86 protein-coding genes and 1 tRNA gene (2 of these 87 cut by a window edge) are annotated in these 115343 nt (G+C 59.4%); 67 read left to right on the forward strand and 20 right to left on the reverse strand.

Annotation, left to right across the window (positions count from 1 at the left end; genetic code table 11):
- Positions 1-463 carry the end of a tetratricopeptide repeat protein gene (locus I2G40_RS00495; RefSeq protein ID WP_195543816.1) on the forward strand. Its footprint begins 1979 nt before the window's first position, so 463 of the gene's 2442 nt are visible here — the last part of the coding sequence; its start codon lies off the left edge, out of view; its stop codon occupies positions 461-463.
- A gap of 23 nt (positions 464-486) precedes the next feature.
- Here the strand turns inward: I2G40_RS00495 and I2G40_RS00500 are convergent, their stop codons facing one another.
- Entirely contained in the window at positions 487-1896 is a 1410-nt protein-coding gene (locus I2G40_RS00500; RefSeq protein ID WP_195543817.1) for an AAA family ATPase, read from the reverse strand.
- Between the two features lie 339 nt (positions 1897-2235).
- Here I2G40_RS00500 and I2G40_RS00505 point away from each other — a divergent pair, with 339 nt between their 5' ends.
- Positions 2236-3363 (forward strand): zinc ribbon domain-containing protein, encoded by a 1128-nt coding sequence (locus tag I2G40_RS00505; RefSeq protein WP_195543818.1) that lies wholly within the window; start codon positions 2236-2238, stop codon positions 3361-3363.
- A gap of 13 nt (positions 3364-3376) precedes the next feature.
- Positions 3377-4879, forward strand: coding sequence for a zinc ribbon domain-containing protein (locus tag I2G40_RS00510; RefSeq protein ID WP_195543819.1), 1503 nt, complete (start codon positions 3377-3379; stop codon positions 4877-4879).
- Positions 4880-5015: 136 nt separating this feature from the next.
- On the opposite strand, the gene I2G40_RS00515 is transcribed toward I2G40_RS00510, so the two are convergent.
- Together I2G40_RS00515 and I2G40_RS00520 are read right to left on the reverse strand one after the other, a co-directional pair.
- On the reverse strand, positions 5016-5876 hold the full coding sequence (locus I2G40_RS00515) for a zinc ribbon domain-containing protein (protein ID WP_195543820.1): 861 nt from the start codon (positions 5874-5876) through the stop codon (positions 5016-5018).
- A gap of 248 nt (positions 5877-6124) precedes the next feature.
- Positions 6125-7477: a hypothetical protein gene (locus tag I2G40_RS00520; RefSeq protein WP_195543821.1), complete on the reverse strand. Its 1353-nt coding sequence runs from the start codon at positions 7475-7477 to the stop codon at positions 6125-6127.
- 132 nt (positions 7478-7609) lie between these two features.
- On the opposite strand from I2G40_RS00520, the gene I2G40_RS00525 reads away from it, so the two are divergent.
- Positions 7610-8287, forward strand: a complete 678-nt coding sequence (locus tag I2G40_RS00525) for a zinc ribbon domain-containing protein (RefSeq protein ID WP_195543822.1) — start codon at positions 7610-7612, stop codon at positions 8285-8287.
- Positions 8288-8584: 297 nt separating this feature from the next.
- A tRNA-Ser gene (locus I2G40_RS00530) sits at positions 8585-8675 on the forward strand.
- 321 nt (positions 8676-8996) lie between these two features.
- Here I2G40_RS00530 and I2G40_RS00535 read toward each other — a convergent pair.
- Positions 8997-10337, reverse strand: coding sequence for a D-alanyl-D-alanine carboxypeptidase family protein (locus I2G40_RS00535; protein ID WP_195543823.1), 1341 nt, complete (start codon positions 10335-10337; stop codon positions 8997-8999).
- A 197-nt stretch (positions 10338-10534) separates the two neighbouring features.
- Between I2G40_RS00535 and I2G40_RS00540 the strand changes: the two genes are divergently transcribed.
- The 19 genes from I2G40_RS00540 to larD all read left to right on the forward strand — a co-directional run bounded on the left by I2G40_RS00540 (position 10535) and on the right by larD (position 36730).
- A complete protein-coding gene (locus I2G40_RS00540) occupies positions 10535-11230 on the forward strand; it encodes a response regulator transcription factor (protein WP_195543824.1) in 696 nt (231 codons plus the stop codon).
- A 26-nt stretch (positions 11231-11256) separates the two neighbouring features.
- The gene (locus tag I2G40_RS00545) at positions 11257-12495 is read left to right on the forward strand and encodes a sensor histidine kinase (protein WP_195543825.1); all 1239 of its coding nucleotides are present in this window, start codon (positions 11257-11259) and stop codon (positions 12493-12495) included.
- Between the two features lie 103 nt (positions 12496-12598).
- Complete coding sequence (gene pstB, locus I2G40_RS00550) at positions 12599-13474, forward strand: phosphate ABC transporter ATP-binding protein PstB (protein WP_229090558.1); 876 nt, start codon at positions 12599-12601, stop codon at positions 13472-13474.
- 64 nt (positions 13475-13538) lie between these two features.
- A complete protein-coding gene (locus I2G40_RS00555; RefSeq protein ID WP_195521674.1) occupies positions 13539-14267 on the forward strand; it encodes a response regulator transcription factor in 729 nt (242 codons plus the stop codon).
- A 3-nt stretch (positions 14268-14270) separates the two neighbouring features.
- A complete protein-coding gene (locus I2G40_RS00560; RefSeq protein ID WP_324252542.1) occupies positions 14271-15695 on the forward strand; it encodes a sensor histidine kinase in 1425 nt (474 codons plus the stop codon).
- Between the two features lie 195 nt (positions 15696-15890).
- Positions 15891-16547 (forward strand): YveK family protein, encoded by a 657-nt coding sequence (locus I2G40_RS00565; protein ID WP_195543826.1) that lies wholly within the window; start codon positions 15891-15893, stop codon positions 16545-16547.
- A gap of 2 nt (positions 16548-16549) precedes the next feature.
- Positions 16550-17287 carry a CpsD/CapB family tyrosine-protein kinase gene (locus I2G40_RS00570; protein ID WP_035136836.1) on the forward strand — a complete coding sequence of 246 codons (738 nt, stop codon included), beginning with the start codon at positions 16550-16552 and terminating at the stop codon, positions 17285-17287.
- Positions 17288-17304: 17 nt separating this feature from the next.
- Positions 17305-17955: a tyrosine-protein phosphatase gene (locus I2G40_RS00575; protein ID WP_022094060.1), complete on the forward strand. Its 651-nt coding sequence runs from the start codon at positions 17305-17307 to the stop codon at positions 17953-17955.
- Positions 17956-17994: 39 nt separating this feature from the next.
- Positions 17995-18495 (forward strand): GNAT family N-acetyltransferase, encoded by a 501-nt coding sequence (locus I2G40_RS00580; RefSeq protein WP_117745656.1) that lies wholly within the window; start codon positions 17995-17997, stop codon positions 18493-18495.
- Between the two features lie 202 nt (positions 18496-18697).
- The gene (gene htpG, locus I2G40_RS00585; RefSeq protein WP_195543827.1) at positions 18698-20722 is read left to right on the forward strand and encodes a molecular chaperone HtpG; all 2025 of its coding nucleotides are present in this window, start codon (positions 18698-18700) and stop codon (positions 20720-20722) included.
- A gap of 492 nt (positions 20723-21214) precedes the next feature.
- Positions 21215-23980 (forward strand): YhgE/Pip domain-containing protein, encoded by a 2766-nt coding sequence (locus tag I2G40_RS00590; RefSeq protein ID WP_324252543.1) that lies wholly within the window; start codon positions 21215-21217, stop codon positions 23978-23980.
- Positions 23981-26170 carry a YhgE/Pip domain-containing protein gene (locus tag I2G40_RS00595; RefSeq protein WP_195543829.1) on the forward strand — a complete coding sequence of 730 codons (2190 nt, stop codon included), beginning with the start codon at positions 23981-23983 and terminating at the stop codon, positions 26168-26170.
- A gap of 201 nt (positions 26171-26371) precedes the next feature.
- Positions 26372-27355 carry a DMT family transporter gene (locus I2G40_RS00600; RefSeq protein ID WP_117770437.1) on the forward strand — a complete coding sequence of 328 codons (984 nt, stop codon included), beginning with the start codon at positions 26372-26374 and terminating at the stop codon, positions 27353-27355.
- A 115-nt stretch (positions 27356-27470) separates the two neighbouring features.
- Positions 27471-28769, forward strand: a complete 1299-nt coding sequence (locus I2G40_RS00605) for a M20 family metallopeptidase (protein ID WP_195543830.1) — start codon at positions 27471-27473, stop codon at positions 28767-28769.
- A gap of 133 nt (positions 28770-28902) precedes the next feature.
- Positions 28903-29229 (forward strand): hypothetical protein, encoded by a 327-nt coding sequence (locus I2G40_RS00610; RefSeq protein ID WP_195543831.1) that lies wholly within the window; start codon positions 28903-28905, stop codon positions 29227-29229.
- 192 nt (positions 29230-29421) lie between these two features.
- Positions 29422-30735 carry a histidine--tRNA ligase gene (gene hisS / locus I2G40_RS00615; protein WP_195543832.1) on the forward strand — a complete coding sequence of 438 codons (1314 nt, stop codon included), beginning with the start codon at positions 29422-29424 and terminating at the stop codon, positions 30733-30735.
- 257 nt (positions 30736-30992) lie between these two features.
- On the forward strand, positions 30993-33806 hold the full coding sequence (locus I2G40_RS00620; protein ID WP_411266837.1) for a phosphoenolpyruvate carboxylase: 2814 nt from the start codon (positions 30993-30995) through the stop codon (positions 33804-33806).
- Between the two features lie 865 nt (positions 33807-34671).
- Positions 34672-35949, forward strand: coding sequence for a nickel-dependent lactate racemase (larA, locus tag I2G40_RS00625; protein WP_195521808.1), 1278 nt, complete (start codon positions 34672-34674; stop codon positions 35947-35949).
- A 49-nt stretch (positions 35950-35998) separates the two neighbouring features.
- Positions 35999-36730, forward strand: coding sequence for a D/L-lactic acid transporter LarD (gene larD / locus I2G40_RS00630; RefSeq protein WP_152067525.1), 732 nt, complete (start codon positions 35999-36001; stop codon positions 36728-36730).
- A 308-nt stretch (positions 36731-37038) separates the two neighbouring features.
- On the opposite strand, the gene I2G40_RS00635 is transcribed toward larD, so the two are convergent.
- The 4 genes from I2G40_RS00635 to serB all read right to left on the reverse strand — a co-directional run bounded on the left by I2G40_RS00635 (position 37039) and on the right by serB (position 40041).
- On the reverse strand, positions 37039-37578 hold the full coding sequence (locus I2G40_RS00635; RefSeq protein ID WP_195543834.1) for a TetR/AcrR family transcriptional regulator: 540 nt from the start codon (positions 37576-37578) through the stop codon (positions 37039-37041).
- 2 nt (positions 37579-37580) lie between these two features.
- Positions 37581-38498, reverse strand: a complete 918-nt coding sequence (gene larC, locus I2G40_RS00640; protein WP_195543835.1) for a nickel pincer cofactor biosynthesis protein LarC — start codon at positions 38496-38498, stop codon at positions 37581-37583.
- 10 nt (positions 38499-38508) lie between these two features.
- Positions 38509-39291, reverse strand: coding sequence for a nickel pincer cofactor biosynthesis protein LarB (larB, locus tag I2G40_RS00645; RefSeq protein WP_195543836.1), 783 nt, complete (start codon positions 39289-39291; stop codon positions 38509-38511).
- A 114-nt stretch (positions 39292-39405) separates the two neighbouring features.
- Positions 39406-40041 carry a phosphoserine phosphatase SerB gene (gene serB, locus I2G40_RS00650; protein WP_195543837.1) on the reverse strand — a complete coding sequence of 212 codons (636 nt, stop codon included), beginning with the start codon at positions 40039-40041 and terminating at the stop codon, positions 39406-39408.
- 256 nt (positions 40042-40297) lie between these two features.
- Between serB and aspS the strand changes: the two genes are divergently transcribed.
- The 17 genes from aspS (at position 40298) to I2G40_RS00735 (ending at position 62731) form a co-directional block, all read left to right on the forward strand.
- Positions 40298-42085 carry an aspartate--tRNA ligase gene (gene aspS / locus I2G40_RS00655; RefSeq protein ID WP_195543838.1) on the forward strand — a complete coding sequence of 596 codons (1788 nt, stop codon included), beginning with the start codon at positions 40298-40300 and terminating at the stop codon, positions 42083-42085.
- A gap of 356 nt (positions 42086-42441) precedes the next feature.
- Positions 42442-42690 (forward strand): HPr family phosphocarrier protein, encoded by a 249-nt coding sequence (locus I2G40_RS00660; RefSeq protein ID WP_022094361.1) that lies wholly within the window; start codon positions 42442-42444, stop codon positions 42688-42690.
- Between the two features lie 188 nt (positions 42691-42878).
- A complete protein-coding gene (locus I2G40_RS00665; protein WP_040358815.1) occupies positions 42879-43121 on the forward strand; it encodes a FeoA family protein in 243 nt (80 codons plus the stop codon).
- Positions 43122-43161: 40 nt separating this feature from the next.
- Complete coding sequence (locus I2G40_RS00670) at positions 43162-43383, forward strand: FeoA family protein (protein ID WP_006234774.1); 222 nt, start codon at positions 43162-43164, stop codon at positions 43381-43383.
- A 123-nt stretch (positions 43384-43506) separates the two neighbouring features.
- Positions 43507-45834 (forward strand): ferrous iron transporter B, encoded by a 2328-nt coding sequence (feoB, locus tag I2G40_RS00675; protein WP_195543839.1) that lies wholly within the window; start codon positions 43507-43509, stop codon positions 45832-45834.
- A 174-nt stretch (positions 45835-46008) separates the two neighbouring features.
- A complete protein-coding gene (locus tag I2G40_RS00680) occupies positions 46009-46209 on the forward strand; it encodes a hypothetical protein (protein ID WP_006234772.1) in 201 nt (66 codons plus the stop codon).
- A 144-nt stretch (positions 46210-46353) separates the two neighbouring features.
- Complete coding sequence (locus I2G40_RS00685; RefSeq protein WP_195543840.1) at positions 46354-47433, forward strand: LacI family DNA-binding transcriptional regulator; 1080 nt, start codon at positions 46354-46356, stop codon at positions 47431-47433.
- A 460-nt stretch (positions 47434-47893) separates the two neighbouring features.
- Positions 47894-49321 carry a glucuronate isomerase gene (uxaC, locus tag I2G40_RS00690; RefSeq protein ID WP_195543841.1) on the forward strand — a complete coding sequence of 476 codons (1428 nt, stop codon included), beginning with the start codon at positions 47894-47896 and terminating at the stop codon, positions 49319-49321.
- A 96-nt stretch (positions 49322-49417) separates the two neighbouring features.
- Positions 49418-50932: a tagaturonate reductase gene (locus I2G40_RS00695; protein WP_195543842.1), complete on the forward strand. Its 1515-nt coding sequence runs from the start codon at positions 49418-49420 to the stop codon at positions 50930-50932.
- 81 nt (positions 50933-51013) lie between these two features.
- The gene (locus I2G40_RS00700) at positions 51014-52498 is read left to right on the forward strand and encodes a UxaA family hydrolase (RefSeq protein ID WP_195543843.1); all 1485 of its coding nucleotides are present in this window, start codon (positions 51014-51016) and stop codon (positions 52496-52498) included.
- A gap of 411 nt (positions 52499-52909) precedes the next feature.
- Positions 52910-54409 carry an MFS transporter gene (locus tag I2G40_RS00705; protein ID WP_267489487.1) on the forward strand — a complete coding sequence of 500 codons (1500 nt, stop codon included), beginning with the start codon at positions 52910-52912 and terminating at the stop codon, positions 54407-54409.
- Positions 54410-54524: 115 nt separating this feature from the next.
- The gene (locus I2G40_RS00710) at positions 54525-56120 is read left to right on the forward strand and encodes a glycoside hydrolase family 28 protein (RefSeq protein WP_195543845.1); all 1596 of its coding nucleotides are present in this window, start codon (positions 54525-54527) and stop codon (positions 56118-56120) included.
- Between the two features lie 137 nt (positions 56121-56257).
- On the forward strand, positions 56258-58420 hold the full coding sequence (locus tag I2G40_RS00715; RefSeq protein WP_195543846.1) for a pectinesterase family protein: 2163 nt from the start codon (positions 56258-56260) through the stop codon (positions 58418-58420).
- A gap of 69 nt (positions 58421-58489) precedes the next feature.
- Complete coding sequence (locus tag I2G40_RS00720; RefSeq protein ID WP_229090562.1) at positions 58490-59158, forward strand: SGNH/GDSL hydrolase family protein; 669 nt, start codon at positions 58490-58492, stop codon at positions 59156-59158.
- 107 nt (positions 59159-59265) lie between these two features.
- Positions 59266-60504 (forward strand): glycoside hydrolase family 88/105 protein, encoded by a 1239-nt coding sequence (locus I2G40_RS00725; protein ID WP_195543847.1) that lies wholly within the window; start codon positions 59266-59268, stop codon positions 60502-60504.
- Position 60505: 1 nt separating this feature from the next.
- Positions 60506-61411 (forward strand): sugar phosphate isomerase/epimerase family protein, encoded by a 906-nt coding sequence (locus I2G40_RS00730; protein WP_195543848.1) that lies wholly within the window; start codon positions 60506-60508, stop codon positions 61409-61411.
- Positions 61412-61513: 102 nt separating this feature from the next.
- Entirely contained in the window at positions 61514-62731 is a 1218-nt protein-coding gene (locus tag I2G40_RS00735; protein ID WP_195543849.1) for an FAD-dependent oxidoreductase, read from the forward strand.
- 98 nt (positions 62732-62829) lie between these two features.
- Here I2G40_RS00735 and I2G40_RS00740 read toward each other — a convergent pair whose 3' ends face one another.
- The 3 genes from I2G40_RS00740 to I2G40_RS09530 are packed head-to-tail and all read right to left on the reverse strand — an operon-like array spanning position 62830 to position 66261.
- A complete protein-coding gene (locus I2G40_RS00740; RefSeq protein WP_195543850.1) occupies positions 62830-63534 on the reverse strand; it encodes a response regulator in 705 nt (234 codons plus the stop codon).
- Entirely contained in the window at positions 63527-65518 is a 1992-nt protein-coding gene (locus I2G40_RS00745; protein ID WP_324252544.1) for an ATP-binding protein, read from the reverse strand. The genes I2G40_RS00740 and I2G40_RS00745 overlap by 8 nt, the downstream gene beginning before the upstream one ends.
- Positions 65476-66261 (reverse strand): histidine kinase, encoded by a 786-nt coding sequence (locus I2G40_RS09530; protein ID WP_229090563.1) that lies wholly within the window; start codon positions 66259-66261, stop codon positions 65476-65478. The genes I2G40_RS00745 and I2G40_RS09530 overlap by 43 nt, the downstream gene beginning before the upstream one ends.
- A 334-nt stretch (positions 66262-66595) precedes the next feature.
- Between I2G40_RS09530 and kdpA the strand changes: the two genes are divergently transcribed.
- The 4 genes from kdpA to I2G40_RS00765 all read left to right on the forward strand — a co-directional run bounded on the left by kdpA (position 66596) and on the right by I2G40_RS00765 (position 73296).
- Positions 66596-68419 (forward strand): potassium-transporting ATPase subunit KdpA, encoded by a 1824-nt coding sequence (gene kdpA / locus I2G40_RS00750; RefSeq protein WP_195543851.1) that lies wholly within the window; start codon positions 66596-66598, stop codon positions 68417-68419.
- Positions 68420-68434: 15 nt separating this feature from the next.
- Positions 68435-70495: a potassium-transporting ATPase subunit KdpB gene (gene kdpB, locus I2G40_RS00755; protein WP_195543852.1), complete on the forward strand. Its 2061-nt coding sequence runs from the start codon at positions 68435-68437 to the stop codon at positions 70493-70495.
- 12 nt (positions 70496-70507) lie between these two features.
- On the forward strand, positions 70508-71098 hold the full coding sequence (gene kdpC / locus I2G40_RS00760) for a potassium-transporting ATPase subunit KdpC (protein WP_195543853.1): 591 nt from the start codon (positions 70508-70510) through the stop codon (positions 71096-71098).
- A 248-nt stretch (positions 71099-71346) separates the two neighbouring features.
- Entirely contained in the window at positions 71347-73296 is a 1950-nt protein-coding gene (locus tag I2G40_RS00765; RefSeq protein ID WP_195543854.1) for an NAD(P)/FAD-dependent oxidoreductase, read from the forward strand.
- Between the two features lie 118 nt (positions 73297-73414).
- On the opposite strand, the gene I2G40_RS00770 is transcribed toward I2G40_RS00765, so the two are convergent.
- The 3 genes from I2G40_RS00770 to I2G40_RS09740 form a co-directional block, all read right to left on the reverse strand.
- Positions 73415-74056, reverse strand: a complete 642-nt coding sequence (locus tag I2G40_RS00770; protein ID WP_195520940.1) for an RpiB/LacA/LacB family sugar-phosphate isomerase — start codon at positions 74054-74056, stop codon at positions 73415-73417.
- Between the two features lie 231 nt (positions 74057-74287).
- On the reverse strand, positions 74288-75097 hold the full coding sequence (locus I2G40_RS00775) for a gluconate 5-dehydrogenase (protein WP_055286000.1): 810 nt from the start codon (positions 75095-75097) through the stop codon (positions 74288-74290).
- A gap of 160 nt (positions 75098-75257) precedes the next feature.
- Complete coding sequence (locus tag I2G40_RS09740) at positions 75258-75950, reverse strand: FadR/GntR family transcriptional regulator (RefSeq protein ID WP_195543855.1); 693 nt, start codon at positions 75948-75950, stop codon at positions 75258-75260.
- 233 nt (positions 75951-76183) lie between these two features.
- Between I2G40_RS09740 and I2G40_RS00785 the strand changes: the two genes are divergently transcribed.
- On the forward strand, positions 76184-77545 hold the full coding sequence (locus I2G40_RS00785) for a GntP family permease (RefSeq protein ID WP_195543856.1): 1362 nt from the start codon (positions 76184-76186) through the stop codon (positions 77543-77545).
- Positions 77546-77653: 108 nt separating this feature from the next.
- Entirely contained in the window at positions 77654-79432 is a 1779-nt protein-coding gene (gene ilvD, locus I2G40_RS00790; RefSeq protein WP_229090565.1) for a dihydroxy-acid dehydratase, read from the forward strand.
- 249 nt (positions 79433-79681) lie between these two features.
- On the opposite strand, the gene I2G40_RS00795 is transcribed toward ilvD, so the two are convergent.
- Both I2G40_RS00795 and I2G40_RS00800 read right to left on the reverse strand, forming a co-directional pair.
- A complete protein-coding gene (locus I2G40_RS00795; RefSeq protein WP_195543857.1) occupies positions 79682-80773 on the reverse strand; it encodes an ATP-binding protein in 1092 nt (363 codons plus the stop codon).
- Positions 80774-80886: 113 nt separating this feature from the next.
- A complete protein-coding gene (locus I2G40_RS00800) occupies positions 80887-81567 on the reverse strand; it encodes a YczE/YyaS/YitT family protein (protein WP_195543858.1) in 681 nt (226 codons plus the stop codon).
- 487 nt (positions 81568-82054) lie between these two features.
- Between I2G40_RS00800 and I2G40_RS00805 the strand changes: the two genes are divergently transcribed.
- Positions 82055-82747, forward strand: a complete 693-nt coding sequence (locus I2G40_RS00805; RefSeq protein ID WP_195240517.1) for a GntR family transcriptional regulator — start codon at positions 82055-82057, stop codon at positions 82745-82747.
- A 390-nt stretch (positions 82748-83137) separates the two neighbouring features.
- Here I2G40_RS00805 and eda read toward each other — a convergent pair whose 3' ends face one another.
- Both eda and I2G40_RS00815 read right to left on the reverse strand, forming a co-directional pair.
- Positions 83138-83779 (reverse strand): bifunctional 4-hydroxy-2-oxoglutarate aldolase/2-dehydro-3-deoxy-phosphogluconate aldolase, encoded by a 642-nt coding sequence (eda, locus tag I2G40_RS00810; RefSeq protein WP_055286010.1) that lies wholly within the window; start codon positions 83777-83779, stop codon positions 83138-83140.
- A 253-nt stretch (positions 83780-84032) separates the two neighbouring features.
- Positions 84033-85067: a sugar kinase gene (locus I2G40_RS00815; RefSeq protein WP_195543859.1), complete on the reverse strand. Its 1035-nt coding sequence runs from the start codon at positions 85065-85067 to the stop codon at positions 84033-84035.
- A 234-nt stretch (positions 85068-85301) separates the two neighbouring features.
- On the opposite strand from I2G40_RS00815, the gene I2G40_RS00820 reads away from it, so the two are divergent.
- The 5 genes from I2G40_RS00820 (at position 85302) to ligA (ending at position 92656) form a co-directional block, all read left to right on the forward strand.
- Positions 85302-86324, forward strand: coding sequence for a LacI family DNA-binding transcriptional regulator (locus tag I2G40_RS00820; protein ID WP_195543860.1), 1023 nt, complete (start codon positions 85302-85304; stop codon positions 86322-86324).
- 134 nt (positions 86325-86458) lie between these two features.
- A complete protein-coding gene (locus I2G40_RS00825) occupies positions 86459-87796 on the forward strand; it encodes a glutamine synthetase family protein (protein ID WP_117770060.1) in 1338 nt (445 codons plus the stop codon).
- A 50-nt stretch (positions 87797-87846) separates the two neighbouring features.
- On the forward strand, positions 87847-88509 hold the full coding sequence (locus I2G40_RS00830) for a response regulator transcription factor (protein ID WP_195543861.1): 663 nt from the start codon (positions 87847-87849) through the stop codon (positions 88507-88509).
- Between the two features lie 208 nt (positions 88510-88717).
- Positions 88718-90178, forward strand: a complete 1461-nt coding sequence (locus I2G40_RS00835) for a S1C family serine protease (RefSeq protein ID WP_195543862.1) — start codon at positions 88718-88720, stop codon at positions 90176-90178.
- A gap of 249 nt (positions 90179-90427) precedes the next feature.
- On the forward strand, positions 90428-92656 hold the full coding sequence (ligA, locus tag I2G40_RS00840) for an NAD-dependent DNA ligase LigA (RefSeq protein ID WP_195543863.1): 2229 nt from the start codon (positions 90428-90430) through the stop codon (positions 92654-92656).
- Between the two features lie 155 nt (positions 92657-92811).
- On the opposite strand, the gene I2G40_RS00845 is transcribed toward ligA, so the two are convergent.
- Entirely contained in the window at positions 92812-94158 is a 1347-nt protein-coding gene (locus I2G40_RS00845; RefSeq protein ID WP_195543864.1) for an MATE family efflux transporter, read from the reverse strand.
- Between the two features lie 258 nt (positions 94159-94416).
- On the opposite strand from I2G40_RS00845, the gene I2G40_RS00850 reads away from it, so the two are divergent.
- The 5 genes from I2G40_RS00850 to mobB all read left to right on the forward strand — a co-directional run bounded on the left by I2G40_RS00850 (position 94417) and on the right by mobB (position 101982).
- On the forward strand, positions 94417-96246 hold the full coding sequence (locus I2G40_RS00850) for an ABC transporter ATP-binding protein (RefSeq protein WP_195543865.1): 1830 nt from the start codon (positions 94417-94419) through the stop codon (positions 96244-96246).
- Positions 96239-98137 carry an ABC transporter ATP-binding protein gene (locus tag I2G40_RS00855; RefSeq protein ID WP_195543866.1) on the forward strand — a complete coding sequence of 633 codons (1899 nt, stop codon included), beginning with the start codon at positions 96239-96241 and terminating at the stop codon, positions 98135-98137. The genes I2G40_RS00850 and I2G40_RS00855 overlap by 8 nt, the downstream gene beginning before the upstream one ends.
- 215 nt (positions 98138-98352) lie before the next feature.
- Entirely contained in the window at positions 98353-99390 is a 1038-nt protein-coding gene (locus tag I2G40_RS00860; RefSeq protein ID WP_195543867.1) for a hypothetical protein, read from the forward strand.
- Positions 99391-99623: 233 nt separating this feature from the next.
- Positions 99624-100679: a GTP 3',8-cyclase MoaA gene (moaA, locus tag I2G40_RS00865; protein WP_324252545.1), complete on the forward strand. Its 1056-nt coding sequence runs from the start codon at positions 99624-99626 to the stop codon at positions 100677-100679.
- 4 nt (positions 100680-100683) lie between these two features.
- On the forward strand, positions 100684-101982 hold the full coding sequence (mobB, locus tag I2G40_RS09800) for a molybdopterin-guanine dinucleotide biosynthesis protein B (RefSeq protein ID WP_195543868.1): 1299 nt from the start codon (positions 100684-100686) through the stop codon (positions 101980-101982).
- Here the strand turns inward: mobB and I2G40_RS00875 are convergent.
- The gene (locus I2G40_RS00875; RefSeq protein ID WP_195543869.1) at positions 101979-102308 is read right to left on the reverse strand and encodes a hypothetical protein; all 330 of its coding nucleotides are present in this window, start codon (positions 102306-102308) and stop codon (positions 101979-101981) included. The two genes, mobB and I2G40_RS00875, sit on opposite strands and share 4 nt — an antisense overlap.
- Here I2G40_RS00875 and I2G40_RS00880 point away from each other — a divergent pair.
- The 9 genes from I2G40_RS00880 to gatB all read left to right on the forward strand — a co-directional run.
- Positions 102307-103128, forward strand: coding sequence for an HAD family hydrolase (locus I2G40_RS00880; protein ID WP_195543870.1), 822 nt, complete (start codon positions 102307-102309; stop codon positions 103126-103128). The two genes, I2G40_RS00875 and I2G40_RS00880, sit on opposite strands and share 2 nt — an antisense overlap.
- Before the next feature lie 450 nt (positions 103129-103578).
- Positions 103579-103767: a hypothetical protein gene (locus I2G40_RS00885; RefSeq protein ID WP_195543871.1), complete on the forward strand. Its 189-nt coding sequence runs from the start codon at positions 103579-103581 to the stop codon at positions 103765-103767.
- Positions 103755-106856 (forward strand): SpaA isopeptide-forming pilin-related protein, encoded by a 3102-nt coding sequence (locus I2G40_RS09745; RefSeq protein ID WP_195543872.1) that lies wholly within the window; start codon positions 103755-103757, stop codon positions 106854-106856. Before I2G40_RS00885 ends, I2G40_RS09745 begins: the two co-directional genes overlap by 13 nt.
- On the forward strand, positions 106849-108519 hold the full coding sequence (locus tag I2G40_RS00895; protein WP_195543873.1) for an isopeptide-forming domain-containing fimbrial protein: 1671 nt from the start codon (positions 106849-106851) through the stop codon (positions 108517-108519). The genes I2G40_RS09745 and I2G40_RS00895 overlap by 8 nt, the downstream gene beginning before the upstream one ends.
- A 114-nt stretch (positions 108520-108633) precedes the next feature.
- Positions 108634-110394 (forward strand): SpaA isopeptide-forming pilin-related protein, encoded by a 1761-nt coding sequence (locus I2G40_RS00900; protein WP_195543874.1) that lies wholly within the window; start codon positions 108634-108636, stop codon positions 110392-110394.
- Between the two features lie 741 nt (positions 110395-111135).
- Positions 111136-112053 carry a class C sortase gene (locus I2G40_RS00905; protein WP_195543875.1) on the forward strand — a complete coding sequence of 306 codons (918 nt, stop codon included), beginning with the start codon at positions 111136-111138 and terminating at the stop codon, positions 112051-112053.
- 305 nt (positions 112054-112358) lie between these two features.
- The gene (gene gatC, locus I2G40_RS00910; protein WP_195543876.1) at positions 112359-112670 is read left to right on the forward strand and encodes an Asp-tRNA(Asn)/Glu-tRNA(Gln) amidotransferase subunit GatC; all 312 of its coding nucleotides are present in this window, start codon (positions 112359-112361) and stop codon (positions 112668-112670) included.
- Positions 112670-114184 carry an Asp-tRNA(Asn)/Glu-tRNA(Gln) amidotransferase subunit GatA gene (gatA, locus tag I2G40_RS00915; protein ID WP_195543877.1) on the forward strand — a complete coding sequence of 505 codons (1515 nt, stop codon included), beginning with the start codon at positions 112670-112672 and terminating at the stop codon, positions 114182-114184. Before gatC ends, gatA begins: the two co-directional genes overlap by 1 nt.
- Positions 114184-115343: the 5' portion of an Asp-tRNA(Asn)/Glu-tRNA(Gln) amidotransferase subunit GatB gene (gene gatB, locus I2G40_RS00920; protein WP_195543878.1), read on the forward strand. The gene runs 517 nt beyond the window's last position; only the first 1160 of its 1677 coding nucleotides appear in the window; its start codon is at positions 114184-114186; the stop codon falls past the right edge of the window. The genes gatA and gatB overlap by 1 nt, the downstream gene beginning before the upstream one ends.

A 115343-nucleotide genomic window follows, 5' to 3' on the forward strand; every position in this document is an offset into this window, starting at 1 on the left:
CTTTGCGCTCATCAACGTGCTTGCGCGTCTGGAGCGCTTTGACGAGATTATCGAGGTGGCGCGCCACGGCCTACGTATTGCCAGCGATCGTTCTGCAATCGGCTACCTGTTCTATCGCCTGGCGTTTGCCTATTGGAATTGCGATCAGCTCGACCTGGCGCTGGCTTGTTACCGTCTGGTGCCGCGCGGCGAGGAGTCGGGCAGTAGCGCGCTGGAAGAAATGCAGGGCCTTATGAACGAGATGGGCGTTAGCGAGCCTCCGACGTTCGAGGAAGCGGTCGAGACCATCCGCAAGGCTGGGCTCGAGCTGCCGCCAGTGTCCGCCGTGACGAATCAGCTGGCAGATGCCGCTGTGCAACTGGTCGACAACGGCTTCTTTTTCCTGGCACGCGGTTGCATCTTCCAAATGTGGCGCACCATGGGCAACGACGAGCTCGGCTCCCTCAACCGCTCGCTGGGGTGAAGTTAGGCTGAGCCGAGCGGCCATCACCCCAGCATCTCTTTGAGCGTAACAAGCTCGACATCGCCTATCGCAGCGGCGCGTTGGCGGCAGTTGTCGGTAAATCCTTCCTTTGAGAACAAGTAGTACCGTTCGATATGCTCGCCCAAAAGGGCACCGCGGCGTAGGAGTGTATCGAGCACATCGGCGTCCACAGCCTCATTTCGCCATTTACATTCGCCGACGATGAGCCCGTTATCGATACTTTCGAACACGATGTCGATTTCTTCCTGCTGCTTTGTTTGAGGATTGGTTCCCCACCACGTTCCGATTCCTTTAAATAGAATGTCCAGGTTGCCGTTGGCCACTTGCTGAGCTAACCATTGGCGACAAACGTCCTCGAATACCGGCCCAACGAATGTCGGGAAATCGGTTTTAACGATTGCGCTCGCAATTTTATCCTCGAGTCCAACTTCGAGTGCGCCGGCGTATTTGGGAATGAAGTAGTACCAAAAACGAAAGAGGTTATCGCCGATGCGGTAGAAAACCTGACGTTTTTTGGCATGGACTTGAGGCGTTACGCGCTCAACAAGCTGAAGCTCGGCAAGGGCGTCAAGCAATTGGGATACTTGCGGGCTGTTGAGGCCAGTGGTATCGGCAATCTCCTTAGGCCTGACGTAGCCGTTTGCAATCGCAGAAATAACGGCGTTGTAAATGGCGGGATTCCGCACCTCTTGAAGCAGGTAGTTTTCGGGTTCGATATGCAAGTAGGCGCCCTGACGCATAACATGCTTTGCAAGATTGCCTGTCGTTGAATCCGAATCATCGAACTGACTGAGATACATGGGGATGCCGCCCACGGCCGCATAGAGCTCGACAAGCTTTTGAGGATCGGCTTGTGGAAGCATTTTCTTGGCATCGAAAATGGAAAAAGGCTTGAGCTTTATCTGCAGGGTTCTGCGTCCGTATAGAGGGCTTTTATAGCCCATGACCTGGTGCTCCATAAAGCTCATTGAAGACCCGCACAGAATAAGGAACAGCTTGCTCGATTCGCGGTTTTGGTCGATGAGAACCTGAAGGAACGACGAGATACCCGGATAGCAGGCGGCCAGATAGGGATACTCATCGATAACAAGAACCAAACGCCCCTTTTGAGCGATCTCGAAGGCAGCGGTGAGTGCGTTAGAAATAGAGTTTGTCGTTGGTTCAGGCGTCATCAGGCCAAAAGCTGGGTCGATTTCCGAAAGGGCCTTGTTGAGCAGGCGAACGTTGTCGCCAATAGTTGTTTCGAGCGCCGTGAAAAAGCAAACTTTTGGCTTATTGGAGACAAAGGTCCTGAGCAGGCTTGTCTTGCCAACACGCCGACGTCCATAGACGACGGCAAATTGAAAAGAGTCACTGGAATAGGCAGTTTCGAGTTCATTGAGCTCGCGCTCTCGACCAACAAAGGATGGCATTTGCATCACCCGCATATAGATAAGGTATAACTAATTAAACTATAACGAATTAAGGTATAGATTACTATAACTGTGCGCCATATAGACGGAATTCACAAGGCTAGCCATGCCGGTTTAGGTTGGTCTGGCAAGTGCAGGCGTGACAAAGGAGGTGGGGGAGGTGTTTCTCGCCGTATAATCACACACATGGTTGGCGTTGCGCAACAGCGCTTTATTTGTCCAGCAGGTTCAAATAATTACTCGCTCAAAATCTCTTTTAAGGGATAGCCGTTTTACGTATCTTGTGAGTCAGCAAAAAGGACGGTCGCACGTGCGATCGAGAAAAGGGGAAGGAGTGCGATGCCGATGTTTTGCCCGGTATGTGGAACAAAAGTAGAAGACAGCGCGCGTTTCTGCACCGGTTGCGGTGCTCCGCTTGGCGCGCTGCAACAAGGTGGCCTTGATGCTTCCGTACAGCTGAACCAAGCTGAATCCGTTAGCCCTTCATGCTCCGAGAACCCGGTGGACTTTGGGTCTTCGGCACCGATGCCTCAACAATCCAAACGCTTGAGCATGCTCGACTTTCTCACGGAAAAGCGCCAAATCGGCAACCGCTTAGTGCCGACGTTCGCCCTCATCATTGCAAGCTTTATTGCTGCCGCAGGCATCGCCTACGCCGCATTCATGCTTTACAAGAATGTTGTCGAGCCCCGCATTCAGCAGCCCGTCCAGCAGGAGCAGACGTCAAAAAAGAGCAAGGAGCAGCAGAAGTCTTCGGAAAAAGACGATAAGGAAAAAGCAAACAAGGAAGCCCACATTGCCTACGATGAGGTTTTAAATCAGTACCGCGAGGCATTTGCTGATGGGTCTCTGACCCAAGGCTATGAAGATAATGGATTCGTATTCGACGATGCCGTGGAATCGCCATATTGGACTGATGGCCAGAAGGATTCAAAATACCCTCTGTTCAATTACTTTATAGACGTGCAGGGGGCTGGCATAACCGTGCAAGGAATACGTTACCTCTATAAGGATTTAGACGGTGATGGAGTAGACGAACTTCTTATTGGCTATGAAGATGATGACATGGGGGTTAGTTGCACGTCTTCATATGTGCTGGCTATCTATACTTTTAAGGATAATCAAGCTAAAGGGCTCGTTGCCGTAACAGGCTACAGACAGTGCATGGAGCTTTGCACGGACAACGTTATTTGTCAGTGGGGCAATGGCGGATGGGCAGTAAACGATTGGGACTTTGGCCGATTTGTCGAAGGAAAAATCGAGAGCGAGACGGCAATGTCGCAGGATCGTGACGACGATACGAAGATTGCAACTGTCGAATGTTCGGGGGCAATTAACGAAACAGCGAGCGATTCGTTTGAGGGCATCTCGAACAGCGCCGATTTGGCCAATTGCAGTGCGTTAATCCAAAAAACTAAAGACGCCTATCCGGTTGATTCCTCAGCGGCCTGGCAACCGTTAATCTAGCAAGGAGCAAATCATGTTCTGTCCAAAATGTGGCGTTAAACTCAATGATAATTCAAAGTTTTGCACTGAGTGTGGTGCCTCACTAGAAGGTGCGGCTCAGGTGGTGGCCGAAGTTCGCGATAGAGCGCTTGAAGACGCCTCACCATCTCAGCTTTCAAGTGAAACGTCCGCCGACAGCGCTTTGGTGACTGATGATACGAACGTAGACATTGAGACAGAACCAGAATTCGAGAAGGCCGAGCGCGCCTCTGCCAATATCAAGCAGGCGAGTGGGCCCGTGCAGGCGTCTACTACGGTGGATGTCGCATCTCGGGGCGCGACACCGCAGCGTAAAGAGTCCAAGGTACCCTATGTCGTTGGAATTGTCGCTGGGCTTATTGTGATTGGACTAATGTCCTGGCAGCTCTTCTTTAATAGTTCCAACGGCAATGTCGCCATGTTCGGTCAAAAGGAATCGGTGGTTTGTGCACTCGATACCAAGGTAATTCCGAAAGATTCAGACGGTAATGCGATTACGTCTTTTGTAGCGGAGCTTATTGATGAGGACGGTCGCTCTTCGAAGGTTAAAGTAACCGGGGAATCAGGCTTTTCGATGGGGAAGTTTAAGAATGTCAAAGAGGGACCGTATACACTCAAAGTGACCAACAAGGAGACAAAGGTCGAGTACTCGATTCCGGTAAAGCTTGTGGGCGATAGCCGTAAGGCTGAGGCTGAAACTGAAGTCACTGTTCAAGCTCCCGCAAAGAAGCCTGCTACAGATGCTAAGAAGGATAATGCGGACGGGGAAGATGTAGACTCCAGCCAGGTTGCTGCATTTCGTGCATACGACCAAAAGTGCCGCGAATATCTCAATAAATATGGAGAGGCACGCGTTGTTGAGACATACGGATATGCGCTGACGGGTTTTTGCGTGGCGGATTTGGTTGATTTCGACAACGATGGAAATGACGAGCTGTTAACAATAACGTGCGACCTGGATGAGGATGCATCCCAGATGGATTGGGTCGGGACAGATTCGACCAAGCCCTATGAGGTCGAGGTCTGGTCTTATGCCGGCGGTGGCCTAAAGCGTATATATGAACAGCACTGGGTTGATTACAGCAACGGTGGCGGTGAGTATCTCTCACTTACGGAGAGATCTGGCAAGATTTTTATCGAGAGCAACATGAGCACGATGAGCGATCAGATGAAGGCCATGTGTGAGAAAGAGAATGTTCTTTCCTCTTCAATTACGACGATGCACTGCAAAAAGGGCGACGCTTTTGAGGATGACATTTCAGTTGAATTTGCCAGTGTGTATACGCCCGATGATTACGAATCCTTCTATCTTGTGCAGGGAGAGCCTACATCGGAGGGGGAGTATGCGGATGCTCTGGAAAGTTATGACCAACATGCAGTCTACGCATTGCTGGATTTCAGTATGACACGAAACGAGTATCAAGATTCGACTTTTTTATCCTTGCAGGATGTCCAGACAAGGACTGCAGACACACTATTAAAGCTTGATAAAGCTTAGGCGAGTAGCCAAATCAATCGTGGAAGAAGTTCCTGTCCCAGCTGCTATGCCATGAAGTTGCTCAAAAGTAAGAAGCCCGGATGCGCTTCGGTACGCATCCGGGCTTCTTACTTTTGAGCTGACCGATCTTCTGCCGTCAGAGCCTCGTTCCGTTCAGCACGAAGTTCGCCGATGCCAGGGAGTTGAGGAGGTCCATCTGGCTGTGGAGCTCGTCCATGTGGTCGAGAAGCGTCTGCTGGAAGAGCGCGTTGCGCTCTCGGTCCTGCTGGCTTCTCCGCCTCTCCTGCTCGGCTTCATAGCAGGCGATTGCCTCTTTGGGGTTGTCGGCCTTTCCGTCGCGGATGACATCCTCGAGTGCCTTGAGCATCCAAGGGCTTGAGTAGTCGAAACCGATGATGTAAACACCATTGATTTTATTTTCGTTGAATTTTTCGAAATTGATTTGAAGTTTCAATTTCTCTTTGATTGCCTTTTTCACCTGAAGATCAGTATTCTCGTCGCGGAGTCTAATCTCACGCTGCCAGTGCTTTCGGCGATTGAATAGCAGCAAAAAAACGAGGAGCGGGATGGCCAGGATGACTGCACCGGCTTTTAAATCGTCCGCTGGGCCGTCTTGATAGCCAGGGCCGAATCTTAAGATGGAGGGGATGATTTCTAAAGATACAAAAATGAGGAAGCCAATCAGGACCTTTTTTGACTTACGAAAAGCCGTATCGTTTGCAAGGGCGTTTTTCAACTCGGTTTTTTCGGCCTGATAGACGATAATCTTGGCGCAGATGCGCTCTATTTGATCATAACAATCGTTAACTTGGAGGACGTGGTTGCGAAATCTGCTTAAGAAATCGCACCACTGAGACCGCGTCTCCAGCTCAGCGAGGTTGTGCTTGGTGGCTGGCTTTTCGATATGCAAGGTGCCGGTGGCGGAAATGGGCTTGCCGCACGCATTGCAGAAGGTGGCTCCATCTGGATTGTTGGCGCCGCAGTGATTGCAGTACATGAATATGTCCTTACGTGATGTGGAACAAAGACGGCAAAATGATATTCCTATTGCTCCAAAAGGATGGCGGCTATGCCCCTAATTTCGGTATGAAGTATTTATTTTGACGAAGACGAGGAAGCGCGATTCTCCAACCCCGCTTCACGACAGCCAAGTTGAGCCTTTGTAAGATCAGCTGTTAAACTTGTTAAAGTTTGCTAAAGTTGTTAAACTTAGCCGCCGCGACTTCGGCAACGCCCATGTCTAGCTTACCTATCTCCGTTTGCAATCTTTTTGAGCTCGGCTTTTCGCTTGCTGCTGAGGAGTTGGTCTAGGTTGAGGCCCTCTGATCCACAGCGCTTAAGCAGACCGGAACCGTTGAATCCGTTTTCGGCAAGATCGTCTTCCAGCTCGTGCTTGAGCTGAGTCCATTTACTCAATTGTTTGCGAATATAGTCGGGGCGGCGTTCGGTTGCCTCGGCTATTTCGTTTACCGATTGGCCTTCGGCGAATCGACGACGTAATTCGATCGTCTCTTGGCGAGTCTTTTCGTTTTTGGCGTCGGTCTTGCATTTTTCGCTGCAGTATTTACGCTCCATGCCGCGGTGCCCTGCGAGAGAAAAGGCGCGACCGCATTGCTCACAGTAGCCGATGCGAACGGTACTGAGCTTGCGCGAGAAATCGAACCACAGCCATGAGAGGTAGCTGTCAAAGGACAGAAAACCTGTGGACTCGCTGCCCTGAAACACATCGACATGCGCGCCCGAGAGGTGTGCAATCACGAGCGCCTGGACAAGTGCAGTGAGTGCGCCCTTGTCGGTGTCGTTGAGAAGGCTGCTCTGCGGAACGATGCTCGCGTCAGGGGCGATGTCGTAATAGCTCTGCTCGCTGGGAGCAAGCTTAAGATGCTGCAGCGCGGCGCGCGAGTCGTCGTCGCTCAGGGCGAGCAACAGCTTAAGGGTCTCAAAGTCTTCCAGCGTAAGTTCGTGGTCAAAGGAAAACACGCGAAACTCGATAGCGGCTCCCGCGGCGTCTCCGGTGGTGGAAACAAATGCGTAGAAATAGCCATCGCTCGATTCGATGCGGCGGATAATCGGCAGGCTTTTAAAGCATGCAGCGTAGCCACCGCTTATGCCCAGATAAATCGAGTACATGATGAAGGATGATCCGTCTGCCTCGCTTGAGATGACGACCTTATCAATCTGCCTGATGGCACGTACTTTTGCGATATTGCAGTTGCCGTTGAGGAATTCCTGAATGCGAACCGCGACAAGTGCCGATACAGCGGTGTATGCCCAATCACGAACTATCTCCGTTTCGCTGACACCGAAAAGAGGGCCTGTTTGACGTGCAAAATCAACAATGTTGCCCACATCTACGCGAATGGGGGATTCGGGGTTGCCGGTGGGCTCGACGCATGAAGCGAGTTTGATCAGGTCCGCATGGCGCTCGTTGTGCTTGGGCGCGGCGTTATGGTTAAGCTCGCTAAGTTCGATGGGTCGGTATAAATCAAAGAACAGGAGCGTGCCGCTGGCGGATTGCCTTTCGTGGGGCTCAACGGTTTTGACGTCCTTAAAGGGGATAAATCCTTGCGCCGTCTTAGTTTGCGAAAGATTGAACATAACGCTCCTACCTGGTGCTTTTTCTATAGGAAGTATATCAAATAATTACCCGGTCAAAATCACTGTAATTGGGTTATTGCAAATCGTATCTTATGTGGCGTCAGGAAGAGAGACGACAGAAAGGACCCTATCATGTATTGCAAGCAGTGTGGATCGCAGATCAACGAAGGCGCCAAGTTCTGCGGCGTGTGCGGCACTCCTACGGTTGCGGCCGAAGCAACGCCGGAGGACGTGGCTGCTAACAGCCGCCATACCTTTTATGCTCCCCAGAGCACCGGCATTGGAGCTATCGAGTTCATCACCTCGTACATCACGTTCTATCTTAAGGGGAGCATCGAGTTCACCAACGGCAACGTGATCGCGCAGGTGCCCAATACGATTCTCGGTGTTATTCCGCTCGGCCGCCGTAAGCGCACGCTCGATGTTGCGCATATCACGTCAACGGTGAGCGACTTTAAGGTTGACATCAAGAAACTGCTGATTGGTGCGGTGATTGCGCTAGTTGGCCTGTGCAGCTTGGGAGATCCGGACAGCATCTTACTCGCTCTGGCAATCATGGCGTTCGGTGTGCTCATGGTGCTCAACGCATTGGTCTCGTACGTGGCGATTTCAATGGACTCGGGCGAGCTCGTTATCATTCCGTTGGTAGTTTTTGAGCGCGACAAGGCCGATATGATTGCCGATAACATCAACAGGCTGCTGAGCGCTCGCAAGTACGACACCAACGTGCGCATCCATACCGAGAATGCTGCCGACCGCATGGCGCACGGTCAGGCACAGATTGTCGACGCCATCAACGGGCTCCGATAGGCTCAAATTAATCAAGGTGCCGTCGAGAGATGCTTGACGGCACCTTATGATGGAATGGCTCATTACGGCTGGCGTTCCTGATGCGATGCGCCGGCCGATGCGGATCAACGGGAGAAGCGATGTTTTGCACGAACTGCGGTGCCAAAATCGAAGAGGGCGCTTGCTTTTGCGGTAACGATCGTGGCGGTACGGGCCATATCTGTAGATCGATTGTGGGATACAACGGAAAGTAAAATCGCCTCAAAAATTCCCTCTTGCCCATCCTCGACTGTTTGGTTACTATAGAACGGCTGTTACGGAGAGCTGACCGAGAGGCCGAAGGTGCTCGCCTGCTAAGCGAGTATGCCCCAAAAGGGCATCTGGGGTTCGAATCCCCAGCTCTCCGCCAGTACGAATTTGAAGAAGGGTCCCATTTGGGGCCCTTTTTTGTACGGAGAAAGGAGGCTGGGGATTCGAACCCGAGAGGGCACGGGCGTTAAGCAAACGCGAAAGCGTTTGTAGCCCGTGGGCGAAAAGCCGCCAGGCTTTGAAGCCGGAGGGCATGCGTAGCGTGCCCGGACATCCCCAGCTCTCCGCCAGTTTAACTTTAAAGAAGGGTCCCATCGGGGGCCCTTTTTTATTATCGAGAAAGGGCGCTGGGGATTCGAACCCTCAAAAAGGAGGCATCCTTTCGGACGCCTCCTTTCAGTGGACTTATTATTCTTGCGCCCTACATCTCAGGAGCCTTGGCTACGGTCTCGCTCTCTGCCGCAAGTGGGCGGTTGTCGATGCGGCGGCCCAAGCGATCGAGCTTCACGAGCAGCCATTCAATGGGATTCGGCCCCGAGCCTTCTTCGTCGGCAACCAGGTCCATGACGGCGATCTTGGTGCCGTCCTGCTTGAGCGTAACGCTGCCCACCTTGTCGCCCACATGCACCGTGCCCGAAAGATCGTCGTAGCTAACCTTTTCGGTTACCTCGCCGGCAAGGGAAAACACGGTCGCTTGCGCCGTAGGATCGACGAGCGTGGCGTCGATCGTCTTGTCCGTCCAATCCGTCTGGCTAATGCGTGCCATAAGCGGGTTGCCGTTGGCGGTCTTTTCCTGCGTGTTGGCAATCGCGACCGTGACCTTGTGGCCGTAGTACCAATTGGCAAGGGTTGCGGTATCGGTAAAGCGCTGGTCGGTGGTGGTGGAGTTCAAAACGACGGTGTAGATCTCGTCGCCGTCGCGGTTGTAGGCGCTCGTAAAGCAATAGCCCGCGTCGTCGGTGGTGCCGGTCTTGCCGCCGATGTTGCCATCTTGGCCCAGCAAATAGTTATGCGTGTCCATGGAATGCGAATGGTCGGTGCCGTCGGCGCCCGTGACCTCGATCCAGGAATCCTCGCTCGCTAAGACCTCGCGGATCGTGTCGTTTTTCATGGCCTCCTGCATCATCAGCGCCACGTCATGTGCGGTTGAGTGCATATCGCCAGCCCACTCATCAAAGTCCAGACCATGCGGGTTTTCAAAAAGCGTACCGGTACAGCCGAGCTTCTTAGCGCGCTCGTTCATGGCCTTCACAAAGGTGGCCTCGGCGTCTTTGGTCTTAGGGTCGATCTTCTTGCCCACATATTCGGCGAGCACGATGGCGGCGTCGTTGCCCGAGGGAATCATCAGGCCGCGCAGCGCCTGCTCCACGGTAAGCTTGTCGCCTTCGAGCAAGCCGGCGGTCGAATTGCCCACTGTGGCTGCGGCGTTGCTCACCGTGACCTTCTCGTCCATCTTGCAATTCTCGACGGTTAGGATTGCGGTCATGACCTTGGTGATCGAGGCAATTTTGACCTGCTCATCGGCGCCGCGGGCATAGTAGACGGTGCCGTCTTTGCCCATGACGAGGGCATTGGTCGCATCGATATCGGGCAGGTTTTCGGCCGTGATGCCGCGCGCATCGGCGGTTTTGCCGCAAACATTGTCGGTCGTGAGCACTTGGGCGCCGGCGACGGTGGGCGCGCCAACGGCAAGGGCGATAGCGCAGACAAAGCCGGCGGCAAGCTGGGCTGAGCGCTTTGCAAAAGAGGTGAGGGACTTCACGGATTTCGCTTTCGACGGGATGGTCTCTTCTGGAACTAGAGTATATCGTTTGCCGGCGTCGGCGATCATCGCGTGCGCGCTTGGCCCACATCCGCACCCGAACGGGCACAAGGGTGCTTAAGGCCGACTTAATCACCCACGCTTGTTGTGTGTGGCGTGCGTCGCCTCGGGCATAATGGAGCGCGAGAGGAGCACGCATGAACGAGCACATTTTGGTAGTTGATGACGAGAAGGCCATCGCCGACTTGGTTGGCATCTACCTTACAAAAGAGGGCTTTGATGTCCAGATTGCCTATAGCGGGGCCGATGCTGCCAAGGCGATTTTGGAGCAGGAGTTCGATCTGGCGCTGCTTGATGTCATGCTGCCCGATATCGATGGGTTTGAGCTGCTGCGTACGATCCGTTCCAGCCATACCTATCCCGTGATCATGCTGACGGCGCGCGATGCCCAGCAAGACAAGATCGGGGGCCTTTCGCTTGGCGCGGACGATTACGTGGTTAAGCCGTTCCGTCCGCTGGAGCTCATCGCGCGCGTGCACGCTCAGCTTCGCCGCTACACCAGCTACGGTAGCCGTGCACATGCGGCCGAGTCGCCGACCATTCAGCTCGACGGCTTGGAGATCAACCGCGATGCTCGTTCCGTGACAGTGGACGGTTCACCGGTTCGCCTCACGCCCACCGAGTATTCAATCTTGCTGTATCTGGTCGAGCATCGCGGCAGCGTGGTGGCCGTGGAGGACCTGTTCCGCGCGGTGTGGAACGAGGACTTTATGCCCGGCTCCAACAATACGGTGATGGTGCATATTCGCCACTTGCGCGACAAGATCGGCGACGACGCACAAAAGCCGCGCTTTATCAAAAACGTCTGGGGCGTCGGCTACATCATCGAATAACGCTTTTCGCTTGTGAGGATCTTGATATGACAAAAGACGATAGACAAGCGTTCGAGGTGCCCGATCGGCTCTTTGAATACGTGAGGTCGGTCGTCGACAACCGCGCGCTTGCAACGGTGCTGCTCTTTTTGCTGAGCCTGCTGCTGATTGGCATCGACAACATCGTCGGAATCTTGGCGGTGCTGCTTGTCGGCTTTTTGCTGATCGATCGATTTGAGATCGTGTGCCGCTGCGTGGTGATTGGCGGCGCCGCGTGGGCCATGACGTTGGCGATTGGCGCCATGGCGCTCGGCGGCATCGAAGGGCCGGTGCTGTTCGATGCCGGCTTTGTATTCAACATGCTTGGCTTTGTGCTGGCGCTTGCCGCGTGCGTGCTGTTCTTGTGTGGCCGCGCCCTGTGCTACCAGGGCTACGAGCAGGGCGAGCAGCATGCCGATTGTGTGCTGGCTGCTCGTATTCAAGATCGCCTGATCGATCACCCCGACACCTGGGACAACATCGACGGCGACTTCTTGGAGGTCGAGGGCGCCCTTAACCGCGTGCGTGACCGTGAGCGCAAGGTGCAACAGGCCTTGCGTGACGAATCTCATCGCAAGGACGATCTGGTCACGTACTTGGCACATGACCTACGCACCCCGCTTGCCAGTGTGGTGGGCTATCTTTCGCTGCTGCAAGAGGCTCCTGAGCTGCCGGTTGAGCAACGTGCGCACTTTACGGGCGTGGCTCTCGACAAAGCGCACCGGCTCGATGCACTCATCGAAGAGTTCTTCGATATCACGCGCTTTGACTTCCACGATATCGTGCTCACGCGCGGCTATGTTGATCTGGGGTTGCTGCTGGCTCAGGTGGCTGACGAGTTCTATCCCATCCTCAACGAGCAGCATAAGGAAGCCCAAGTTGATATTCGCGAGGACCTGACGGTGCTCGTGGATGGCGACAAGATGGCTCGCGTGTTCAACAACATCATGAAAAACGCCGTTGCCTATAGCTATGAGGGCTCGACCATCACGATCGAGGCCAGACGCCGGGACGGCGGTGGCGTGCGCGTGCGCTTTATCAATCAGGGCGATCCCATCCCTGAGGCAAAGCTCAAGGTGATCTTTGAGAAGTTCTATCGCCTGGATGCGGCGCGTGCGACCAATCGCGGCGGCGCTGGACTGGGGCTTGCCATCGCCAAGGAGATCGTATGCGCGCACGGCGGTACCGTTGCATGTGAATCGACGCCCGAACACACGATATTCACCATCGAGCTGCCCGCCGCATAGCCAGTGTGCCCTTACAAACACTTGACAATGCGCTCACGTGCATATGAGCCGCGATTCCTACTATCGATACTGCTGAATTGATATCGATGTGGAGGTATGCGGTATGACGGCTGCTGCGGCTGTGGAGCCCACGGAGCTTGAAGAACTCATGAAAGCGCAGGCCGAGGCCGCGCGCGAGCGCGAGGTTGGGGATGCGACTCGCCCCACGGCAGAGGATCTTGCCGCCTCGCCGACGCGCATCGATGTCGAGGGCCTCGACCTGTTCTATGGCGACCATCATACGCTCAAGGACGTGAATATCAAGATCCGCGACAAGCAGATCACCTCGTTCATCGGGCCTTCGGGCTGCGGAAAGTCCACGTTGCTGCGCTGCTTTAACCGCATGAACGACGGCATCAAGGATTGCCGCATCGAGGGCAAGATTGCGCTCGATGGTCAAGATATCCTGGGCGACTACGACATCTGCCGCTTGCGCCAGCGCGTGGGCATGGTGTTCCAGCGCCCCAACCCGTTTCCAATGAGCATCTACGACAACGTCGCGTATGGTCCGCGCGGCATGGGCGTGCGCGATCGCGCTGTGCTGGATGAGCTGGTCGAGGATTCCCTTCGTCGCGCTGCGCTATGGGATGAGGTCAAGGACAAGCTCAGTGAGTCGGGCCTGGGTCTTTCGGGTGGACAGCAGCAGCGCCTGTGCATCGCCCGCGCACTTGCCGTGCAGCCCGACATTCTGCTGATGGACGAGCCGACCTCGGCACTCGACCCTGTGTCGACGCTGGTGGTGGAGCAGCTGGCCTGCGAGCTCAAAGAGACCTGTACGCTCGTGGTCGTTACGCACAATATGCAGCAGGCGGCGCGTATCTCCGACTCGGTCGCGTTCTTTTTGCTGGGTGAGTTGGTGGAACACGCGCCCACCGCGCAACTCTTCAAGAATCCGACCGATCCGCGCACGGCGGATTATTTGACGGGACGTTTTGGCTGATACCATCTAGTAAAGGTACCTTTAGGGTTAAGATGCGGTCATGCCGGCCGCAAAGGGGTTCAACATGATCTATTACGTCGAGGACGATGACAACATCAGGGATTTGACGGTCTATGCACTGCGCAAGCAGGGGATCGAGGCCGAAGGCTTTTCGTGCGATGGTGAGTTTAAAGCTGCCGTGGCGCGACGGGTGCCCGATGCTGTACTGCTCGATATCATGCTGCCCGATACCGATGGCTTGGCGATTATGCGTCGTCTGCGTGCCGATCGCCTGACGGCGACGGTGCCCATCATGATGCTTACCGCCAAGGATACCGAGCTCGACAAGGTGATGGCGCTCGATGGCGGTGCCGACGATTACCTGACTAAACCCTTCTCGCTCATGGAGCTCGCCAGCCGCTGCCGCGCACTGCTGCGTCGCGGCGGCATGGTCAAGCAGGCGAGCGATGTGCTCAGCGTGGGCGACATCGTGCTCTCGCCCAGCCATCGCGAGGTGACCGTTGCCGGCGAGCCGCTTAAGCTCACCCTGCGCGAGTTCGACCTGCTCGAGTACCTCATGCGCAAGCCCGGCGTGGTCTTTACCCGCGAGTCGTTGCTGCAGAGCGTGTGGGGCTGGGACTTCGACGGCGGTTCGCGCACCGTTGACGTGCACGTGCAGACGCTTCGCCAAAAACTGGGCGAGCATGCCGGCGCCATCGAGACCGTGCGCGGCGTGGGCTACCGCTTGGCCGAGCCTTCTGCCGGTGATGGTGCCGAAGGTGACGACACCGCGGCCACCGCATCGGAGGAGTAACCCGTGGTCTTCGCCCCCCAGGGAAAACATACGCTGTCGCACCGCGTTTTTGTGACGATCTTTGTCTGCGCCATGGCGGTTATCGTGGCGTTTACGGTGCTGGGTGCGTTCTTTGTGCAAAACACCTTGGCGGATGCCACGAGTGCCAATCTGGCGCAGGAAACCGAGCTCATTGCTGCCGCTCTCGACGAACAGCAGGAGCCCATCCCGTTCTTGCGTAGCCTCGATCGCGAGGACTTGCGCATCACGCTGATTAATAAGGATGGATCGGTTGCCTACGACAACGAGGCGTCGCCTTCCACACTGCCCAACCATGGCGATCGCCCCGAGGTCATCGAGGCCTTTGAGAGTGGTTTGGGTTCCGCGGAGCGCGCAAGCTCTACGCTCGACGAGATTATGCTGTATCGCGCCGTCGCCCTTGATAACGGCCAGGTTGTCCGCTTGGCGCAGGCCCAGCCTGGCGTTACGGCGATTTTGCTGTCGATGGTGGCGCCGATGCTGCTTATCGCAGCAGCGGGTGCGGTACTCTCGTTTTTTATGGCGCGCCGCGAGTCCCGTGCCATCATCGCGCCGTTGCAAGAGGTGGATTTGGACCACCCACGCCGTAGCTATGAGCACGCCTATGCCGAGATGGTCCCCATGCTTGAGCGTATCGAGTCGCAGCGCCAGGAACTCAAGCGCCAAATGGCGGTGCTGGCGGACAACGACCGTATGCGCCGCGAGTTCACGGCGAATATTACCCATGAGCTCAAGACGCCGCTTACGGCGATTTCGGGCTATGCCGAGCTCATCGCAAACGGCATGGTCGAGGGCGAGGACGACCTGCGCAACTTTGGCGGTCGCATCTATCGTGAGGCGGGCCGCTTGGCAGCGCTTGTCAACGACATCCTTACGCTGTCTAACTTGGACGAGGCCGAGCGTGCAACTGAGGGCGAGGCGGTGCCCATTGGGTCCACGGAGCCTATTGAGCTCTCGCGTGCCATCTACGCGGTTGAGCAGCGTCTTGAACAGGTCGCCCGTCAGGCGAATGTGACGATAAGTCATGAGACCAAGCCTGTGGTCATCGAAGGCGTGTCGCGCTTGATTGACGAGCTCATCTATAATCTGGCGAGCAACGCCATCCGCTACAATCGACCCGGCGGTGCGGTTACGCTGCAGTGCGGCACCAACGACGAAGGCCATCCGTTCCTTGCGGTCGCCGACACGGGAATCGGTATCGCGCCTGAAGAACAGGGCAAGGTATTTGAGCGGTTCTATCGCGTGGACAAGAGTAGGTCCAAGGCGCGCGGCGGAACCGGTCTGGGGCTTGCAATTGTCAAGCATGCGGCCCTGTATCATCACGCCACGCTCGATCTGTCGAGCGAGTTGGGCGTGGGAACCACCATTACGGTGACGTTTCCCATACGGCAGGACGAGCCATTCGCATAGCGATACAACATAGATATTGATGCAGACGCCGCATTTGACTTTCGGGTGCGGCGTTGTTGTGCAATTTTACGATTGCTTCCGACATTTTTACAGGAGAGCCTGTTTCTTATGTATAGAGTTTGGTCTCGGTAAAAAGATGCGATAACATACGGACAGTTTTGTCAATCCGAACTGGGGAAATGAAAGGCAAGCTGCATGACCCTTCTCGAACTGTTCCAGCTGCTGAAGAAGCACCTTCAGCTGGTCATCACCCTTCCGGTGGTCTGCGCGATCGCCATGGGCATCGTGTCCTTCGTTGCGATGGACAACACCTATACCGCGACGACGAGCATGTACATTCTCGCCAAGACCGACGATAGAGGTCAGATGAGCTACAACGATCTCTCGGCGAGTCAGATGCTTTCCAACGATATCGCCACGCTGCTGGATAGCGATAGCGTTAAGAGCGGCGCAGCCAATGAACTGGGCCTCACTGATCTGGATGACTACAAGGTGTCTGTTTCCTCCGAGACCACCACGCGTGTCATTACGCTTTCGGTTACCGGCACCGATGCCAAGGAGACGGCTAAGGTCGCAAAGGCCATGGCCAGCTCGGTGAGTACGGTCGCTCAGAACGTCGGCGCTGCCCAGAGCATCAACGTTATCGACGAGGCTAAGACCCCCGAAGTCCCCAGCGGCCCCAAGCGTATGCTGTACGTTGCTGTCGCGTTCCTCGCGGGCATCTTTATCGCAGTTGCCTATGTCGTTTTGGCAGACATGCTCAACACCCGCATCCGCGGTGCCGAAGAGGCAGAAGAGCTCCTGGGCATTCCCGTTGTTGGCCGAATTCCGGCTATGAAAGGTGGTAAATAGGCATGGCTAAGGCAAAGAACACCGATAAGCTCGTTGTACAGAATGCCGCCAAGACCCTTCTGGCCAACATCCGCTTTGCGAGCGTGGACGACCCCATTCGCACCATCACCGTTACGTCCTCGATTCCCAACGAGGGCAAGTCTACGGTTTCCATCAACCTTGCCCAGGCTATCGCCACCAGCGGCAAGAGCGTCCTGCTGGTCGAGGCTGATATGCGTCGCAGGTCCCTTGCCGATATGCTCGGCGTCCGCTCCCGCGGCGGACTCTATGCAGTCCTTTCCGAGCAGGTTTCTATTGACCAGGCGATTGTCGAGACGGGTCAGAAGAACTTCTACTTCCTCGATGCCGAGCCGCATATTCCCAATCCTGCCGACATCATCGTCTCTCACCGCTTTGCCAAGCTGGTAAAGGCACTGTCCGCCAAGTTCCAGTACGTCATCTTTGATGCTCCCCCGGTCGGCACCTTCATCGATGCTGCCGAGATCGCAAGTCTGACCGACGGTGCGCTTTTTGTCGTGCGTGAGGACTTCACCAAGCGCGAGGAGGCGCTCAACGCCATCGGTCAGCTTAAGAAGTCCGAGAAGGTCAAGCTCATCGGTACCGTTATGAACTACTGCGAGACCGAGACCAGCGAGTACTACTACTCCTACTACACCAAGGACGGTAAGAAGGTGAAGAAGGGCTCCGACGATCAGGGGACTTCCAAAAAGGGCATCTTCACCAACCGAGCAAACGTTTAGTTGATTAAGGCTGACCTATGCGTGACATTCATTGCCATATCTTGCCGGGTGTAGACGACGGCGCCGCCGATCTCGATGAGAGCTTGGCGATGCTCGAGGCTGCCAAGCGGGCCGGTGTAACCAGAATCGTTTGCACTCCTCACTGCCGTGATCCCTATTTTGATTACGACAAGATGTGGGATGCCTTTGAGCTGCTGCGTGATAACGCTGACGGTTTTCCGCTCCAGATGGGCTTCGAGGTCAACCATCGAAAGCTCGTTGAGCTTGGTATCGATGCCGCGGAGCACTTGCATTTCGATGGGACCAACGAGTTTCTGCTCGAGCTTTCGACGCATGCCGATGCGTATGCGTTTAGAGAGTACGAGAACACGATTTACGATTTGCAGTGCCGTGGTTACCAGGTGATTATCGCTCATCCTGAGCGCTATCGTGCGGTTCAAAAGGATGTAAGCGTGGCGGAGCGCCTGGTCGATATGGGCTGCAAGCTGCAAGCTTCGGCGGACTTTATTGCCGGCGGTCGCTTTGGTCGCGAGAAAAAGCCGGCACAGCGCCTGTTCGATCAGAACCTGTACAGCTTCATCGCGAGCGATGCCCATAACGTGGGTCATTACGACTGCCTGGCGAAGGCTCGCGCGAAGTTTAGCGTGCGCGGAGCTCATTTTCGCTAATATCTGTCCCTAACGTTCGCATTGAATGAAAGGGCAGCCATGGATATCCAACTTAAGACGGGATGCTTTGATGACGCGGCGTTGGTGCGCCGCGTCGTTTTTATAGACGAGCAGGGCTACGAGAATGAGTTCGACGCTATCGACGAGGATCAGAGCTGCATTCATGTGACGCTCTATGTAGACGGCGAGCTTGCCGGTTGCTCGCGCGTGTTTCCCGAAGAGCTTGAGCGCGCGGCAGATTCAGAGGCTCCGGTTTCGCCGTCGTGCGATTTGGACGAAGGCGTCGCAGCGGGGGAGACCTATATTATGGGGCGCGTGGCTGTGCTGCCGAGCATGCGCCGTCGCGGTCTGGCGAGTGCGATCGTCGATGCCAGTGCTTTGTGTGCACGCGATGCCGGCGCAAAGCTTATTAAGCTGCATGCGCAGGAATACGTGCTGCCGCTCTATGCAAAGGCGGGCTACACGCAAATTGCCCCGGTAGATTACGAAGACGAGGGCCAACCCCATGTCTGGATGGCCAAGCGCGTAGATGGCAGATAGGGACGTTCCTTTTCTGCCGGCAGTTGGGGACACTCCTTGGCAATTGACGCATTGGAGCGCTCGGACATACAGTTTTTCGATTCCGTATGTATATATGCGCGTTAATGGGTTATAAAATCTAAGTCTGAACATAGCAGGTCTGCGATGCGGCTCGGGCGACCGGGCCGTTTTTGCGGACAGGGGTAGCGCGAAAGGACTGCACATGCGTCAATTTAAGACCGAGAGCAAAAAACTGCTCGACCTCATGATCAACTCCATCTACACCAATAAGGAAATCTTCCTGCGCGAGCTTATCTCTAACGCGAGCGACGCCGTCGACAAGCTCAACTTTAAGAGTCTGCAGGACCCGAGCGTCAAGATCGACCAGGGCGACCTGGCCATTCGCGTTTCCTTTGATAAAGACGCCCGCACCATTACCATCTCGGATAACGGCATTGGCATGACCGCCGAGGAGCTGGAGCGCAATCTGGGCACCATCGCCCATTCCGGCTCCGAGGAGTTTAAGACCGAGAACGCCGAGCAGCAGGGCTCCGATGTCGACATCATCGGTCAGTTTGGCGTGGGCTTCTACTCGGCTTTTATGGTCGCCAGCCATGTGAAGGTCGTCAGCCGCGCCTACGGCGAGGATGTCGCCCATGTGTGGGAATCCGACGGTCTTGAGGGCTACACCATCGAGGACGGCGAGCGCGCCGAGCACGGTACCGATGTCATCCTGACGCTGCGCGAGAACGAGAAGCTCGATGCCGACGGCGAGGCCGAGACCTACGATCGCTTCCTGACCGAGTGGGGCCTCAAGAGCCTGATTCAGCAGTACAGCAACTATGTGCGCTACCCGATTCGGATGATGGTGTCCAAGAGCCGCCAGAAACCCAAGCCCGAGGACGCCGGCGACGATTACAAGCCCGAGTATGAGGACTACCAGGAGCTCGAGACCATCAACTCCATGACGCCGATTTGGAAAAAGCGCAGCTCCGATGTTGAGCAGAAGGACTACGACGAGTTCTACAAGTCTACGTTCCACGACTTTGATAATCCTGCGCGCACCATCAGCTTCCACGCCGAGGGCACGCTCGAGTACGACGCCCTGCTGTTTGTGCCGGGTCGCGCCCCGTTCGATCTGTACAGCAAGGACTACGAGAAGGGTCTGGCGCTCTACAGCTCCAACGTGCTGATTATGGAGAAATGCGACGACCTGCTGCCCGACTACTACAACTTTGTGCGCGGTGTCGTGGATTCCGCCGACGTGTCGCTCAACATCTCGCGTGAGACGCTGCAGCAGAACCGTCAGCTCAAGGCCATCGCCAAGCGTGTGGAAAAGAAGATCACCGCTGACCTTGAGGATATGCGTGACAACGACCGCGAGGCCTACGAGAAGTTCTTTGAGAACTTTGGCCGCGGCCTTAAGTACGGCATCTACTCGAGCTATGGCATGAAGGCCGATGAGCTCGCCGACCTGCTGCTGTTCTGGTCTGCCAAGGAGCAGAAGATGATTACCCTAGCCGAGTATGCCAAGGGCATGCCCGAGGATCAGAAGGCCATCTACTACGCCGCCGGCGACTCGCGTGAGCGCTTGGCCAAGATGCCCGTGGTAAAGGGCGTGCTCGACCGCGGCTATGACGTGCTGCTACTGACGCAGGATGTGGATGAGTTCACCTTCCAGGCCATGCGTGAGTACATTGCCGCCGATATGCCCAAGATTTACGAGGACGACGCTGCCCGCGAGGCTGCCGAGAAGGCTGTGGCCGACGGTGCCGAGCCCGAGGTCGAGGATCGTCATCTGGAGCTCAAGAACGTCGCGACCGGTGATCTTGACCTGGCGACCGAGGACGAAAAGAAGGAGGCCGAGGACGCCACCAAGGAGAACGAGGACCTCTTTAGCGCCATGAAGGAGGCGCTCGGCGACAAGGTCGAGAAGGTCGCCGTCTCTGCGCGCCTGACCGATGCTCCCGCGTGCATCACCACCGAGGGCCCGCTTTCGCTCGAGATGGAGAAGGTGCTCCAGAAGGGTCCCGAGGGAGCGCCCGATGGTATGCCCAAGAGCCAGCGCGTGCTCGAGCTCAACGCCAAGCACCCGGTCTTTGCCAAGCTTGTCGCTGCCCAGAAGGCAGGCGACGCCGACAAGATCAAGCAGTACTCCGGTCTGCTCTACGATCAGGCCCTGCTGGTCGAGGGCATTTTGCCCGAGGACCCCGTTGCCTTCGCGGCAGCTGTCTGCAACTTGATGTAGTTAGGTAGTTACGCGGTTTTACCAAACCGCGTAACGGCTCGACGCTGCCCTCAGTTCCGCCGTTCTAACGAACGGCGGACCAGTCGACGCTGCGCGGGCGCCAGAGCGACAACTTGTCATTCAAAGAGGACGGCATGACCAGAAGGTCTATGCCGTCCTCTTTTCATGCCAATTTGTTCGCTCTGGCGCCCGCTCGCTGGCATTGCTAAAACATCGATGTTACCGTGGTCCAAACTAGTCGTTGGGGGCGTTCTTGTTTGACCAGTCGTTTAAGAACGTCCCCAATGACTATTCGGATTGCTAATTTGTGCGGGTTGTGGTTTTGCGAGCTGCTGGAATTTGAGTTACTGTACATCTGTACGCTAACTCATCTTCGTAGTATATTGCTACCCGCAAAACTCAGCACCATTGTGCCGTGAGGCACTAAAGCGCCTCCGTACAATGGTTGTCGATAGTACGATTCGATTCAACGACAGGATGGATGGTCCAAGCGTGAGTCTCGGCAGCAAACTATCCAATGCAAAGGTCTCCTTTGCGATCTTTAAGCGCGACATCAAGCGATTGCTCGTGAACCCCGTCGCCCTGGTGGTTACTTTGGGCGTGTGCGTCATTCCCTCGCTGTATGCCTGGTACAACATCGTGGCTAACTGGGATCCGTACGGAAACACCCAGGGTATCAAGATTGCCATCGCCAACAACGATCGGGGCACCCAAAACGACTTGGTGGGCGAGCTCAACGCGGGCGACCAGGTCGTCGATCAGCTCAAGGAGAACGATCAGCTGGGCTGGACCTTCGTCGATTCGGCGGCCGACGCCAAGGAGGGCGTCGAGAGCGGTGAGTACTATGCGGCCATCGTAATCCCTAAGAACTTCTCGGATAACCTGGTCTCGATGCTCGACGGCAACTACCATCAGCCCAAGCTTACGTACTACGTCAATGAGAAGAAGAGTGCTATTGCGCCCAAGGTTACCGACACCGGTGCAAGCACCATCGAGGAGCAGATCAACTCGGAATTTGTCTCCACAGTGGGTGAGACCGTTGCCAGCATCGCCAAGGATGCCGGGGTCGATTTAAAGGACAAGGCAACCCAGACTCAGAATTCGTTGGCTGGTTCGGTATCAGAGGCATCCGGTACCTTGGGTGAGGTGCGCGATTCGATTGGCGACATGAATGCCGCCATCGATAAGACGAGTGGTTCCATTGCCTCGGCAGATGCGGCACTTGCCGGTCTGCAGGGTCAGGCGCCGTCGCTGACGCAGGCGATCTCCCAGGGCAATGACCTGCTGGGCGAGGCTCGCGCCACGGCGGGCAACTCTGTCGCCTCGCTCTCCAAGGCGCTCTCGGAAGGCAGCCTTGCGCTCACCAAGACGTCAGCCTCCGCAAACGCTGCGATTGGCAAGCTGACGGGCACGGTCGCATCTACGACTACCCGTATCGACAACTCGCTTGAGTCTCTCCAAGCGACGATCGACCACAATAAGGCCGTTATCGGGCACTTGGAAATTCTCGTCAATGACACGTCGACAGGTTCCAAGGAAATTGACGCGCGCATTGTATCGATCATCGATTTGCTCCGCGAGCAGAATGAAAAGCTTCAGAGCATCAAGGACGGTCTGTCTGCGCAGTCGAGCGCCATGGCGAATGACGCTGCGGCTGTCTCGGGTGCCAGCGACGCTATCAATAATGCAATTCAGACCGGTGCGACCAACCTTGGCCAGGCTCAGACGGACCTGGGTCAAAACGCGCTGCCGAAGGTCTCGAGCGCACTTGATTCGTTTGCCGCCGTCTCGGGTGATCTGACGGGAATCGTGTCTGGCCTCACGCCTACTATTGCAAGTGCGCGCGGTACACTTTCGCAACTCAACGCCACGCTCGGTCAGGCCAAGACCACGCTGTCCCAGACCGATGCCTCGCTTGCCAAGGTCCAGGACAAGCTCGCAACCGCCGCCAACGACATCGCGGCGCTACAGACCTCCGAGTCCATGGGCGAGCTGGCCGGCCTGATGGGCGTCGACGTCGATGATGTTGCAGACTTCATGGCATCTCCGGTCGAGCTGACCTCAAAGTCAATTTACCCGGTCAAGAGCTTTGGTTCGGGCATTGCCCCGTTCTATACCAATCTGGCGCTGTGGGTGGGCGGCTACGTGCTTATCGCCATCTACAAGCTCGAGGTCGACCGCGAAGGCATCGGCAGCTTTACCGCGCGTCAGGGCTACTTTGGCCGCTGGTTGCTCCTGGTGATCCTGGGCGCGTTGCAGGCCATCATCGTTACGGTAGGCGATCTGGTGATCGGCGTGCAGTGCGTCAGCCCGCTGCTGTTCGTGCTGGGCGGCATCGCCATCTCGTTCACCTACGTCAATATCATCTATGCGCTGTCCACCACGTTTAAGCATATCGGCAAGGCTATCGGCGTCATTCTCGTCATCGTGCAGATCCCGGGTTCGTCGGGCATGTACCCCATCGAGATGATGCCCGGCTTCTTCCAGTGGCTGCACCCGCTGCTGCCCTTTACCTACGGCATCAATCTGCTGCGCGAGACGGTCGGCGGCATGTATTCGTTCAACTACCTGTTTAACCTGTGCATTCTGGGCGTGTTCTTGATCGTGGCGCTCTTTATCGGCCTGCAGCTGCGTCCGCTGCTGCTCAACCTTAACCTGCTCTTTGATAAACAGCTCTCCACGACCGGTATGATGATTTGCGAGTCCAACGACCTGCCGCGCCAGCGCTACTCGCTGCGCACGGCCATGCGCGTCATGCTCGATTCCGATTCGTACCGTCGCGAACTGCTCGATCATGCGGTCGCCTTTGAACATCGCTACCCGTACTACATCAAGGGCGGTTTTGCCGCCGTGGTGGGCGTTCAGGTCCTGCTCTTTGTCCTGTCGACGGTTCTCGATATCGACAATAACGGCAAGATCATCCTGCTTGTCATTTGGATCATCTCGGTTATTGCCATCTGCGGCTGGCTTATCAATATCGAATATATCCGAGCGAGCCTCAATACCCAGATGCGCATCTCGGCGCTTTCGGATGAGGACCTGCGTCGCGAGATGCGCGAACACACGGCCGCCATTCCTGCCGCCCGCCACATGTTTGGCCTCAACGCCAGCGAGCGTGGTGCCAAGGGCGGCGATCAGTCCACGGGCCGCTTGCCGCATATCGGCTCGCACCATAAATCTCAGGGCAGCGACAGCACAGCCACAAATGATGGAGATACCACCGCGCTTGGCAAGCACTCCAAAGGAGGTGAGGCATAAATGAAGAACATCCTGCATCTGTTTAAGCGCGATGTCCAAAACGTGTCTCGCTCCGTGATCGGCTTGGTTGTCGTGATGGGCCTCATTATCGTACCGTGTCTGTACGCGTGGTTTAACATCGCCGGCAGCTGGGATCCGTACGGCAACACCGGCAATCTTAAGATCGCCGTGGTCAACACCGATGAGGGTTACGAGAGCGATTTGATCCCCGTCGAGGTTAACGTGGGCGAAAACGTGACCGCCACCCTACGCGGCAACGAGAGCTTCGATTGGGTTGTGCTCAACAATCGCGAAAAGGCTATCGAGGGCGTTAAGTCGGGCGCGTACTATGCTGCCGTCGTTATCCCCAAAACGTTTAGCGCTGACATGATGACGCTTTTCTCGACCGACGTGAAGCATGCCGATATCGAGTTCTACGAGAATCAGAAGGCCAACGCCATTGCGCAGATCGTGACCGAGAAGGGTTCGAGCGCCGTCCAGAGCCAGGTTAACAAAACTTTTACCGAGACCATTACGAGCATCGGTCTTAAGACGGTGTCCAGCCTGCTCGATTACATGAGCACCGACCAGGTCAGCAACTTTATCGCCAACCTGTCCTCGACGCTCGGCGATTCGATTGGGGACCTGCAAGACGTTCAGGCTAATGCTTCGTCGCTGGCGGGCATTTTGAGCTCTACGTCCGATTCGTTGACGTCGGCGAGCGGTATGCTCCAGCAGACGGGCACGGTCGATGAGTCAACGAAGCAGCTGATGGAGCATGTCAAGAGCGGTATTAGCGATTCCAAGGAAGCGCTGAAGGACGCCAACGACGCCATCAATGCCGCGATTGACGGAAGCGCGGGCTCGTTTGACAACGTGTCCGCCGAGCTTGCGAAGGCATTTGATGCCGCGAATCAACATGTCGACCTTACAGTGTCCCAGCTCAACGATGCCGCGGCGGCGCTCAACACGCGTGCCGACGATATCGACGCCACGGCCGACCAGCTCCGCAGCTTTGCCGATCAGGTGACTGACGAAAAACTCCAGGACAGCCTCAAGTCTGTGGCAACATCGCTGAGCAGGATTGCTGTGGAGTATCGCAACAACGCCAAGGACTTGACGGCCACCGCGAAGTCTCTCTCTGACAGCATGGCAGAGGTTAATAAGTCGCGTGCCGAGGTCGATCAGGCAATCGCGGATGCCAAGGCTGGTATCTCGGGCGCCAAGACTGACTACGACTCTACGTTTTCGGCCAAGGCAAAGGAGCTCAAGAAGACCATCTCGGGCGTTTTGGATTCGCTGAACGGTATTTCGAACGATCTGGATAGTGCTGTTGCTGGCCTGACCGACGCATCCGGTTCGCTGGCAAAGGGCCTCTCCAAGGCTGCAAAGCTGGTCAACAAGGCTTCTGATCAGCTGGGCGAGGCGTCGGACAAGATCAGTGCGTTTAAGGACGAGCTCGACGGCGCCTTGATGTCGGATGACCTCGCTACGATCAAGACGATGATCGGCAATGATCCCGAGGGTCTGGCCGTGTCGCTTTCCGGCCCCGTCGCGCTCGATCGCAAGCCGGTCTATCCGATCCGCAACTACGGTTCGGCCATGGCACCGTTCTACACGATTCTGTCGCTCTGGGTGGGCTCGATTGTGCTGGCGGCCATGATGAAGGTCTCGGTTGACGATGAGCTTATCAACGAGCTCATCCCCGTGCGCCTGCACGAGATCTACCTGGGCCGCTACCTGTTCTTTGGCGGTCTGGCCCTGCTGCAGGCAACGCTCGTGTGTGCGGGCGACATCCTGTTCTTTGGCATCCAGTGCGACGACCCGCTGCAGTTTGTGCTGGCGGGCTGGGTCGCGAGTCTCGTGTTCTCCAATATCGTCTACACGCTTACGGTTTCGTTTGGCGATATCGGCAAGGCGCTCGCCGTCGTGCTGCTGGTCATGCAGGTCGGCGGTTCGGGCGGCACGTTCCCCATCGAGATGACCGGCCCCGTGTTCCAGGCGATCTATCCGTTCCTGCCGTTCACCCACGGCATCAACGCCATGCATGCCGCCATGGCCGGTGCGTACCACATGGAGTACTGGATTGAGCTAGGCATTCTGGCGAGCTATCTGATTCCGTCGCTGGCACTGGGCGTCGTCTTCCGCCGCCCGGTCATCAAAGCCAACGACTGGATCATCGAAAAACTGGAGTCAACCAAATTGATTTAGTTCAGCAACGTAAACGCCGTCGGAACATCGAGATCTTCCAACCCGATGCTTTAGCGTAGTGAATTGCACGGGCTGCTTGGTTGTTGCTACAGTAGCGGGGCGTGCCGGGGGTCCGGTGCGCCCTGCTTTTATTTGACCATGAGGCGGCACGCAGCCATGCGCGTGCGGACACCACGCCCAGATTGAGCGCGAGGATGCCCTATGGCCCAGCATGCCACTGACAATATCGAAATGATGCCCGATAGCCCTGTTGCTCGCGAGGACCTGGGCGCGGGCGGCACCTCCCGCGGCGCCGGCGCTCGCTCGCCGCTGTTCTGGAAAGTCCTGCTGCTTTCGGTGGCAGTCGTCTGGGGCTACTCCTTTACGACCATGAAGGACGCGCTCGACACCATTCCGGTGTTCGAACTGCTCTACGTGCGCTTTCTGCCTGCGGCGTTGGTCATGTTTTTCATCTTCCACAAGCGCATCATCGCGCACCTCAACGCCCGCAACCTTATCGTCGGACTTGGCATGGGCGCACTTATGTGGGCCGCCTACGCCCTGCAGACAGTCGGTCTGGCGCACACCACGGCGGGCAAGAATGCTTTTTTGACGGGCACGTATTGCATCGTTGTGCCGTTCGCGAGCTATTTTCTGAGCGGCGAAAAACTCACCCGCTATAACCTGGGCGCGGCGCTGCTGTGCTTGGCGGGCATTGGCTTGGTGGCGCTCGATAGCGTTGAATTCAACATCGGTGATGTCATTACGCTGGCGGGTGCGGTCTTTTTCGCCATCCAGATGGCGGTGACTGCCAAGTACGGTCGCAAAATGGACATCAACGTCATCACGTTTTGGATGTTTGTGGGCAACGGCGTGCTGAGCCTGGCAACGTCGCTGCTATTCGAGACCCAAGCGCCTCTGTCCGTGTGGACGCCGAGCTTTATCAGCGCGATGGCGTTTCTCTCGGTTGGTTGCACATGCGCGGCTCTGCTCATCCAAAACGTCGGCTTGGCGCATGTCTCGGCCTCGACGGGCTCACTGCTCCTTTCGATGGAGTCGCCTTCGGGCGTGCTGTTCTCGGTGCTGCTGATGGGGGAGGCGCTCACCTCGCGCCTGCTCGCCGGCTTCGCGCTCATCTTTCTTTCGATTATCTTGAGCGAGACGCATTTCGATTTCTTGCGCCGAAAATCACACCCGCAATTGTAAACAACTTGTTGCGCCGCCCTCCCAGGGCGGCATTTTTATGTCATGCCCTTAAAGTAGTACCTTGCACTTTACGCTATCAAAGTGCTTGCTGCAAAAACGTTACTGGAGGGCATCTATGGCACCAGCACTGTCCGATCTTCAACCGCAATCAGCGCCCAAGGCCACCGCGGCGGCGCAGACCGCTATCGGTGACGGTCTTGTTGCAGAAGCTCAGGCTTTTGCAGACGAGCTCGCTGCGTGGCGACACGATCTACACCAGATGCCCGAGCTGGGTAACAATCTTCCGCAGACGTCTGCCTATATCCAGGCACGTCTGGACGAGATGGACATCCCCCATACCACGCTAGTCGACGGTTCCTGCGTCGTTGGCCTGATCGGTGCCGGTGCGGCAGCTGCTGCTCGGGGTAACGGTACGTGCACGGACAAGCAGGCCGGTACGGTCATCATGCTCCGCGGCGACATGGATGCCCTGCCCGTTGCCGAGGAATCCGGCGAGCCCTTTGCATCCACCAATGGCTGCATGCATGCTTGCGGTCACGATATGCACGCGACGGCGCTGCTTGGTGCGGCTCGTATGCTCAAGGCCCGCGAGTCCGAGCTTCTCGACGCCAACGCCACGGTTAAGTTGCTGTTCCAGCCGGGCGAGGAAACCTTTGAGGGTGCCCGTGCCGCCATCGTCGACGGTCTGCTGCAGAACCCACGCCCTCAGGCGGCTTTTGCCATGCATGTTAACAGCCAATCGCCGCTCGGCCTGGTGCTCTATGGGAGTCCGGCGCTTTCGGGCGTGTACGGTTTCCGCATCACGCTGCAGGGCAAGGGCGGCCATGGCTCGAGCCCCGAGATCTGCATCGACCCCATCACGGCCGGCGTCCATGTGCACCTGGCGCTTCAGGAGCTTATCGCTCGCGAAGTGCCGGCGGCCAAGGAGGTCGCACTGACCGTGGGTAAGTTTGCCGGTGGTCAAGCGGCCAACGTCATCCCAGATACCTGCGTGCTCGAAGGCACGCTGCGCGGCTTTGACGTTGAGCTCATGGAGCACCTCAAGGAGCGTATCGCCGAGGTCGTCAACGGCGTGGCCGCAACGTATCGCACGTCGGCCACCATCGAGACGCTCTCGGATGTTCCCCCGCTCGTGCTCGATGACGACGTGACCCAGGCTTCGCTTGGCTACGTGGGTGCGACGCTGCCCAAGGCCGCCTTCTTGCCGCTGTTCCATGCCATGGCGAGCGAGGACTTTGCGCTTATCTCGAGTGAGATACCGAGCGCATACTTTACGATCGGCGCGGCTGTGACCGATACGGACGAACACTTTGCCCAGCATCATCCCAAGGCGCGCTTTAGCGATGCCGAGCTGCCACTTGGTGCCGCGGCTTACACGGCGGTCGCTTTGGGCTATATCGCCGACCACCGGTAGTACCCAACCTTGCCTTTCAGGCCTGCGGGCATGGCCATAAGGCCTATGCCCTTGTCTTTCAAGGCAATCTTGGGCACTACCGGCGCCTGGCTTTGTCATCATGGCCACGTGTTACACGATTTTCGTTAACTGCATGAGCCTGTTTCAGCCGCTCGTCGTCAGCGACCTGGGCATCACGCTTGCGCAGTACAACATCTCCAACGCCATCTCCACCGTGGTGAGCGTTATCGGCTCACTTGTGATCGGTCATGTTGCCGATAAAGTAAGCGGTCGCGTTTTGGGCTCCCTCACTGTAATCGCCACCTCTGCCGTTCTTGCCGGCATGAGCTTTGTCGGTGAGCTATGGCAGGTCTACGTGCTCTTTTCTGTTCGCTCCGTTCTGTCTGTGGCTGCCCTGGAAGCCGAATGGATGCTCGTACCATCATTCGGTTTCCAAGGCGGCCACGGGCCTACGAAATGATCCGTTTTCCTCCGTCCCCAGCAGATCATGTGACCCGAAGGGGACGGAGGAAAAGGGATCACAAATAGCGGCGGCGCATCTGGCCGAACGAGTCCCCATACCCTCGTTCGGTCAGACGCGCCGCCGCGTTGCTGCTTTGTGCCGTATAATGTCCACTACCTATGACGCGATACAAAAGAAAGGTGTTTGCCCATGCAGGCACAGAAGGCGGAGGGAACCCGCGACCTTATCGGCGCCGAGATGCGCGCCTGGCAAAAGATGCAGCAGATTGCGGCCAGCGTATTCGAGCCGTTTGGCTTTAAGCCCATCGAGACGCCCGCGATCGAGCAGGTGGACGTCTTTGTCCACGGCATCGGCCAGTCGACCGACGTCGTGCGCAAGGAGATGTTCCGCGTGTTTAGCGGCGCCAACCTGGAGCGCGTCTTTACCGAAGGCACCGATACCAAGCTCAAGCCTAAGCAGCGTCTGGCCCTTCGTCCCGAGGGCACGGCCGGTGTGGTGCGCGCCGTCGTGGAGAACAACCTGGTGCCCCAGGGCTCCACGCCGTTTAAGGCTTACTACGCCGAGGCCATGTTCCGCGGCGAGCGTCCCCAGAAGGGCCGCCTGCGCCAGTTCCATCAGGTGGGCATCGAGTGGCTCGGCGCTCCCGATCCGGCGGCAGACGCCGAGTGCATCATCATGCTCATGGAGTTCTACAAGCGTCTGGGCTTCGATCTTTCCAAGCTCCGTCTGCTCATTAACTCGATGGGCGATCCCCAGTGCCGTCCGGCCTATCGCGAGCAGGTTAAGCAGTTCATTCTCGACCACGCCGACGAGATGTGCGACGAGTGCCGCGAGCGCGCCGAGCTTAACCCGCTGCGCGCCTTCGACTGCAAGAACGACCATTGCCGCGAGATCATGGCCGAGGCTCCGCTGATGGGTGACAACCTGTGCGACGAGTGCCGCGAACACTACGAGCAGGTCAAGCGCTATCTGGATGCCGCCGGTATCGAGTATGTCGAGGATCCCACCTTGGTGCGCGGCCTGGACTACTACACCCGTACCGTCTTTGAGGTCGAGGCCCCTGGCGCCGGCGTCGGCTCCATCGGCGGCGGCGGCCGCTACGACGGCCTGGTCGAGCTCGAGGGCGGCAAGCCTACGGCCGGCGTCGGCTTCGCCGTCGGTTTTGAGCGCGCCCTGCTGGCCCTACAGGCCTTTGGCGGCGACCTGGGTGCCGATGAGGCCCCGTGCGTCTACGTCGCCAACGCCGGCAAGGAGTTGCGCCAGAACGTCTTCGCCATTACGCAGGAGCTTCGCGCTGCAGGTATCGTGACCGAGGCCGACTACCAGGGCCGTTCGCTCAAGGCTCAGTTTAAGCAGGCCGACAAGGTGGGCGCCAAGCTCATCCTGGTCTTGGGTGGCGACGAGCTTGCCGCCGGCAAGGTCAAGGTGCGCGACATGCAAAGCCATGACGAGGTTCTCGTCGATCTGGCCAATGTGGTCGAGGCGGTTCGCGAGCGCCTGTAGCGCATCTTTTTGAGCTGCGGGCCTGCTAACGTGCCCTGCTCATGGAGAGCGATTGTTACGGGGGTGTTTCGCTTTTATGCGGAATGCCCCCGTTTACGTATGCCGCCCACCGAGAAATACGACCATTTGGGGCAAAAACCCTTGCAATGCAGAAAATACTTTTGTGTGGTAAAGCGCAATCAGTGTCGAAAGTATTTCTCAAGCGCCTATAATGAATACCGCATGTTACGTGCATAGAAAGAGGAATGGGAGGAAACGTGGCTGAGAACCTAAGCAACCAGTCTGTACCCGAAGCCGCGGCGCGCGTCGCTGCCGTGGTCAACCGCCTCGTTAACCGAATCGGCTCGAATGCCGAGTCCAGGGAGCGTCTCGCCGAGATCGAGATCCCCGAGGAGCTGCGCGATAATCTGGCGCTGTTCCTGCGCCTGGAGCGTCGTGTGCTTAGCGAGTATGATCCTGAGATCGCGGACCTGTTCGACAAGATCCTGTTGGCCGAGATTGTGGCCAATGCCGGCAACCCCGGTACCCGCGCTGCCGACGAAGTCGTCGACGAGCAGGGCGTGCCCACCGCCGACGAGCCCACTGCCGTGGCATTTCGTGAGGTCGTCGATCTGATCGACAGCCTGCCGCTCGATAAGCAGCAGGTCATTGTCCGCGCCTTTACGAGCTTCTTCCATTTGGCAAACCTGTCGGAGGAGAACTACCGTGTGGCGCAGCTGCGCGAGCGCGAGGCCGGTGCGTCGACCGATACCGAGGTCGATCCCGCCAACGAGCTCACCGTCGCCTATCACCAGCTGGTGAATGAGCTGGGCGTCGAGGGCGCCAACGAGCTGCTCGGCAAGCTTGAGTTCCATCCCGTCTTTACCGCGCATCCCACCGAGGCCCGTCGCAAGGCCGTCGAGGGCAAGATTCGCCGTATCTCCAACCTGCTGGAGGAGCGTCCGCGTCTGGGCGGCTCCGACCTGGTGGAGAACGAGCGCCATATGCTGCAAGAGATCGACGCCCTGGTACGCACGAGCCCCATCGCGTTAAAGAAGCCCACGCCGGTCGAGGAAGCCGATACCATCATCGACATCTTCGATAACACGCTGTTCGACGTTATCCCCGTCATCTACCGTCGTTTTGACGACTGGGTGCTGGGCGACAAGGCCGGCACCGTGCCGCCGCTGTGCCCGGCGTTCTTCCACCCCGGCAGCTGGATCGGTTCCGACCGTGACGGCAACCCCAACGTTACCGCCAAGGTGAGCCGCGAGGTCGCCGCCAAGTACTTCACCCACATGGTGCTCAAACTCGAGGACAAATGCCGCCGCATCGGCCGTAACCTCACGCTCGAGGCCACCTACAGCAAGCCTTCTGCCGAGCTCATTAACCTGTGGAACCATCAGGTCGAGATGAGCCCTCGGTACACGGCCCGCGCCGAGCTGATCTCCGAGCACGAGCCGCATCGCGCCGTCATGCTCGTCATGGCCGACCGTCTGAACGCCACCGTGCGTCGCATCACCGACACCATGTACCACAGCGCCGATGAGTTCCTGGACGACCTGCGCGTCGTCCAGCGTTCGCTGGCCGCCTGCGGTGCCGTCCGTGCTGCCTACGGCCCGGTCCAGACCATCATCTGGCAGGTCGAGTCCTTCGGCTTCCATATGGTCGAGATGGAGTTCCGTCAGCATTCCGTGGTGCATGCCCGCGCCCTCAAGGATATCCACGAGAACGGTATCCATGGCGACCTGCAGCCCATGACGCGCGAAGTCATCGATACCTTCCGTGCTATCGGCTCCATCCAAAAGCGCTACGGCAAGAAGATGGCGCACCGCTACATCATCTCGTTTACCAAGAGCGCCCAGCATGTGGCTGACGTCTTCGAGCTGGCCCACCTGTCCTTCGCACACGAGGAAGATGTCCCCGAGCTCGACGTGATCCCGCTATTCGAGCAGCTCGAGGACCTCGAGGGCTGCGTCGACGTGCTCGACCAGATGCTTACGCTGCCCGTGGTACAGAAGCGTCTTGCCCAGACCAACCGCCGCATGGAGGTTATGCTGGGCTATTCCGACTCCTCCAAGGACGCCGGTCCTACCACGGCCATGCTCGCGCTGCATTCCGCGCAGGAGCGCATCGCCAAGTGGGCCGAGAAGAACGATATCGACCTGGTGCTCATGCACGGTCGCGGCGGTGCCGTTGGCCGTGGCGGCGGCCCGGCCAACAAGGCCGTGCTGGCGCAGCCCAAGGGTTCGGTCAACTGCTTCTTTAAGCTCACCGAGCAGGGCGAGGTCATTTTTGCCCGTTACGGCAACCGCACGCTGGCTCAGCGCCATGTTGAGTCCGTTGCCGCCGCAACGCTTTTGCAGTCGGCCCCGAGTGTCGAGAAGACTAACACCGAGACCACGCAGAAGTTCTGGGATATGGCAGAGAAGCTCAACACAGTAAGCCATGAGCGCTATCTGGACCTGCTGAACACCGAGGACTTTACACCGTGGTTCTCGACCGTGACGCCGCTGACCGAGGTCGGTCTGCTGCCGATTGGCTCGCGTCCCGCCAAGCGCGGCCTGGGCGCCAAGTCGCTCGACGACCTGCGTACCATTCCGTGGATCTTCAGCTGGAGCCAGGCGCGCATCAATCTGGCCGCTTGGTACGGCCTGGGCACCGCCTGTGAGCAGCTGGGCGATCTTGACCAGCTCAAGGCTGCCTACCAGGAGTGGCCGTTCTTCCGCACCTTTATCGACAACATCGAGATGTCGATCGCCAAGACCGACCAGCGCATCGCCAAGATGTATCTGCACCTGGGCGATCGCCAGGATTTGTCCGAGAAGGTCTTTACCGAGATGCAGCTCACCCGTAAGTGGGTCCTTGCCATCGTCGGTGACGAGTGGCCGCTGCAGCGCCGCCGCGTGCTCGGTTGCGCTGTCCGCGTGCGCAACCCCTACGTCGACGCCCTGTCCATCGCCCAGGTCCGCGCCCTTCGCGAGGTGCGTATGAACCAGGACGAGATGGCCGAGGAGAAGAAGGCCGAGTACATGAGCCTGATTCTTTCGACTGTGACCGGCGTCTCGGCAGGACTGCAGAACACGGGGTAATCGATAGCCCTGTAGTCGTCCGGGCCCGCCATCAGTTTACTTTTAGGCACGTCCTCGGACATGCAAGAAGCCCTCGCTGCGCACTTCGTGCGGCGAGGGCTTCTTGCGTCCTGCGGAGTGTGCCTAAAAGTAAACTGATGGCGGGCCCTGCGATGTCCGGTCTTCGGCGGATTACTGGCTGGGGGAATTAATGGCGCGCTTCGCGCGTTTGGAAGGGGCTTCGTGCTGCGGAGTGCATTCAGAGGGAAACCCATCGGGTCCTTTCGTCCTCGGTTTACGGCGGATCAGCCGCTGGGTGAGGGTGGTGCTTGGGGTGACGTGCAAAATACGGAGTTTTCAGCAGCCAAAGATTGGTGCATAAGGCTATGGGTGACGTTTGCGGCCCCTGTTGATGCTTTTGCACGACGATTGGGCTTTGGCGATGTTCATATATGGCTGGTTTCTCGTCGCATGCTATCCAGATGGGACGAGTCATGAGGACTATCTACCTTTTGAAAGACTTTTGACACCAGAATCTTATCCCGCGATGCTGAATACTCGCAAAAATGCACGCTCCGGAGGGTACCACCCTGTTACGACTAGAAATCCATGCGCCATTATATGCAATTAATTAACGCATTTATGCAAAATGGCTTACGTGCGAACGTCTCGGGGTAGAAGTTTGCCTCGGCGCTGCGTAAATCATCCTGTCTATAGTGTCTTTGACAGGCGGCCGCGGTTCCCTTTGGGATCGCGGCCGTTTTGTTGTGGGTCAAATATGAACGTTGTGTTAATGAGTCGGTGGACGGTGGTGTTTTTCGGTGAGCGGCGTATCCTTCCAACGGTTTATCTAGTGTGTCAGTTGAAAGGAAGAGGGCGCTCGTCATTGTTTGAATGTGAACTGCCGTTTGACCACAAGACGTTGCATCTGGAGCTCGAGGATAAGAACTTCGCGGGTGTGATGGAAGGTCATCAAAACGAGTTTAAGACTACAAAATCACAGGAAGAGCTGGTAGAGGAGTCACTTGCCAACCCTTATGGCTCGCCTTCGCTCGAGGAGCTTTGTGCTGGCAAGAAGGATATTGTCATCATTAGCTCCGATCATACGCGCCCTGTTCCCTCGCGTGTGACGATGCCTATTCTGCTGCATCACATCCATTCCGCTGCGCCCGAGGCTCGAGTGCGTATTTTGGTTGCTACGGGTATGCATCGTCCTTCGACGCACGAGGAGCTCGTCAACAAGTACGGCGAGGAGATCGTTGCCAACGAGGAAATCGTTATGCACGTCGCGACTGACGACAGCATGATGAAAAAGATCGGCACCCTGCCTTCCGGTGGCGAGTGCATCATCAACAAGATTGCCGCCGATTGCGATCTGCTGCTTGCCGAGGGCTTTATTGAGCCGCACTTCTTTGCCGGTTTCTCTGGTAGCCGCAAGTCCGTCCTGCCTGGCATCGCCAGCTACAAGACCATCATGTACAACCACAACGGTCAGTTTGTGAATGATTCCCACTCGCGTGCCGGCAACCTGTGCCACAACCACGTAAGCGAGGACATGTTTGCTGCCGCCGAGATGGCTCACCTTGCCTTTGTGCTTAACGTGGTGCTCAACGGCAAGCACGAGGTCATCGGCTCCTTTGCCGGCGACATTCACAAGGCGCACGAGGCTGGCTGCGAGTTCGTCAAGAGCCTTGCCGGCGTTGAGCCCGTTGAGTGCGAGATTGCCATCACCACCAACGGCGGCTACCCGCTCGACCAGAACATCTACCAGGCCGTGAAGGGCATGTGCTCTGCCGAGGCTACGCTTCCCGAGGGCGGTGTGATCATCGACGTCGCCGGCTGTGCCGACGGTCACGGTGGCGAGGGCTTCTATCACAACATCGCCGACAATGATCCGGCAGAGTTTGAGCGGGCCTGCATCGACCGTCCTAAGGACGAGACCCTGCCCGACCAGTGGACGAGCCAGATCTTTGCCCGCATCCTGGCACATCACCCTGTGATCATGGTCACCGATCTGTGCGATCACCAGATGATCAAGGATATGCACATGACGCCGGTCAACACCCTCGAGGAGGCGCTCAAGCTCGCCTTTGAGATGAAGGGTGCCGATGCCAAGGTGGCCGTCATTCCCGATGGCCTGGGCGTTGTTGTCGCTCAGCACTAGTGCGCGGCTCAAACGAATCGTTTATAACCGACAAGAAAGATAAGGTTTTATGCTTACCAAACTCCTCTGCGAATTCGGCGCAACGGCCCTCATGATCATCTTTGGCGTGGGCGTGCACTGCGATACCGTGCTTAAGGGCACCAAGTATCAGGGCTCCGGCCACATGTTTGCCATCACCACCTGGTCTTTTGGCATCTCGGTCTGCCTGTTTGTCTTTGGCGGCGCCGTGTGCATGAACCCCGCCATGGTGCTTGCCCAGTGCATCGTAGGCCTGGTGCCGTGGAGCAGCTGCATCCCCTTCATGATTGCCGATATGCTCGGCGGCTTTGTGGGCGCCGTAATCGCTTGGCTTATGTATGCCGATGAGTTCAAGGCTTCCGAGGGCGTCGTCGACCCTATTGCCCAGCGCAACATCTTCTCGACCAACCCTACTACCGAGGGCACGAACTATGCCCGCAACTTCTTCTGCGAGGCTATCTGCACCTTCGTGTTCATCAGCGCCATCCTTGCTGCCGCTAGCCGCGCTGGCGAGAACGTTCTGATGCTCGCCATCTGCGTCGGACTGATCGTTTGGGCCGTTGGCATGGGCATGGGCGGCATCACCGGCTTCGCCATGAACCAGGCTCGTGACCTTGGTCCTCGCATGGCCTATCAGGTGCTGCCGATCAAGAACAAGGCTGACAACAACTGGAAGTACGGCCTGCTCGTTCCTGGCATCGCGCCGTTTGTCGGTGCCGCTCTGGCCGCGCTGTTTGTGCATGGTTTCTTGGGCATGTTCTAGTCTGAGGCTACATAGTTGTCCGCTGGCCGCATGGGGTAACTTCCCAGCGCGTCCTCGGACATGCAAAAAGGCTCGCTGCGCACTTCGTGCGGCGAGCCTTTTTGCGTCCTGCGGAATGCGCTGGGAAGTTACCCCATGCGGCCAGCTGCGGGGTCTTTGCTGCGCTCGAGCAAGCAGCCCAACATATAAATCTGAATTTGGATTTGGATGGGAGGGGCTTGTTGCTGTTGAGGGCGGTGAAGCGCGAGTGACACTTTGGGATGCGTGGCGCCCTGGGTTGGGGCGATGCTTTGGGATGATGTTCTTACTTAGTTGAAGAGGGGTTTTATGGCTGATAAGTAGTCTTTGGCTACGTCGGCTTTGTCTGCTTGGAAGTTGTGCCAGGCCCACCATTGGACGGTGGCTACGAAGCTTGAGGCTATGTGGTGTAGTAAGAAGCTGCGGTCCATGGTGCCAGCGGGGCCTGCGGGGTCGACGGGGACGGTTTCGGCTGCTCGTGACATGATGGTCTTGCGGAGGCAGTCGGCGAAGACGCGTGAGCCGGCGCCGGCTACCAGTGCCCGTACGCCCTGACGGCGTTCCCAGAGGTTGTTGAGGATATGCTCGACCTGTACGAGTGGGTCGTCGAGCGGTATGCCATCGTCGTCGAGGGCGTGGGTGCAGATGTCGCTCACGAGCTGGGACAGTAGGTCGTCTTTGCTCTTAAAGAGACCGTAGAATGTCGCGCGGCCTACGTGAGCGCGAGCGATGATGTCGCCGACGGTGATCTTGCCGTAGTCCTCTTCGCGCAGCAGCTCGGAGAACGCCGCAACGATGGCAGCACGGCTTTTTGCCTTGCGGGCATCCATGGCTATGCGTCCGCGTGAACGAGCAGGCAGCGGAGCGTACCGGTGCAACCCTCGTAGGGGCGCTTGCCGGCGCCGTAGCCGACGGCTTCGATGCGGTAGCGTGAGGGCAGTTGGTCGGACGTACGCAGTGCGGTGACGATGGCGGCGCCCGTGGGCGTCACGAGCTCGCCGGCGACCGGTGTAGGCGTGAGGGCGATATTGCCCGCCTGGCACAGGTTGACGACAGCGGGGACGGGAATGGGCATGAGACCATGGGCGCAGCGGATGGTTCCGTGGCCCTCGGAGAGCGACTCGACCACGATGTCCTCAATACCCAGGTCGTCGAGGCAGATGGCGACAGAGCAGACGTCGACGATGGAGTCGACGGCGCCCACCTCGTGAAACATGACGGTGTCGGGCGTTTTGCCGTGAGCCTTGGCCTCGGCAGCAGCGAGTACGGAAAAAATGGCGAGGGCGCGACGCTTGGCGCCATCGCTTAGCTGCGAGCCATCGATGATGGCGGTGACGTCCGCCAAAGAACGGTGGTGATGGTGGTGGGCGTGATGATGGCCCTCGTGGTCATGGCCGTTGCTGTGGGCCTCATGGTCATGCTCATGGCAGTGCTCGTGCTCGCCATGATCATGATGGTGGTGCTCATGCTCGTGCGTGTGCTCGGCAGCTGCTTCGTTGCCGTAGAGCCAGGCCATCTCGTGGTCGTGGTTCTCGAGCTCCTCTGCCAGCTGGACGTCGAAATCGCAGGCGTCGATGCCATGCTTGTTTACGCGTGTAACGGCAATCTCAAAGCCGTCGACCGGCAGCGTGGCGAGCTGTTCGCGCAGGTGCTCCTCGCTGGCGCCCAGGTCGAGCAGAGCCGCGACGGTCATATCGCCGCTGATGCCCGAGGTTCCGTCGATGATAAGCGTGTGCTGATGGTTGGACATGGAATGCTCCTTATCGGGCGCGGGATGTGCCGGCGCTCAGATGATTGATAAGACTTGCCTGGTAGGCGGCACCAAAGCCGTTGTCGATATTGACGACCGAAACGCCGCTGGCACAGGAGTTGAGCATGGCGAGCAGCGCGGCTACGCCACCAAAGCTTGCGCCGTAGCCCACGCTGGTGGGAACGGCGATGACCGGACAGCTCACCAGGCCGCCGATAACGCTCGCCAACGCGCCCTCCATGCCGGCGACGGCAATGATCACCTGCGCCTGTGCAAGTTCCTCGGCATGCGCGAGCAGGCGGTGCAGGCCGGCGACACCCACGTCGTAGAGGAGGTCGACCTCGTTGCCATAGAATTCGGCCGTCAACGCGGCTTCCTCGGCGACGGGCAAGTCGCTCGTGCCGGCGCAGGCGACGACGATGCGTCCGTTGCCGGTAGGGGAGGGCTTGCCGCCCACGAGGGCGAGCTGTGCGTTCGGGACATATCCCAGGTCAATGCCGTTGCCGAGAAGCTCAGCGGTGCGCGCGGCTTTTTCGGCATCCAGGCGCGTGACCAGGATGCGCTCCTGGCCGGCATCGCGCAGTGCTTCGATAATGGCGGCAATCTGCTCGGCGGTTTTACCGGCACCGTAGACAACCTCGCCGGCTCCCTGGCGCACTCCGCGCGAAAGATCGAGCTGCGCAAAGCCCAGATCGGCGGTCGGAGCCGTCTGGATGCGCGTAAGGGCGACTGCCGGGGTGACTGATCCGCCGGCAACATCGCTCAGCAACTGCTCAAGATCTCGCTTATCCATATATGTTCCCTTCGACGGCGCAAAGTCTAGCACTCAAAAGGTATTTTTCCGAACACTAAGACAAAATTGTTCGGAAACTATAGGACAGACTGATTTAATTGTTAGACAGATCGGCTAGTCGCGCAGGATGATGTCCATGGCGAGCATCAGGTTGCGCTCGTCGATGGCAAACGGGGCGGCTTCGCGCGTCTTGGGCTTGGCGCAAAACGCGATGCCCGTGCCCGCGGCCTGAATCATGGGGATGTCGTTGGCGCCGTCGCCGATCGCGACGGTATTGGCCATATCGACACCGCACTCAACCGCCCAATCCAGCAGCTGGATGAGCTTGGACTCCTTGGTCACAATGTCTGCCGCCAGCTTGCCGGTGAGCTTGCCGTTCACGACCTCCAGGCGGTTAGCGAGGCAAAAGTCGATACCCGCGGCAGCCACGATCTTGTCGGCGACCTCGTGGAAACCGCCGCTTACTACGCCGACCTTCCAGCCCTTGCTGTGCGCCGAGCGCACAAGCTCCAGCGCGCCGGGGGTAAACGTCACGCGCGCAAAGGTGCGTTCGAACACGCTCTCGTCAAGGCCGGCAAGCAGCCTTACGCGCTCCTCGAGTGCCTGCTTAAAGTCGAGCTCGCCGCGCATGGCGCGTTCGGTGATCTGTGCAACTTGCTCGCCTACGCCGGCCTCCTCGCCCAACAGGTCGATGACCTCCTGGTTGATGAGCGTGGAGTCGATATCCATAACGATGAGGCGTGCAGTCATGGCGGGCCTTTCCTAGTGCAGTTGTATTGGGGCACATTGTCGCACGCGGCGCGCCTGGGCGACGGCCAGGCCGCGTCAATTGTTTCGTCTCCGTCAAGTCTTTGGGCAAGAGCTACTTTTTCGCGGCACATCGACGCGGGTGCGATAAGATAGAACGCCATGTCCGGCTGCGCGGTTTACGCAGGCTGGGCAAATCTGTACGACGCCGCCCGGAACGACACGGGGCGGCACAGATCCATAAAGGAGGATCACTGGTATGAGCCAGACCCGTCCCATCGACGAGCATTCCATGCACACCCGTACCTGCGGCGAGCTTCGCTTCGAGAACGTGGGCGAAGAGGTCACCCTCACCGGTTGGGTGAGCCGTCGCCGCGACCACGGCGGCCTTATTTTCTGCGACCTTCGCGACCGCGAGGGCATCACGCAGCTCACCTTCGACCCCGAGCACTCCGATGGCGATGCCTTTAAGATCGCCGAGACCATGCGTCCCGAGTGGCCCATCAAGATCCACGGCGTCGTGCGCGCTCGTGGCGAGGAGACCACCAACACCAAGCTCGCGACCGGCGAGATCGAGGTCCTGACCGACCACGCTGAGGTGCTCAACACGTCTGTCACCCCGCCTTTCCAGATCGAGGACGGCATCGAGACCAGCGAGGACACCCGTCTGCGCTATCGCTATCTGGACCTTCGCCGTCCCGAGATGATGGCCAACCTCAAGCTGCGCTCCGACTTCACCTTTGCCATTCGCGAGGCGCTGCACAACCGTGAGTTCATGGAGGTCGAGACGCCCTCCCTGTTTAAGTCCACGCCCGAGGGCGCTCGCGACTTCATCGTTCCCAGCCGTATCCAGCCGGGTAACTTCTACGCCCTGCCGCAGTCCCCGCAGCTCCTGAAGCAGCTGCTTATGGTCGGTGGCGTCGAGCGCTACTACCAAGTTGCCAAGTGCTTCCGCGACGAGGACCTGCGTGCCGACCGTCAGCCCGAGTTCACCCAGGTCGATATCGAGATGTCCTTCGTGGACCAGAACGATGTCATGAGCGCGCTCGAAGAAGTCCTGTCCGATGCCTTCGGCCGCATGGGTGTCGAGATGCCCACGCCGCTGCGTCGCATGAACTACTGGGAGGCCATGGACACCTATGGCTCCGACAAGCCCGATACCCGCTATGGCATGCACCTGGTCGACCTGACCGACATCTTTGCCAACTCCAAGTTCAAGGTCTTTGCGACTGCCGCGAACGAGGAGGGCTCTGTCGTCAAGGCCATCAACGCCAAGGGCGCCGGTGCCTGGGCACGTGCCAAGATCGATAAGCTCGCCGGCGTGGCCTCTACGTTTGGCGCCAAGGGTTTGGCCTGGATCGCTTTCCGTGAGGACGGCTCTATCAACAGCCCCATCGTCAAGTTCTTCTCGGACGAGGAGATGGCGGCTCTGCGCGAGCGCATGGACGTCGAGCCCGGCGACCTTGTGATGTTCGCCGCCGGTCCGCGCCTGCTCTCCGACGAGATCCTGGGCGGCATGCGCTCCCACATGGCCAACGCGCTCGAGATCAAGCGCGAGGGCCACGACTTCCTGTGGGTCGTCAACTTCCCGCTGTTCCACTGGGATGAGGACCGCAAGGCTTACGCTGCCGAGCATCAGCCCTTTACCCTGCCGACCGAGACCGACATCGCCAAGATTGAGGCCGATCCGCTGGCAGCCGGTTCTTGCACCTACGACTTTGTCATGGACGGCTTTGAGGCCGGCGGCGGTGGTATGCGTATCCACAACGCCGAGATGCAGATGTCCATGCTCAAGCTCCTGGGCTTTACCGAGGAGCGCGCCGAGTCGCAGTTTGGCTTCCTCATGGAGGCTCTCAAGTTTGGTGCGCCCCCGATGGGCGGTTTTGCTCTGGGCCTGGACCGCGTGTGCATGCTGCTCTCCGGCTCCGACTCCATCCGCGACGTCATGGCGTTCCCCAAGACGGCCAGCGGCTCCGACCTTATGTCGGGCGCCCCGAGTGCCGTTAGTGGCGCCCAGCTCAAGGACGTCAGCCTGCGCCTGATGTAGGCGAGCGGCTACATATTGCCCGCAACGAGGGAAGGACGCGTGCCTTCCCTCGTTTTTTATGCGCCGAGGTTGCGAGGGTATAGGTTGACTGGGCGTCGCGGAAACTACGACCCGGAATTTGCGTCCAGAACGGGTCGCAGTTTCCCAAACAGGGTCCTTTTGGAAACTGCGACCCAGAATCCAGCCAAATAATGGGACGCACTTTCCGGTTGAGCCTTCTGGCGGAAACTGTGTCCCATCATTGACGCTCGAAATGGGATGCGGTTTCCGTCCCACCCTCAACAAGCATCTAACGCTACAATAACTACCACGTGGCTGGGTTTGCCGGCCGAATGTGCGATGCCGCGGGAGGGGACATGGTCGAGTTTACAAAGACGATTAAAGATCCGTTGGGACTACATGCCCGCCCGGTTGCGCTGCTCTATGACATCATTGCCAAGCATCGTAGCGACGTGTCAGTCAGCATTGGCGATCGCCACACGGATGGCCGCGATGTCATGGGACTCATGGCTCTCTACGGCGAGTGTGGCGAGGACATCATCTTCCGCGTTTCGGGCGTAGATGAGGCTTCCTGCGTTACGTCGATCAGAAATCTCTCGCTTTAAGCATGACAGGGCGTGGTAAAGGATGGTCCTTTGCCGCGCCCTTTTGTTTCGTATGGGAAACTTTTTCGAAATCTGAATGGGGACCCTTTCCAAAAAGTTAACTACGTGTTAGTTTACTAAAGCGAACATAGACGTGGTTAACTTTTAACGCGTCGATGTTGAGGACGAACTGACGTTAGGAGCCACTCATGTCTTGCGGACCGCAGATGCCGGCCATGCCGCTTTCGATGGTAAAAGCGGGCGAAACCGTGCGCGTGTCTCGTGTAAAGGGCAATGAGGATATGAAGCACCACCTCAAGGACCTCGGCTTTGTCGAGGGCAGCGAAATCCACGTGGTGAGCTCGAGTGGCGCCAATATCATCGTCACGGTGCTGGGCGCACGCTTTGGTATCGATTCCAAGGTTGCCATGCACATCATGACCGTCGGTTAGTCGACGGTATTTCTGTACGCACTGAAAGGGGGACAAGTAAATGAAGACGTTGGGTGACGTTAAGGTGGGCGAGAGCTCCACCATCGTCAAGCTTCACGGTGAGGGTGCGCTTCGCCGCCACCTTATGGACCTGGGGCTCATCAAGGGCACTTCGTTCAAGGTCGTGAAGGTTGCACCGCTCGGTGATCCGGTCGAGATCAACGTGCGCGGCTACGAGCTTTCCATCCGCAAGGAGGAGGCTGCCGTCGTCGAGGTTCAGTAAGGACTCGCGGCGCATATTTCTGCAGATAAAGTTAGGTTTTTCTAACTTGATGCAGCATCTTTGAAGCACATTATCCAGTCTGCGCGGAGAAAGCAGCGCAGGCACACAAGGAAGAAGGATTGAATGGCGGATTCTCAGATCCATGTCGCGCTGGCGGGTAACCCCAACTGCGGCAAGACCACGCTTTTCAACCTGATCACCGGCGCCAATGGCTACGTTGGCAACTGGCCCGGCGTCACGGTTGAGAAAAAGGAAGCCAAGCTCCTAAGCGACAAGAACGTTACCATCACGGACCTCCCCGGCATCTACTCGCTTTCCCCCTACAGCCCCGAGGAGCAATGCTCGCGCGATTACCTCATGAGCGGCGAGCCCGATGTAGTCGTCCAGGTGGTCGACGCCACCAACCTCGAGCGCAACCTGTACCTGGCGCTTCAGGTTATCGAGACCGGCCTGCCCGTGGTCGTTGCCCTCAACATGGCCGACTTGGTCGAGAAGAACGGCGACAAGATCGACACGGACAAGCTCTCCAAGAAGCTCGGCTGCCCGGTCATGATGATCTCGGCCCTTAAGAACAAGGGCATCAAGGAGCTGTTCGAGCAGGTTAAGAAGTCCGCTGCTTCTAAGGGCGAGGTGCCGGAGCACAAGTTCGACTCCTCCATCGAGGACGTTCTGGACCACATCGAGAACAACCTGCCGGCGAGCGTTCCCGCTAACAAGCGTCGCTATTACGCCGTCAAGCTGTTCGAGCGTGATGCAGACGCCTGCAAGCTCATCAACCTCACCAAGGAGAAGGCCGCTCGCGTGGAGGAGCTGGTCGCCCAGTGCGAGCAGGACTGCGACGACGATGCCGAGTCCATCATCACCGGTGAGCGCTATGGCGTCATCGCGCACATCATCGATGAGTGCCTCACCAAGGCCCCGGCCAAGATGAGCACCTCCGAGAAGATCGACCGTGTGGTTACCAACCGTATCCTGGGCTTGCCGATCTTTGTCGTCATCATGTTCTGCGTGTACTACATCGCCGTTTCTACCCTGGGCGGCACGGTGACCGACTTCACCAACGACCAGCTCTTTGGCACCGACGGTTGGTATGTGCTCGGTCAGGGCCGCGATGCCTACGATGCAGCCGTCGAGGCTGCGGGCGACGATGCCGACTCGGTTGACCCGGCGCAGTACGGCCCCTATGTCCCGGGTATCACCACCGCGGTGCATGACGCCCTTGTGGCGGGCGGCACCGAGGACGGCGGTCTTGTTGACTCCCTCGTCTGCGACGGTATCGTGGCCGGCATCGGCGCCATCATGGGCTTTGTCCCGCAGATGTTCCTGTTGTTCGTGATGCTCTCTTTCCTGGAGGACTGCGGCTACATGGCCCGCGTCGCCTTCATCATGGACCGCGTGTTCCGCCGCTTTGGCCTGTCCGGTAAGTCCTTTATCCCCATGCTCGTGACCTCGGGCTGCGGCGTTCCCGGCGTCATGGCCACCAAGACCATCGAGAACGAGAAGGACCGCCGCATGACGGTCATGACCACCACGTTCATCCCCTGTGGCGCCAAGCTGCCGATCATCGCCCTGCTCATGGGTTCCATCATCGGCGATTCTTCCACCACCGCCGCGTGGATCAGCCCGCTCTTCTACTTCCTGGGCGTTTTCGCCGTCATCGGCTCGGGTCTGATGCTCAAGAAGACCAAGCTCTTCGCCGGTCGCCCGACGCCGTTCGTCATGGAGCTTCCTGCCTACCACTTCCCGGCAATCCGCTCTTGGGCGCTGCACGTGTGGGAGCGCTGCTGGGCCTTTATCAAGAAGGCCGGCACGGTCATCTTCGCGTCCACTGTCGTGGTTTGGTTCCTGTCCAACTTTGGTAGCTACAACGGTTCCTTTGGCTACCTGCCCGCGATGGACGGCATCTCCGAGGAGTTCATGGACTACTCCGTGCTTGCCATGCTCGGCAACCTGGTCTCCTGGATCTTCGCCCCGCTTGGCTTTAGCACCTGGCAGGCAACAGCGCTGTCCGTCTCGGGCCTTGTCGCCAAGGAGAACGTCGTCGCCACCGCCGGCTCGCTGCTGTCCGTGGCTGATGCCGCCGAGACCGACCCGAGCCTGTGGACCGCGTTTGCCGGCATGTTCCCCACCATGGGCGCTTGCGTCGCCTTTGGCGCGTTCAACCTGCTGTGCGCTCCGTGTTTTGCTGCCATGGGTGCCATCCGCAACCAGATGGATTCCGGCAAGTGGTTCGCGATTGCCATCGGTTACGAGTGCGCCTTTGCTTGGGTGATCGGCCTGTTCATCAACCAGTTCTACAACCTGCTTGTTCTGGGTCAGTTTGGCTTCTGGACGGTTGTGGCTATCGTGCTGCTGGTTGCGATGCTCTTCCAGATCTTCCGTCCCATGCCCAAGCATGCATGGACCGACGAGGACGAGACCAACGCTGCTTCCGCCGCAGTTTCCGCTTAAGTCCGAATAAGGATTAACCCCTTTCCACGAGCCCGGGTGTCCCAGCGACCCCGGGTTTTTTGGTGGGGGAGATGTGGCGTTTCCGCAGATAAAACCGACCAAAATAAACCTGTCCCTTTTTGGTAGGTGGAGAATGGGGTAAAGTAAGTGGTGGTTAACTAGAGGAGGCTTGCTATGGCACCTATCGATATTGTTGTACTGGCTGTTATCGGCGTTGCGTTTGTCGCCGTGTGCGTGCGCATCTACCGCAAGGGCACCTGCGCCGACTGCGCTCAGGGCGGCGTTTGCACCGGGCATTGCTCCAACAAAAAGACGTGCGCCGCACTTAAGGGCGTGGACAAAATCGCCGAAGACTTGGGTCGCGGTATCAAATAAGGTCCGGACATCCAAGCGCTCCGCGGGCATCCGTTCGCGGGGCGCTTTGTGCATTTGAGGGAGAGCACGGCGAGTCGAAGAGTATTTTTGGGGTATCGTTAACTGGACTATTAATTGGCAACTTATCTATAACGGAGTAACCGCATGAGCGCTCGCGTAACCATGAAGGACATAGCCGCCGAGCTTGGCGTTTCCATCAATACCGTGCACAAGGCTCTGACGGGAAAGGCCGGCGTGAGCGAATCCGTGCGCGCCAAGGTGAACGCTAAGGCCGAGGCCATGGGCTATCACCGCAACACAAGTGCCTCAAGCCTGCGCCGCAAGGATATCAATCTGGTGTTTTGCCTGCCCCGCGCATCGCGCGAGGGAGCGTACTTTTTCCGTTACCTGTGGGAAGGCTGCAATCGCTTTGAACAGGAGGTCATCGACCGGGGCATTACGGTTGAGCGCGTTGAATTTGGCGTGGGCGGCTACGCTGATGCACTCGAGCAAATCGACGAGCGTCTGCAGGTGGGCGAGAAGATTGATGGCTTGCTCGCCTATGCGCCGGGCGACGATCGTGCGACTGAGCTTTTGGGGCAGATCGCCGAGGCGGGCGTGACGATTGAGCTTGTCGACGGCGACCGTCCGCATTTGAATCGTTTGGGTGCGAGCTTGGCCGATTATTCGACGGCAGGCAGCCTTATGGCCGAGCAGGCGGCAAACCTGGTCCATGCTTCTGGGGCCGACGCCCGCGTGCTCCTTTTGACAGGCGACCCATATACCGATTCGCACTATCTAACCGCCCGCGCCTTCCACAATTACCTGCGCGAACGTGATATTCCATGGCAGGTTGAGGATCTTGCAGGTGCCCATGCGCAAGTCAAACAACTCGAGCATGAGCTCGAAAAGCGCTTGAGTGCGCCGGACGCCCCTGAACTTATCTGTAGCGTTTTTGCCGTTGGTTCCGAAGTGGTTGCCGACGCGCTCGTCTCGGCCGGCAAGGCCGGTCAGGTCATGGTGATCGGCAACGACCTGTTTCCCGAAAGCGCCCTGGCCTTGCGCCGCGGTATCTTTACCAATATTGTCTATAAGGACCCGACGAGCCTGGCGTATCGCGGCGCCAAGACACTGGGCGATTATCTGCTGTGGGGAAGGACCCCGACGGAGCCCGTCCAGAAGGGCGCCGTCGAGATGGTATTTGCCAGCAATGTCGACCGCTACTGCGAACTTGCGGGTATTTAGCCGATTGAGCAGGTACCCCCTCTTGCGACGTGCATTTTTGGGAGTATTCAGCATTGGCATGCCCTGAATGAGGTGCAGAACGACTGTTTTAAGTGCCCCCGATGGCGTAATTTGCCATCGGGGGCACTTTTTATGCCGATCGGGCGCTATCTGCGTTCCAAATAGGACGCTGAGGATGGCGCACGGCGCGCTCCAATGCTGAATACTCCCAAAAATGTACGTCGGGACATGACCCACCTGAGCAAAAGCGCTCAAGTTCGGTGTTCGGGGACGCCAACCGGTCCGCAATGCATGCAAGTCACAGCTCCGGCAACCGTTGAACGGGCAAAACCTACCGTTCACCCCATGGTTGTTAGGTGAACGTTCACCTTTTGAGTCGTAATGGATTAGTATAGTGAACGTTCACCTAGAGGATGACGAGCGTATTGTGCGCCCGCTCCGCAAACAAAGGGGTTGTTTGATGAAAAACTTCATGGACGATCAGGATTTCCTGCTGAGCACCAAGACCGGCGAGGAGCTGTTCCACAACTTTGCCGAGGGCATGCCCATCGTCGACTACCACTGCCACATTTCTCCTAAGGAGATTTGGGAGGACAAGCGTTTCGAGAACATCACCGAGGTTTGGCTGGGCGGCGACCACTACAAGTGGCGCCTGATGCGTGCCAACGGCGTCGACGAGCGTTTTATCACTGGCGACGCCCCTGCTCGCGAGAAGTTCCAAAAGTGGGCCGAGACCCTGGGTCGCTGCGTTGGCAACCCCGTCTTTGAGTGGAGCCACCTGGAGCTTAAGCGCTACTTTGGCTACGAGGGCGTCCTCAACGGCAAGACTGCCCAGGAGGTTTGGGACCTTGCCAACGCCAAGCTCGCCGAGGCCAGTTTCACCTGCCGCAACCTGATCAAGCAGTCCAACGTCCGCATGATCTGCACTACTGACGACCCCGCCGACAGCTTTGAGTGGCACAAGAAGATTGCCGCCGACGACAGCTTTGACGTTCAGGTCGTTCCCGCCATGCGCCCCGATGCCGCTTTGCGCATCGAGCGCGGCCAGGAGTTTGCCGACTACTGCAAGCACCTCTCCGAGGTTGCCGGCGTTGAGGTCAGCGACTTTGAGGGCATGAAGGCTGCCATTTCCAAGCGCTACGACGTTGCTCACGAGCTGGGCTGCCGCGCATCCGACCACGCACTCGACTACGTTATGTACGTCCCGGCTACCGCCGACGAGATCGAGGCTATCTTTGCCAAGGGTCTGGCTGCCGAGCCGCTTACCGAGGAAGAGGTCCTCAAGTACAAGACTGCCTTTATGCAGTTTGTCGCTGGCGAGTATGTCCGTCTGGGCTGGGCCATGCAGCTGCACTTTGGCTGCAAGCGCGACAACAATCGCGCCATGTTTGCCAAGCTCGGTCCCGATACCGGCTACGACTGCATCTCCAACTACACGCCGTCCGACCAGCTCGCCGATTTCCTCAACTCCATTCAGGAGACTTGCGGCCTGCCCAAGACCATCCTGTACAGTCTGAACCCCATCGACAACACCATGATCGATACCGTGATGGGCTGCTTCCAGGAGGCTCCGACTGCCGGTAAGATCCAGAACGGCTCCGCCTGGTGGTTCAACGACAACGAGGTCGGTATGCGCGAGCAGCTCACGGCTCTGGCTAACGAGGGCGTGCTGGGCAACTTTGTGGGCATGCTTACCGATTCCCGCTCCTTCCTGTCCTATCCGCGCCACGAGTACTTCCGTCGCGTGCTGTGCAGCGTGATCGGCGAGTGGGTCGAGCAGGGCAAGTACCCGGCCGACATGGAGCTACTGGGCGAGGTTGTACGCGACATCAGCTACAACAATGCGGTCCGCTACTTTGGCTTTGACCTGGACACCGTCGAGGCATAAGCCTGCATCGAATCACATCGAACTCGGGAGCGCCGTTGCCACACGCGGCGCCCCCGTTTTGCTTGCACGCTAACAGCTATCTAAGGAGAGACACAGATGGAGAACATCAGCTACGATGCGCTCGAGAAGATCGGCTACAAGGGCTATTTGCTGCCCAAGGATGCTCCCGAGAAGGTTCTGCAGTTTGGCGAGGGCAATTTCCTGCGCGCCTTCGTCGACCGTTTCTTTGACATGGGCAACGAGGCCACCGGCTGGAACGGCAAGGTCGTCATGGTGCAGCCCATCAGCGGTGCCTTTGGCTTTGCCGACGGTATCAATGCCCAGGACGACCTGTACACCGTGCTGGTGCGCGGCAAGGAGAACGGCAACACGGTTGACGAGTCCCGCGTGATCAGCGCCTGCAGCCGCTGCCTTAACCCGTATCGTGAGGACGACTACCGCGCCATGATGGAGGTCGCCGTCTCCGACGACCTAGAGATCATCGTCTCCAACACCACCGAGGCCGGTATCGCCTATGACCCGTCCTGCAAGGCCGACGACATGCCACCCGCGAGCTTCCCCGCCAAGCTTGCCCAGGTGCTCCACACCCGCTGGGCTGCCGGTAAGCCGGGCGTCATCGTCCTCGCCTGCGAGCTCATCGATCACAACGGCGAGGAGTTGCTGCGCATCATGAACCAGTATGTGAGCGACTGGGGCTGGGAGGACGAGTTTGCGCAGTGGATGGCCAACGACTGCACCGTCTGCACCACGCTCGTCGACACCATCGTACCGGGCCGTATCCGCGACGCATCCGAGGCCGCCGCGGTGGCTGAGCGTCTGGGCTACGAGGATCCCTTCCTGGCCGTGCGCGAGCCCTTCCAGATGTGGGGCATCCAGGGCGACGAGTCGCTTGCCGAGAAGCTTCCCTTTGTGAAGGCTGGTCTTCCGGGTGTCTTTGTGACTCCCGACGTCACCCCGTACAAAAAGCGCAAGGTCCGCATCCTCAACGGTGCCCACACCGCCTTCGTTCCGGGTTCCTGGGTTGCCGGCTTTGATATCGTGCGCGACTGCATGCATGACGAGACCATTCGCGGCTTCATGAACACCATGCTCTACGACGAGGTCATTCCGACGCTTGCCGCCGACTTGGATGTCGAGGACTGCAAGGCCTTTGCCGCCGCCGTCGAAAACCGCTTCGACAACCCGTTTATTGATCATGCGCTGCTCTCCATCTGCCTCAACTCCACGGCTAAGTGGCGCGCTCGCGACCTGCCCACGCTCAAGGACTACGTTGCCGAGACCGGCAACCTGCCCAAGTGCCTGGCGACGAGCCTCGCTACGCTCATCTCCTTCTACACGCAGGAGCTCGTGTCCCGCGAGGGCGACGGCCTGCACCTGCGTCGCTCCGACGGCACCGAGTACACCGCTCAGGACGACGCCTTCGTGCTCGACTTCTACGCCGCCCATGCCGGCGCCGACGATGCCCAGCTGGTGCACGACGTGCTCACCAACGAGCAGATGTGGGGCGAGGACCTTACGCAGATCGCAGGTCTTGAGGAGTTTGTCGTCAGCGCGCTCGCCGTCGTGCGTGCCGAGGGCGCCAAGCAGGCCTTCGCCAACGCTCAGGCGTAAATTTCCGGCGCAGACGCGGGCGCGGGACGGCGTGCCCGCGTCTCGACTTCTGCTCAACCTGTAGGGTTAGGACCATTTGCAATGAACACTATCCAGATCAATCCGGCCGACAACGTGATCGTCGCGCTGTCGCCGCTTGCCAAGGGCACCGCCGTCGCGGTTCCCGGGGTGGGCGAGGTCGTGGCCGTGGAGGATATTCCGCAGGGCCATAAGATGGCGGTGCGCGCGATTGCCGCCGGCGAGGACGTCATTAAGTACGGCCTTCCTATCGGCCATGTGACGGGCGATGTCCAGCCCGGTCAGTGGCTCCACACGCACAATGTGAAGACCAACCTTTCGGACGAGGTCGAGTACGCCTACAACCCCACGCATCCGGTCGTGGATCCCGTTGAGCCTGAGACCTTTATGGGCTTCCGCCGCGCCGACGGTCGTGCCGCGACGCGTAATGAGCTGTGGATCATCCCCACGGTCGGCTGTGTCAACGAAGTCGCCCGTGCCATGTGTGAGCAGGCCCAGGATCTGGTCGATGGCTCGCTGGAGGGTGTTTACTACTTCCCGCATCCCTTTGGCTGCTCGCAGACCGGCGCCGACCATGTCCAGACGCGTCGTCTGCTGGTGGCGCTCTCGCGTCATCCTAATGCGGCCGGTGTGCTGTTCCTGTCGCTCGGTTGCGAGAACTGCACACACCAGCAGGTGCTCGACGAGCTCGGTGACTTCGATCACGAGCGCGTCCGCTTCCTCACCTGCCAGGACGTTGCCGACGAGCAGGTCGAGGGCCACAAGATTCTGGCCGAGCTGGCAGACCTCGCCAAGCAAGCCAAGCGCGAGCCCATTCCGGCCTCCGAGCTGGTTATTGGACTTAAGTGCGGCGGCTCCGACGGTCTTTCGGGCATTACCGCCAATCCCACGATCGGTCGCGTGAGTGATATGGTTGTCGCCCGCGGCGGCACGTCGGTGCTTACCGAGGTGCCCGAGATGTTTGGCGCCGAGAGTATCCTGCTCGATCGCTGTGAGAACGAGCAGGTCTTTAACGCCGCTTCCGACATGCTCAATGGCTTTAAGGACTACTTTATTAGCCACGGCGAGGTCGTCTACGAGAACCCGAGCCCCGGCAACAAGGACGGCGGTATTACCACGCTCGAGGACAAGAGCTGCGGCTGCGTGCAAAAGGGCGGATCTGCCCCCATCGTCGACGTGCTGCCGTATGCCGGCCAGGCAAATAAACACGGCCTGAACATGCTGTGCGGTCCGGGCAACGACATGGTATCCACCACGGCGTTGACGGCTGCCGGCTGCCACGTGATTCTGTTCTCGACCGGCCGCGGCACACCGTTTGGCGCGCCGGCGCCTACCCTCAAGGTGTTCACCAATCAGCGTCTGTGCGACCACAAGGCCAACTGGATGGACTTTAACGCCGGCGTGATTGCCACGGGTGAGCGCACGCTTGACGAGGCTGCTCACGATCTATACCAGCTGGTGCTGGAGACGGCGAGCGGTAAACTCACGAGTGCCGAGCGCCGTGGCTGTCACGAGATCAGCATCTGGAAGGACGGCGTCTGCCTGTAGTGGCAAATGCACCCAAGCGTAGCGCGATGTCGTCGGCCCCGTCGGGAGTGTTCCCGGCGGGGTTTCGTTTTGTGGTTAAGTGAATATGTTGGAAAATCTGATAAACGTTCACCTATCTCATGGCTGTCCAGCATGGCACCCTTACCAGCAGAAAATAGGTGTGAGGATCTCAATTGTGTCCGTTCAGCGGTAAAAATCGACCGTTCAAGGATATTATTCAAGTGAACGTTCACCTGTCGTAAGCAATCGCGCATAATCTAACTAAACGTTCACCCTGAACGCTGGGCAGACAGATGTCAGTGTGGACTCAACTGTCTTGTTACAAGACAATCGAGAAAAGAGAGGGAGCTCGATGCTAATAAGATCGGAAAAAAGCGTAAGATCACATTCTGGACGCGCTTGGGCTTTGGTATGGGCGGTATGCTCAATTCCGGTGCCCTGACCTTTACGCACAGCTACATGGTGCTGTTCCTGTCCACGGAGTGTGGCCTGTCCGCAGGCGAGGCTGCACTGATCAGCTCGTTTGCCATCTATGTCAACGCCATTCTTTGCCCGCTGATGGGCTTTGTGGCCGATAACTTCTATGCCACCAAGATTGGCCGCATTTTTGGTCGTCGTCGTTTCTGGATCTTGCTGGCCATCCCGATGATGATCGCCGAGCCGCTCATCTTCGTGGCTACGCCGTTTGGCTTCCCGTACTACTTTGTGCTGTACCTGATCTACAACGTCGCGTACACGTTCTGCACCGCCAACCTGTCGCCGCTTACCATCGAGATGACCGACGACTTTAAGGAGCGTACGTACCTCACCGGCTACAAGCATCTCTTTGGTAACGCCGCCGGCTTCCTGATGGCTGCACTTGTGGGCTTCGGCTTTGGCACCTTCGGCGAGACCAACCCGTTCAGCTACTTCATCATCGCTACGGTCAACGCTTCGGTCATGGCAATCTCGCTGCTCTGCGTGTACCTGTCCACGTGGGAGCACACCCCCGAGGAGGTCGCTCAGGAGAAGATCGAGAGCGTCGGCGAGGGCATCAAGAAGTTCTTTGTGGACGTTATCTCCACCTTCCGCAACAAGTCCTTCCGCAAGGTCCTGTATGCACAGGTCTCCACGAAGCTCGCTGCTGCCTGCTGGTCTGCCTGCCTGTCCTTCTTCATCGTCTACTGCCTGCAGATTCCTAAGTCCTACGAGTCCGTGATGGAGATGCCTGGCAAGGTCGTCGCTATCGTCTGCACCGCCATCTGGGTTGCCCTCATGGCCAAGAAGGGCTTCCACAAGTCTTGGTACCTCGCAAATGTCGGTTGCGCTGCGTGCATCATTGCCTACAACTACTTCGCCTTTGGTCAGATCAATGGCACCTCCACGGTCGCCATCGCCATGATCGCCTACCCCATCATCTTCGCCATCTGGAAGTTCTTCTACGTCGGCTTCCAGTACCTGCCCGATGTTCTGCTCAACTACATCCCCGATGTCGATGAGCTCATCACCCTGCGTCGTCGCGAGGGCATCTACAGCTCCGCTCAGCAGCTCTGCCAGCAGATCGCCCAGGCTATCGCCGTTAACGCATGGGCCATCGTCCTTGCTGCCTCCGGCTTCATTCAGACCGCCGGCAACAGCGACGCCGTGACCCAGCCCGCCACCGTGCCTCTGTACATCTGCGGCTACATGCTCATCGGCTGCGCCGGCTTCTTCCTGCTCGCGGCTGTCCTTGCCCGCGGCATCAAGATTGACAAGGAGCAGTGCGACGTCCTTTGCGACGAGATCCGCCGCGTCAAGGAGGGCGGCAAGATGGCCGACGTCAACCCCGAGGTCAAGGCGCTTTGCGAGGAGCTCTCCGGCTTTAAGTACGAGGACTGCTTTGCCCACAACAACGTTGGCTTCCAGGACGGTAGCGTAACTCCCGCCGAGTAAGGCCGACATATCGTCCAAATCACAGGGCCGTGCCACCGGAATTCCGCCGGCAGGCACGGCCCTTTTTCAACAGCGTACAATTTGCCTTTAGAGCATCTTTTTGAGGGAGAAATCCATGGAGACGAACGTTATCTGGCGCAACGCCCGCGCGGCGGTTATCGAGCTTGACGACGGCGGCTACTTTACCTGTGCCGATACGTGGGAGATCTTTGTCAACGACGAGCCTGCCGGTACCACGAATACGGTCGAGACCTATGTCGACGGCCTGACCCCCGGCAAGCGCAACCTGGTTCGTTTTGTTTGTGGCGAGCGTGAGCTGAGCGTAGGTGTCACCACGCCGGCTGAGCCTTTTACCATCAACGTTCGCGACTGTGGCGCCAAGGGCGATGCCGAGCATGATGACACCACCAACATCCAGGCTGCCATCATGGCCTGTCCCAAGGACGGGCGCGTGCTGATTCCCGCCGGCAGCTATCGTATCAAGTCCCTCTTCCTTAAGAGCAATATCAACATCGAGCTCGCCGAGGGAGCGGTGCTGCTGGCCCGCCACGATCGTGCCGCGCTTGCCTACATTCCGGGAACGGTCACGGGCAACGAGGGTGCCGGGTATGCCGGCACCGATATGCTGCCCCTGGGCCGCTGGGAGGGCGAGAGCTTCTCGACCTACTGCTCTACCTTTACGGGTCTGAGCGTGCACGACGTGTGCATCTATGGTCGCGGCGCGATCGACGGTCAGACTGATTTTGCCGAGGACAACTGGTGGAACAAGGACTTTAAGAACATCTTCCGTCCTGAGGAGGGCCGCGAGGTCGCCCGCCCGCGCATGATTTTCCTGTCCGAGTGCCAAAACGTGAGCTTGGCCGGCTTCACCGTCCGCAACAGCCCGGCGTGGAACATCCACCCCATCCTGTGCGAGCACGTCGATGCGCTCTGCCTGTCCATCGAGGGCCCCAAGAACTCCCACAACACCGACGGTTTCGATCCCGAGAGCTGCGGCTTTGTCCGCATCCTTGGCTGTCAGTTCTCGGTGGGCGACGACTGCATCGCCATCAAGAGCGGCAAGCTGGGCATTGAGCCCGAGCTTCGTCCCGCCACGCACGACGTGCTGATCTCTCACTGCTACATGCACGATGGTCACGGCGCCGTGGTCCTGGGTTCAGAGGCTGCCGGCGGCATCAAGGACCTTACCGTGAGCAAGTGCCTCTTTGAACGCACCGACCGCGGCCTGCGCGTCAAGACCCGCCGCGGGCGCGGCAAGGACGCCGTCAACGAGGGCATTACCTTTGAGCACATTCGCATGGACGAGGTGCTCACGCCCTTCGTGGTCAACTCGTTCTACTTCTGCGACAAGGACGGCAAGACCGACTACGTGCAGTCTCGCGAGGCACTGCCCGTCGACGACCGCACACCTGGCTTTGGTGCCACGACGTTTTGTGATATCGAGGCTACTAACTGCCACGCGGCTGCTGCTTACATCACGGGCCTGCCCGAGAGCAAAGTGACGCGCCTGACGTTCCAGGATGTCCACGTGACCTTCGCGCCGGATGCCGAGCCCTTTGTCCCGGCCATGGCCTTCGGCGTTGAGCCCATGGTGCGCCAGGGCATCATCGCGCAAAACGTCAAGGTACTCGACCTGCAAAATGTGGTGATCGAGGGGCAGGACGGCGAGGAACTGCAGCTCCAGAACGTCGACAAGGTTATCCGTGCGTAGGCGTTTGCTCCTAAACAATTACATTCGGTATGTCGTGGCGCGCGATGGGCAGGGCCTTCCCGACCCATTGCGCGAACTTTTTATATGCCGAAACTGCAACGTAGACGGTCTACGACGAAAGGACGCGGTGACTGATGATGAGTGAGAGACGATTTTTTGAGGTTTCGCCCGAGCGTGCGGGGGCATATCACAGTATCTCTAAGGCCTTGGAGGCAATTGACGAATCCTGTCCGAATGACGGACGGCCGGTGACAATCCATATCGAGCCGGGTGAGTACCGCGAACGGGTCGAGATTCATCGCCCGCATGTGACGATTGAGGGAGAGACGGCCGACAGCGTGCGTATCGTGGGCAGCCTGGGTGCCAAGATGCCTTCGGAGGACGGCTCGGGCGTCGACGGCACGCTCGGCACGTTTAGGACCTATACCGTTTTGGTCGATGCCGACGACGTACGGCTCGAGAACCTCACGATCGAAAACGATGCGGGCGATGGGCGCGAGGTCGGTCAAGCGATTGCCCTGTATGCTGATGGCGACCGTCTGGTTGTCGATGCCTGCTGCATTAAGGGACACCAAGACACGCTGTTTTTGGGTCCGCTGCCGCCGCATGAGGCCAAACCGGGCGGGTTTATAGGACCCAAACAGTATGCGCCGCGCCGGGTGGGGCGCCAGTATTTTCGACGTTGCCGGATCGAGGGCGATGTCGACTTTATCTTTGGCGGCGCGCGTGCCTACTTTGAGGGGTGCGAGATTCGCTCGCTCAACCGCGATATGGACGTGAACGGCTACGTGACGGCGGCGTCGACGCCCGAAGGCGAGCCGCACGGCTTTGTGTTCCACGGCTGTTCGTTTACAGCTCCGGATGGCGTGGCGCCGGATTCGGTCTACCTGGGTCGTCCTTGGCGCGAATGGGCGCAAACTGTGCTGATCGATTGCTGGCTGGGGCGACATATCAAGCGCGAAGGCTGGTGGGATTGGAATAAGCCGACGGCACACAACTGCGTGCAGTATGCTGGCGCGATTCTGCATGGGCCGGCGGGTGATACTACCGGCTGGGTGCCGTGGGCGAATGAACTCGATGTGATGGCTGCCGCCGGGTACGCTCGCGAGCAGGTGCTTGCCGGTGGGGATGGCTGGGATCCCGAGGGCGGCGACGGTGATGCGGTTGAGACGGCTGAACTGTCTGCCAACGGCCGCACCGTGCACATCGAGACGTACTGCGAAGACGAACCTGCGCTGCGTGCCCGGCTGAAGCGCGAGGGGCGTTCGGCTGCTTTTACGGGCAAGACTCCTGCAGATTTTGAGGCATGGAAGATTGCGACCAGGACTCGTCTGTACGATGTTTTGGGCCTTTCGCTTATGGACCGCGTCCCGATTGAGATTCGTGAGCTCAGCCGCGTGCGGGTTGCCGGCGGCATCGTGCGCACCCATGCGATGTTGCAGGTCGAGCGCGATGTTTGGATGCCGTTCTACCTGCTCGAGCCGCAGTCGCCTAAGCTCGATGCACACGGCCGCAAGTGTTGCTATATCTGCCCGCATGGCCATCAGGGAGCAGGCGCCGCAAGTGTTGCGGGCGTGACGGGCGTGCCGGCGGTCGATGATGCTGTGCGTAAGTTCAATTACGACTACGGTCTGCGTTTGGCGCGTATGGGTTACGTGACCGTCTGCCCCGACGCACGCGGTTGGGGATACCGTCGTGACTGGAAGGGCCAGGGCGATGACGAGAACAGCTTTCTGCGCGGCACGTGCCTAAACCAGGCGCGCATGGCCGAGCCGCTGGGACTTACCGTTGCGGGTCTCAACGCCTGGGATAACATGCGTCTGATCGATTACCTAGAGGCGCGCGGCGACATTGCCATGGACGACCTGGGCTGTTTTGGCTTTTCGGGCGGCGGATACATGACGCTGTATCTGGCGGCGCTCGACCCACGCGTATGTAAGACGTTTGTCTCGGGCTACCTGTACGGTGTCGATGATTCGCTGCTGCACCTCAACGGCAATTGCAGCTGCAACTACACACCCGGACTTTGGCGCTTGCTCGACATGGGCGATATTGCCTCGCTTATTGCGCCGCGCCCGTTGTTAGTGCAGAGCTGCGAAGAAGATCATCTGAACGGTTCGCGCGGGCTGAAAAATGTCGATGAACAGCTCGAGATCGTGCTCGATGCCTACAAGTTGCTGAGTCGCAGAGATGGCCTGCGGCACGAGGTGTGTCCGGGTGAACACCATCTGGGAGTGACACATCTTGTCGAGGATATCGAATGGCTCGATTCGCACGTTGCGAAATGCGACCGTGCATAGCCCCTCGGCATGCTGCAAATAAACGGTACGTACCTGTATGGCCGCCAATGGGCGGATGAGGAGAAGATTATGGAAACGAAGAACTTGAGTGAATCGACCATTTGCTGCTTTGGCGATTCGACCACATGGGGGGATAACGGATGCGGCGCAGGCGGCAACGACATCTCTTGGACTTCGCATCTGGGCGCGTTGCTGGGAGGTGCAGTCGTCGAGAACTTTGGCATCAAGGGTTCGCGTATCGCCATCAAGGCCGACCGCAGCGATTCATTTGTCGAGCGCTTGGACGGCATCGACGATGCGGCCGATGTCTATGTTGTCTTTGGCGGCGTTAACGACTTTAGCCGCAACGTGCCGCTTGGCGAGTTGGGCAGCACCGATGTGCATGAGTTCTATGGTGCGGTCGACTATCTGATCCGAACCATCACGGCGCGCTCACCTCAGGCAAAGCTCGTGTTTATGACGCCATGCAAGACGAGTGGTAAGCACGAGAAGGATATCCCGGCAAGCGACGAGCTCAACCACCTGGGGTTGACGCAGGCCGCCTACGTGCGAGCGATGCTTGAAGTCTGCGACCGCTACTCCGTGCCGGTGATTGACCTGTATGCGCAAAGCGGCATCAGCCCGTTTTTGCCGGAGCACCGCGAGCTCTATATGCCGGACGGTCTGCATTACAGTCCTGCCGGCTATGAGCGCCTGGCGCATCGCATCGCCGCGGGTCTCACCGCCGTTTGCCGCTAAAAGTCTGCCGTTTGCGGGGAATATAGGGTTAACGTTCACCCTATATTCCCCGTTCGCGTTACACTAGGGGTAACGTTCACCTATCATTAACGTCAGAGGGGACAGCAATGGGTTGCAATCAAATCCTGGACCGTTATATCGAGCAGTTGATCGAAACCTCTACGCCGCAGGCGCCGGCTTGGAATATCGAAAAGATTCGTGCCGGTAAGGAGAACACCTGGAACTATATCGACGGCTGCATGATCAAGGCGCTCATCGAACTGTACGAGATCACGGGCGAGCAGCGCTACCTGACCTTTGCCGACGACTATATCGATTTCTTTGTCCAGGACGACGGCACCATCAAGCATTACAACCCGCAGGAGTACAACCTCGATAACGTCAATGCGGGCAAGACCCTCTACAAGCTCTATGACCTGGTGGGCAAGCCCAAGTATCGCGCCGCCATGGATACCATCTATCGTCAGCTCGAAACCCAGCCGCGTACCAAAGAGGGCGTGTTTTGGCACAAGGCCGTCTATCCCAACCAGATCTGGCTCGACGGCATGTATATGGCGCAGCCGTTCTACATGCAGTATGAGCTGAGCTTCCACAACCGTCGTGCCTGCTCGGACAGCTTCCATATGTTCCAGGTTGTGCATGACCTGATGCGCAACCCCCTCAACGGTCTGTACTATCACGCTTACGACGCGAGCCGCAAACAGTTCTGGTGCGACCCGGTCACCGGCCTTTCGGCTAACTTCTGGCTGCGCGCCGAGGGCTGGTTTGCCATGGCGCTCATCGACACCTGGGAGCTTATGCCGCCTTCGATGTCGGCCGAGAAGGACGAGATCCGCAAGATGTTCCACGATCTGATCGACGCCATGCTGCCGTATCAGGACGAGAAGACCGGCATGTGGCACCAGGTCATCAACCTGCCCAATATCGCCCCCAACTACCTGGAGGAGTCGGGCAGCGCCATCTTTGCCAACGCCATCATGAAGGGCGTGCGTCTGGGCGTGCTGGGCGAGCGTTACTACCAGTACGGCCGTCGCGCCTTCGACGGCATCTGCGAGACCTGCCTGTCCGAGTATGACGGGCAGCTGGCGCTCGACAACATCTGCCTGGTTGCGGGCCTGGGCAACACCGCGCACCGCGAGGGCACGTTTGATTACTACATGAGCGAGCCCGTGGTCAAAAATGATGCAAAGGGTGTGGCGCCGCTGGTGCTTGCCTATATCGAGACCATGCATCACGACAAGCTGGCCGGTAAGCGCGATCCGCTCGCCCCCTCGGGCGTGTGCTCCATCGAGGACCCGTTTGGCGGATACACCCCGGGCATCAACGCTCATAAGGGATGTGAATAACGTGGGGGCTATTACTCTGGGCGTACGTTTGCACGACCTTCCGCAGGGAACCGTCGAGGAACGCATTCGCATGGCGGGAGAGCTGGGCTTTTCGTGCATTCAGCTGCCGAGCAAGGTGCTCTACGCATCGATGGGAATCGATCGAGGCGGCCTGACCCGCGAGCTTGCCGACCATTTGCGTGCGGTGCTCGACGAGGCGGGCGTTTCGGTCGCCGTGCTCGGCTGCTATAAGAATCTGGCGACGCCCGATCGCCAACAGCTCATGGATAACTTTGCCGAGTACGAGGCATGCTTGAACTTTGCCCAGATGCTCGGCGGATGCCCGGTTGGCACCGAGACCGGTCGCCCCAATGCGCAGAACCGCGTCGCGGACGACCGCATGACCGACGAGGCACTCGATACGTTTGCAGACGGGCTTGCACGCGTCTGCGATCGGGCCGAGGCCGTGGGTGGGCAAATACTGATCGAGCCCGGTTGGAACGAGACGGTTAATACGCCAGATCGCTGCCGTGAGGTGCTGGAGCGCGTCTCGAGCCCGTCGCTCGGCGTGATCTATGACCCAGTGTCGCTGCTGCACCCCAGTGTCGTTGACGAAGCGCAGGAAATCACAGCGCGCATGCTCTACTTATGCGGCAGCAAGATTCGCGTGCTGCACGCCAAGGATTTTGAGGTCGTCGACAACGAGGACAAAGCCGGTTGGTGCGACGGTACGGGTTCGCGCCTGGTGTGTCACGGCGTGGGCGAGACGGGGCGCTATGACTTTGAGCCCGTGGTGGCCTGGGCGGCTGCCGCCTGCCCTGGGATTCCCTGTGTGGTCGAGAACAGCGTGCCGTCGACGGCGGCTGACTGCCTAGCGACACTCGAGCACATGTCCGCTCGCTGCGGGGCTCCGCATTGCGAGTTGTAGCATCGGCTTTTGCCGTGGCGGTCGATTAAATTTGCCTGACTGGGGCAGCGGTGAAGGATCTTTATCGTCGCCCCATTGGATTGAATCAAAAAGGGGAGTTGCGTGGCTATCCACATTGTCGAAGAGGCGAATCGTTGCCTAGGTTGTAAAAGGGCGTTCTGTCAGATTAAGGGCTGCCCGGTTCAGACGCCTATTCCGCAGGTCATCGACCTGTTCAAACAGCGTCGTCTAGAAGAGGCGGGCGAGCTATTGTTCCAGAACAATCCCATGAGCGCGGTCTGCTCCATGGTGTGCAATCATTCGGGCCAGTGCGAGGGCGCTTGCATCCAGGGCCGCAAGGGCGCGCCGGTGCATTTCTCGAGCATCGAGAACTATATCTCGACAGCGTATTTGGATCGTAAGGAGTGGACGCCCGCGCCGTCGTGTGGCAAGCAGGTCGCTGTGGTCGGCTCCGGCCCAGCCGGCATTACCGTGGCAATTAAGATGGCGCAGCTGGGTTGCGCCGTCACTGTTTTTGAGCAGCGGCCCGAGATCGGCGGTGTGCTGGAGTACGGTATCCCCGAGTTCCGCCTGCCCCGTGCGCTCGTGCAAAAGTATCGCCACGTGATGTGCTCGCTTGGCGTGCGCGTGCGCCCCTCGACCACCATCGGTGGCGCGCTGCATATCGACGACCTGCTGCGCGACGGCTACGATGCGGTCTTTGTCGGTACTGGTACCTGGCGAGCTCGAAAGCTGGGTATTCCCGGCGAGTCGCGCGGCAACGTGCTGTTTGGTATCGATTATCTGGTCGATCCCACGAGCGTGGCAATCGGGCAGAACGTGGCGGTTATCGGCGCCGGCAATGTGGCCATGGATGTTGCCCGCACGGCCCTGCGCTCGGGTGCCCGCAAGGTCACTGTGTATGCCCGATCGCGCCATATCTCTGCCATCGATGACGAGGTGGAGCTGACCGAGCTTGACGGTGCCGAGATTGTGCGCGGCAAGGCGATCTGCGCCATCGATGATAACGGTCCGGTGTTCGAGACGGCTATCTTTGACGAGGACAACAACGTGGTGGGCTATGAGGAAGAGCTCGACCATGTGTCCGCCGACACAGTTGTGATCGCGGCTTCGCAGGTGCCCAAGGACAAGCTTGTGCTTACGACGGGCGGTCTGGAGACCGATCATCGCGGCCTTCTTTCGGTCGACGAGTACGGTATGACCACCGTGCCTGGCGTCTTTGCCGCCGGCGACGTGGTTAACGGCCCGCTCACCGTGGTTCATGCCGTGGCAGGCGCCAAGCTCGCCGTCGAAGGCATGACTGCCTATTTGGGTCTCTAACACATCCCATCCATTAGTTGCGGTGAAATACGGACTGTTTTGGCTGTCAAAAGCCTCATCTACTCCGTATTCCACCGCAACTTTTTTTGTGAGGTGGGCTAGAGGCGCTGCATGCGGTACCCGACACCCATGTGCGTCTGAATCATCTTGGGGTGAGAGGGGTCTGCCTCGATCTTCTTGCGCAGGGTGCGCATGAACACGCGTAAGCTCGCCAGATCGCTGTCCCAGCTCGTGCCCCATATCTCGCGGGTGATGAAGGTGTGGGTGAGCACCTTGTCGACGTTTTTTGCCAGAAGGACGAGCAATTTGTACTCGGTTGGGGTGAGCGAGAGCTCGCTTCCGTCTTTCGTCGCGTATCCCGCGGCGTAGTCGATATGCAGCGGACCGTTGTCGAACGTGCTCGCTTCTGTCGACTCGCTCGACGTCATCGAGGAGCGCCTCAAATTCGCACGGACGCGCGCGAGCAACTCATCCACAGAAAAGGGCTTGGTGAGGTAGTCGTCTGCCCCTGCGTCAAGTGCTGCAATCTTGTCGGAATCTTCGGTGCGCGCCGAAATGACGATAATGGGGACTGCCGACCAGCTTCGGATTTTCGTGATGACCTCGATACCGTCAATGTCGGGAAGGCCGAGGTCGAGCATGATGAGGCTGGGGCCGTGCGACACCGCATCCATGATGGCGGCCTGGCCGTTGCAAACCTTGCTCACGACATAGCCGTGGAGGTCAAGCGCGGTCGAAACGAGGTTTTGAACGGTCAGGTCATCTTCGACCAGGAGGATGCGTGACTTAGCGGCATTATTCATGAATCTCGATCTCCTCGGCGGGCAGGGTAAAACGGAAGACGGCCCCATGGGGGTGGTTGTCGCGAACTTCGATGACGCCGCCATGCGCCTCCACGATGGAGCGGCAGAGCGACAGCCCAAGGCCGATGCTTCGACGCGAATCCACGGGCTGCGTATTGCTTGAGGTGAAGAAACGCTCAAAGATATGAGGCTTGTCGCAGTCTGCCACACCCGGCCCATCGTCTGCGACGTCCACGACGACGAACGCACCCTCGCGACGTGCGCTGATGGTGACAGTCGAGTCCTCGGGCGTGTATTTGAAGGCGTTCATGATGAGATTCGTAAGCACCTGCATGATGAGATGGACGTCGATGCGCACCAGCAGGATGTCGTCAGTGTGCTCGATGGTGACGGTATGTCCATGCGATGCTTGGGCGACATGGCTGAGGGCGGCCTCGATGACCTCGTCGATGAGCTCGGATGTGAAGTTGAGGCGAATGGTGCCGTCCTCGACGCGTGTGATGGCGAGGAGGTTCTCCACGGTATCGATAAGCCAGAGGGAGTCGTCGTAGATGGCATCGGCAAGATCGCAGCGTTGTTCGAGGCTGAGCTTTTCGTCGCTCTTCCGAAGGATTGCCGCAGATCCGGATATAGCCGTGAGGGGTGTTCTCAAATCGTGGCCGATGGAGCGCAAAAGGTTGGCGCGCAGCTGCTCGTTTTTCGCCAAGACCGCAGCCTCTTCGCGCTCTTGCGCCGCCCGGTCGCTTTCGAGCGCCAAGGCGCATTCACCTACGATAGATAGGACGATCGAATGCTCGAAGGCTTCGATCTCGCGCCCCTCCAGGGCGATGCCGATGACACCGAATACCTTGTCGCCGGTGCGAACCGCGAGGTAGAGACAGCGCGTCTCAGGCAGGGTCCGCGTGCTTGCGCCCGCGCGCTTGTTGTTGGTGTAGGTCCAGGTTGCAACGGCGCGCTCGTAGTCGGTGAGCAGCGACGCGGATCGGTTTTCGGTGCCAGCGGACTCATAGAGCGCCTTGCCGAGCGTGCCGTGTTCGGCGGTGTAGAAGACCACGTCGAGTTTTAGCAGTTTGATGAGTTGGTTCATGGCGACGCGGGCGCACTCCTCCGCGCTATGGGCTTGCTGCAAGAGCTGGTTCGTTTCGAGGAGTACGCGCGTTTTGAATGCGTTCTCGGCGGAGGTACGGGCGTTGTCGGCGATGCGTGCAGTTAACTCGCCGGCGACCATAGCGGTAGCGAACATGATGCCGAACGTGACCAGATAGCTTCGGTCGTAGCTGGCGAGCGAAAACAGAGGCGTGACGAAGCAGAAGTTGTAAAGCACTACAGAGAGCACGCTCGATACGATCGTGCAGATACGCCCCGTCGTGGTGACGGCGGTCAGCAGGGCCGTGAGGATATAGAGGGATATGATGCTGGAATCGGCAAATCCCAGATGGCGGAAAGCCGTGCCGATCGCCGTGGCGACAAGAGAGAGGGCCAGCGTGCGAAGCACGTTTCGGCTGCTGGGCGGCTGCAGGGCGAGTGCACGGCGGCGTCCTTTGGGCCGGGAGGGCGGAGTCGACTGGTCTGGAATGATGTAAATGTCGAGGTTCGGGGCGAATGTTATGAGCTGTTCTACGAGAGATTTGCGGCCAAAGAGGGCCTGACGGACGCTGCTGCGCTCGCCCGTGCGCCCCATGACGATCTTCGAAATACCCGACAGGCGCGCGAACTCGGAGATCTGAAACGCGATGTCGTCGCCATAGACGGTTTCCATATGTGCTCCGAGCTGCTCGGCTAGGGCGATATTGGCTGCAAGCTTGGTGCGCTCATTATCGCTCATGGCTTGCGTGTGCGGGCTCTCTACGAACAGGGCGACGAGCTCGCTGCGAAACGCTTTCGCCATGCGCGCTGCGGCACGGACGATGCGGGGATTGGTCGGCGCCGGGGAGACGCAGACTAAGATACGCTCCCTGGTGTAGTAGTCACGGTTTCCCAGCACGCGTGCGGCGTCTGTGAGGTGGCCGGTGCGATCGGCGCAGCGGCGCAGCGCGATTTCTCGGAGTGCGGTGAGGTTCTCGACGGTAAAAAATGTTGTTGCGCTCGGTCGGCTTGTGCGGGACGGTAGACGAGACCGGCGCGAAGGCGCTCAAGTAGGTCTTCGGGCTCTATGTCGACGAGCTCGACCTGGTCGGCATCATCGAAGATACGGTCGGGGATTCGTTCGCTCACGACAACGCCGGTGATGGATGCAACCATGTCGTTTAGGCTCTCGATATGCTGAACGTTCACGGTCGTATAGACGTCGATGCCCGCATGTAGAAGTTCCTCGACGTCTCGATAGCGTTTGTCGTGGCGAGACCCCGGCGCATTCGTATGGGCGAGCTCGTCGACAAGGATGAGCTGAGGGGCGCGTTCGATAGCCGCATCTAGGTCGAACTCGCTGAGCGCAATGCCATTGTGCTCGATGAGTTTACAGGGCACGTTCTCAAGCCCTTGTGCAAGATGGGCGGTTGCCGGACGTTCGTGCGGCTCGATGTATCCCGCGACGACGTCGACACCTCGCCGCTTGGCGGCGTGGGCGGCTTGAAGCATCGCATAGGTTTTGCCTACGCCGGCAGCGTAGCCAAAGAAAATCTTGAGGTGTCCCCGGCTGGTTCGAGCGTCATCGGCGACCTCGTCTTTCTCAATTGCCTTGAGGATGAGGTCTGGATTGACGCGAGTGTCCGATGCGTCGCGCTGCATAGCGTAGCCTTTCTGAAGCGTTGTCCATGCGTGCATACGCGGTGAGGACGCCACTGTATGCTCGCGTGGTCGAGTATAGGCGCACTGCAGCCGCAATAGTGCTTTCTACCTGCATCTTTACGGCATCTTAAGGACGTGAGCCCCGGCCCTCACGCCTCTTTAATCCCTAGAAGCGTTTACTGTCCCCAGACGCTTGCGAGAGCAGGCGTCCGAGACATCGGACCGCGCGTGAAAGGGGCGGTAAATGGACATCCTCAGTCCCATCATCGGAGTCGTCTGCATTGGACTCTTTATCTATTACATCTACATTCTGATGAGGAGTGATTCGTAAACTATGGATGCTGCGATTCAGTACATCTTGTACTTTGCCGTGCTCGTCGTCTTGGCCGTTCCGCTCGGTCGGTTCATGGCCCATATCATGGATGGTGAGCATACGTTCCTGTCGCCTGTGATTGCTCCTGTGGAGCGTGGCGTCTATCGTCTGCTTCGCATCGACGCGGCAGAGCAGATGGGGTGTAGGCGCTATCTGGCGAGCGTGCTGGTCTTTTCGGGGATCGGCCTCGTGGCTCTTGTGACACTCCAGGTGCTTCAGTCTTTCTTGCCAGGCAATCCCCAGCACCTGCCGGGTGTGTCATGGGACCTGTCGTTTAATACGGCTGCTTCCTTCATAACCAACACCAACTGGCAATCCTATTCCGGTGAGACCACCCTGTCCTACTTTGTGCAGTTCATGGGCCTCACCGTGCAAAACTTCTTGTCCGCCGGCACCGGTATTGCGGTCATGTTCGCGCTCATCCGCGGTTTCCGTCAGGTCAAGGAGCAGGGTCTGGGTTCCTTCTGGGTCGACCTCACCCGCACCGTCCTGTATGTGCTCCTCCCGCTGAACCTCGTGTTCGGCATCTGCCTGGCTGCCGGTGGCGTTATCTCCAATTTTCAGCCGGCTCAGAAGGCTGAGCTCGTAGAGCCCGTTGCTGTCCAGCCTAATGCAGACGGCGGTTGGAGCGTTATCGACGGCGCCCAGATCGAGGGCGACACGGTCAAGGTCGACGGCAAGGTCGTCGAGGGCGCCCGCGTGGTCACCGAGCAGTTTTTGCCCCAGGGTCCTGCGGCCAGCCAGGTTGCCATCAAACAATCCGGCACCAACGGCGGCGGCTTCTTTGGCGCGAACTCTGCGCATCCGTATGAGAACCCCAATGCCTTCACCAACATCATCGAGATGACCAGCTTGCTGCTGATTCCGGTCGCCTGCTGCTTCACCTTCGGCATCGGTGTCAAGAATGCCAGGCAGGGCAAGGCCATCTTCGCGGCGATGTTTATCCTGCTCGTGGTCTTTACCGGCATCATCGCCGTTAACGAGCATATGGGTACGCCGCAGCTGGCAGATGGCGGCGCGGTCAACATCGAGATGACCGATGGCCAGGCGGGCGGCAACATGGAGGGCAAGGAGAGCCGCTTTGGCATCGCCTCCTCTTCTACCTGGTCCGCTTTCACGACGGCTGCTTCCAACGGCTCGGTCAACTCCATGCACGACTCCTACACCCCGCTCGGCGGGTTTGTCCAGATGCTCCAGATAGCGCTGGGCGAGGTGGTGTTCGGCGGCGTGGGCTGCGGCCTGTACGGCATGATCGGCTTCGCCATCCTCACGGTATTTATCGCCGGCCTTATGGTCGGCCGCACGCCCGAGTTCCTGGGCAAGAAGATCGAGCCGACCGAGATGCGCTGGGCGGTGGTTCTGTGTCTCGCCACCCCGTTCGCCATTCTGGTGAGCTCCACTATCGCCTGCATGGTGCCCGGTCTTGTCGACCAACTCAACAACGGCGGGGCGCATGGCTTCTCCGAGGTCCTGTACACCCTTACTTCGGCTGGCGGCAACAACGGCTCCTCATTCGCCGGCATGAACTGCAACATCCCGTGGATCAACGTGCTGCTGGGTATCGAGATGCTGTTCGCGCGGTTCCTGCCGATTGCGGGCACGCTCGCCATCGCGGGCTCGCTGGCCGGGAAGGGCAAGGTCGCCGAGGGCGCCGGCACGCTTTCCACCACCAATGCCATGTTCGTGTTCCTGCTGGTATTCGTCGTTCTGCTGATTGGCGCCCTGAGCTTCTTCCCGGCGTTGGCGCTTGGTCCCGTTGCCGAATTCTTCCAGATGGTTGCGTAAAGGAGTCGCAGATTTATGGCTATGCAAAAAGACATGATGAGCCGCGCGGTGCGCGATTCATTTGCCAAGCTTGACCCCCGTGTCCAGGTCCAAAACCCGGTCATGTTCCTGGTGTGGCTGTCGGCCGCCATGACCTCCATTCTGGCTATCGCCTCAATTATTGGGGCACAGGACGCCGACGTCCCCACGTACTATGTGATCGCCATTGCCGTCATTCTCTGGCTGACCGACCTCTTTTCAAATTTTGCCGAGGCGCTTGCCGAGGGCCGCGGTAAGGCTCAGGCCGATTCCCTGCGCGCGGCGAAAAAGGACGTCGAGGCCCATCGCATCGAGTCCGTCGAGGATAAGGATCGCTTCACGGTCGTTCCCGGTACCGAGCTCTCACGCGGGGATCTGGTGGTCGTGCGCGCCGGCGAGCAGATTCCGGGAGACGGCGATGTCATCGAGGGTGCCGCCTCGGTTGATGAGTCGGCCATCACCGGCGAGTCTGCACCCGTGGTTCGCGAGGCTGGCGGCGACCGTTCTGCCGTCACTGGCGGCACCACCGTGCTTTCCGATTGGATTGTGGTGAAAATTACCAGCGAGCCTGGCCAGAGCTTCCTGGATAAGATGATCGCCATGGTCGAGGGCGCCGCCCGCAAGAAGACCCCCAACGAGGTCGCGCTCGAGATCTTTCTGGTTGCTCTGTCCGTCATCTTCATCCTCGTGACGCTCGCACTGTACTGCTACTCGAGTTTCTCTGCAGGGCTCAACGGTATGGCGAACCCCACGGCCGTGACCACGCTCGTTGCCTTGCTCGTCTGTCTGGCGCCCACCACCATTGGTGCGCTGCTGTCCGCCATTGGCATCGCCGGCATGAGCCGACTGAACGAGGCCAACGTGCTGGCCATGTCCGGCCGTGCCATCGAGGCCGCCGGCGACGTCGACATCCTCATGCTCGATAAGACCGGTACCATCACCTTGGGCAACCGCCAGGCCGCTGAGTTCATTCCGGTCGACGGTGTCGATCCGGCAGAACTCGCCGATGCCGCGCAGCTGTCCTCTCTGGCGGATGAGACCCCTGAGGGCCGCTCCATCGTCGTGCTCGCCAAGGAGCAGTTTGGGCTGCGCGGCCGCACACTCGAGGATAAGGGCATGGAGTTCATCCCCTTCACCGCGGCGACCCGCATGTCCGGTGTGAACTACGCCGACAGCGAGATTCGCAAGGGTGCGGCTGATTCCGTTCGCGCTTATGTGGAGGCTGCCGGAGGAGTGTTCTCGAAGGAGTGCGACGAGGCCGTCGAACGCATTGCGAAGGTGGGCGGCACCCCGTTGGTCGTGGCAAAGGACCGACGTGTGCTGGGTGTCGTCTACCTTAAGGACATCATCAAGTCCGGCGTGAAGGAAAAGTTCGCCGATCTGCGCCGCATGGGTATCAAGACCATAATGGTGACGGGTGATAATCCGCTGACGGCCGCCGCCATCGCCGCCGAGGCCGGTGTGGATGACTTCCTGGCCGAAGCGACGCCCGAGGGCAAGCTCGATAAGATCCGCGCGTTCCAGCATGAGGGCCATCTGGTCGCGATGACCGGCGACGGCACCAACGACGCGCCGGCACTGGCGCAGGCGGATGTCGCCGTGGCCATGAACACGGGAACCCAGGCTGCCAAGGAGGCCGGCAACATGGTCGACCTCGACTCCAGCCCCACCAAGCTCATCGATATCGTGCGTATCGGCAAGCAACTGCTCATGACCCGCGGCTCGCTCACGACCTTCTCGGTCGCCAACGACGTCGCCAAGTATTTCGCCATCATCCCGGCGCTATTCTCGCCGATCTACCCCGGGTTGGACGCCCTCAACATCCTGGGGCTCACCAGCCCGTTGACTGCCGTGCTGTCCGCCATTATCTACAACGCGCTGGTCATCGTCGCGCTGATTCCTGCCGCCCTGAAAGGCGTGAAGTACCGCGAGCTTTCGTCCGGCCAGCTGCTGACCCACAACCTGCTGGTGTGGGGTCTGGGCGGTATCGTGGCGCCGTTCGTATTCATCAAGATTATCGACATGCTGCTGGCCTTGTTCGGCATTGGCATGATGTAGACGGAGGTATGTATGTTCAAAGGTATCGCATCGCGCGCACTTGGCGTGTTCACGCTGTTTACCATCGTCTGCGGCCTGGGATACACGCTCGTGGTGACCGGCGTCGCGCAGCTTGCGTTTCCGTACCAGGCGAACGGATCGCTTATTACGGTCGACGGCAAGGTTGTGGGTTCCGAGCTCATCGGCCAGAACTTCGATGACGAAGCCCACATGTGGGGTCGTATCCAGAACGTGTCAATTGTCGAAGGCGAAGACGGCGAGCTCATGGCGTATGGTGCCCCGTCCAACCTGTCCCCGGCGAGTGAGGAGTATCGGCAGCTTGTGGACGCGCGCGTGAAGAAGATCCGCGCCGCCAACCCCGATGCCGATATGGACGCTGTGCCCGTCGACCTGGTGACGTGTTCGGGGTCCGGCCTCGACCCGGAGATCTCTCCGGATGCCGCCGAGTACCAGGTCCCGCGCCTTGCCAAAGCCACGGGCAAAAGTGAGGACGAGGTGCGCGACATCATCGCCGCGTGCACCAAGGGTCGTTTCCTCGGCGTGTTCGGCGAGCCCACGGTCAACGTGCTCAAGGTGAACCTTATGCTGGACGGCGCGCTGTAGGTGAGGGAGCGGCGGATGAGGGCATGACTGACTATCTGAGCTCTCAATTCCACCCCGCCCATCACTTGCGGTGAAATACGGACTGTCTTGGCTGTCAAAAGTCTCGGCTGCCCCGTATTTCACCGCAACTTTTTTGTGAGGGTCGGGATTGAAGGTGGGGAGTGCGAGCGGGTACGGACGCGGCGGTTGCTGATACGATATGTACGTTAGCAACTGCCGCCGAGCGGCTCAAACGAAAGGAACCCTGTATGGAGTCTTCCGCCTATCCGATGCTCTTTAGCCCGATCAAGGTCGGTACGACCGAGGTCAAGAACCGCGTCTTTATGCCGCCGGTATCTACCAACCTGGCCGATCAGGGCTATGTGACCGATGACTTGGTCGATCATTACCGTGCCCGCGCCAAGGGCGGCGTGGGCCTCATCATTACCGAGGTCGTGACGGTCGAGCCCACCTATACCTATCTGCCGGGCGACATGTGCTGCTACGACGACACGTTTATCCCCGGCTGGGAAAAGCTCGCCGCGGCCGTCCACGAGTACGGCTGCAAGATCATGCCGCAGCTCTTCCACCCCGCCTACATGGCCTTTAACATTCCGGGCACGCCGCGCCTGATCGCTCCGTCTTTTGTGGGCCCGTCCTATGCCCGCGAGGCACCGCGCCCCATCACGGTCGACGAGATTCACGAGCTCACGCATCAGTTTGGCGACGCTGCCGTGCGTATGCAGAAGGCCGGTGTCGATGGCGTTGAGGTCCACGCAGCGCACGCCCACGGTATGCTCGGCGGTTTTTTGACCCCGCTCTACAACAAGCGTACCGATGAGTACGGCGGCTCGCTCGACGCCCGCATGCGCTTCTTACTCGAGGTCATCGCTGAGATTCGCGAGCGCTGCGGCAAGGACTTTATCATCGACGTCCGTATCTCGGGCGACGAGTACACCGATGGCGGCCTGACCCTCAACGACATGATCTACGTCTCGCGTCGCCTGGAGAAGGCCGGCGTCGACATGATTCATGTGTCGGGCGGCACCACCATCAAGCGCGGCTCCGCGATTCCCGCCGCCGGTACCCAGCAGGCTTCGCATGCCGCCTGCTCGCGCGAGATCAAGAAGCACGTCAACATTCCCGTCGCCACCGTCGGACGTATCAACGAGGCCTGGATCGCCGAGGAGCTGATCGAGGACGGCGCTGCCGACATCTGCATGATGGGCCGCGCCAATCTGTGCGATGCCGAGTTCTGCAATAAGGCCGCTGCCGGCAACGCCGACGACATCCGCCCCTGCATCGGCTGCCTGCGCTGCCTGAACGGCATTATGTTTGGCAAGCGCATCTCCTGCACTGTCAATCCCGATGTTGAGCGCGACGAGGCCGGCTACGAGCCTGCCGTCGAGGCTAAGAACGTGCTGGTTGTGGGCGCTGGTCCTGCGGGCATGGAGGCAGCCTACATTGCCGCCAAGCGCGGCCACAACGTGGTGCTCGTGGATAAGCAGGACGAGCCGGGCGGCGAGATGCGCATCGCAGCCGTTCCGCCGGCAAAGCAGGAACTCACCCGCGTGATCAAGTATCAGTATCGTCGCCTGGCCGAGGCCGGCGTGAAGTGCGCATTTGGCACCGAGCTTACTGCCGAGGACATTCAACGCGACTACGCGGGCTACGAGGTTGTCCTGGCTTATGGCGCCGAGCCCATCGCTCCGGCCTTCATGCAGGGCTTTAAGCAGGTTATGACGGCTGACGACCTGCTGGGTGGCAAGGCTTTCCCGGGCAAGAAGATCGTCATCGTGGGAGGCGGCACCGTCGGTTGCGAGACGGCAGATTACCTGGCCCCGCTGGTCAACGACCTGTCGCCGGCCAATCGCGATGTCACCGTCATCGAGATGACCAAGACGCTCGCCGCCAACGAGGGCGGCGCCGGTCGCGCGGTGCTCATCACGCGCATGCTCTCCAAGGGCGTTCGCGTGCTGACCGAGGCTAAGGTGACCGAGATTACCGAGGATGCCATCAGCTACGAGAAGGACGGCGAGGTCCACACCATCGCCGATGCCGATACGCTGGTACTTGCCATGGGCTATCGTCCCAATACCAAGTTGGCCGACGACCTTGCTGCAGCCGGCGTTACCACCCACGTGTTGGGCGATGCCAACAAGTGCGGCAACATCCGCGACGCCATCGGCGACGGCTACAAGATTGCCTGCGAGCTCTAGTTAATCCCTTGGTGCATGGGGCCTGTCCCCGCGGCGTCAGTCGGTAGATAGCAAAAAGCGGCGGTCGTCCCGTACGTGGGACGACCGCCGCTTGCGTTGGCTGCAATGAGTCGTGCGATTAGAGGCCCAGGATCTCCTTGACCTTGGTGATGATGGCCTCGTCGGTTGCGTTGGCAAAGAAGTACTCCTGGAAGTGTTCGCCGGCAAGTGCGCCCTTCACCAGGTCCTGATCGATCTCGCCCAGAACGTCGACGAGCGGACGCATGGTCACAGCGCGCACGCCGTCGAGGATCTTCTTGTTGCGCTGCTCGGGCTCAACGCGCTCGGCGGGGTAGCCGTTGCCCGAACCAAAGCCAAAGAGCTTCTCGAAGGTGTACTCAAGGTTGAGCTCCTGGCCCCAGCCGTTCTTGAGGGCGAAGGGCATGGCGACGGCGTTGCCATCGTTGACCTGGGCAAAGGTGTAGGCATCGAGCGGGTCGGCAACGTGGCCGCACAGCACGCCGGGGAAGGAGTTGCAGGCGAGCATGGCGCCCTCGCCGGTGCCGCAGCCGGTCACGACGTAGTCGGCAGCGCCGGAGTTGAGCAGCACGGCGGCCAGGATGCCGTTCTGCACATAGGTGAGGGGCTTGGAGTCGGCGTCGGCATACATGCCGTAGTTAAAGACGGTGTGGCCCATGGGCTCGACAACCTTCTTAAGGGCAGCCTCGATCATAGGGTTCTTGGAGTTCTGAGAGTTCTCATTGATCAGAGCGATTTTCATTGCGAATTACCTTCCTATTTCTAACTTGCGGTGGAATAGTTCCTATTTATCCTGATAGATGGCCTATACAGGAACTATTTCACCGCAACTATTACATTGGCCTTAATGTGGGCGTGCGGTGAGCGAGCGGGCTTGAGGCGGAGCAGGTTGCCTTGAAAGAGGAGGGAAGCGTACTTGGGTACGCGACCGACGATTGAAAGGCAAGATGCCCGTCTCAAGCCCGCGCAGCGCCTAAGCAGGTTGCTTGCCGATGTAAGCCAGAATGCCGCCGTCGACGTAGAGGATGTGGCCGTTGACGAAGTTCGATGCATCGGAAGCCAAGAACACGGCGGGGCCCTTCAGGTCCTCGGGCGTGCCCCAACGGGCGGCCGGCGTCTTGGCAATGATGAACTGGTCAAACGGGTGACGGCTGCCGTCGGGCTGCGTCTCGCGCAGCGGCGCGGTCTGCGGCGTGGCGATGTAGCCGGGCCCAATGCCGTTGCACTGGATGTTGGCCTCGCCAAACTCGGAGCAGATGTTCTTGGTGAGCATCTTCAGGCCGCCCTTGGCCGCGGCATAGCCGGCGATGGTCTCGCGGCCCAGCTCACTCATCATCGAGCAGATGTTGATGATCTTGCCGTGGCCCTTGGCGATCATGCCGGGCAGGCAGGCCTTGGACACGATAAACGGTGCGTTGAGGTCAATATCGACGACGCGGCGGAAGTCCTCGGCGCTCATGTCGAGCATCGGGGTACGCTGGATGACGCCGGCGTTGTTGACCAGGATGTCGGGTGTGGTGCCAAAGTCGGCCTCGATCTTGGCGATGAGCTCGGCAACGACGGCCTCGTCGGTGACGTCGGCAACATAGCCGTGAGCGTCAAAGCCCAGCTCACGGTAGTGCTTCTCGGCCTCGGCTACTTTGTCGGCGTGACGGGCGTTAAAGGCGATTTTGGCGCCGGCCTCTCCGAGCGCCTCGGCAATGGCCATGCCAATGCCGTAGGTGGCGCCGGTCACGAGCGCGACCTTGCCATCCAGGCGGAAGCTGTCCATAAGATCAGACATAGCGATCCTTTCAAAAGAAACGTTCATCTATAAAAGTCATGCTTCTCATACAAGGTCAGTATAGGTGAAGCGGCGTAATAGCCACCCCTTATTTCCTAAAATCAGGTGAACGTTCACTTTTAAAAGGCGAACGGCAGTCTTGTCCTTGCCGCACGGACGTTTATTCGCCCTGTTCCTGCGTGCCCTCTGCGATCATGTTGCGGTTATACACCAGGTGCAGATACATCGCGTCGTGCGCGGCGGTGGGATTGCGCGAGGCGATGGCGTCGGCCACATCGCGGTGCGTGCGGATAGTTTCCTCGACGAGCTTTTTGCCGGTCACGTCGATAAAGAGGGGGACGGATGCCTTGAGCACGCCCATCAGGCGGGGAACGACGAGGTTTCCGGAGCTCTCGGCAATGGCATTGTGGAACGCGGTGTCGGCGGCGGAGTAATCCTCACCGGCCTCGGCCAGGCGCTCGGATTCGTCGCAGAGCTCTTTGATACAGACGACCTGGTCGTTGGTTGCGTGCTCGGCTGCCATGCGTGCAATCTGCGGCTCGATCATAAAGCGCACCTCGAGTAGGTCGCGCGCCAGACGCTGCTTGTCATCGATAAAGGTAAAGCCCAGCGGGTCGTCGGCAACGCCGGGGTTCGAGGCCACATAGGTGCCCGAGCCCTGCTTAATGCGCACGATGTTGCGCGACTGCAGCAGTTTCATGGCTTCGCGTACGGTGCTCCTGCCAGCACCCAGGCGCTCGACGAGCACAGCCTCCTTGGGCAGGCGGTCGCCTTGCTCAAGATGCTCATCCAGGATCAGTTGAATGATTTTATCTGCTATCTGCTCGGGGAGTCCCGAATCGGCTCGTGCCACGCTTCACCTCATATCAAAAGAATTCATCAGAGCTATTCTAGCTCATTTACAGAAGCCGCGGTGGTTCGCTCCGACAATGGAGAGCTGTAAGTAGCCGTTTACCGTCAAAAACAGATCGTTCAGGAAATACATCAGATGTATTTTGAAAAAAGTTTCCCTTTTAAACATCAGACCTATTGAAAACACGCTATAGTCTAAGGCGAATTCAAAAGGTCTGATGAATTGGAGGAAAGATGTCAGACCCAACGTTTATGGCTGATCCCACCAGGCTGGTCATCGCCGCCATCGTGGGCATCGCGCTGCTGCTTGCGCTCATCATCAAGTTCAAGCTGCATCCCGTGCTTTCGATGATGGTCTCGGCGCTCGTGATCGGTATCGGCGCCGGCATGCCGCTCGACATGGTGGCAGACACCGTCACCAAGGGCGTGGGCACCACGCTGCAAAACATCGCCCTGCTCATTGGCCTGGGCTCGATGTTTGGTCAGATTCTTGAAGAGAGCGGCGGCGCCAAGAAGATCGCCCAGACCTTCATCGATACCTTTGGGCAGGGTCACTCCAGCTGGGCACTGGGCATTACCGGTCTGGTCATCGGTACTACGGTGTTCTTTGAGGCCGGCGTGGTCGTTTTGATTCCGCTTGCGTTTAGCGTGGCATCGCAGACCAAAAAGTCGACGCTCTACTACGGCATCGCGCTACTCGCGGGACTTGCCGCTGGCTATGCGTTTGTGCCGCCATCGGCCGGGTCGGTTTTGGTCGCCGGCACGCTCGGTGTCGACCTGGGCACCATGATCCTCGTCGGTATCCCCACCGCCTTCATCGCCATGGCGATTGCCGGCGTCATCTGGGGCCGCAACGTGGGCGGTCGCATTTTTACCGATGTTCCGGAGCACTTTACCTCTGCCGAGGGTGCGAGCGACGAAAAGGAGCTTCCCTCCTTTGGCATGGTGCTTGCCATCGTGCTCACGCCGCTTTGTCTGATTTTGCTGGGCACGTTGTCCTCTTATATCCCCATGCCCGCCGAGTTCGCCTCGATTCTCGCCTTCCTGGGCAAGCCGTTCGTCGCTTTGACGCTCGCCACGCTCGTCGCGATGTATCTGCTGGGCGCGCGCCGCGGCTACTCCGGCGCCGAGCTCAAGGCCTTGCTCGACCGCTCTCTTAAGCCCGTCGGCATGATCTTGCTGGTTATCGCTTGCGGCGGCGTCATTCGCTGGATGCTGCAGGACTGCGGCTTGGGCCAGGTTATTGGCCCTATGCTCGAGGCTTCACCGCTGCCTTTGGTGGTTGTTGCCTTTTTGATTGCCGTCATGGTGCGTGCCTCTGTCGGCAGCTCCATCGTCGCTATGACCATGGCATCGGGCATTATGGCCGCCATGCCCGCGGTTGCCGGTGCTTCGGTGCTCATGCGTGCCGCTATCTGTCTTGCCATCTGCGGCGGTGACACGGCCCTCTCGCACGTCAACGATGCCGGTTTTTGGATGTGCTCCTCGTTCCTGGAGATTGACGAGAAGACCACCCTCAAGTCCTGGACCGTTATGGAGACGCTCATCGGCCTTTCGGGTCTTGCCTGCGCCCTGGTGATTTCGTTCTTCGCCTAGTTCGCGTAGCTAAGCATCTTTCGCCGAGTGCATCGCCCGGTACCCATTTACACCTGATTCATTAACCAACGATTGGTACAACCGTTTAAATCAAAAGAGGAGAGCATCATGGACGAGAAGACCAAGGCACAGATTCAGCAGGAGGTAGCCGACCTGGTTGCCAAGCTGCAGCCGCGTTCCGGCAAGTTCCGCACCATCAGCCCCGAGATGGACCCGCTGCGCCTGGGCTCTGGCTGGAGCATCGAAGACCTGGACAAGCCGCAGGTCATCATCGAGTCGACCTTTGGCGATTCGCACCCGGGTTCTGCCGGCCTGTTCGAGCTGGTCGAGGAGGTCCGTGCTGGCGTTGCCGAGGCTGGCGGTCACAGTGCTCGTTACTTCTGCACCGATATCTGCGACGGTGAGGCCCAGGGTCACGATGGCATCAACTACTCGCTGCCCAGCCGCGACATGATCGCCAACATGATCGAGATCCATGCCAAGGCCACCCCGTTCGACGCCGGCGTCTTTGTCGCCAGCTGCGATAAGGGCCTGCCTGCGAACCTCATGGCCATGGGCCGCATCAACATCCCCTCCATCGTCGTTACCGGCGGTGTCATGGATGCCGGTCCCGATTTGTTGACCCTGGAGCAGCTCGGCGCGATTTCTGCCCGCTACGAGCGCGGCGAGATCTCCCGCGAGGAGCTTGAGTTTGCCAAGCACAACGCATGCCCCAGCTGCGGCGCCTGCTCTTTTATGGGCACCGCGTCGACCATGCAGGTTACCGCCGAGGCCCTGGGCCTTATGCTCCCCGGCACGGCCCTGCTGCCCGCAACCAGCTCCGATCTGCGTGAGTTTGCGCGCGAGGCCGGCCGTCAGTCCGTGTGGCTCTCCGAACACAACCTGTGCCCGCGCGACATCGTGACCAAGGAGTCCTTCGAGAACCTCATTATGGTCCACGGTGCCATTTCGGGCTCCACCAACTCGCTGCTGCATATCCCCGCGATTGCCCGCGAGTTTGGCATCGAGATGTCCGCCGACGACTTCGATCGCCTGCACCGTGGCGCCCACTACCTGCTCAACGTTCGCCCCGCAGGTGAGTGGCCGGCGCAGTTCTTCTACTATGCGGGCGGCGTGCCGCGCATCATGGAGGAGATCAAGTCGATGCTCCACCTCGACGTTATGACCGTCACCGGCAAGACTCTCGGCGAGAACCTCGAGAACCTCAAGAACAACGGTTACTACGAGAAGTGCGGTCGTTACCTTGAGAAGTGGAATCTCAAGCGCGAGGACATCATCCGTCCGTTTGACCAGGCCTTCGGCACCGACGGTTCCATCGCCATCCTCCACGGCAATCTTGCTCCCGAGGGCGCGGTCGTCAAGCACACCGTCGTTCCGCGCGAGATGTTCCAGGCTACGCTCAAGGCCCGTCCGTTCGACTGCGAGGAGGACGCCATTCACGCCGTCCTGACGCATGAGGTCAAGCCCGGCGATGCCGTTATCATTCGCTATGAGGGCCCCAAGGGTTCCGGGATGCCCGAGATGTTCTACACCACTGAGGCTATCGCCAGCGATCCCGAGCTGGGCGCGAGCATTGCCCTGATCACTGACGGCCGCTTCTCCGGCGCCTCCAAGGGCCCGGCTATCGGTCACGTTTCGCCCGAGGCCGCTGTGGGCGGTCCGATTGCCCTGATTGAGGAGGGCGACCTTATCCGAATCAACATCCCCGAGCGCTCGCTGTCCATCGTGGGCATCGCCGGCAAGGAGATGGAGCCGGCCGAGGTCGACGCCGTCCTGGCCGAGCGCCGAGCCGCTTGGAAGCCCAAGGCTAATCGTTACACCTCCGGCACGCTCAAGTTCTTTACCGAGCATGCAGTTTCCGCCATTCAGGGTGGCTACATGGAGTAGCGCACGTACGCATCGAATTTCTCCTCTCATAGATGTGCGGCACAAAGAGCCCCGAGTTCATACGAGCTCGGGGCTCTTTTCGTCTAGATTGGGGACGCATGGCCGGACGAAAACAATTTGCGTCTGGTAATAAGCGTACGAAAGCGCAATTTACGTCTTAATTCCGTACGCAAATCAAGACGAAAATCGTTTACGTCTGCTTTAAATCCGTACGAAAACGGTTTTCGTCTTGCAGGGCAGTTGCCGTTTCTACAGTTCAACTTCCAGTTCGGCTTTGTGCTCGTAGAGGTAGTCGCGCATGTAGGGGATGGCAAATGAGACCTTGCCGTACGAGGGAGCCTCGATAATCGATTCTCTTAACAGGCGGCTGCGGACGGAACTCACCTGTTGAGGCGTTTTGTTTAGGGCATCGGCAACCATGCTGGTCGAGCTCGTCTGCCCCAAAGATGCCATGCTCAGCAGATAAGCGATGCACGTGGGCGGAATGCGCTGTAGCGCGGGCTCAATCACCATGCCGCAGAAGCGTTCGCGTGCCGTTGCAATGCCACGCTCGGCTTCTTCTTCTCCAATAATCGCTGTATGTGCGCGTCTTGCCAACTGCCATGCGTAGTATCCAACGAGTTGGATCATGAAAGGATAGCCTTGCGTTGCCTCGGCAAGTTGGCCGGCAATACCTGGCTGCAACTCCATGCCAGACGCTTCAATGGTTTCCTCGAGGGAGTACGACACTTCGGTTACTGCCACAGCCTTCAGGTCAAAGGGGAGGGCACGGCGCAAAAACGCAAGTGTCTTTCCGTTGATGATGCTTTCAATCATCGAAGGCAGCCCAGCAAAAACAAAGGCGATATCAAGGTCTTCGCCGATAACCTGCTGAATCGCAATGGAGAGCGTTCGGACCTCATCGAGCTCTGCGTCTTGAATCTCGTCGAGAGTGATGAGCAGGCCATTTCCATTCTTGGATATTGTCTGTCTCATGGCGTCGCGTAGCGATGGGCCGATTCGCTCAATATCTATGCTGCCGATGGATATGCCAGCTACGGTGGGCTCAAATCTGGCATGTTTGGCCTGGAATTTGGGCTGCAGCTGTTCGAGAATGCGCTGGCAAAGTCCCTCGGTTGCGACCTCTTTTATGACCGTCCAGCCACGGCTTTGCGCCAAACGTGAGCACTCGTCAAGGAGGACCGTCTTGCCCGTTCCACGGACGCCGGCTATGCGCATTAGGCGCCCAGGGGCACCAGGCCCGTTGGTGAGGCCTTCACTGAATTCTTCAAGTACATCTTCGCGGCCGATAATCGTGGGAGGTGTTTTACCTGCTGTGGGCTTAAAAGGGTTTGTTTGCATGTGAGCCACCTTTGCTCAAGATATAGCAAGATATAGCAAAGTATAGCAAGATATTGCAAAGTATAGTGAGATATAGCAACGTATAGCGCTGTTCTCGGGTTCTTACGGTGGTGCTATTTTCCGAATGCCGCGCGGATAAAGCGCTGGGCGAACAGCTTGTTGGCGACGTTGATGACATGGCCCAGGAACAGTGCCGAGATGGCGGTCGTGACGCCAAAGCCGCCCAGGTTGTACATAAGGATCAGCGACAACGCGAGCGAGGCGGCGACATGTGAGCAGTCAAACACGACTTTTACGTCACCAAAGCGGCGTTTAAGCTTTTCGGCAATGACTTGCACCAAGCCGTCGGGCGCGTTGGGGACAACGCCCATGTTGACGACGAGACTTACGCCAAATGCGGTGACAGCGAGGGAGAGCAGCATGGTCGCAATCTGTGTGGGGAGTGCCGTGGGATGCAGTGGGTTGACCGCCATGAAGAGGTCGGTCAAGCCGCCAATCAGCGTTGAGAAGAACAACTCGAGCAGGATGCGCGGCTGGAACTCGCTTCGCAAGATGGCTAATTGCGCCACGATGTAGGCGACGTAGGTTGCGGTGATCCAAAAGCCGAGCGTCTTGCCAGTGAGCATGGATAGGGTTGTGGCAAAGCACGTGAGCGCGGCGACGCCCAGGCCGGATGCCGTCTGGAGACTCATACCGAGTGCCAGTACTGCAACGCCCACAAGATACATCAGCATTCTAATGACGGTATGGCACCAGTCGATGTTCTCGCCATGCATGATGATGAGCGGTCGCATGTTGCTACCCGTCCTTTCGGTTGTGTGAAAAAGCTGACCCGGGCCGGCAAAAGAGGGTTATCGGAGGCACTGCTGCAAAAGCAGAAAAGCCGGCCCACGGTCAGTCGTCTAGGAAGTGTCTCGCTGTGCCGGAATGGGACTAAAGGTCCAACGAGACGGGAAGAAAGCAAATGGCATTGCGTGGGCGATAAGATGCCAAGATGGTAGGGTGTGTCTTAACATCCTATTGCCCACGCTCAACGAAATCGGTTTCGTTTGAGCCTAAGTATACGCACGGGATTTTATTTGCGAAGAGAAAAACAATAAAAAGGTGAACGTTCACCTAATCGCAACAACTCGTTGGCTGTAGTTGCGGTGGAATAGTTCCTGTTTTTGCTGCTGAAGGCCTTGAACAGGAACTATTCCACCGCAACTTATGATGGGGCGGGGGATGCGATAGTATTGCATGGTGAAATTCGACAAACCGTGAGCTTCATCCGAGGGCTTTATGGAACAGCACCAGCATTATCAGAGCCTGCAAGACCAGGCGTACAACGCATTGCGCTCCAAGATCATCTATGCCGAGCTCAGGCCCGGCACGCGTCTTTCGGCGATTGGTCTGGAAAAGGAGACGGGAATCGGGCGCACGCCCATTCGCGAATCCTTTGTGCGCTTGCGTGAGCAGGAGCTGGTGGAAACGCGTCCCAAAAGCGGCACCTACGTCTCTAAGATCAGCATGGAACGCGCCGAAAACGCCTGCTTTTTGCGCGAGAAGCTCGAGAGAAGCGTGCTAATTAAATGCTGTTCGGCCGCCTCGCCCGAGCAAAAGCAGCGGCTTGAGCAGATTCTTACCGAGTCCGAGTCGCTCGACCATGGCGAAACGCGCCGTTTCTTTGACCTGGATAACCTGTTCCATGAGACATGTTTTGAGATTGCCGGTCGTCACATGTTGTGGGATTGGATGAAGAGCATCAACACGCATTTTGAGCGATATAACTGGTTGCGTATGGTGTCGCAGGATTTGGATTGGGAGCCGATTCGTCGGCAGCATCGCCGGATTCTCGAGGCCATTAAGAGGGGCGATACCGACGCGGCGAGCTATCTGGCAGAGACGCACCTGCACCTGATGCCCGAAGAGCAAGGTCCGGTTATCGCCTTGCATCCCGACTATTTTGAGCTGTCCAAAGACTCGTTCATCTAATCAATCCCCATATAAGTTGCGGTGAAATAGGGACTGTTTTGTGACCTAGGTGGCGCAAACAGTCCCTATTTCACCGCAACTGCGTTGGGGTGTGACCGGGGCACAAAGATGCGGTGCCGCTTGGAGGAAAAGACCGGAAGCAAAGGTCCATTCCTCCAGACGGCGCCGCAGCTGTTTTGATGGCTCGGCTTTTACCGAAGTGGCTCAGTTGAGCGCGACTGCCAGCCGATTATACAAAGCGGCTCGGGGGCGTGTCGCTTCCGTCACGTTCTATCAGCATACAAGACGGTTTTGGTTCTTGTTCGTGACGGAAACGGCGCGCTTCCGAGCCGCTTTAAAAGAAAGGGGGCGAGGTCTAGGGCACGCCCCCTTTCACGATAGAGAGCTAACCTAGCCGCGGACCTTCTTGACGACGTCCATGGCCTCGCGGGCGATCTGCTCGACCTTGGAGAAGTCGCCGTCGGCAAACAGGGCCGGCTTGACCATCCAGGTGCCACCGCAGGCGATGATGGCGGAGGAGCTCAGGTACTCCTCGACGTTGGCGGTGCTCACGCCGCCGGTGGGCATAAAGCGGTGACCGACAAACGGAGCGGCGAGGGCCTTGATGGTGTTCAGGCCGCCATACTGGGACGCGGGGAAGAACTTGGTGACCTTGAGGCCCAGGTTCTCGGCTGCGGTGACCTCGGAGGGGGTTACGGTGCCGGGAAGGACAGGCAGGTCGATGTCGATGCAGTGCTTCACAACGTCCTCGTTGTAACCCGGGGAGACGATGAACTTGGCACCGGCTGCGCGGGCCTGCTCAACCTGCTCGACGGTCAGGACAGTGCCGGCGCCAACGCACATCTCGGGCTCGGCCTCGGCCATAGCGGCGATGCACTCGGCGGCGCAGGCGGTGCGGAAGGTGACCTCGGCGGACTTCATGCCAGCTGCCATAAGGGCGTGGGCGAGCGGAGCGGCGTCCTCGACCTTGTCGAGCACGACGACCGGCACGATGCCCAGGGACTCAAGCGTGGTGTAGAACTGATCGAACATAATGTTCCTTTCGATGTATGGCGCGCATGGGCGCGTGATTGCCAAATATGCTGGTCAGGAGCCGATTTTGGATTGGTTATCGGAGGCACTGCTTGGGGTTCAAGCAATTCCAAAACCAGCTGCTCGACCAGTCATGTAGGGAATGCCAGGCAAAACCGGAATGGGACTGGTGGTTTTGCCCGACCGGAGGAATCGGGGAGCGGGCCGCAGGGGTATGGGATTGGAAAGCTGCGGCCCGCGGAATGGAGACGGATTAGCGCGCGACGCGGGTGCCACCGTCGGCGGCGGATGCCACGGCTGCGATCTCGTCTGCGGTCACCAAGTTGGAATCGCCCTTGATGGTGAGCTTGAGGATCGACGCTGCAATCGCGTAGTTGACGGCGTCCTGCGGGTCAAAGTCGTTGATGAGGGCATGGACGAGGCCGGCGTTGAAAGCGTCGCCGGCGGCAACGCCCTCGAGCACGTGCACGTCGTGAGCAGGGGAGAACCAGTGCTCGCCACTCTCGGCGTCAAAGAGCATGCCCATCCAGATGGAGCGCTCGACGCAGGAGATGTTGCGGACGACCGAGGCGACCTTCTTGCAGCCGTACTCGGCGCAGATCTGGCGGGCCATCTCGACGTAGGTGTCGCGCTCCTCGATGCCGTGGGCAAGGGAACCGGAGACGCAGGTCATGCCGAGGCCGGCAGGCGCATCCTCGTCGTTGGCGATGCAGATGTCGACGAGCGGCAGGAGTTCCTTCATGGTGGCCTGCGATTTCTCGGGCGACCACATCTTGCCGCGATAGTTCACGTCGCACACGGTGGTGATGCCCTTGGCGCGGCAGACGGTGAGGGCATCCTTGCAGGCGGCAGCCATCTCATCGGAGACGGCGGGGGTCACGCCGGAGAAATAGAAGACATCGATGCCCTTGAGGATCTCGTCCCAGTTAAAGACGTCGCGCTTGGCCATGTTGATGGCAGAGTACTTGCGGTCGTAGACGCAACCGTTACCGCGCTGCGAGGCGCCGACCTCAAACACATAGGAGCCAAGACGGTCGCCCTGACGCACGACGCGCGTGGTGTCGACGCCGTAGGCCTTCAGCGAACGCAGGGCGCACTCGCCCAGACGGTTGGCCGGGACAACGGAGACGTAAGCGGCCTTGTCGCCCTGGTAGGCCAGGGAAAGCGCAGTGTTGGCCTCGGCGCCGCCGTAGCGGACGTCAAACTCGGTTGCCTGCTCAATACGCAGGTGGTCTTTGGGTGAGAGTCTCATCATGATCTCGCCGAAGGTAAGAACCGTTTTACCCATGGTCGCGCAGCTCCTTTTACTCGTGCGTACACCTTTGATATGGCGTTGGCACGCAGGTGCCAAGACGGTAGGGTGCGTCTTTGCACCTGCGTGCCAACGCTCGCCGAAATCGGTTTACGAAATCGGTTTCGTTTCGAGTTGTAGTATACTCACCTACAGCGTTTTGCAACCGAGATTTTTAAAAAAATGCCTAAAATGGCTCAGATCGCCGACAATTGGGAAACGGGGTGCGTTATGGCGCAGATGAGAATCAAGGACATTGCCGCCGAGGCGGGCGTGAGTCCGGCCACGGTCTCGCGCTACCTCAACAACCGCCCCGGGCAAATGACCGAGGAGACCCGTGCTCGCATCGCGGCAGTTATCGAGCGCACCGGCTATCGCCCACGTGCCGCCGCGCGCAATCTGCGCAGCTCGCGTACGAACCTCATCGGTGTGATTCTGGCTGACATCGCCAACCCGTTCTCGAGCGCCATGCTCGAGGGCCTTTCCGCCAGCGCCGCGGCGCGCGGCTGCTCGCTCATGACGGCCATTAGCGGCAACGACCCCGCTAAGGAAGCGGAGTCGCTCACCAGACTTATCGATGCCGGCGTGGACGGCCTGGTCGTCAACACCTGCGGAGGCAATGACGAGGCGATCGCCGCGGCAGCGGGACGTCTGCCCGTTGTGCTGCTCGACCGCGACGTTGCCGACGGCGGTGTTGACCTGGTGACATCTAACAACCGTGAGCTGGTCGCCGGCTTGGTAGATGCCTTGGCAGCTGCGGGCAGCGAGCGTCTGTGCCTGCTCACCGAGGCAAGTGACGATAGCCCCGTGCGTCGAGAGCGCGCCGAGGCCTTTGCCGACGAGCTTTCGCGCCGCGGCCTTGCGGGCGAGGTCGTCACCCTGGCCGACGGTGGCGCCACGGGCGTCGGTCGCTTGGACGAGACCATCCGCGGCTATGCAGGCAAAAAGCTCGGCCTCATTGCCGTCAACGGCCTGGTTTTCCTGCGTCTGACCGAGGCACTGGCGCAGCTTGGTCCCTCGCTGCCGGCGGGTCTCAAGATCGCAACGTTTGACGATTACCCCTGGAATCACGTGCTCTTTGGCGGCGTGACCACGGCCGCGCAAGACACCCTTACCATCGCCGAGCGCGTGGTCGAGCGCCTGTCCGAGCGCATCGACGTTGTTACCACTACTGTGGGCGAGGCCGCAAAGCTGGCGCCCAAACGCATCGAGATCCCCGGCCACATCGAACACCGCGCATCGACCTCGCGCTAACCGCTCGTTCGCAACGGCCTGTTCGCGCACGTTTTTTGAGCGCTTGATACGCTTTAACCCTGCGGAAACATTTTTCTGCGATAGTATCTGCGATATAGACCAGTCGAAACCCGCCCGAAAGAAAGGGGAGCGACATGAACCAGCAGAACATCGATTACGTACTCCGCTCCGTAGAGCAGCGTGACATCCGCTTTGTTCGTCTGTGGTTTGTCGACATTCTCGGCCGCCTCAAGAACTTTGCCATTAGCCCCGAGGACCTCGAGGTCGCTTTTGAGGAGGGTATTGGCTTTGACGGCTCCGCCATCGAGGGCTTTGCCACGCCCGAGGAAGCCGACATGCTGGCGTTTCCCGATGCTTCGACCTTCCAGATCCTGCCGTGGCGCCCGAGCCACAACGGCGTCGCCCGCGTGTTCTGCGACGTGTGCACTCCCGATTGCAAGCCCTTTGCCGGCGATCCACGCGATGCCCTGCGCCGCATGTTCCGCAAGGCCGAGAAGGCTGGCTATCTGCTCAACGTGGGCGCCGAGCTGGAGTATTACTACTTCCCCGACGAGCACACGCCCGAGCCGCTCGACAACGTGGGCTACTTCGATCTTTCGGTGAGCGATGCCGCCCGCGACCTGCGCCGCAACACGGTCCTTACGCTCGAGAAGATGTCCGTGCCCGTGGAGTACACCTTCCACGCCGCCGGTCGCTCGCAGCACGGCATGAGCCTGCGCCACGCCGAGGCCCTGAGCATGTCCGACGCCATCACCACGGCCAAACTCATCATTAAGCAGCAGGCTTACGAGAGCGGGTGCCACGCCTCCTTTATGCCCAAGCCGCTGGCGGGCGAGGACGGCAGCGCTATGTTCCTGTGCCAGTCGCTATTCGACCACGACGGCAACAACGTCTTTTGGGGCGAGGACGACGAGAAGTATCACCTCTCCGATATCGCCAAGCACTACATGGCCGGCATTCTGGCACACGCGCGCGAGATCAGCGCTATCACTAACCCCACGGTCAACTCGTACAAGCGCATCACCACGGGCGGCGATTCCGTGCCGCAGTACGCCACGTGGGGCCTGCGCAACCGCGCGAGCATGGTCCGCATCCCGGTCTACAAGCCCGGCAAGCAGCTGTCCACGCGCATCGAGCTTCGTAGCCCCGACCCCATGGCCAACCCGTACCTGGTCAACGCCGTCACGCTGGCGGCTGGTCTGGACGGCATCGAGCGCAAGCTGGAACTCCCGCCCGAGGCAACGGCCGAGACGCTCAAGCTCACCGACCGTCAGATGGTCGAGGCCGGCTACACGCCGCTGCCGCGCTCGCTCAAAGAGGCGCTCGACGTGTTTGAGGACTCGCAGTTTATGAAGGATGCCCTCGGCGAGCACATCCACAGCTTCTTCCTCAAAAAGAAGCGCGACGAGTGGCATAAGTTTGAGTCTACGATCACCGAGTGGGAGATCAAGCACTACCTGGCGAACTCCTAATCGCGCTGGCTTGTTCCAGTACGATTGAGCTCATTTCTTTGGAGGCCGATATGTCCGAAAAGAGTGCCCTGTTCATGGCGCGCACGACGCGCTTCCACGAGTTTGCCCGCAGCTTGACGACCACCCTGGGTGTCGAGGTGAGCCTGGCAACCCCCGATTCGCCGACTGCGGCGCACGACTTTGACCTGCTGATCCTCGATTCCGACGGCATTCGCAGCGACCGCATCGATCAGATTGCCAAGTGGCTTGACGATCGCGGCGGCGTCCCCATGCTGGTGATCGTCGACGATGAGGCCCTTGGCACCCTGCGCCTGCCGAATCACGCGCATGCCGACTTTGTGTGCCCCACGGCGACGCCCAACGAGCTCAAGGCTCGCGCGCAGCGCTTGATGGGCGAGGAGGAGACCGTTACCGCCGACGATGTGCTCAACATCGATAACCTCGAGATCAACCTGGCTACCTACCAGGTGACGCTCGATGGCGAGCCCATCGACCTGACGCTGATGGAGTACTCGCTGCTGAGCTTTTTGGCGACGCACCCCAACCGCGCCTACAGCCGCGAGGTGCTGCTGCACCGCGTATGGGGCTTTGAGTACTGCGGCGGCACGCGCACCGTCGACGTGCACATTCGACGCATCCGCTCCAAGGTGGGCCCGCAGATCGCGGCGCACATCACCACCGTCCGCGGCGTGGGCTATCTGTTTAAGGACTAGATTTCCACCACAAAGGGGACAGGCACTTTTGTGGTGGTTTTGACGCAGGTATGGATTCCTTTCGGGTCTGCGGCAGAACTTAAGCCTTCCTAAAAGATTGCGTTCTCATACACTTGCGCCCGCATATTGGGGTACAACTCAACGTGAACAATGATGGCCCGCCACATGTTTGGCGGGCCTTTGGTTATTTGACGAAAGGATCGCAGCCATGAGCGAGTACGATTCCCAGCGTCCCCAGGATGCGGGCAACGCCGGCGAGACCCAGCAGCAGCCGCGTGTGCAGGTGGAGTCGACGCCTGCCGGCAGTAACATTCCCTACGTGCAGGCCTACGACACGCAGACCGGCAAGCCGCTGGGTGGCCAGCAGGTCGTGAACAAGCACACGGTGGTCAAGACCAAGACCAAAAAGCTGCCGATCTTTATTACGGCGCTTGCCGGCTGTGCCTGCGGAGCCCTGCTGGTCATTGCGCTCATTATGAGCGGCACGCTCGATATCGGTGGCGGCAAGAATGCCGTGACGGCGGGTGCTTCGGGTTCGTCGACGCAAAAGATCACCATTGACTCCGAGGACACCACGTTGGCCGAGGCCGTTTCTGCCAAGGCATTGCCCTCCGTGGTTTCCATTACCGCCACTTCGAGCGGTAGCCAGAAAGGCTCGCTTTCGCAGTCTGCCGACGAGTCGGATAGTTCGGGCAGCGTCGGTTCGGGCGTGGTGCTCGATACCGAGGGCCACATCCTCACCAACAACCACGTGGTCGATGGCTATGACCAGTACGTGGTGACCATGGACGACGGCACCACCTACGAGGCCGAGTTCGTGGGCAACGATGCTTCGAGCGACCTAGCCGTCATCAAACTCAAGGACGCCGACGCCTCCAAGCTCACGCCGATCGAGATCGGTGACTCCTCCAAGCTCAACGTGGGCGAGTGGGTCATGGCGATCGGCTCGCCGTTCGGCAACGAGCAGTCTGTCTCCACCGGTATCGTCTCGGCGCTCTACCGCTCCACGGCCATGAGCTCTACCAGCGGCAACACCATCTACGCCAACATGATCCAGACCGATGCCGCCATCAACCCGGGCAACTCCGGTGGCGCGCTCGTCAACGACAACGGCGAGCTCGTGGGTATCAACTCGCTCATCGAGAGCTACTCGGGCTCCAGCTCGGGCGTTGGCTTTGCTATTCCCGTTAACTACGCCAAGAACATTGCCGACCAGATTATCGACGGCAAGACGCCGGTGCATCCGTACATGGGCGCTACGCTTTCGAGCGTCAATGCGCTTAACGCCCGCACTAACAAGCTGAGCACCGATAGCGGCGCGTATGTGGCAAGTGTCGTCGAGGACGGTCCTGCTGCCAAGGCCGGCATTCAGGAGGGCGACGTCATCACCAAGCTGGGCGACGACGAGATCACGAGCGCCGATGGCCTGATCATCGCACTGCGCAGCCACGAGGTGGGCGAGAAGGTCGAGATCACACTCATGCGTGGCAAGGAAGAGAAAAAGGTCACGGTTGAGCTGGGCTCCGATGAGGAGCTGCAGAACCAGCAGCAGGACGACAGTTCGACCGACACCGGCAACGGCGGTATTACCGACGAGCAGCTGCGCCAGTACCTGGAGGAGCTGTTAGGCCAGCAGGGCCAGGGTCAGGGCTACGGCCAGGGTTACTAACGAGCCGTATCGCACATGCCGATGCCAGAGGGGGCTGTCCCGACAAGTGTGGGACAGCCCCTCTTTTCTTATTGATCCGTTGGGGACGGAGGAAAACGGACCATTTGGAAATGGCAAGGGCATGGTTTGATTGCGCGATCCACCCGGTCTGGCGGCTGCCGATTCGGTGCGGTTGGAAAGGGCGATTTGGCTCCATCGCGACCGGTGGTACTCTTGTATCCGTTTGAAATCGAGCGAAGGAGTGCCGCTATGGAGCAATCGAGCCTGTTTGGTGACGGCGTGGACATCGATACCGAAACGCCCGCGATCGCGGAAGCCACCGCACCGGCCGATGCCCGTGCCCGGGCGGCAGCGCGTGCGGCCGAGCTGCGTCACGAGCTCGATTACCACGCCTACCGCTACTACATGCTCGATGCGCCCGAGATCACGGACGCCGCCTTTGACAAAATGCTCGTTGAGCTGCAGGAAATCGAGGCGACCTACCCCGATCTGGTAACGCCCGACAGCTATACCCAGCGCGTGGGCGGCTACGTGAGCGAGCAGTTTACGCCGGTCACGCACATGGCGCGCATGTATTCCATGGACGATGCTATGGATCTGGACGAACTCGACGCATGGCTCCAGCGCACCGAGGACGCGCTTGGTGCCGGCAGCGTCACCTATACCTGCGAGCTAAAGATTGACGGCCTGGGCGTCGCGCTTACCTATCAAAACGGCACCTTTGTGCGCGCCGCCACGCGCGGCGACGGCACCACGGGGGAGGACGTGTCGCTCAACGTCCGCACCATCAAGGATGTGCCCATGCACCTGTCCGAGCCGGCGCTCGCTCACATGGGCGCCGACCGCGAGCGCACCATTGAGGTGCGCGGCGAGGTCTACATGCCTAAGGGCAGCTTTGTTCGTCTGAACGACGAGGCCGATGCCGAGGGTCGCGACCCCTTCGCCAACCCGCGCAACGCTGCCGCCGGCAGCCTGCGCCAAAAGGACCCCAAGATCACGGCACGCCGCGACCTGGCCACCTTTATCTATGCCATCGCCGATACCGACCCGCTGCGCGTCCACAGCCAGCGCGAGTTCCTCGATTGGCTGCGTAGCGCCGGCTTTAGCGTCAACCCCAACGTGGCATGCTGCGCCACGCCGGCCGAGGTCCACGAGTTCTGCGCCCAGGCGCTCGAGCACCGCGGTGACCTGGACTACGACATCGACGGCGTGGTCGTAAAGGTCGACAGCTTTCAGCAGCAGCTTGACCTGGGCTTTACTGCCCGCGTACCGCGCTGGGCCATCGCCTTTAAGTTCCCGCCCGAGGAAAAGCAGACCGTCCTGCGCGAAATTCGCATCCAGGTGGGCCGCACCGGCGTGCTCACGCCGGTCGCCGAGTTCGACCCGGTGATGGTTGCCGGCTCCACCATCGCGCGCGCCACGCTGCACAACATCGACGAGATTCGCCGCAAAAACGTGCGCGAGGGCGACACCATCATCGTGCACAAGGCGGGTGACGTGATCCCCGAGGTCGTGGGGCCGGTGCTCGACAAGCGCCCGGCCGATTCGGTCGACTGGCACATGCCCGAGGTCTGCCCCGTGTGCGGCAGCCCCGTGGTCCATGAGGATGGCGAGGTTGCCTACCGCTGCGTGTCCATCGACTGCCCCGCGCAGCTCAAGGAGCGCCTGCTCCATTGGGTGAGTCGCGGCTGCATGGACGTCGACGGCCTGGGCGACGAGATCGTCGACAAGATGATTGCCGCCGGCCTGATCCACGATGTCGCGGACTTCTACCAGCTCACGGTCGACGACATCGCAGGCCTGGACACGGGGCGCACCTATGCCAGCTCCAACAGCAAAAAGGGCGTCAAGAAGGGCGACCCCATTCCGGTAGGCCTCAAGACGGCCGAGAAAATCATCGCCGAGCTCAACAAGTCCAAGAGCCAGCCGCTCGGTCGCGTGCTGTTTGCCCTGGGCATCCGCCACGTGGGCAAGAGCGTGGGCGAGGTCATCGCCGAGCGATTCCTGTCGATTGACAAGCTCATCTTGGCGAGCGAAGAGGACATCGCCGAGTGCGAGGGCATCGGTCCCAAGATTGCGGCGAGCGTCAAGCAGTTCCTGGCCGTGCCCGAGAACCTTGCCGTGCTGGAGCGCCTGCGCCAGGCGGGCCTTTCGCTCGAGGTCGACTTGGGCGCCGCGCACGCGCAAGCCGCAGCCGACGCTGGCGTGGCGGGCGAGCTCGCCGACGCACAGCCACTCGCGGGTCTGACCTTCGTGCTCACCGGCACGCTCGTCAACCGCACCCGCGACGAGGCAGGCGCGGCGCTCAAGGTGCTTGGTGCCAAGGTCTCGGGCAGTGTTTCGAAGAAGACGAGCTATCTAGTCGCCGGCCCCAAAGCGGGCTCCAAGCTCACCAAAGCCGAGCAGCTGGGCGTACCCGTGCTGGATGAGGACGCACTCGAGCAGATCCTGGCGACTGGTGAGGTACCCCAGGCTTAGTGCATCAATAGTCAAATTGAAGAACCGCCCGGAAGCACGATGCCTTCCGGGCGGTTTTTACTTTGCTGGGGCAACCGGCACCGTGATCTGTGTCACGTAGGTTGTGGGGTCGTCGCTGATGATGTCGTCGATCAGGGCGATCTCGCGTTGCCCCGCTACGCTGCCAGCTTGTCAAAAGCCCCGCGCCGGTTGAGTACGGTAAACGCGACAACGCAAATGACTGCCGACAAAATCGACCCGCACGGCGACGCGATGCCCATGGGAAAGAGCGTGTCGGAATAGGCGTTCGACAGCAGCCATGCACCGGGCACGCGAATGAGTGCCACGGCCAGCACGTTGTGCGCAAAGCCGATGTAGCTCTTGCCGTATGCAGCGAAAAAGCCGCTAAAGCAAATGTGGATGCCGGCAAAGATTGCATCGAAAATATAACTGTGCATATAGCCGGTGCCGGCCGCGACCACCGCGGCGTCCTTGGCAAAAAAGCCGATAAACGTCGGTGCCACCAGCCACATCAGCGTTGTGATCAGACAGCCGTACACTACCGAGATGGTCATGGCGTCTTTGAGTACCTGGCGCGCGCGGTCGCCCTTGCCCGCGCCGGCATTTTGCGCTGTGAGTGCGCTGACGGTGGCGCCCATGGAGCTCGGGACGATGAACAAAAAGCTGATCATCTTCTCGACCAGGCCCACGGCAGCGGCGTCAACGAGCCCTCGATGGTTGGCGATGACGGTGATAAACATAAACGCCACCTGGATGCAGCCGTCCTGCACGGCCACGGGCACGCCGATCTTAAGAATGCTGCCGAGCACCTCGGGCTGGGGGCGCAGGTCGCTGCGCTTAACGTGGATGTTCGTGCGGCGGCTCTTGAGCCAGACGAGCGCGAGGGCAACGCTTGCCGTCTGGGCGGTTACTGTGCCGAGTGCCGCACCCACGGGGCCGAGCCCCATGTGGCCGATAAACAGAAAGTCGAGCGCGATATTAATGATGCACGCCACGCCGATCACGTACATAGGCGAGCGCGAATCGCCCAGCCCGCGAAAGATGGCCGAGAGGATGTTGTACGCGGCGATAAAGGGAATGCCGATAAAGCAGATACGCAGGTAGGCGGCGGTTCCTTCGACTGCCTCGGCCGGCGTGCCAATGAGTGCCACGATCTGCGGGCACAGTGCAAGCAGGACAACAGCCAGCACCACCGAGACACCCATAAACAGCGTGATGGTGTTGCCGATGGTGGTCTCGGCGCGATCGAAGCGACGCGAACCCACGGCGTGGCCGACGATGACCGTCGTTCCCATGGCCAGACCCACGAGCGTCACGGTAATGATATAGAGCGTCTGCGCGCCATTACCCACGGCGGTGATGCCGGTGGCGCCGCTAAACTGCCCCATCATGTACAGATCGGCCATGCCGTAGAGCATCTGCAAAAAGTACGAGAGCATATAGGGCAGGGCAAAGACCGCGATGGTCTTAAGGACATTGCCGCGTGTGAGGTCGTGTTCCATGGGCGGGGCTTTCTGGCTGGGTTTGTTTACGTACCAGTGTAGTGAAAACCCTACAACGATTGTAGAGTCAAGGTTTGTGTTGACGCCGAAGCGAAAAAGTCTCGCGCACCATTATTCCGAGTGAATATGGACACACGTCACGAGAACTCGCCGCCGTCGCTAACCTTGCAGAAAACGATTTCGGAATACTTGACACCATTATTCGGCGCGCAATAATACGTGCGTTTGCGAACAACGTTTGATGGGGGTTGAACCTGCGTGCGCAATCTCAAAATACTGTTTTCCTATCTAGGGGCATACCGTCGCGATGCCATCCTCGGCGTGTTCTTTGTGTCGGTCGAGACGGTGCTCGAGCTGTTTATCCCGGTCATCATGGCCAACATCATCGATGTGGGCGTGCCTGCGGGTGATATCAACTACATGCTGCTGCAGGGCGCGTACATGTTGGTGTGCGCTGCGCTTTCGCTGGTACTGGGCTTGGGTTATGCCCGCACGTCCGCCCGCGTTGCCTCGGGCCTAGGCGCTAACCTGCGCGAGGCCGAGTACAAAAAGATTCAGACGCTCGCTTTTGGTAACCTGGACAACTACGACGCCAGCTCGCTCGTCACCCGCATGACCACGGACATCACCGTTATCCAAAATGCTGTGGGCAACGGCTTTCGCCCTATGGTGCGCGGCCCGGTGACGCTTATCGTCGGCCTTATCTACGCGCTGATGCTGTCGCGCCCGCTCGCCACCGTCTTTGCGATCATCTTGCCCGTGCTGGCAATCGTACTGGGCGTCATCACCTATCGCGTCAGTCCGCTCTACCGCCAACTCCAGACCTCGATGGACCACCTCAACGGCGTGGTACAGGAAGACCTCACCGCCGTGCGTGCCGTCAAGGCCTACGTTCGTACCGAGCACGAGGAGGCCAAGTTCGACGCAGTCAATACCGAGCTTGCGCGCACTGCGACAAAGACCTTTGGCAGCGCGGTGCTCAACCTGCCGGTGTTTCAGCTGTCGATGTACGTGGCTGCGCTCTCCATCCTGTGGATTGGCGGCCGCATGATTCTCGCCGGCAAGCTGGGCGTGGGCTCGCTCACGGGCTTTATGAGCTACGTGCTGCTGATCATGAATTCGCTCATGATGATTTCCAACGTGTTTTTGCTGCTCACGCGCGCTCTTACGAGTGTGGGCCGTATCGCAGAGGTGCTCGATGAAGAGCCCTTTATCGCCAATCCTGCGGGGGACCTCGCGACTGCGGCGCCAACGGACGGCAGTATCGAGTTTCGCGACGTGTCGTTTAAATACCGCGCGGATGCTGCCGAGGATGTGCTCGAGCATATCGACCTTCGCATCGAGAGCGGCTCGACGGTGGGCATCCTCGGCGGCACGGGCTCGGGCAAGAGTTCGCTTGTACAGCTGATTGCGCGCCTGTACGACGCCACTGAGGGCACCGTGCTTGTGGGCGGACACGACGTGCGCGACTACGACCTCGCGACCTTACGCGATGCCGTGGGCATTGTGCTGCAAAAGAATGTGCTGTTCACGGGCACCGTGCGCGAGAACCTGCAGTGGGGTAATCCGCAGGCGTCGGACGATGAGCTCCTCGCGGCTTGCCGCGCGGCGTGCGTGGACGAGTTCCTTGATCGCATCGGCGGACTCGACGGCGAGTTGGGCCAAGGCGGCGCCGGTGTCTCGGGTGGCCAGAAGCAACGCCTGTGCATCGCGCGCACGCTGCTCAAGCATCCGCGCGTGCTCATTTTTGATGACTCCACCAGCGCGGTCGATATGGCGACCGACGCTAAGATTCGCGAGCACATCGCCCGGATTTCCGATACGACCGTGCTCATCATCGCCCAGCGCATCGCGAGCGTCATGGATGCCGATCGCATTGTGGTATTGGACGACGGTCGTGTCCACGGCGTGGGCACGCACGAGGAACTGCTAGCGGGCGACAACATATACCAGGAGATTTATGCCTCGCAGATGGAGTTTGCGAGGAACGCGGACGCCGGCGACGGCAGCGACGATGGTTGCGCGAATGATCCGTTTTCCTCCGTCGCATGCGGATCGCCCTTGGAAGGGGGTGAGCGTCATGCCTAAGACCGCAGCCCAAGCACGCCCGGCCGACCTCAAGCGCACTGTGCGCCGCTTGCTCTCCTACATGGGGCATGCCAAGTTCTCGTTGCTCGCGGTGGGCGTGCTCGCCTCCGTTGCCGCCATCGCGAGCCTCGCCGGCACCTACATGGTGCGCCCCATCGTTAACGGTTTGGCCACGGGCGGGGAGGAACTGCTCGCCAAGCAGGTCATCCTGACGGCGATCATCTACGCCGTGGGCGTGCTCTCGGCCCTGGGCTACTCACAGATCATGGTGCGCGCGGCCCAACACGTGGTGTCCGATATTCGCCGCGACCTGTTCGCGCACATCCAGACGCTGCCGCTCAGTTATTTTGACAGCACGCGCTCGGGCGACATCATGAGTTTTTTCACCAACGACGTCGACACCGTCTCCGAGGCGCTCAACAACAGCTTTGCCAACGTGATTCAGGCCGCCATTCAGGTTGTGGGCACCACGGCTATGCTCATCATCCTTAACTGGCAGCTCACGATTATCACACTCGTGTGCGATGCGGCCATTGTGCTGTATGCGCGCTACTCGGGCGCGCGCTCTAAGCGTTTCTTTGCTGCCCAGCAGGCATCGCTTGGCGACCTGGACGGATATATCGAAGAGATGGTCTCGGGCCAAAAGGTCATCAAGGTCTTTAACCGTGAGGCAGCGAATGTCGCCGGCTTCACCTGCCGCAACGACGAGCTTTGCCGCACCGGTACCGCCGCCGTGAGCTATGCCAACTCCATGGTGCCCATGACCGTCGTGATTGGTTACGTCAACTATGCCATCGTCGCCGTGGCGGGCGGCATGCTCTGCATCAAGGGGCTCGCCGATGTGGGCGCACTTGCAAGCTACCTGGTCTTTGTGCGCCAGGCCGCCATGCCCATCAACCAGTTTACGCAGCTCGGCAACTTCTTGCTCAACGCGTTGGCCGGTGCCGAGCGCCTGTTTGCGGCTATGGACCTTGAGCCCGAGGTGGACGAGGGCTGCGTGGAGCTGGTGCAGACGGGCGACGCCGCGTGGGCGTGGAAGATTCCCGAGGGCCAGGGCGTGGGCGTCTATGGGCACCTGCATGACGTGGCAGCCGTTGATGAGTCGGGCCGCGCGGTGGCCGCCGACGGCACCGAGCTCACGTGCGGCTTGGTCCCGCTTGCCGGCGACGTGCGCTTCCATGCCGTGGACTTTTCCTACGTGCCGGGCGCCCGCGTGCTCACGGACCTCAACCTGTTTGCCAAGCCGGGGCAAAAGATTGCGTTTGTGGGCTCCACGGGCGCCGGCAAGACGACCATTACCAACCTCATCAACCGCTTCTACGAGGTCGATGACGGCGAGATCACGTACGACGGCATCGACGTCAAGCACATTGCCAAGGCCAGCCTGCGCGGGTCGCTCGGCATTGTGCTGCAGGATACGCACCTGTTTAGCGGCACCATTGCGCAGAACATCCGCTTTGGCAAGCTCGACGCGACCGACGAGGAGGTGCGCGCCGCTGCCGAGGCCGCCTGCGCGGATTCGTTTATCCGCCGCCTGCCTAGAGGCTACGACACACCGGTCACGGCCGATGGCGCCAACCTGTCGCAGGGCCAGCGCCAGCTGCTCGCCATCGCGCGCGTGGCCGTCGCCGATCCGCCGGTGCTCATCCTGGACGAGGCCACGAGCTCCATTGACACGCGTACCGAAAAGCTCATCGAGCGCGGTATGGACCGCATCATGCGCGGTCGCACCACGTTTATGATCGCGCACCGCCTGTCCACTGTCCGCGACGCCGACGCCATCATGGTCCTCGAACACGGCCGCATCATCGAGCGCGGCACGCACGAAGAGCTGCTCGCCCAGCACGGCGAGTACTGGCAGCTGGCGCATGGCTTAAAAGAGCTGGATTAACCCGTTCGAGCACGATGCTTTGATCCCTCCGTGCCCCTCACTTCGCCTCAAACCATCACAACATTCGACGTTTTTTGCCAAAAACGGGAAAAGCATCGAATGTTGTGATGGTTTTTCTACCACTCGACCGGGTGGAATCGCTTTCTTGCGCGCGAAGGTGTGCGGACCCGTGGGCCGGGGAATAAGGTTGGTTATCCGACTCCATTGGAGGGCTCATGGACCTGCCGATCGTCCTGTCCCATAAGACTGCCTGGCTGTACCACAACGTGGCGCGCCCGTCCGAGCCGCTCTCGCGAGCAAGCAGCCTATACGATGAGGACTCGCTTGCTAACGAGGCGGAGCCGACCGCGAGCCTGCCCAAATTGGGACTCGATGCCAAGGGGCTGAGGGCTTCAACGGCTGTCGGGATTGTTACTGACTATCTGGTTTCGCTCGGTATTCCACGAGAAGAGCTCGATCATGTCGACACGCTCGTCAACTTTGATTTTGAGCGCTCGACGCCGGCTGGATTTAGGTGCCACGTGTTTGGAGCGCCGGTACCTCCAGGCCATCTTATCGAGGTGGCAGAGGGCCTTCTAGTGGTTGATGAGGCCATGTGCTTTGTTCAAGCGGGTTCGTGGATGAGCGAGCCCGAGCAGCTGGAATATGGCTACGAAATCTGTGCCCGATACCATTTGAATCATCTGTCGACAGGCGATTATATCGAGATGGGGCAGAGGTATACCGTTGCCGACTTGATTGCCTATTGCAATGAGAACCGATCTCGTCAGGGGGCCATACGCGCGGCCGCCGTGCTCAGGCACGTGCACGATGGCGCGCGGTCGCCCATGGAGACGGCCACCGCAATCATGGTCGTAGCAAAACGTTCCCAGGGCGGGCTGGGATACGCCAAGATCGAGCTCAACCATCGGGTCGATGTTCCCAACGAGTTCAAGTATCTCGCAAAGGCCGGGTATTTCGAGATCGACGTATATGCGCCTGCGAGCGGTACGGGGGTTGAATACAACGGCTCGGACCATCTTGATAAACAGCGCAGCGCGTCGGATGCGGAGCGTATGACCGTGCTGAGCGCGCTGGGCTTTAGGATGATCGTCCTCACCGGGACTCAGTTTGCCCATCAGCTGCAATTGCACCGGGCGATGAATGCCATCGCGCTCGCTATGGGTCTTAAGTGCGACCGAAGCGAAGCGTTCCAGAAACGTCAAAACGACCTGCGAGAATTCGTGATTCGGCACTGGGACGGCGGCCTTTAGGGGCGTTCCGGCCCTTCTGCGGGGTGCTGTGGGCAGGCAAGCCATCACAACATTCGACGTTTTTTGCCAAAATCGGGAAAAGCATCGAATGTTGTGATGGTCTGTGCTGAGGATGGGCTTGGAAAGTCCGTTTTGCTCGAAGCGACCTGTCCTGTCGTACGGGTGTCGGCGTGATTCTCTCGTGGGGTATTATGTTTTCCGAAGAATAAAACGCCGCGTGAGGGGAGGGCTGCGTGGACGGGCGCGTGCAACATGACGGCTTTGGCCGCGATATCAACTACCTGCGCATTGCCGTTACCGACAAGTGCAATTTCCGCTGCATTTACTGCATGCCGGCCGATGGCGTGGCGCCCCGTGCACACGACGAGCTGCTCAGCGCCGAGGAAATCGCCCGCTTTGTGCGCTTGGTAGCAGGGGAGGGCATTCGCCGCGTGCGCCTGACGGGTGGCGAGCCGCTGGTCAGCCGCCGTATCATCCCGCTTATTCGCGACATCCGCGCGATTCCGCAGATCGAGGACGTCTCGCTCACCACCAACGGCGCCCTGCTGCCCAAGCTGGCACCGCAGCTCAAAGATGCCGGGCTTAACCGCGTCAACATCTCGCTCGATACGCTCGACCCTACGCTGTTTGGAAAGATCACGCGCCTGGGTCGACTCGAGCAGACAATGGCCGGCATCGACGCGGCACTGGCTTGGGGCTTTGAGCCCGTTAAGGTCAACTGCGTTGTGGTGCGCCGGCTCAACCAGGATGTGGCGGCCCTTGCGCGGCTCACGCTTGATCGCCCCATCCACCTGCGCTTTATCGAATACATGCCCATCGGCGACGAGCACACGAGCTCGCATTGCGCTGTGGACCCGCATACGCCCGCGCTCAATCCCGAGCTGTGGGACGCGAGCGATACCGTGCCGAGCGACGAGCTGCGGGCGCGCATCAATGCCGGGGCCGCGGCGGCGGGACTGGGCGAGCTCGAGCCGCTCGACATCAACGACGCTCCTGCTGGCGCGGGCCCTGCGCGCTACTGGCACTTTCCGGGCGCGGCGGGAACGGTTGGCTTTATTAGCGCCATGTCCAACCATTTTTGCGCGAATTGCAACCGTCTGCGCCTGACGGCCGATGGCAACGTGCGTCCGTGCCTGTTCAGCGATGCCGAGTATTCGGTGCGTGAGGCGCTGCGCCGTGGTGATGATATGCAGGTACTTTCGATTTGGCGCGATGCCGTGGCCCACAAACCGCAGGAACACGCGATAATTGAGGGCACGCAACGATTCATGTCCCAAATCGGAGGATGATCATATGGCCAAGAGCAGGTACGCCGATGCCACCAAGGCCGCTCGCAGGGCCGCGATGTCTGCCCACAAAGTCACGGCTACTGACAGCGACGCCGTCGCAGCCGCGCAGCCGACTGCCGGTGCTGCCACCGAGCCCGCCCGCGACGCCTGTCGCGACGAGCTGACGCACGTGGACGCCAAGGGCGAGGTGCGCATGGTCGACGTGTCTGACAAGGCCGAGACCCATCGCATCGCCATCGCCGAGGGCACCATCCTCATGCACCCCGAGACGCAGGCCATGGTGCTGCAGGACCGCGCCAAAAAGGGCGACGTACTTGCCTGCGCGCGCGTGGCGGGCATTATGGCCATCAAGCGCACGAGCGACATCATTCCCATGTGCCATCCGTTGCTCATTACCAAGAGCAAGTGCGACATTGCGCCCATCGCTGCGGCGGGGACGCCGGCCGAGGACGTGCCCGAGGGCTGGGCGCCGGCGCGTACAGACGGGCAGGTTGGCTTTCACGTACTGGTTACGGCCGGCGTGACGGGCAAGACGGGTATCGAGATGGAGGCCCTGACTGGAGCGAGTGCCGCGTGCCTGACCATCTACGACATGTGCAAGGCGGTCGATCGCGGCATGGAGATCGTCGACGTGCGCCTGCTGCACAAGGAAGGCGGCCGCTCGGGCGTGTGGGATCGTGCAGAGCGCCAGGCCGCTGCTGTTGAGGCCGTGGCCGCTGACGGTGCCGCGCCCGCGAGCGCACCTGCCGCCGTCGCACCCGCAGCTCCGACACCGGCCGTCCCCGCGATCGCGTTTATCGGCTACCAAAACTCGGGCAAGACCACGCTCGTCGAGAAGGTTATCGCCGAGCTCACTCGCCGCGGCCTGCGCGTGGGTTCGCTCAAGCATCATGGGCATCACGGCTTTGATATCGATGTACCCGCTAAGGATACGTGGCGCCATCACCAGGCCGGATCCAAGCACGTGGGCCTCATCTGCGCCACGCGCTGGGCGGAGTACGCCGACACGCGCGAGGAGGACGAGATGCCCGCGCGCGAGCTGCTGTCGCGCTACAACGATGTCGACGTGGTGATCATCGAGGGCTACAAGACCGAGGGCTTCGACAACATCGTGGTCGCGCGCTCCGGCGTCGATCGCCTGCGCGGCAAGAGCTCACTCGACCTGGTCGATGGCCACACGCTGGCCCTTGCCTGCAACGAAGCCCTGGCGCGCCAGGCATTCGATGCCGGCTTTGCGACCCGAGCCATCAATATCAACGACGCCCGAGCCATCTGCGACCTCATCCAAGACCATCTAGCCTAAAACCTGCCAAAAAGGGACAGGTTTGTTTTGGCAGGTTTTATCTGGGCAAACGTCATTTCCACCACAAAGGGGCCAGGCACCTTTGTGGTGGTTTTTGCTTTGCAGTAAAAACCATCACAACATTCGATGAAAATCGCGATTTTGCCGAAAAACGTCGAATGTTGTGATGCTTTGCGTCTCGGGCCAGGCCACCCTTCGGGTTCGGCCACCACAAGGGGGCAGGCACCTTTGTGGTGATCGGGTCCCAACGGCCTGCGCCTTGGTATACCATGTACGCCGTTCACGAATACACCCCACACCGCCGCACAACCCAGAAAGGCCCCCATGGACACCACCTTCAGCCACATCAAAGCCGTGTTCTGCGATATCGACGGCACGCTGCTCACGAGCCAGCACACGGTGTCCCCGCGCACCGTGGCGGCGATCCGCGCCCTGCGCGAGCGCGGCGTTCTCTTTGGCCTGTGCACCGGGCGCGACGCCCATGCGACCGAGGCCATGTACGAGCTCTGGGGCATCGAAGGCCTGGTGGACGTGCTGGTGGGCTGCGGTGGCGCCGAGGTCATCGACCGCGCGCACGACATCAACGAGCTGAGCTATCCGCTACCGGGCGAGACCATCGCGCGCATCTGCAAGCACATGGCGGACCTTCCGGCAACGCCCGTCTGCCCCCGAGACGGCGTGTTCTACGTGCCCGAGAGCAACGCGTGCGTCGAGCACCTGTCGCGCGTCGACGGTGTGCCCTACCAGGTGGTCGATTTTGCCGAGTTGTTGCGCGAGCCGCAGCCCAAGGTGATGTTTACCATGGCGCCCGAGGTGATGCCGCGGGTGATTGAGCGGGCGTCGACGTTTGCCGATAACACTGTTAAGGCGGCGGCTCTGCAAACCACGCAGCGGCTCTACGAGTTCATGGATCCGCGTGTGTCCAAGACGCGCGGCCTTGTGCGCGTGGCGGAGCTCAACGACATGGAGCTCCAGGACATCTGCGTGTTTGGCGATGCGGACAACGACACCTGCATGGTGGCCGACGCCGGCGTGGGTGTGGCCATGGCAAACGGCAGCGATGCCACCCGCGCCGCCGCCGATTTTGTAACCGCGAGCAACGACGAAGACGGTGTCGCGATCTTTATCCAGGAGCACCTGCTGTAGCACCGCGCGTTGGACAAAATCCACCACGAAGGGGACAGGCACCTTTGTGGTGGTTCGATCAGGCGTCCCGGCAACCGATTGTCGGGACGCTTTTTTGTCCCGAGGCGAATCGACGCGGGGACAAACCACCACTCACAGCCAAATGTCGACCGTTCACAGATTGAGTGGGTTAAAACAAAATGTTGTACAAATAACAACAGAGTGTCATGTACCTCTATTTGCCAACAAATCTACCTGTGGTTTTCCAAAGTTGAAAAATTGAATAACACTGCATAATATGAATAAATGTCAAGAAAAAAGACTCTGAAAAAGGAAATTGAAAGAATCGGGCTTTTCGTTGTTTAAACAATGAGTAATAATATGCATATCGTGAGTGAGCAATTATAGGTTGCGCGCTCAAGGTTAATTCGCGAAAGAGCAAGATCGCGGTCTCTTGGGGAGGAGACATCGATGACAGCAAATTCAGATAAATCCAAGCAGAACAATAAAGCGGCACATCGTGTACTAGCAGGTGTTTTGTGCGGAGCTTCCGTTTTGAGCCTGGTGCTGTCGCTCGTTATGCCCCCGATCTCGCAGGCCATCGCCAACGACGCCCAGACAATTTCTACCGAGGAAACTGTAATGGGGTGTTCAAAGTGAAGAAGTTCGCCGCACGTAGCTTTATGGCAGCCATTCTCGTAGCGAGCATGCTGTTGTCGCCGTTTAGCGCGGTCTCCACCGCAAGCGCGGAAGACGTTGTACCCCTCGCTTCCACTCTCACTCCGGGCATCCATAAGCCAACTTCCATCGGCATCGGCACGAATATCGCTGTCTCCACCCCCGATCCCGGCGTGGCCACCTACGTCGGCCGCGACATGTATATCGGTGGTAAGCCGAGCGACCCGAGCACTCTTGATGAGATGAACGGTCCCGCTGGCTCATATGCCGCTGAGGCGGAGGGCCTTACCGTGGTCCGTGGCAAGCTTGCCATGAATCCTATCAAGGCGAGCTGGGGTGGCGATGGCTTCCGTTTCGGCACCGTTGGTTTTGGTTCTCAGTTTCGTCCTGTCGACAGAAGTACGGTGCTTGCGGTCGCCGGTATAAACAGCTCGATTCAGAACATGAACACCGGTCTGGGAACGACCTCAAATACTGCGACGGTTGGTGCTTGGACCAGGGGTGCCTGGGTCGGCAAGTCGAATGAGGATACTGGCTATGACTACACCGCGCAGATCGCCGGTCCCATTACCTATTGGAATCCTGGCAACAATTGGAATGCTGGCAACAGGCGCCAGTCTGTGGTGACAAAACAGGGCAAATACTATGAAGGGGATAATGCGGACCAAAGTTCGCTGTTCAACCTACCTAAAGTCCTCTACATCAACGGTAAGGATTACACCAATTTCCTGGAGTCCGAAGTAAAGGCGAAGATCTCCGAGCCTCTCGCAAAGCTTCCTGCTACGGAAGGAGACGAGGTTGGGGTTGCGGTTGGTGTTGCCAATGATGATTCCGAATACTTCATTAAAAAGTACAACAACACGGAGCAGTACAAACTCACGTTCAACGGCGATCCCAAGACCTTTACGCGCAAGACGAACTATACCGACGTTAACGGCAAAAACGTTTCCAGCGAGGTGACCCTTGTCAACAACGAGAAGCTCATCACGTTTACCGGCGATGCGGATGTGAACGGCAAAGGTTCTCCGCTACAAGTCTTTTACCTCAATGCGTCGGATCTTACCAACTCCATTGACGTCAAGACCTACCGTGGCGTTGACTTCAGCTTCAATAGAATACCCGAGGACGCTTCCGTGGTCGTCAACATCATCGGTGATGCTCCGGTCGAGTTCCAACACGGTTGGCGTTTCTGGTGGAACGGTGAGGAAATCTCCCGCGGGTACGAGGAGGGTGACACCCCTGAGGCTAAGCGCCTCAGGGCTCTGTACTCCACTGCCGCCCAGAGCATCCTGTGGAACTTCACTACGGCCAAGCAGGTCACCATCCGAGGCGGTATGGCCCTTGAGGGCAATAAAGACCTCGGAGGTGCCGATGATAAGTGGACCGACGATGACCCGGCAGCCGCCATGTTGGGTAGCATTATTGTTCCCAACGGCAGCTTCGAGGACCACGTGACCACTAACGGCCGTGTGTACGTGGGCGGCGACTTTGAGATGTACAACCCCACGGTCGCGTGGGATTTCACGAATCTTGATGGCAAATCGGCTTCCGTCATCGATATGGATCAAGAGCGTCACAATTTCCCGTGGTCCGGGTCGTATACACCGGACGGCTCTGCCATTGCGTGGAGCAAGGTCGACGCTGCGGACGGCAAGACGCCGCTTTCTGGTTCCTCGTGGGCTATCTATGGTTCTGTCAAGGATGCTGTCGCGGGCGAAAATGCTATTGTGACGGTGACTGACGATGGCGCAAATGATTACGCTTCGGGTGATGGCAAGCTTCAGTTCAACTATTTGAATCAGAAAGCGGATTTAACTGCCGAAATTTCTGATATGAACCCTGCCTTTACCTACTACATCAAAGAGGTGACAGCGCCGGAGGGCTACCAGAAGTCGGACACCATCTACTACGCAACCATGAACAACACCGGCGAGCAGGTGAACTATGTTCAGGGTCATGTGGACACGGTGAACGGAAATAAGCTCGTTTCATTCGATGATTCCAACACCACGGGCGCCATCTCCAACACCAAGATCACCGGTACGGTGTCTTGGACCAAGGTTGAGGAAGGAGACAAGGGATACACTCCTTTGGCTGGTTCCGAGTGGAAGCTTGCGAAACTGGGTGCCGATGGTACGACCGAGGCGCAGTCTTGGACCGTGAGCGACCAGTCGGCTTCGGGCGAGACCACGTGGGCCGATGCCGACGTCACGAATGGCAAGTTCAAGCTCGAGGGTCTGCTGCCGGGTACGTACACGCTTGTTGAGACCCAGGCTCCGTTTGGCTACAACTTGAACACCACGGTTTATGAGTTCACGGTGTCCAACGAGGACGGTTTCGTCACGTGGACCGAGGGAAAGAGCCCGACGATTGACGGGAACAACGTCTACATTTCCGACGCCCTTACCACTACGTCCGTGAAGATCCCGGTGACCAAATCTGTTCGCAATACGGACTGGCCGAAGGGCGATAAAGACAAATATGTGCCGTTCGAGTTCAGCATCGAGGCTACGGGGGCAAATAAGGATAGCGCACCTAAGCTTGATCCGACGACTATTTCCGTCGCTCCCGCAGCGGGCTCCACCAAGGTCAACGACACCGTGGCATCCTTTGGCGGTATCTCGTTCTCCAAAAAGCACCTCGCCAAGATCGACGATTCGAACCCGACTGGCGCCAAGACCTACACCTACACGGTGAAGGAGGTCGCGCCTACCACCGGTGCCATCGACAAGCTGCGCTACTCCAAGGCCGAGTACCAGGTGGCCGTCACGGTGAAGGCCGTCATGGATGAGACCACTGGCAAGTACTCCGGCCTCACCACCTCCACCACGGTCACGCAGGTGAAGGACGACATGGGCAACACCGTGAGTAACACCATCGGCAAGGACGCCGCGCCCAACGCCATTCCCGCCTCCACCTTCACCAACACCTACTCCACCACTCTGCCTCTTTCCGGTATGTCGGGCGTCACTCTGACGTACCTTGCCGGCGCGGCGGTGCTTTGCGTCGCTGCAGCCTGGATGCACATTCGTCGCAAGGCGAATGCGAAGGGAGGTAAGCGTCGTGAATAAGAAAGTTTGCTCCTTCCCGATCTTGTTTGCGCTGCTTGCCCTCCTGATCGGCACCTGCGCGGTTGTGTTCCCCGCTTCCGCGCAGGCCGTGCCGACCTCGACCGGTTCCATCACGGTGAGCGGCACCGTGGCGCGCAGCTACGACGCCTACCAGATCTTTAGCGCCAACGTCGTCGACGGCGACAGCGACGCCAAGACCGCCACCGACCTCGCCTGGGCAAGCGACGCCGCGCGCGACGCTGTCCTACCCGTGCTGCACAGCGCCGGCATGCCCAAATCCCAGACCACCGCGCAGGAAGCTGCCGAGTGGTTCAACACCGATTCCCACCTTACGAGCGCGCTGAGCGCACAGCTCGCTCGTTCCCTCCAGAGCTCTGGCGCCGTGTCCGTGACCCTCAACGCGGGCACGACGGCCGAGCTGCCCTGCGGCTACTGGCTCATCGTCGCCGACGACGACGCCATCGCTCAGGGAGAAGCCGGCACCGCGCCGATCATGGCCCTGGTGGGCGGCAGCGCCGTCACCGTCAAGCCCAAGGCCGCGACCCCCAAGGTCGTCAAGCATGTGCTGGAGGACAGCACCGCCGCCTGGCAGAAGGCCGCCGACGCCACGGTCGCCGACGACCTGTACTGGCGCCTCTCGGCCACGGTCCCGGCGGGGCTCACGGCCTACGACACCTATACGGTGCGGTTCGTCGACACCATGAGCGCGGGGCTCGACCCCTCCAGGGTGGCCGCGAGCATGCGCGTGTACGCGGCGGCGGGCGCGGACGGCGGCTTCGACGCCGTCTCGGCCGGTAAGGACGGCCGCGCCGGCACCGAGCCCGCGAAGGGCTGGACCGACATCACGGCCCAGTGCGCCACCAAGGTGGCGGCCGACGGCAAGACCTTCACCGTGCGCACCGGCGACCTGATCGCCGCGCTCGGCGGGGTCGACGCCTTTACCGCGGGCGCCCGCGTTGTCGCCGTGTACAACGCGCCGCTCAACAGCGCATGCAATCACGGTATCGCGAAGGGCAACCCCAACGAGGTCTACCTGCGCTACCCGCGCTCTCCCTTTGCCGACCAGTCGGGCGACGCCGGCTTCACCTGCACGCCGAGCGACGATGCGTGCGCCTACACCTGGGATCTCGCGCTCACCAAGCGCGGCAACGACGGTGACAAGCCGCTTGCTGGGGCGGTCCTGAGCATCGCCGACGACCGCGGCCGCACGCTAGCGGCCGACGGCACGTGGGATGCGGAGGGCAAGGCCACCGTCACCACGGGCGAGGACGGCCGCGTGACCGTCTCGGGCGTGGATTCGGGCAAGCTGGAGGTCCGCGAGCTCAAGGCGCCCAAGGGCTACACCGCCTTTGAGGGCACGCGCTCCGTGACGGTCAAGGCCGAGGGCCTGGACGTCGACCAGGTGGCCGCCGCCAAGCCCAAGCTCACCATCACGGCCGAGTCGCCCCTGCGCGCCGACAGCGCGGACGGGTCGACGGGCAGCCTGGAGGTGTCGCTCATCAACACACCCACCGGCACACCCCCTAGCATTACCACCGGAGGCTTTATGCCCTCGACTGGCGATATGGCAATGTACGCCGCGGCCGCCGCAGCGGTCGCCGGAGCCGCGCTCATCGTGGTCGCGCTCCTGGTCAAGCGGGGAGGTGGCAGCCATAAAGAGTAGCTGGCAGCCCTGCAGAGAGCGGGGCGAGACATAACGAAGCAGATGCTAAGACACAGACAGACAGATTTAGATCAAATGGAATTCGAGCAGAAAGCAGAGGAAAAGAAGATGAGCATGAGCAAGAACATCGCACGCCTGGCAGTAACCGCCGGCCTCACAGCAGCGCTGAGCTTTGGTGGTGTGATGGCCCCGGTCACGATGGCGTTTGCTGAGGGTACGCCGGTGGCTACGACGAGTGGCAACGTGACGATTAATGAGGAGACCTACAAGGATACGACCTTTAAGGGTATCCAGATTTTCAAGGCTAAGGTTACGCAGGACCAGAAGAGCGAGGGAGTCTGGGATTCCACTGGCGATAAGACCCTTTCCGATATTGATTGGGCAAATAATTCCGTGAAGGCTGCAGTGACTACGGCGTTTGATAATGTTGATAATGGCTCTAAACCTAGTGATTTGCCTAACGATAATTCCGCTCAGGCATGGGTCAACTTCATCAATAACCACAGTTCTGAAGTTGTGGGCAATAACGTCAATGCCGGAAGTGTGCTCGACATGATTGCTAAGTCGCTTGAAGGCCAGACGTGGACAGATGCGAAGAGTGGTACCCCGGGAACATTTGAGGGCATCGATGCCGGCTACTGGCTCTTTGAAACGAAGTCGGTCGGTGCAACTACTGGAGCAGATCGCAATAAAGACGCTTACACCTCACCGATCTTCGCTGTCGTCGGTGGCGAAGATGTAAAGGTGGAGCCCAAGAAGGATGTCCCCAGCGTTACCAAGGCAGTCAAGGACGATAACAACGGTAGTTTTGTGACAGATGGGAACAAGGACGTTTTCGAGGCGCCCAATAGGGTTGCGGACTCTGCATCCGACCAGCTGATTGAGTACCAGCTTGCAGGTACCGTGGCCAGCAATATCAATACTTACGAAAAGTACAGCTATACCTTTACTGATGATCTGCCTTCTACGATGGTTCCCAACCTCTCCGACGGTAAACCTGTTGTTGAGGTCAAGATTGACAATGCTAAGGTCAAGGAAGGCTACTACACTGCGAACTACGTCACTGATCAAGGAAAGAACGAGCTTGTTGTTTCTTTTGACAACCTTAAGGGAGAAATTAAATCTGACAAGGATAAGGATATTACCGTTAGTGGTAGCTCCAAAATCTATGTGAACTATAAGGCAAAGCTCAACCCTACTAAGGTTAACGCCGATATACTCGGTAAAGGCCAGAAGAATACCGTTACTCTGACCTATTCCAATAACCCCCACTCTAACGAAACAGGTACAACAGTCGTGCATCCCGCCTACGACTACACCTACGGCATTGACGTCACCAAGGTTGGTAATGAGGAAACCCCTAAGAAGCTCTCCGGTGTTGTGTTCAAGCTGCAGGAGAAGAACGACGAGGGCGAACTCGAGAATAAGTTCATCGATTGCACCGGTGTAAAACAGACGAACGCCGAGAAAGCCAAGCTTACCACGGATTCCAGCGGCAAGATTAACGTTGTCGGTCTCGATGAGGGCACTTATGTCCTCACAGAGGTCACGCCCGCACCTGGCTACGATAACTCTCACGGCGACAAAGGCATCACGTTCACCATTACAAGCGGTAAGCTTTCCGAGAACGACACCACCGTGGTTACCCCTACGGCTATGGTAACTGATGGAGACAATCAGACGCTCGTCAAAGTCGAAAACTCCACTGACGGCATGGTGCACCTCACCGTTACCGATAAGAAGGGCTCCAACCTCCCGCTGACCGGTCTCAACGGCGTGACCTTCACCTGGATCGCTGGTGGCGCGGTGCTGTGCATCGGCGTGGCGCACCTCATCCGCAGCCGTAAGCAGGCTGAGGAGTCCGAGCAGGAGTAACGCTCGCTCACCCATCCCTTTGGCAGGTGGGATGTGATGGCCATGAGACTTGCGGACACTCTTCTCGTCCATCCACGTTCTTGCTTTGCCATTCTCTTTTCGGGGCAGACTCCGCACTGGAGTCTGCCCCGTTCTTTTTGGACATAGCAGCCGGAGTGCCGTTGCGCGTAGGATCGGGCGTATGGTTAGCGAACAGATGTTTGCTAATATTGCGTTTACCAGCTGTAAGTGCGAGTGCTCGCAGTAAAATACCCTTGCGACGCATTCCGTGCGCGGGCGGCCGACGACTCGATCGGAGGTCCCCAAATGCTGAAATTCCTTAACGCGCTCGCCGCCCTCGCGGCGGTAGGCTCGTTCGTCATCGCGTTTCTTGACTCGTATGAGGTTCGGTTTAAGGTCCGTAGGCGCACGCGCGGTGCGGACGGTAGAAGGCATTTGCGCCGCAACAAGCGCAAATAAGAATGCCCGGGGTTCGGAGCCCGGGCATTTAACAAAAGCTGAAAACTAGGCCGCCCGCGCTCTCGTACACTTACGCGGGGTGCGTCGTTTTCTATTGACATTGTATCCCGAATCGCCCAGCCGATTCGGGACATTTTGAAAACTCAAATGCTGGCTTATCCTCGACTGGACGGTGCAGTCTAGCTGCGTTGTCTGGCGCGGAAGCTCGCTAATCGGCTATTATTTGTTTAGACAACCTGAGCTGTAGAGGAGTGACCGTCGATGGTGCAGGGCGCCAAACATATGAAGAGCAATAACGCCGCGGACAACGGTGGCTCAAGCCCTCAGCCCAAACCTCAACCAAAGCCCAAGCGCCGTCGCAAGCGGCTGCCGCGCTGGGCCGACCGGCTCATCACCATCGTCATCATCCTTATTGGCGTGGGCCTTATGACCTGGCCGTGGATTTTGGACCGGCTCGAGGCCTCGGGCGTGTTCAACCAGATCAGCACGGTGTCCAGCACCGTGGACGCGCTGTCTGCCGAGGAGCGCGAGCGCATCCTGCTCCAGGCGCGCTCCTTTAATGAGCAGCTGGCGGGCGAGGCCACCGAGCTCCCCGCCGACCAGATTGAGCCCTACGCTCAGCAGCTCATCTTTGACCGTGACCCCATGATGAGTTGGGTCGAGATCCCCTCCATCGACGTGAGCATGCCCATCTACCACGGCACGAGCGAGGAAGTCCTTATGGCGGGCGTCGGCCACCTGGAGGGCACGAGCCTGCCGGTGGGCGGCACCTCGACGCATTGCGTGCTCACCGCGCACTCGGGCATGCGCAACCTGAGTATGTTCGACGACATACACTCGCTGGAGCCCGGCGACCTGGTGCTACTGCACACCATGAACAAGACGCTCGCCTACAAGATGGTGGACTCCGAGGTGGTGCTGCCCGAGGAGATGGAGTCGCTGACCATCGAGCCCGGCGCCGACAAGGTGACGCTCGTCACCTGCACGCCCTATGGCGTGAACGACCATCGCCTGCTGGTGCATTGCGTGCGCACCAAGTACAACAAGAAGGACGTCGACAAGCAAAAGTCGCTGGCCGGTCGCCACTGGGGCAAGCGCGAGTTTGCCGTGCTCATTGTGGTCGTGGCCATTGTGCTGTTGCTTCTGGACATCGTGATCCACGCGGTCCGCAAGCGCCGCAAGGCCAAGGCCTCGGCATAAGACATCGTTCGGAACCACCACAATGGGGACAGGCACCTTTGTGGTGGTTGGGGCTTCCAAACCATCACAACACTCGATGAAAATCTCGATTTTGGCGAAAAACGTCGAATGTTGTGATGGTTTTCGTTGTGGGCGAGACGGTTTTCGCTATGGACGGTGCGATTTCGCTGCAGAACCGCCAGCCCGCCGCCTGCCAGCCCACCGCCCTCGTTACGTTTTCGCTGCATTTGGGTAAAGCGCCTGCTCCAAGCCGGCGTTGCCTTGTATACTAGAGCGGTTTATCTGTTATGCGGAAGGGAGCGCCTATGGCACTCAGCGAGAAAGACGTGCGCGGCATCGCCAAGTACGCAAAGATCGCACTGACCGATGACGAGCTCACCCAGATGACGTCCTACATGAACGACGCCGTCCAGATGCTCGAGCCCGTCTTGCAATATGACTTGCCCGACGTGGAGCCCACGTTCCATCCCATCGGAAGCCTGTCCAACGTGATGGGCGACGACCTGCGCGAGCCCGAGCGCGACCTGCCGCTCGACGTTGCGCTCGAAAACGCCGGCAGCGCGCGCGACCGCTACTTCCGCGTGCCGTCCATTTTGGGAGAGGGGGAGAGCGAGTAATGGCGCTAAGCTTCGATTCCCTTACCGCCGCCCAGATTGCCGCGGGCGTTGCCGCCGGCGACTTTACCGCTACCGAGGTGGCCCAGGCCTCCCTTGCCGCCATCGAGGCGCGCGAGGGTGGGGTCCAGGCATTCCTGCAGGTGGCGCCCGAGCTCGCGCTCGAGGCCGCTGCGCGCGTGGATGCCGACCATGCCGCAGGCAAGACATTGCCCCCGCTCGCGGGCGTGCCGCTGGCCATTAAGGACAACATGAACCTCGTGGGCACGCGCACTACCTGCGCTTCTCGCATGCTCGAGGATTACCAGAGCATCTACACCGCTACCTGCGTCCAGCGCATGCTCGATGCCGGCTGCCTGCCCATGGGCAAGGCCAACATGGACGAGTTTGCCTTTGGCAGCTCCACCGAGAGCTCGGCGTTCCACCGTACCAACAACCCCTGGGATACCGAGCGCGTGCCCGGCGGCTCCTCGGGCGGCTCCGCTGCCGCCGTCGCCGCGGGCGAAGTCGCGCTTTCGTTGGGCTCGGACACCGGCGGCTCCATTCGCCAGCCGGCGTCGCTGTGCGGCGTGGTGGGCTTTAAGCCCACGTATGGCGCCGTGAGCCGTTACGGCGTGGTTGCCTTTGGCTCGTCGCTCGACCAGGTGGGCCCCTTTGGCCGCACGGTCGAGGATGTCGCGCTGGCCATGAACGCGCTTACCGGTGCGGGCCACGATCCGTACGACTGCACCAGCCGGGATTGCGCCGTCGACTTTACCGAGCATCTCAACGACAGCATCGAGGGCAAGCACGTGGGCATCATCCCTGCGTTTATGGAGGCCGAGGGCCTGACGCCCGAGGTCAAGGCCGCTGTTCAGCGCGCCGCCCAGGAGCTGCAGAACCAGGGCGCCGAGCTGGTCGAGGTCGACCTGCCGCACCTGGACGCCGCCATCGCCGCCTACTACGTCATCGGCCCGGCCGAGGCGTTCTCCAACCTGGCACGTTTCGACGGCATTCGCTACGGCTATCAGGAGGAGGGCTGCACTAACCTGTCCGACCAGAGCTCGCTTTCGCGCGCCCACGGCTTTGGTGCCGAGGCCAAGCGCCGCCAGATGCTCGGCGCCTACCTGCTGAGCTCGGGCGTGTACGACAAGTACTACTACGCTGCGCAAAAGGCCCGCACGCTCATCACGCAGGACTACGACGCCGCGTATGCCAAGGTGGACACCATCCTTATGCCCGCCTCGCCGCGTACGGCCTTTAAGTTTGGCGAGATCAGCGACCCCACGCAGATGTACCTCTCCGATCTGTACACTATCTCGCTCAACATTTGCGGCAACGGCGGTATCTCGGTGCCGCTGGGCCTGGGCGAGGACACCAAGCTGCCCGTTTCTGCCCAGCTGGTTGGTCCGGCCTTTAAGGACCGTCAGCTGCTCACGTTTGCCCGCGCCCTGGAGCGCGGCTTTGCCGATGCCGCCACGGGTGCGCCCGCGCTTTCCGTCGCGCCCGATTTTGCCGGGAAGGGAGGCGAGCTGTAATGAAGGAGCTTTCCGAGGTCCTGCAGGATTGGGAGGCCGTGATTGGCCTGGAGATCCATACCGAGCTCACCGCACTCGATACCAAGATGTTCTGCAACTGCAAGCTCAGCCACGATGACGAGCCCAACGCCAACGTGTGCCCGGTGTGCCTGGGCCTGCCCGGCGCCCTGCCGGTGCCCAACAAGCGCGCCATCGAGAGCATCGTCAAGGCAGGTCTCGCCACCAATTGCGAGATTCAGCGCCACTCGATGTTCTACCGCAAGCACTACTTCTATCCCGATATGGCCAAGAACTTCCAGACCACGCAGGGTCCGGTCGCCTTTGCCATGTACGGTCACCTTGATCTGGACGTGACCGGTCGCGGTGCCGCCGAGCGCCCCGATTGCGCGTTTGGCGAGGCCGAGGCTCAGAGCCTGGCGAGCGCTTCGGCCAACGCCGAGGGCCTGTCTACGTCCATGACGTCGACCATGCGCGAGGGCAACCAACGCGCCGGCCACCTGGCCAGCTATGACGCGTCCAACCTGCAGATGCCCGAGCGTCGCGAGGACGGTTCCTACACGGTGCCTATCCGCATCTTGCGTATCCATATGGAGGAGGATGCCGCCAAGATGGTTCACGTGGGCGGCGCCGAGGGCCGCATTACCGCCGCGGCCGAGTCGCTCGTCGACTACAACCGCTGCGGTACGCCGCTAATTGAGCTCGTCACCGAGCCCGACCTGCGTACGCCCGAGGAGGCTCGCCTGTTTATGGAGAAGCTCCGTCGCATCTTTGTGACGCTGGGCATTTCGGACTGCTCCATGGAGAAGGGTTCCATGCGCTGCGACGGCAACGTGTCGCTGCGCCGCCGCGGCGAGACCAAGCTGGGCACCAAGACCGAGCTCAAGAACCTCAACTCGTTTAAGAGCCTGCACGACGGCCTTGCCTACGAGATCTGCCGCCAGGCCGAGGTGCTCGAGGAGGGCGGCATCATCTATCAGGAGACCCGTCACTGGGAGCCCAGCCGCAAGCGCACCGTGGTCATGCGTGTGAAGGAGACGGCCGACGACTATCGCCTGTTCCCCGATCCCGACCTGGCGCCCTTCGATCTGGACGACGAGTTCATCGACCGTTGCCGTGGCGAGATCCCCGAGCTGCCCGATGCCAAGCGCGCCCGTTTTGA

The organism is Collinsella aerofaciens (assembly GCF_015558785.1).
In the GTDB taxonomy this organism is placed as follows: domain Bacteria; phylum Actinomycetota; class Coriobacteriia; order Coriobacteriales; family Coriobacteriaceae; genus Collinsella; species Collinsella aerofaciens_P.

What these genes read in the sequence shown, in the direction of transcription:
- I2G40_RS00540 (WP_195543824.1), top strand. Translation starts at nt 10,535, where the DNA reads ATGAACGAGCACATTTTGGTAGTTGATGACGAGAAGGCCATCGCCGAC.
- I2G40_RS00680 (WP_006234772.1), top strand. Translation starts at nt 46,009, where the DNA reads ATGGCACCTATCGATATTGTTGTACTGGCTGTTATCGGCGTTGCGTTT.
- I2G40_RS00725 (WP_195543847.1), top strand. Translation starts at nt 59,266, where the DNA reads ATGGGTTGCAATCAAATCCTGGACCGTTATATCGAGCAGTTGATCGAA.
- kdpC (WP_195543853.1), top strand. Translation starts at nt 70,508, where the DNA reads ATGTTCAAAGGTATCGCATCGCGCGCACTTGGCGTGTTCACGCTGTTT.
- I2G40_RS00830 (WP_195543861.1), top strand. Translation starts at nt 87,847, where the DNA reads ATGTCCGAAAAGAGTGCCCTGTTCATGGCGCGCACGACGCGCTTCCAC.
- I2G40_RS00520 (WP_195543821.1), bottom strand. Translation starts at nt 7,477, where the DNA reads ATGTTCAATCTTTCGCAAACTAAGACGGCGCAAGGATTTATCCCCTTT.
- I2G40_RS00610 (WP_195543831.1), top strand. Translation starts at nt 28,903, where the DNA reads ATGAGCCTGTTTCAGCCGCTCGTCGTCAGCGACCTGGGCATCACGCTT.
- I2G40_RS00695 (WP_195543842.1), top strand. Translation starts at nt 49,418, where the DNA reads ATGGAGAACATCAGCTACGATGCGCTCGAGAAGATCGGCTACAAGGGC.
- I2G40_RS00660 (WP_022094361.1), top strand. Translation starts at nt 42,442, where the DNA reads ATGGTCGAGTTTACAAAGACGATTAAAGATCCGTTGGGACTACATGCC.
- I2G40_RS00500 (WP_195543817.1), bottom strand. Translation starts at nt 1,896, where the DNA reads ATGCCATCCTTTGTTGGTCGAGAGCGCGAGCTCAATGAACTCGAAACT.
- I2G40_RS00595 (WP_195543829.1), top strand. Translation starts at nt 23,981, where the DNA reads ATGAAGAACATCCTGCATCTGTTTAAGCGCGATGTCCAAAACGTGTCT.
- I2G40_RS00835 (WP_195543862.1), top strand. Translation starts at nt 88,718, where the DNA reads ATGAGCGAGTACGATTCCCAGCGTCCCCAGGATGCGGGCAACGCCGGC.
- I2G40_RS00905 (WP_195543875.1), top strand. Translation starts at nt 111,136, where the DNA reads ATGAAGAGCAATAACGCCGCGGACAACGGTGGCTCAAGCCCTCAGCCC.
- feoB (WP_195543839.1), top strand. Translation starts at nt 43,507, where the DNA reads ATGGCGGATTCTCAGATCCATGTCGCGCTGGCGGGTAACCCCAACTGC.
- I2G40_RS00545 (WP_195543825.1), top strand. Translation starts at nt 11,257, where the DNA reads ATGACAAAAGACGATAGACAAGCGTTCGAGGTGCCCGATCGGCTCTTT.
- I2G40_RS00800 (WP_195543858.1), bottom strand. Translation starts at nt 81,567, where the DNA reads ATGCGACCGCTCATCATCATGCATGGCGAGAACATCGACTGGTGCCAT.
- htpG (WP_195543827.1), top strand. Translation starts at nt 18,698, where the DNA reads ATGCGTCAATTTAAGACCGAGAGCAAAAAACTGCTCGACCTCATGATC.
- I2G40_RS00685 (WP_195543840.1), top strand. Translation starts at nt 46,354, where the DNA reads ATGAGCGCTCGCGTAACCATGAAGGACATAGCCGCCGAGCTTGGCGTT.
- I2G40_RS09530 (WP_229090563.1), bottom strand. Translation starts at nt 66,261, where the DNA reads ATGCAGCGCGACGCATCGGACACTCGCGTCAATCCAGACCTCATCCTC.
- I2G40_RS00765 (WP_195543854.1), top strand. Translation starts at nt 71,347, where the DNA reads ATGGAGTCTTCCGCCTATCCGATGCTCTTTAGCCCGATCAAGGTCGGT.
- I2G40_RS00855 (WP_195543866.1), top strand. Translation starts at nt 96,239, where the DNA reads ATGCCTAAGACCGCAGCCCAAGCACGCCCGGCCGACCTCAAGCGCACT.
- uxaC (WP_195543841.1), top strand. Translation starts at nt 47,894, where the DNA reads ATGAAAAACTTCATGGACGATCAGGATTTCCTGCTGAGCACCAAGACC.
- I2G40_RS00505 (WP_195543818.1), top strand. Translation starts at nt 2,236, where the DNA reads ATGCCGATGTTTTGCCCGGTATGTGGAACAAAAGTAGAAGACAGCGCG.
- kdpA (WP_195543851.1), top strand. Translation starts at nt 66,596, where the DNA reads ATGGATGCTGCGATTCAGTACATCTTGTACTTTGCCGTGCTCGTCGTC.
- I2G40_RS00815 (WP_195543859.1), bottom strand. Translation starts at nt 85,067, where the DNA reads ATGGGTAAAACGGTTCTTACCTTCGGCGAGATCATGATGAGACTCTCA.
- I2G40_RS00775 (WP_055286000.1), bottom strand. Translation starts at nt 75,097, where the DNA reads ATGTCTGATCTTATGGACAGCTTCCGCCTGGATGGCAAGGTCGCGCTC.
- I2G40_RS00720 (WP_229090562.1), top strand. Translation starts at nt 58,490, where the DNA reads ATGGAAACGAAGAACTTGAGTGAATCGACCATTTGCTGCTTTGGCGAT.
- I2G40_RS00740 (WP_195543850.1), bottom strand. Translation starts at nt 63,534, where the DNA reads ATGAATAATGCCGCTAAGTCACGCATCCTCCTGGTCGAAGATGACCTG.
- I2G40_RS00885 (WP_195543871.1), top strand. Translation starts at nt 103,579, where the DNA reads ATGACAGCAAATTCAGATAAATCCAAGCAGAACAATAAAGCGGCACAT.
- I2G40_RS00875 (WP_195543869.1), bottom strand. Translation starts at nt 102,308, where the DNA reads ATGGGGGCCTTTCTGGGTTGTGCGGCGGTGTGGGGTGTATTCGTGAAC.
- ligA (WP_195543863.1), top strand. Translation starts at nt 90,428, where the DNA reads ATGGAGCAATCGAGCCTGTTTGGTGACGGCGTGGACATCGATACCGAA.
- I2G40_RS00575 (WP_022094060.1), top strand. Translation starts at nt 17,305, where the DNA reads ATGCGTGACATTCATTGCCATATCTTGCCGGGTGTAGACGACGGCGCC.
- I2G40_RS00635 (WP_195543834.1), bottom strand. Translation starts at nt 37,578, where the DNA reads ATGGATGCCCGCAAGGCAAAAAGCCGTGCTGCCATCGTTGCGGCGTTC.
- I2G40_RS00555 (WP_195521674.1), top strand. Translation starts at nt 13,539, where the DNA reads ATGATCTATTACGTCGAGGACGATGACAACATCAGGGATTTGACGGTC.
- I2G40_RS00570 (WP_035136836.1), top strand. Translation starts at nt 16,550, where the DNA reads ATGGCTAAGGCAAAGAACACCGATAAGCTCGTTGTACAGAATGCCGCC.
- I2G40_RS00710 (WP_195543845.1), top strand. Translation starts at nt 54,525, where the DNA reads ATGGAGACGAACGTTATCTGGCGCAACGCCCGCGCGGCGGTTATCGAG.
- I2G40_RS00665 (WP_040358815.1), top strand. Translation starts at nt 42,879, where the DNA reads ATGTCTTGCGGACCGCAGATGCCGGCCATGCCGCTTTCGATGGTAAAA.
- I2G40_RS00705 (WP_267489487.1), top strand. Translation starts at nt 52,910, where the DNA reads ATGGGCGGTATGCTCAATTCCGGTGCCCTGACCTTTACGCACAGCTAC.
- I2G40_RS00525 (WP_195543822.1), top strand. Translation starts at nt 7,610, where the DNA reads ATGTATTGCAAGCAGTGTGGATCGCAGATCAACGAAGGCGCCAAGTTC.
- I2G40_RS00670 (WP_006234774.1), top strand. Translation starts at nt 43,162, where the DNA reads ATGAAGACGTTGGGTGACGTTAAGGTGGGCGAGAGCTCCACCATCGTC.
- larB (WP_195543836.1), bottom strand. Translation starts at nt 39,291, where the DNA reads ATGGATAAGCGAGATCTTGAGCAGTTGCTGAGCGATGTTGCCGGCGGA.
- I2G40_RS00805 (WP_195240517.1), top strand. Translation starts at nt 82,055, where the DNA reads ATGGAACAGCACCAGCATTATCAGAGCCTGCAAGACCAGGCGTACAAC.
- I2G40_RS00700 (WP_195543843.1), top strand. Translation starts at nt 51,014, where the DNA reads ATGAACACTATCCAGATCAATCCGGCCGACAACGTGATCGTCGCGCTG.
- ilvD (WP_229090565.1), top strand. Translation starts at nt 77,654, where the DNA reads ATGGACGAGAAGACCAAGGCACAGATTCAGCAGGAGGTAGCCGACCTG.
- I2G40_RS00770 (WP_195520940.1), bottom strand. Translation starts at nt 74,056, where the DNA reads ATGAAAATCGCTCTGATCAATGAGAACTCTCAGAACTCCAAGAACCCT.
- I2G40_RS00825 (WP_117770060.1), top strand. Translation starts at nt 86,459, where the DNA reads ATGAACCAGCAGAACATCGATTACGTACTCCGCTCCGTAGAGCAGCGT.
- I2G40_RS00565 (WP_195543826.1), top strand. Translation starts at nt 15,891, where the DNA reads ATGACCCTTCTCGAACTGTTCCAGCTGCTGAAGAAGCACCTTCAGCTG.
- gatA (WP_195543877.1), top strand. Translation starts at nt 112,670, where the DNA reads ATGGCGCTAAGCTTCGATTCCCTTACCGCCGCCCAGATTGCCGCGGGC.
- aspS (WP_195543838.1), top strand. Translation starts at nt 40,298, where the DNA reads ATGAGCCAGACCCGTCCCATCGACGAGCATTCCATGCACACCCGTACC.
- eda (WP_055286010.1), bottom strand. Translation starts at nt 83,779, where the DNA reads ATGTTCGATCAGTTCTACACCACGCTTGAGTCCCTGGGCATCGTGCCG.
- gatC (WP_195543876.1), top strand. Translation starts at nt 112,359, where the DNA reads ATGGCACTCAGCGAGAAAGACGTGCGCGGCATCGCCAAGTACGCAAAG.
- I2G40_RS00795 (WP_195543857.1), bottom strand. Translation starts at nt 80,773, where the DNA reads ATGCAAACAAACCCTTTTAAGCCCACAGCAGGTAAAACACCTCCCACG.
- I2G40_RS00605 (WP_195543830.1), top strand. Translation starts at nt 27,471, where the DNA reads ATGGCACCAGCACTGTCCGATCTTCAACCGCAATCAGCGCCCAAGGCC.
- kdpB (WP_195543852.1), top strand. Translation starts at nt 68,435, where the DNA reads ATGGCTATGCAAAAAGACATGATGAGCCGCGCGGTGCGCGATTCATTT.
- I2G40_RS00900 (WP_195543874.1), top strand. Translation starts at nt 108,634, where the DNA reads ATGAGCAAGAACATCGCACGCCTGGCAGTAACCGCCGGCCTCACAGCA.
- I2G40_RS00515 (WP_195543820.1), bottom strand. Translation starts at nt 5,876, where the DNA reads ATGTACTGCAATCACTGCGGCGCCAACAATCCAGATGGAGCCACCTTC.
- I2G40_RS00715 (WP_195543846.1), top strand. Translation starts at nt 56,258, where the DNA reads ATGAGTGAGAGACGATTTTTTGAGGTTTCGCCCGAGCGTGCGGGGGCA.
- hisS (WP_195543832.1), top strand. Translation starts at nt 29,422, where the DNA reads ATGCAGGCACAGAAGGCGGAGGGAACCCGCGACCTTATCGGCGCCGAG.
- I2G40_RS00860 (WP_195543867.1), top strand. Translation starts at nt 98,353, where the DNA reads ATGGACCTGCCGATCGTCCTGTCCCATAAGACTGCCTGGCTGTACCAC.
- mobB (WP_195543868.1), top strand. Translation starts at nt 100,684, where the DNA reads ATGGCCAAGAGCAGGTACGCCGATGCCACCAAGGCCGCTCGCAGGGCC.
- I2G40_RS00510 (WP_195543819.1), top strand. Translation starts at nt 3,377, where the DNA reads ATGTTCTGTCCAAAATGTGGCGTTAAACTCAATGATAATTCAAAGTTT.
- pstB (WP_229090558.1), top strand. Translation starts at nt 12,599, where the DNA reads ATGACGGCTGCTGCGGCTGTGGAGCCCACGGAGCTTGAAGAACTCATG.
- I2G40_RS00580 (WP_117745656.1), top strand. Translation starts at nt 17,995, where the DNA reads ATGGATATCCAACTTAAGACGGGATGCTTTGATGACGCGGCGTTGGTG.
- I2G40_RS00785 (WP_195543856.1), top strand. Translation starts at nt 76,184, where the DNA reads ATGTCAGACCCAACGTTTATGGCTGATCCCACCAGGCTGGTCATCGCC.
- serB (WP_195543837.1), bottom strand. Translation starts at nt 40,041, where the DNA reads ATGACTGCACGCCTCATCGTTATGGATATCGACTCCACGCTCATCAAC.
- I2G40_RS00600 (WP_117770437.1), top strand. Translation starts at nt 26,372, where the DNA reads ATGGCCCAGCATGCCACTGACAATATCGAAATGATGCCCGATAGCCCT.
- I2G40_RS00820 (WP_195543860.1), top strand. Translation starts at nt 85,302, where the DNA reads ATGGCGCAGATGAGAATCAAGGACATTGCCGCCGAGGCGGGCGTGAGT.
- I2G40_RS00880 (WP_195543870.1), top strand. Translation starts at nt 102,307, where the DNA reads ATGGACACCACCTTCAGCCACATCAAAGCCGTGTTCTGCGATATCGAC.
- I2G40_RS00845 (WP_195543864.1), bottom strand. Translation starts at nt 94,158, where the DNA reads ATGGAACACGACCTCACACGCGGCAATGTCCTTAAGACCATCGCGGTC.
- larD (WP_152067525.1), top strand. Translation starts at nt 35,999, where the DNA reads ATGCTTACCAAACTCCTCTGCGAATTCGGCGCAACGGCCCTCATGATC.
- larC (WP_195543835.1), bottom strand. Translation starts at nt 38,498, where the DNA reads ATGTCCAACCATCAGCACACGCTTATCATCGACGGAACCTCGGGCATC.